Source organism: Paenibacillus elgii NBRC 100335 (assembly GCF_004000865.1).
GTDB classification, from domain to species: Bacteria; Bacillota; Bacilli; order Paenibacillales; family NBRC-103111; genus Paenibacillus_G; species Paenibacillus_G elgii.
Map to the genome: position 1 here is coordinate 57,672 of NZ_BIMB01000007.1, position 115,343 is coordinate 173,014.

Genomic DNA, 115,343 nt, shown 5'->3' on the forward strand with positions numbered 1-115,343 from the left:
CCCGGCCGTCGATCGCCGTATTCATGAACATCGCCAGAATGATGGCCGCCGGGCCATTGATCGTCATCGAAACCGAGGTCAGCGGATGGCACAAATCGAACCCGGCGTACAGCTTCTTCATATCGTCCAAGGTGCAGATGCTGACGCCGCTCTCCCCGATTTTGCCATAGATATCGGGCCGATAGTCGGGGTCCTCGCCGTACAGCGTGACCGAATCGAAGGCGGTGCTGAGCCGTTTGGCCGGATCGTTCTTCGACAAGTAATGAAATCGCAGATTCGTCCGCTCCGGGGTTCCCTCGCCTGCGAATTGACGCTTCGGGTCCTCCTCCGTCCGTTTAAAAGGAAACACGCCGGCCGTGTAAGGGAACGTACCCGGCACATTCTCGCGGTACAGCCAGCTCACCAGATCGCCCCAGTCGTGGAAGCCGGGCAGGCATACCTTGGGAATCTTCAGCCCGGACAAGCTCGTGGTCGCCAGCTCGGTGACGATCTCTTTGTCCCGGACCTTGGTGACCAATTGCGTGCCGGCATAGCGGCTGCGCACCTCCGGCCAGCGGGCCAAGAGCGTCCGGGTCCCCGGATTCAGGCGCTGCTCGTACTTCTCTTTCAGCTCCTGCAGCATGGCGATGCTGTCCTCCGGCGCATGCTCCCGCTTCAGCGCTTGCATTGTGCCTTCGATTTGGTAGCAGGCGCGGGCAAATTCCGCCTCCTTGTCGACGAAAGCTTTATAGCTGCGGACGGTCTGCACGATCTCTCCCAAGTACCGAATCCGCTCGCCGGGAATGATAACCTGCTTCTTGAAGCTTTTCTCCGTTGAGAAGTCCGGAACCGGCCAGCCGCCGCCGCATTTGCGGTTCATCTCGGAGATCAGCGCGGTAAACAGCCTGTTGACCCCGGCATCGTTAAACTGGCTCGCGATCGTCCCGTACACCGGCATCGCTTCGTAAGGCTGCTCGAACCATCCGCGGCTTCGCTGCACCTGCTTTTTCACCTCGCGCAGCGCGTCCTCCGAGCCTCTTCGTTCAAACTTGTTGATCGCGATCAGATCGGCGTAGTCGAGCATCTCGATTTTCTCCAGCTGCGAAGGCGCGCCGAATTCGCTGGTCATGACATATAGCGTCAAATCGGAGATTTCCGTAATCTGGTGATCCCCTTGCCCGATTCCGCTCGTTTCCACCAGAATCCAATCGAAGCCCGCCGCCTTGACTACCGCCAACGCTTCGCGGATCGCCTGCGACAGCTCCTTGCCCGAATTGCGCGTCGCCAGGCTTCGCATATAGACGCGATCCGAATGCACCGCATTCATGCGAATACGGTCTCCCAGCAAAGCGCCACCCGTTCGCTGCTTGGTCGGATCGATGGACAGGATGGCGACGCTCTTGTCGGGATAATGCCGCAGAAAACGGCGGACCAGTTCGTCCGTGAGCGAGCTTTTTCCCGCGCCGCCCGTACCGGTGATGCCGACGACGGGAGCGTCGGACGGCCATTCCTTCATTTGCTCGAACGCGGCATGCAGCCCGGAGCCCGAAGGAACAGCCCCGCTGCTCAAGCTCTCGGCGGCCGTGATGCTTTGCGCGATAGCGCGGTGATTCCCCTGCTTTAGTTCCTCCAAATCGGGCACATAGCCCGTAACCGTCGAAAAATCGCATTCCTCCAGCATCACATTGATCATGCCTTGCAGCCCCAGCTTTCTTCCGTCCTCCGGCGAGAAAATGCGGGCAACGCCATAGTCGTGCAGCCGCTTCATTTCCGAAGGAATGATGACGCCGCCCCCGCCTCCGTATACGCGGATATGGCTTGCGCCCCTCTCCTTCAACAGATCGATCACGTATTGAAAATATTCGACATGCCCGCCTTGGTAGGAGGAAATGGCAATGCCCTGCACGTCCTCCTGGATCGCCGCTTGCACCACCTCGTTCACGGACCGGTTGTGGCCCAGATGAATGACCTCCGCTCCGCTGGCCTGCAATATCCGGCGCATCACATTAATCGAGACGTCATGACCGTCAAACAAAGCGGAAGCGGTAACAAACCTGGCCTTGTGCTTTGTTCGATACACTCGTGCAGTTTCCAAACAAATCTCTCCTCATAGCGAAAAATCGAAGCGTGCTAACGGCAAACGTAGCAAACCGTTCGCTTCAACCGGAGTTATACATAACACATGATGTAAGACTAATTCCAGGCAGCATGCGCCCCTTCCGCTTCAGAACCAAACAACTACTGTCGCTTACGACTTCAACAGCTCGTTGGAAATGACGATCCGGTGAATCTGGTTGGTCCCCTCGTAAATTTGCGTCACTTTCGCATCGCGGAACAATCGCTCCAACGGGTGCTCGTTCGTCCATCCGCTGCCGCCGAACAGCTGCAGCGCTTCCGTCGTGACCGACATGGCGGTATCGCTGGCGAACATTTTGGCCATGGAAGCTTCCTTCGTACAAGGCTTGCCGTTCTGCCGCAGCCAGGCGGCCCGATACACGAGCAAGCTTGCGGCTTCCACCCGAGCCGCCAGCTCAGTCAGAACGGGCTCCACCGCACGCTGGCGCTCTATCACATACTGCGCTTTCACCAGAAGCTCGGTATGCTCCAAGGCGGCTCTAGCAATCCCGAGCGCCTGCGCGCCGATGCCGATCCGGCCTCCGTCCAGAATCGACTTGGCCATGACGAACCCCTGTCCTTCCCGCCCAAGCCGCTGTGCGGTGGGAAGACGGACCTGGTCAAAGGTCAACTCGCACGTATTGGAGCCGCGCAGCCCCATCTTCTTTTCCTTCTTCTCTACGCAGAAGCCGGGCGCAGCCTTCTCGACAATAAAAGCGCTGACCCCGGAAGCCCCTTGTCCCGGACCGGTCACGGCAAAAACGATATACACGTCCGCTTCGCCCGCGTTCGTAATGAACACTTTCGAGCCGTTCAGGATGTAGTCTGTGCCGTCCCAAACAGCGGATGTCCTGATTGCGGCCGCATCGGAGCCGGCATGCGGCTCCGTCAGGGCGAACGCCCCGAGCCATTCCCCTGAGGCCAATCTTGGAAGGTATTTCTTCTTTTGCTCCTCCGTCCCGTAATACAAAATAGGCAAGGTCGCTACCGAAGTGTGGACAGACAGAATAACGCCGACGGTGGCGCTCGCTTTAGATATTTCCTCGATGGCGATCATATACGAAATCAAATCCGCACCGCTTCCGCCCCACTCCTTAGGAACGGGCAGCCCCAGAAGGCCGAAGCCGCCCATTTCGCTGACGAGCGCACGCGGAAAAGCATCGGACTGCTCCATGGCCGGGACGGACGGAGTGATCCGGCTAACGGCGTATTCGCGCACCTTGCTCCGGAAGCGCTCCTGTTCGTCCGTGAAGCACAGCTCCATCAGGCGTCAACTCCCCCTTATTCATCCACCCGAAGCAAAATCGCATCTCCTTGTCCACCCCCGCTGCAAATGGCCGCGATTCCGAGTCCGCCCCCGCGGCGTCTCAGCGCATGGATCAAGGTCAGAACGATTCTTGCCCCACTGGCCCCGATCGGATGCCCGAGTGCGATCGCGCCGCCGTTAACGTTGACCTTCTCCTCGTTCCAGCCGACGAGACTTCCACTGGCAAGAACGACCCCTGCGAACGCTTCGTTGACCTCGAACAAGTCAATTTCCTGCAAGGATTTTCCGGTTTTTTGCAGCAGCTTTTGAATGACGAGTCCGGGCGTTATTGTATAATAAGGCGCTTCGGCTGCAATGGCCGTATGCCCTATAATGGACGCAAGCGGCAAGTAGCGCTCGCGGACCGCTTTTTCCTCGGACATCACCACCAGCGCGGCGGCGCCGTCGCTAATGCCTGAAGCATTGCCTGCGGTCACGGTGCCTCCCTGCACAAAGGCGGACGGCAGCTTGGCGAGCTTCTCCGTACTCGTATCGGCGCGCGGCGCTTCATCCGTATCGACATCCGCGTAAGAGCCTGCCCCGCAAGCGACAGGCACGATCTCGTCCTTGAACAGCCCTTGCCGAATGGCCTCCACGGCTCGCCTATGACTCCGCAGCGCCCATTCGTCCTGAAGCTGGCGGCTGATGCCTTTCTCAGCAACGATTCTTTCGGCATACTCTCCCATATGGACATGCTGAAAAGCGCAGTGCAGCCCGTCTCGCAGCATCAGGTCCGTCATCTTCTTGTCCCCGAGGCGGTAACCCCAGCGCGCATCCGCCGCCACATACGGCGCGTTGCTCATGCTTTCCATCCCGCCCACTACGATCGTTTCGGCATCGCCGGCCCGGATGATTTGATCGGCCAGCGTAATGCTGCGCATGCCGGAGGCGCATACCTTGTTGACCGTCTCCGTCTGTACGCTCCAGTCCAGTCCGGCCAGCCGTGCCGCCTGACGCGACGGGATTTGTCCGGCGCCACCCTGTAGCACCATGCCCATAATGACTTCATCGACTTCGGAGGGGGCCACCTTCGCTTTGTCCAAAGCCCCTTCGATGGCGATGCCGCCAAGCTCGACGGCCTGCTTGCTTTTCAATGCGCCGCCGAATTTCCCGAATGCCGTGCGGGCTCCCCCGACAATCACTGATTCTCTCATCGCTTCTCCTTCCGGGCTTTTCACAAGAAAGCCGCGTGATCATAAGAAATGGCTGCTCGTTAGCTCCACTCATCCTGCCTTCCTGCTTCGACGGTCATCCGCTTCCGGCCCATACGTCCATGCCCTTGACCATATGCAGCGCTTTGGCATCGCGCATGTACCGTTCGACGCGGTACTCCTTCATATAGCCGTATCCCCCGAGGATCTGCACCGCATTCGTCGTCGAACCCATGGCGGCATCAGCCGCATAAGCAAGCGCCCGGGCGGACGGCTCGGCATAGGCCAACCCCTTGTCCTCATTCCACGCGGCCTGGCGGGCAAGCAGACTCGAAGCCTCGGCAGCCGCACTCATCTCGGCCAGCATGAACGCCACCGCCTGATGCCGTGCAATCGGCTTGCCGAACTGCGTCCGCTCCTTAGCGTAAGCCACCGAAGCCTTCAAAGCGCCTTGCGCAATCCCGGCAGCCAGCGCAGCCAAGCCGTACCGGGCGCTGGCCCACGTCTCCTCGGCGATGGCGGCCCCTTGTCCAACACGGCCGATCAGTTGTCCTCCAGAAATGCGGCAGCGATCGAAGGCCAAATGAGCCATGCCGGAGGAGCGGAGGCCAAGAGCTTGCGTAACGGGCCGTACCTGCAAACCGGCCATCCCCCGCTCAACGAGAAATGCAGCGGTTCGTTCGGGCCCATCCTCGCCTTCGCCTTTGCCTTCCACATTCGCATAAACCAAGAATAAGTCGGCTTCTTGGCCATTGAAAACGAACTCCTGCGTCCCGTCGAGAACGTACCCGTCCCCATCCGGCTTTGCTGCCAGTGTAAAGTCTAGCGGCGAAATCCCTCTGGGCCGCGGGGGAAGCGCCCCAGCCCCCAGCTTCCGGCCCTCGATCAGCGCCCGCAGATGCTTCGCTGCGCTATTTTGCCCGAACCTGTACACCGGCCGTGTCACAATCTGAACATGCGTCCACAGCCCCGCACCCAGCGAAGCGCAGCCCCCGGACAACTGCTCCAGCAGCAGGACGTAACTCGCGAACCCTCCCCCGGCCCCGCCGTCTGATTCCGGCCAAGGCAAGCCGGTAAAGCCCAGCGCCGCCATCCGGTCGAACAGTTCGCGGTCATACGCTTCCGCTTCGTCCAACTGCTCAGCCTTCGTCTCCACTTCCCTGGCGACAAAATCGCGCACCACGTCACAGATCATTCCCTGCTCTTCCGTCAACTCGAACCTCATAAAAATCTCTCCTTTGAACATACAAAGGGACTTGCGATGAAACGTCATTCTACCCCCATGGTATGAAATATTTGGGGTAAATATGATGTCATAATGGAAATAAAACGTTCGATTGAGACAAGCACACCGAATCTGCGCCTACAAAAAAAAATTATGCGAGGCGCTTGCCTGCATAATTTCTTTTCGTATGATTTAAACGTTGTTCAAATCCGCCACTTTTTCGTTCATCAAATCAATAACGATTTCCTCTTGCGGCAGTCCTTCTCCCTTGAAGACGACTTGGAAGCACACATCGCCCTCTTTCCAGTAATAGCTGACGAAATCAATCTCATCCGGTCTGCTTAATTCCCCGTCGATCTTGTATTTCGCCGTTCTGAGCACCTCTCGTCCTCCCAAAACCATCGGACTGACCGGTGCCGTATGCTTCTTTCCATCGATGCGGTAAAAAGCAGCGTTCCCGTTCTTCTTCATATCCTCGTACATCGTGCCGTTTTTGATTTGCATGAAAGAAAAGCCTTGTCTGTTGCCCTGCTCATCCGTCCGAGCGTATCCGATGTTCAGGAGCTTGCTCTTCTTATCTTCGGCGTTGTCCGGATATCCGAAATAGAGCTTTTGTACCATGGATGCGCCCGACATTTTAAACTGCCCAGCCGCTTGCTGCGAAAACTTGGGCGTAAATCCGATGAGCTCTGCCGTCCGCCGCAGATCGCCGGTATCGTAAATTCCTACGTTGAGCAGATCCAAGTTCACTTGGGTTTTGTACATCTCTTGATCGGGATATTTCATGGAAGCGATAATGGCCAGTTGCTCTTGATCCGAAAGATCGCCCCCGTCAAACTGATACAGAACCCCGCCGTCCAACCAGAAATAGCGCCAGCCCTCGTGCTGCTTCGTATTGACTTTCGTAGTGACGATGACTTTATAGGCTTCCATTCCATAAAGGGTCATAGGCTCTTTCCTGATTTCAGTTTCCCGTACCGCCGTCTTTTTTTCCCGCTGCTCGAACTCCGTATAAGCTTCGTCCAAGCTGGTGCCGCTGGAATCGATTAGCAGCCTAAAGCTGCCGTAGTGCTTTTCCCCTACGCGAAGAACATAAATTACTTCCGCCTTGGTTAACTTGGCTTCATCCTTGGTTTTGGAACGAAGCGCGATCCCGTGGAATTTGTAGCCTTCCGGCAAAGCCGACGGAGCCTTGAACTTGAAGTCGGCCACCTTGGCGGCCTTTTCCAAATTATCATAGCTTCGGGAAGAAGAATTAAACAACATCCGGTCCTCTGTTTGGACGGTTGCGGTTGCTGTTGCGGGAGCTTGTTCCACACCGTCTGTCGCCGGCGCAGCCGCATTCGTCAGTGTCGCTGCGCTCAGAAGAACGACGCCCAGGACAGCAGCCGCAGACAATTTATAGGAGCCTGCTCTGAATGATTTGATCATTTCAATCCTCCTCACGAGTTGATTCGTATTCGTCGATCCGTCAAAATACAGCAAATTCGGCTGACGGCGCCGGGAAGAAAAGTGCTTTAAAAAACCTATAATCGTCATGCCGTACGGGACGGCCTCGGCTTCGCCAAATACCTCCAATACGCAGGCATCGCACGCAAGCTCTCTGTCAGCCTTCATTCTCTTGATGCTCATCCACACCACCGGATTGATCCAATGGACCGCCAGAACGAAGCTTCCCAGCAGGTTCCAGGCCACATCCTTCCGTTTATGGTGAGCCAGTTCATGCGAGAACACATGGGTAAGCTGCTGTATGCTTAACTCCTTGTCGATGCCTTCGGGAAAATAAATCCACGGACGAAACAGCCCGGAAATATAAGGACTTCTTGCGTAGCTTCCCGTGTACACCGGGACCGACCGCTTGATGCCGAACTTCCTGCGGCAATCGTCGACGACGGACAAGATCCGGGGGTCGGTGACGAGCGTAAGCATTTTGAACCTTTTGCGCATCTTCAGCATATAGACGAACAAGTAGGTTAAGAGCGCAACCGTTCCGGCAAGCCATACGGCTGCAATGATTTTTAGTCCCCAAGGATGGGAAAAATGCGCCGAGTCTTCCATCCCAGCCGGCAATTGGACATCCGGAATGGCGTCCTTTTCCGGACGAATCATGCTATAATCGTTCTGAACATATTCTTTCTCTTGGCTGTTCCGGGATCGTTCCGCAGACGGGTTATTCTCTTTCTCCGTTAATGGGATGATCAGGGAAACAGCTTTTTTTATGTCTGCGCCGAAATGCAGCATATGAAACAAGCTGACAGGACTATCCGGAAAAACAGGCAGCAGCAAGCGCACCAGCACAATGAGCCACAGCGTATGCCGGATGCGGGCGCTGATACGGTGGCGAAACAGCGCCTGAATCGCCATGACCAACAGCGCAACCGCGCTTGCCGCCAAGGTGGAATACCACAGTCCTATAAAAATCTCGCATAGTATCTCCATGTTTTACCTCAATGAAATAATTTTCGCGGCTCCGTCATGTCTTGGGGTGGCGCTCCTTCTTTTCCTGCTTTTCCATAAGAATCCTCTGAAGCTGCTCGATCTCTTTGTCCGACAAATGTCCATCTTCCAAAAAATTGGTAACCATAAGGTCCGCAGCCCCGCCGAATACCCTTTTCAAGAACGACTGACTCTCCGCCCGGACGCATTCCTGCTCGGATACCAGCGGGTAATAGTGATAGCTTCTTCCGGATTTCTCGAACCCGATCGCGTTCTTCTTCAACAGCCGGTTAATGAAGGTCCGGACCGTCTGGTCGCTCCACTCGATGTCGGCAGGCAATTGAAGCACGATTTGCTCGGCGGTTATCGGGTTGCTCCTCCAGATCACCTTCATAATTTCCCACTCCGATTCGGAAATTTTCGGAATGCGCTGCATACGTTTCACCTCCTTTTGCACTCGTTGTATTACACTTGTAAAAGAAACCGACCATCCATTAATATTACAAGTGTAAACGGTAATTGTCAAATTGTGGGCCCGGAAGCCCGCCACACTGCGTTCGGCACAGCGGGTCCGTTCCCTCTCCGCCGGTCTCAGCAGTCTACCCCGGCCATCGTTATTCGGCTTGTTCTAACAATTCAAAGAGATGATTTTTCATGAAATCGTAGGCAGGCTTATCTCCCTTCTTCGCGTAAAACCGTAAGCCGTCCAAGCCTTTGAAGAGCTGGTACCCGAGCAGTCTTTCTTCGAAATAGGGGATCGATCGCCCTTCTTCCGCCCATGCCTCGCGGACTCTCTGCGAAAATTGCGCTTTCGGTGCCCACAGATGCAGAACGGCCAAGTCAAACATGAAATCCCCGTACATTGCCATCTCCCAATCGACAATACCGGTTACGGCATGATCTTGAGATAACATATTTCCGAAGTGGAAATCCCCATGAACCAGATACCGCTCCTTAGGCGCATAGCCGATTCGTTCCATCATCGCGGCATAGATCCGATCGAACACGTCCTTCTCCAGAAAGCTCGTTTCAAAAAGGGACGTCCACCCCTGATAAAACCCTTCCTGCTCCTCCTCGAAAGTCGATGCCAGAAATTCCACCCATGTCTTAGCCGAACCTTCTCCCGAAGGCGTGATCCATCCGAAGCCTGAACATGGCTCCACCCGGATTTGATTCATCCGAGTAAACTGGCGGACCAGATCGGGAAGAACGCCGCGGATATCCGGTCCGGCATGGGCGATGATCGAGGTCCCTGCCACTTTTTCCGCAATCGAATAATGGGCGCCGCCGCAAGTTCCGACTTCGAAGATTCGGGGCATCGGTACCCCGCAAGAGGCATATTGGTCCGAAATAAACTTGACCTTCTTCAGCGTCTCCGGGTCGTTCTTAAAATGAATGACCAAGTCCTTGCCATTTTTCGTGTAGCTGTACACCTTGCTCAGCTCTCCCATGTCAATGGGGGTCACATCGGAAACGCCCTCCCCTTCAATTTGTCGCAAATAGCCAAGGGCCGTTTCAGTATTCATTTCCGGTTTGAATGAACGCATCGTCATTCCGCCTTTCTCTCATGTGTTATTGGATTCTATAGCACGTAAACCAAAAAAAGCCACAGATGAAAATTGTCCATCCACGGCTTCCTATGCGTAAGAATACGGAAACAAGACACGCCAAAGCAAGCGGCCTTGCCTCATCGATTCATGCATAGACGGTGATGATCAGGTTCATAACTGGAGTGCACAAGCGGACGCACGGCAAAGCAGCCCTGCCCCGTCCGGCAGAGTGCCCCGGTCACGCTTATGGGTATTCGGTTAAGAGTTAACCGTTAACTTCCGTCAGGAACACAGCCATCATCATCACTGCACGTATCCCACCATTTCCACGATTTTGGTTTTATTATACTTTACCTCAACAAGACTCGTACAGCAGCTCTTGCAGCTGCCGATCCGTTCCGACGGGTTCGACCGGCGTGTACACCCGCATCAGAAAGTCGCTGTTTTCCGAAAGGGGAAACGTATTGTAACGAAATGTCAGCAAGCCTGCTTTGGGGTGCCTGATCACTTTGTCCCCTTCCAGACTTCCGGAAACGTCATGGCGTCCCCACAACAGCCTGAACTCCTCGCTCCGGTCCCACAACCTGCAGACCAATTCCTGATACCACGAATCGTTCATATACATGGCGTAGCGGCTTCTGAAGTGGGCCAGCATCGAGGTGGCGACGTCTTCCCAGTTGATAATGCGTTTTTTTTCATGATCCATCGTGAAAACGCGCCAAAGAATATTGCGCTCGATCTCTGCCATCCGGTTAAAGTCCCCACAAAGCGAACTGGTAATTTTATTCCAAGCAAGAACGTTCCAGTGCTTGTCGATGATATACGCCGGATAAGTTCCCAGCCTATCTAGTATTTGTTGAAGGGAAGGAGACAAGGTTTCATTTTCCGTACCCTTGGACACAGTGGAATGGTTAGCCAAGACGCGAAGATGGTTGCGCTCGTCCTTACTCAGCCGCAGCGTCCGCACCAAGCTTTCCAGCACTTGCTCCGACACTTGAATATCCCGCCCCTGCTCCAGTGCAGTGTACCATGGCAAGGAAATGCCGGATAAGCTCGCCACTTCTTCCCGTCTCAGCCCCGGCGTGCGGCGGCGCGAGGTGTCCACCTGCAGCCCCAATTCCTGCGGAGATAAACGCAAGCGGCGAGTCCGGAGGAAATCCGCCAGCTCTTTCCGTCTTCTTTCGTTATTCATCACGATGATACCACTCCATCTCCTGATAGAATTTATAGCAGTATCCGTACGACTAGTATTCCGAATAGTACTACAAATGCAGACCTATTTGCCAGTGATAAAACTAATTATAATCGACTCATCGCCCGCAGTGAAGGAGGAGACGTACCAACAGCTATTCAGCAAACCCCGGGCATTGCCATACCCTAATCCAAAACAAAGGAGATCAAAACCTATGATAAAACCGGAACAAAACGAACGCCGAAGCACATTAAAAGGAAAACGGGTCATCGTCCTCGGAGGAACGTCCGGAATGGGATTTGCGACAGCCGAAGCCGCAGCGCACGAAGGAGCGTCCGTCGTCGTCGTATCCAGCCGTAAAGAGAAAGTGGACGCGGCGGTCTCACGTCTGCCTCGAGGCGCCGAAGGGCACGCGGTCGATCTGATGAACGAGGCGCAGGTACGCGACTTTTTCAGCCGCATCGGTGAATTCGATCACCTGGTGTTCACGGCCGGCGATCCGCTGCAGCTCGCCAATCTCGGCGAAGTGGATATGGACGCGGCGCGTCAAATGTTCAACCTGCGTTACTGGGGCGCGTTCATGGCCGCAAAATACGGCAGCGTGAATATCCGGCCAGGCGGCTCGATTACGCTCACTTCCGGTACGGCCGGCGTCCGGCCGCAGAAGGGCTGCACGGTCGCAGGCAGCGTCTGCGGCGCTGTCGAAGCGCTGACCAGAGCGCTTGCCGTCGAGCTCAGCCCGCTTCGGGTTAACGCCGTTTGCTTCGGGCTGATGCGCACCGAGATGTGGAGCGGCATTCCCGAAACAGACCGCAACGCGATGTTTGAAGCCGCTGGAAAATCCCTGCCGCTTGGCCGGATAGGCGAACCGGAAGACGCGGCGGAAGCGTTCCTGTATTTGATGCGCGAGAGACATTCCACCGGTCAGATCGTTGTCGTGGACGGTGGTACGACATTGGTGTAACGAATAGGGTACGGCCTCGCGCCATCATTCTGAAGCTTTCTTTTCATGCATGGCCTCCCGGTATTTGCCGGGGGGCATTCCCATTTTCCGGGAAAATGACCTTGTGAAGTAATGAATGCTTGAAAATCCGGATTTCTCCGCAATTTCGATCAAAGATAAGTCGGTGTGCTTCAATAAATGCACGGCTCTGCGAATTTTTTCTTGTTGAACGAAGTGGATATAGCTCATTCCGAGCTCCTGTTGAAACAACCGGGACAAATGGCGGCTGGAAAGATGAAGATAATCGGCCACTTCCGCTAACGTCATCGAATGCGAAAGATTGTCTTTCACGAACCGGATCGCCCGATTCAACGCATAGGCGGCTGGCTTATAACCGGAAATGCCAAAGCCGGAAGACGGAGCTTCCGCTTGAAAGGCGGAACAGAAAGAGAATAATAGCGACAGAGCAGCGCTCTTCACGTAGTGCTCTGTGATGGGGACCGGATCTTGCAAATGCTTCAGAAGCGCGGTCCAGATTAGCGTCGTCGGATTCGCATATGCATCGGTGATCAAAATACGATCGGCAACCGCAAGCTGCCGAAACTGCCGGACAATGGCAGGGTCCGTATTCTCTTCGTCAACTTCGAAAGCGACGTACAGGAGAAGCATGCCTTTCTTACTGCGAATTTGGTGGCGAATGCCAGGCCGCGATAAAAATAACGTCTCCTTGTGCAGGGGAAAGAGCTCGTCCCGGTCCATGTACATCCCCTCTCCTTCCCGGACATAGCAGATTTCAAAAAAGGAATGTTGGTGCACGGGATTGTCAAAATGAGCGGGATCGATTCCCCAATAATGGATGGTGAAGGAGGCGGACGGGTCATGGAGTCGCGGGACGATTTCGTTTAAATAGGCTTGAATTTTATGCGGATGGTCGAACATGATCCGTCTCCCCCCTGGCATGGATGTCCGAAAAGTGCAATGACTTGACTGATTTGATCAAATACAACCAGCCGGTTTCTCTCTACAATAACATCATGGATAGCGATCCATCAATTTGGGGGAGGCTTACAGGATGATTACCCAGGAGCAAATTGATTTTTATCATGAAAACGGATATTTGTTAGCGAAAGGCGTATTCAACAGCGAGGAAGTAGAAGCGATGCGAACCGCAACGGATGCGATTATCGACCGCGCGGCCAAATCGAAGTTCGATCGAAGCGATACGTGGCAAGGCGATTATTTGCCGCCGGAGCAGTTGAAGAAGCTCGTATTAAAGGGCTTCCACGATGTGCATTATCATGACGCGGTATTTACCCGGGCGCTCTGCCATCCTAACATGGCGGCCGTGCTATCCAGATTGATTGGCCCAAATGTGCAAGTCCACCATTCGAAGATGCTGGTCAAGCCCCCGGAAAAAGGCGCAGCATTCCCGATGCATCAGGATTACCCGTATTTCCCGCATGCGAAGCATTCGATGATCGCGGCAAGTATCCACCTGGACGATTCCGACATGGAAAACGGCTGTCTGTGCGTCATTCCCGGGACGCATAAAAACGGCCCGATGCCGCACGTAGGAGCCCACTATCTGAACCATAAAGAGTATCCGATCTCGTCGGGTACGCCTTGCCCGGCAAGTGCGGGCGATGTTCTGTTCTTCAATTACTTGACGATTCACGGCTCTGATGTCAATCGAAGCACACGGCCGAGAAGGAACGTGCTGGTCCAATATCGCGATCCCGAGGATTTGCCGACGGAAGAAGTTCACGTGAATTGGGGGCAGGGGCTTATGGTTTGCGGTCATAATCCGATATTCAAGGAGTATAAAGGGGCTCACTAGGTTAGCTTTTGCAAGCAGAACCAAGAGGCTTCATCTGGACAGCCTCAGAGTGTCGAGAAAGTGGTCGAATTGAGGTGATAGAGGTGTACGAGGGGGTGGGGTATCCACTTCCGGTCGCTCTTGTCTGCAGGAAATCTTTATTGGAGGCCGCTTAGCAGCGGATATTTCCCGCAGACAAAGGCGAACGCTATCGCTCCTCCAGTGGATACCCCACCACCGTATGTATCTCTATTCTGTTCATAAACCACTTTCTCAACAAGCCCGGGCTGTCCCATCTGGACAGCCTCTTTGCTCGACGCCTTTACAGAGAAGCGGAAGCTTGACTCAACAGCGATGCTAATTGATCGTAATCCACCGCTTGTCCGCTGCGGAGCTTGATCGTTTTTCTCTCGGGAGGGCCGTCGAACTGGGCTTCGGGGAACTCAATCATGCCGGGATTGAAAATCGTAAAGCTAACCGCATCCTTCGATGTCGAGATCACGGCCGCGTACTTGCCGTTTTTCAAGAAGTGAGGCTTCTTGTATTGGATACGCTCTTGAACGTCCGGTAGCGTTTGAAGGACCATCTCACGGAGACGCGTAGACATTTCCGCCTGCCACGGTTCTTTGATTGCGTTAATAAATTCGATAACTTCCTGACTCATCCTGTTTTCCTCCTTTATTGTCCCTGCTTCACAATCTGCCAAGTGACTCCGAACTTGTCAACGACCTCGCCGTAATATGCGCCCCAAGGTTGCAAAGCGAACGGGTATTTGTCCGTGCCGCCCTTTCCCAAATTGGCGTAGGCTTCCCGCGCTTCGGCTTCATCGCCGAACGACAGCGCCATCGCGATTCCGCCGTTCTTGCTTACCGGTCCGAAGGAGTCGGACATGAACAAGGGATTTCCTCCGGCCACTGTCATCGCCATGTACATTACTTTGTCTTTATGCTCCTCCGGCGTGCCGGGGATTTCACCGAAGGTGATCATGGATTGAATCTCCCCGCCAAGCGCCTGCAAATAAAATTCGGCTTGCGCTCTGGCATTCTCCGAAGAAATGAATGGTGTTAGGTTGGCTTTCATAATCAACATCCTTCCAGTGACTGGTTATGCCGGGATTCAAAATGGAACGTTGAAAACCGACCTTTATTCATACGACGATCGGGATTCGACGAAATCGACACGATCGAAAAACTTTTTTAAAAAGGCAATTTCACCTCTAAAGACGGCCATCTTCCGTACCCGCGATACAATCGGAGGCGCGCCCCAGAAGCAGTGCCTGCTCGCGCGCGTTATGGGTCAGCGATGCGGCACGCTTGAACTCCTCGCAGGCTTCCTTGAACCGGCCTAGCTTGAACAAGAAATCGCCGCGAACGCTCGGCACTAGATGGTAGCCTTTCAACGACGGCTCCGATGCCAGCGCATCGACAATCTCCAGCCCTACCTCCGGGCCAAACGCCATCGAGAGCGCAACGGCGCGGTTCAGTTCAACGACGGGGGATGGCGCGACCTGACACAGCGCTTCATACAGCGCTGAGATACGCACCCAGTCGGTCTCCTCCGGCGTGCGGGCCCGTGCATGGCACGCCGCAATCGAGGCCTGCAGCGCGTACGGGCCAAGCATCCCGCCGATCCGCTCGGCGCGCTGCAAGGCGGCCAGCCCCCGGCGGATCAGGAGATGATCCCATAGCGCCCGGTTTTGATCCATGAGCAGGATCGGCTCTCCTGTTGGACTTACCCGCGTCTTAAACCGCGAAGACTGAATTTCCATAAGCGCGACCAGACCGTGAACCTCCGACTCTCCGGGGACAATTTCCGCGAGAATCCGTCCGAGGCGCAGCGCCTCCTCGCAGAGCACCGGGCGAATCCAGTTCTCCCCGGAAGTCGCAGAATAGCCCTCATTGAACATGAGGTAAATGACCTCGTACACCGACTGGAGACGGGCCTTAAGCTCGTTTCTCTCAGGCATCTCGAAGGGCACGCGAGCGGCTGCAAGGGTCCGCTTGGCCCGGACGATCCGCTGGGCGACAGTTGGCTCCGGAACGAAGAACGCATGTGCGATTTCTACGGTGCTCAGTCCTCCCAGCAGCCGCAGCGTGAGCGTCACGCGCGCCTCGGACGAAAGCACCGGATGGCAGGTCGTGAAGATCAAGCGCAATAGATCGTCACTGACATCGCCGTCCATCACCGCATCGAAATCGTCTTCGTGCCGGGATTCCATCTCGCGGCCCAGCTCTTCGTACTTGCGCCCGAGCAATTGCTTCCTGCGCAGCATATCCAACGCCCGGCGCTTCGCAGTCGTCATGAGCCATGCCCCCGGGTTGTCCGGTATTCCCGTCTCCGGCCACTTCTCAAGCGCGATGACGAGCGCGTCCTGCGCGAGATCCTCGGCCAGCCCGACGTCACGAACCATCCGTGCGAGCCCCGCGATGATTTTGGCCGATTCGATTCTCCAAATGGCATCGATCGTGCGATGGATCGAGGACGGCTTCACGATCTCTCCGGCTTCCCCTGCTCGCGGATCATGGCGTGTAAAGCCAGGTTATCCGGGTCCTCGGTCAACTCCGTCGTCTCGATTACCTGACGCAGCTCAATGACCCCCTCGCCATTGCCATGCGGGTCCGGCATACGCATCGCCCACTCGATCGCCTCTTCCCTCGACTTCACCTCGATGAGCGTGAATCCGGCGATCAGCTCCTTCGACTCGGTGAACGGGCCGTCGACGACCTTGGGCTTGCCGCCGGGCTCCGGGTAGGAAATGCGAATCCCGTTCGAGCTGGCGTGAAGACCTTCGGCGGCTAACAGCACGCCGGCCTTCACCAATTCCTCGTTATACTTCATCATCGCATCAACGAGCTCCTGGCTCGGCATAACGCCTGCTTCGGAGTCTTTCGTTGCCTTTACAATCATCATGAATCTCATGGGTGATTCTCCTCCTTTTTTTGGTTCAGAGTCCTGAATTAGGCCTCTAGAATTTGGCTTCTATTTACACGACGAACGAATCCCGACCCAATCGACACATCCCCAAAAAAATATTTTCAAAGAAGGTCGAATGTTCATCTACATGCTCCCTACGTAATATTTACTAAAGCAAACTACATTTTGATTCTATCAAATCGGCGCTTGAAGTGTGAAGGGCTACCCCATTTGTCGACGGAGCCTGATACTTGAGAGAATCTTCGAAATAAATAGTAAATTATATCTATATATAATAGATTTTGGATCAAATATACTAGAAATTGAAATTAATCCAATCGTCATAGGAGGTTAATTATGAAACCTAAGTTCACCCGCAAGAAGGCGGTGCAAGCAAGCGTCGCCGCGCTGTCCGCCTTGTTGGCACTCGCACCTTTGGAACCGGTTACAACTATCGTTTCCGCCGATGCCGGACAGCAAGCGGCCTTAGCCGCCTCGCCTTGGGTCGCCACTCAAGTGTACGTGGCCGGCAATGAGGTCAGCTACAACGGGAAGATCTATCGGGCCAAATGGTGGACGCAAGGCGATACGCCGGGCACAGGCGATCCGTCAAGCTCGCCGTGGCAGCTGGTTGGACCCGACACAGGCGGTGGCAATGATGCTACTCCGCCGACGGCACCGACGAATCTTGCATCGGCAGGACAGACCGCGGACACGATCACATTGACTTGGACTGCGGCTACGGACAACATCGCCGTGGCCGGCTACGATATTTACCGCAACGGGACGAAGGTCGGCTCCTCGGCCAACGCATCCACGCTGACCTACACCGACACAGGGCTCCAGCAGGATACCGAATACACGTATTACGTTGCCGCAAGGGATGGCGCTAACAATACGACGGCAAGCTCCAGCATCAAAGTAAAGACGTCGCTGGGCGGTCTGAACGTCGGCCAAAGCCGCGTCCTGACCGATTCGCAAATTGCGTCGATCTGGGGCGGCATCGATCCGCAATATTCGCCGGCCAATGCTGTTGCCGCCGTGCAGAGCGCACTGCCGCAGGCAGAATACGAAGCGCTGTTCCCGATCCGTATCGGCTCGTCAGAATGGCATACGTTCGCCGCTTCCAAGCCGTATTACAAGCCGGGGCAAGGAGACTATTATTCGTACAACAACCTGATTGCCGCTGTATCCGAGGTGGCGAACATCAAGTACAAGCTCGAATACCGGCAGGGAGCAACTTGGAACCACCGCATCTTCCGCTTGGACAAAGCGGCGAAGACGGAAACGCTCATCTATCAAAATGCCGATTTCAACGCTTCGTGGAACTTGACGGTGCCGATCGTCTCCAAAACCGTCGATTTCGGATCGTTCCTCAAAGAAGGCTCTGCTGTGAACCGCAAGCGCGAGCTGGCGGCCTTCCTCGCCAATATTGCGCATGAAACGGGCGGAGGCTGGGCGACGGCGCCCGGCGGCGAGCTTCGTTGGGGCTTGTTCTGGAACGAGGAAGTGGCGTACATCAACAGCACCAACATCGGTTACGTGCAGACGCATGCCGATTACCCGCCGGTTGCGGGCAAATCGTATCATGGGCGCGGGCCGATCCAGCTGAGCTGGAACTACAACTACGGCTTGTTCAGCGGCATTATCTACGGGAATAAAAACACGCTGCTTCAACAGCCTGAACTCATCACGAGTGACGGTAAATTGGGCTTTATGACCGCCATCCTGTTCTGGATGACCCCGCAGCCGCCGAAGCCGTCGGCCCACGACGTCATGGTCGGCAATTGGACGCCTTCAGCGGAGGAAATTGCCAAAGGGCTAACTCCGCCGGGCTTCGGGATTACGATCATGATCATCAACGGCAATCTGGAGGGCAATAAAGACGAAACCGACAACCGAATCGGCCGCCGGGTCGGTCATTATCGCGACATTACGACAAAAATGGGCGTCGACATTACCGGCGAGAAGCTGAATACGCTCGGCATGAACCCGTTCTAGCGCGCGCGCCCGCACAAGAGGCCAGAGTACTATATAAAAGAGCCGTCGCTACTGCGACGGCTTCCGCTCTTCTATAAGCCTTTCCCTCCATTGCCAGAAACAGGCGTTTACACGATACTCTCCACTCGCGCTAATTCAATGGCTTCTTCACGGTTACTGACACCGAGCTTCGAGTAGAGAGTCGAGCAATAGTTGCGTACCGTCCCCTCCGATAAAAATAGCTTGGCGGCGATGGACTTGTAGCGCAGTCCGTCCGACAGATGCTGTAAAATCTCCATCTCCCGTTTCGTAAGCCCGTACGGATAATTTTCTTGCTGCATGCTGTACTTCTCCAGCTGCTCTCGCTGACGCTTCATCTCCTCGAATACGCGCGTGGCGATCGACTGATCGATCCACGTTCCTCCGCTATAGATGAGCTTCAAGGCTTCGGTCAACTCTCGCGGATGAATCGACTTCAGCATATAGCCTTCCGCCCCGTGCTCCAATGCGGTTGCCGCCTGTATGGAATCCTCAAACGTCGTCATGAGCACAACCTTCATGTCGGGCCAGCGTTGCTTCATCTCAAGCAAGGCCTCCAGTCCGTTCATCCCCTGCATCCGAATATCCATGAGCACGATATCCGGCCGGAATCGCTCGCAATGTTCCAATGCCTCGTGCCCGTCACCGGCCGTACCAACGACGATAAAATCAGCATCCTGCTCCAAAATATGCCGCAAGCTGTCGGCAATGATCGTCTGATCGTCAACAATCAGCAGACGGATATGGCCATGCAGAGGCTCTGCCTGCAAAGGAATATTACATATGACGACGGTTCCTTGTCCCAATTGTGAATGAACGGACAACGTGCCGTGAAGTTGCTCAAGTCGCTCCTTTATCCCATTTAGACCGAATCCGAACCGGATGGAATCCGTGCCGATGCCGTTGTCTTCGATTTGTAACCGGAGCTGGTGACTATCGAAATGCAGCTGAACGGATACCGCACTCGCTTGACCGTGACGAACCGCGTTGGTGAGCGATTCTTGCAGGCAGCGATATAAACAAAAGTTCATTTTCTGCATTACAAGAGCCTCGTTGCCGATCGCGCGGAAGCTGACCGTTACCCCTGTAGACTTCCTAAATTCATCGGTTAATTGCAGCAACGATTCGCTTAACGAATAGCTCAACGGACCATGAGAAAGCTGATGCAGATGGTTTCGGATATCATTCAGACTGCGCTGTGCGATGCCGACAAGGGAATCGATCCGTTCGATCTGTACAGCGGGTACGGATGAGCGGAGTGATTCAACGCCGACGATCAGCGAGGTTAGCGCATGGCCAATCGTGTCATGCAGCTCATGTGACAGCCGATGTCGCTCTTCCATCAGCGTAAGTTCCTCGATTTGTGTAATGTGCCGCTCCAGTAATTGCTTCTGCTCTTGAATGATTTGGGCTTGCTTGTGGGACTGAATCAATATACTAAACGCGAAGCCGATGGCGAAACCAAAGCTGCAGCTAAACATAAACTCGTAGGGGAGCCGATCGGCGAGCTGACCGTTCAATGCCGGAAAAACGATGCCGCAAGGGATACCCGTCCATACGTACGTTCGCCGGCTGCTGGCCAAGCCGATAATTATCGCGAATAAAACGAAAGACCATAGCAATCCCGGCGCTGCATGCGCCAAATACAAATGGAAAAATCCGGCAGATAAAACTTCGACTGCCAGATACCAGTTTCTTTTCCGATATTGAACGATTAGCGGAATGACATAAACCAAGAGAGCAAACATCCATACAATCCATAACGGCGTTATGATCAGTGACGGGTTGATGAAACCGGAGATGACGATAATGGCGAGCCAAGTGGTCCGTATAGCAAGAACCACCCAATCATACCAAAACCATTTTTTTAGTATGGATAACACGGATCATGTACACCTGCTTGCTTTTTTTATAAGTAAGAATAGTTCTGGATAATTCAGACCTATCATGCACCATATCTTCCCGATTCGTCAAGCGACAGAGGGGAGGGAACATTTAGAATGTGACCGTAGCAAGCACGTCACATAAGACAGTTGACAGTTTGTCATACGGTAAATGTGACAGGCCAAGTACGATGTCATTTAGAAGCTTGGCGGTTTCATCACTGTCCAATTTAACAACCTCGGAGATAAGGTTAGGGGGTAAAGCAATACAACATTCCAAACTAATAGGAGCGATGCGTTATGAAATCATTCATCATTCAAAAAGGGACTGCACTTACATTAACAGCCATATTGGCGGGTACGCTGGTCTTCCCTGCTTATGGATCTGTAAACGCGGTACAGACTGAAGGCACGGTACAACTGAGCACAGAGAAGGAAAAGAAAAGCAAGCATCGGGATGAAGTCGAACGCGTCATGGATGAGGTGGTAACCACCGAAGGAGTCCCAAGTGTCATCGCTGGCGGGCTGCAGGACGGGAAACGCTGGTCTTACGCTACAGGTACAGCCAGTTACGAAGTACCACGTCCGGTGGAGTCCGATTTTTCATTCCGTATTGGAAGCATCACGAAGACGTTCACCGCCTCCGTTGTATTGCAGTTGGCTGACGAGAAAAAATTGAATCTGGATGATTCGGTCGAAAAATGGCTGCCGGGGGTCATAAAAGGTGACGGGTATGACGGCAACAAAATTACGATTCGTCAGTTATTGAATCATACAAGTGGGCTTGCTAGCTATACAGATTTGGATTTCCGAGATATTACTTTGCCTCAAAATCCGTACCGTTACTATTCCGTCGATGACCTTATCCGCATGGGACTTTCAAAGCCGCCTGTATTTGCGCCAGGGGAGGGCTGGAACTATTCCAACATGAATACGGTACTAGCCGGTCAAATTATTCAGAAGGTAACAGGAGAAACATATGCGGAGCAGATCAGGAAACGGTTCATCATACCGCTTGGGATGACAGGAACATTTGTGATGGGAAATAGTCACGAAATTCCGGGTAAGCATGCCACAGGATATAATATGGACAGATCGGGTCATTTGTATGATTTAACAGAAATGAATCAATCATGGGCAAATGCAGCCGGAGATATAGTCTCAACAGTTGATGATTTGACTACCTTCTTCAGTGCGCTGTTGGGCGGGAAGCTTCTGACTCAAGAGATGATGGACCAGATGCACACAACAGTAGATGGACCTATGGGTAAAGTCGGACTAGGGATTTATGAATTTAAAACAGCGGACGGGCAATCCTACTGGGGGCATGCCGGCGGTACTTTCGGATTTGAATCGAGAGCCTTCGGATCTCTAGACGGGAAGCATATTGTGGTAACGTGCATCAACTCGGTAGGCCCGGAAGTGGCGCCGGCTCACGATAAAATAATCAATAAGGAATTTGGCCGCTAAGTGAAGAACCGGCATCGCGCCCTTCATTCGAGGATGCGATGCCGGCTTCTTGCAACTGTAAACTTATCAAATCAGATCGGACTTCTGAAGAAGCCGCTGAACAATAACTGCAACTTCCGCTCTTGTGATGAAGGCTTTCGGAGCCAGCTCCGTGCTGCTCCGTCCCGAAAGAAGACCGGATTGTAAGGCGTCGGAAATTCCACTCTTCGCCCAATCCGATACCGTCCCCGCGTCAGCGAAGGAGTTCAGCAACGGTTCCGAGGTTGGGGAAGTTTTCGCGCTAAGCCCTGTAATCGTCATCGCTCTTGCCATGATCGTCATCGCTTGTTCGCGTGTAATCTTCTCATTCGGACGGAAGGTGCCGTCTTCGAAGCCGCCGATCAGGTTGTACGCGTATGCCGTCCCAACCGCACCGGCGAACCAATCCTTCCGTTCAACGTCGGAGAAAGGCTGCGCCCCTTCTTTTGCTTTAAACCCTAATCCGCGAATCAGGATAGCCGCAAACTCCGCACGCGTAATATCTTGATCGGGATGGAAGGCGCCTTGGCTGACGCCACTCACAACCAGACGCGATCCCATGTCGTTCACGGCTTGCTGGGCCCAATGCCGCTCAACGTCTTTAAAGGCAAGCGGATGCCATATGACGGAATAGACGCTATTCGTCAAACTGTTGATCTTGGCATAATACTTGCCGTTCGACAGCACGACCTTCGTCGGCACATGACGCAGCGTGCCATCCGTCTCTATCGCGACTCCTGTCGTGATTTTGTTAAAATCGACGCCGTCTGGAATGGCCATGGTGCGTTCGACATAAACTTGAAATTCGGTCACTTCCACAGTTTTGTCCTTATAAACAGCTCTTACCGTAAAATCAAGCGGCGGGGCGACAATCGCAATCGTTCCTTCAGGCGCTGGAACCGGCATTTTAGGCACGGCGATTTCAATCTGGACCTTAATATCCTGCAGCGCTGCTGATCTGCCTACCTGATTGGAGAGCGATTGGATGTTGATCTGCCGGGCCGGTATACGGTAAGTCGCTCGATCCGTTTTGATCTCCAATACCGCTTGCTGCGCTTCCATTCTGCTAACCATCTGCCCGTTAAGCTCTGCGATGACGACATCGGATGCGGTATTTACCGGTACCGTCACTACCGCGGATTTCCCTTCCTTGGCGAGCCTCTCTTCGAGCTTATTCCGGTCAAGCGTGACGGTTGTTACCTTCCGCGAATCGATAGTCGTTACTTTTACTGTTCCTGCATTGACCGACTGTCCGTTCACAAGAACGACGACACCCGTTTTATCGGATTCCGATGCTGCCGAAGGCCCCGACTGAGAAGACGTACTTCCCGAGGTCGGCGTATTGTCGCTGCTGCCGCTATCGGATGAGCCTTCCGGCCTTACTGCGTTGGAAACGTGGGAAGCATCGCCACTGCCGATATTGTTGGTCGCAGTTACCGTAAACGTATAGGTTACGCCATTCGTTAAGCCGATCACGGTAATCGGGCTGCCCGTACCCGTTGCCGTTTTGCCGCCTGGACTAGCAATGACCGTGTAGCTTACAATTGGACTGCCCCCATGGCTGGCAGGCGGAGTAAAGGTCACGGTCGCTTCCCCGTTGCCCGCAACGGCTTTTACGTTCGTTGGTGCACCCGGCACGGTCGCAGGCGCGGTCAGCATCACACGATTGGATGGAACCGAAGCGGCCGAGCTTCCTATGCCGTTGATGGCAACCACGGTGAACGTATACGCCGTGCCATATGTCAAGTCCGTCACCGTAATCGGGCTACCCGTACCACCAGCCGTCATGCCTCCCGGACTTGCGGTGACGATGTAACCTGTAATCGTACTGCCTCCGTTGCTGGCAGGCGGGGTAAAGGTCACGGTCGCTTGCGATTGACCGTGCTCTACTACGGCCGTTACAGCCGTCGGCGCGCCGGGTACCGTAGCAGGCGCTGTCGATGCCGTAGGCGTTACGCTGTTCGATGGCAGCGAAGCTTTAGAATTCCCCACGCCGTTCGTCGCAACGACGGTGAACGTATACGCCGTCCCGTACGTTAAGCCGGTCACCGTGATCGGACTGCCTGTGCCGCTAGCCGTCAACCCTCCCGGGCTCGAAGTCACGGTATAGCCGGTAATGGCGCTGCCTCCGTCGCTAACAGGCGCCGTAAACTTGATGGTCGCTTGCGATTCGCCATTCGCTATCTCCGCCGTTACATTCGTCGGTGCGTCCGGAGGAGTGTTCTCGCCTTCCAGCTTTTGCACCCGATGATTGCTGGAATCGGCCACGTAGACATTCCCACTGCTGTCCACCGCTACGCCTAACGGACTGTAAAACTCGCCTAAGCCGCCTCCTGCGCCGCCGCCCCTTCTCTTCCACTCGCTCCACTTCCCTGTAGTTGCGGTCAGCTTTTGGATGCGATGATTATTGGAATCGGACACATAGACATTCCCGTCACCATTTACCGCCAAATGGTACGGCTCATCAAACTCTCCCAGGCCGTTTCCTGCGCCGCCACCGCTCTTCTTCCATTCGCTCCACATCCCTGTAGTTACCGTCAGCTTCTGGATGCGATGGTTATTCATATCCGCCACATAGACATTCCCGCTGCGATCTACCGCCACATCGGTGGGATAATCAAACTCTCCGAGGCCGCTTCCGGACTTTCCGTCGCTCCTCTTCCACTCGCTCCATACGCCTGTAGCCGCCGTCAGCTTCTGGATGCGGTTATTATTGGAATCGGCCACGTAGACGTTACCGTCGCTGTCCGCCGCTAAACCGCTAGGATAGTTAAACTGTCCAAGGCCGCTTCCTGACCCTCCGCCGCTCTTTTTCCACTCACTCCATACGCCTGTTGCTACCGTCAGCTTCTGAACGCGGTGGTTATAAAAATCGGACACATAGACATTCCCCCTGCTGTCCACAGCAACATCGGTCGGACCGTCGAACTCTCCCAGGGCGCTTCCTTCCCTGCCGCTGCTCTTTTTCCACTCGCTCCATGCGCCTGTCGCTACTTCCAGCTTCTGGATGCGATGGTTGCCGAAATCGGCTACGTAGACGTTACCGCCGCTATCCACCGCCACGCCGTTTGGATATTTGAACTCACCCAGGCCTTTTCCAACAACCCCTCCGATGTATATCCACTCACTCCATGAATTCGATGAAATATCCAACCTCTGGACGCGCTCATTATTGGAATCAGCCACGTAGACATTGCCGCTGCCGTCCACCGCTACGCCTTTGGGATTATTGAACTCGCCCAAAACGCTTCCCGAACCTCCGCCGCTGCGCTTCCACTCGCTCCACGCCCCTGTAGCGATCGTCAGCTTTTGGATGCGATGGTTACCCGCATCGGCCACGTAGACATTCCCGCTGCTATCCACAGCCACTTCGGAGGGAGAAGAAAACTGTCCAGGACCGGTTCCTGCCCCTCCGCCGCACTCGCTCCATACGCCTGTAGCTGCCATCAGCTTCTGGATGCGATGGTTGCCCGTATCGGCCACGTAGATATTATCGCTGCTGTCTACCGACACGCGGGCCGGACCGTTAAATTCCCCAAGGCCGGTTCCCGCTCCTCCCCCGTTCTTCTTCCATTCGCTCCATACGCCTGTAGCTGCCGTCAGCTTCTGGATGCGATGGTTACCGGTATCGGCCACGTAGACATTCCCGCGGCTATCCATAGCAACGCCGCTCGGATTGTTAAACTCGCCCAAGCTGCTTCCCGCTCTTCCATCACTGCGCTTCCACTCACTCCACACCCCGGTGGCTGCCATCAGCTTCTGGACACGATGGTTCCCCGTATCGGCCACATAGACGTTCCCGCTGCGGTCTAACGCCACACTTGTTGGATTGGCAAACTCGCCCAAGCGGGTTCCGAATGCTCCGGAGCCCTTCCCCCATTCACTCCACATGCCTGTAGCTGCGGTCAGCTTCTGGATACGATTGTTACTCTTATCGGCGACATACAAATTCCCGCTGCTATCTACCGTCAAGCCGCTCGGTCTCGAGAACGCTCCGACAGTATCATTGCTGCCCCTGCCTATTTTGGCGTATTGACTCCATTGTTCAGCCGCATTCGCGGGATAAGTGAATAAGGTTACAGAGACCATCATGAATACGATGCCCCATACCCACCACTTCCCTGCAAATGAATGGAAATACCTCCGATTCGTCACTTGTCCTTTCCTCCTCCGAAGCTTACCTCATATGTATACCCCCCTGCATCGTATCAGACGCTTCTCTCAAAATTCTCTCAAGCTCACAATCCATGACTCCGCCGAACCTGATCAAAAATAAACCGCTGCATGCTGTCGGCCAAAGCTATGGCGCTCGCATCCTTGCCGTTTTGTAAGGTCCAGTGAAGCAGTGCCATGGCATTGGCCGCGTACAGCTGCGCTAAATAGTCAATCGAAACGGTGAGCTCAGCCGGTTCCTTGTCCAGAAAAGCGAAGCAGGCATCGTATAAAATCGCTTCAAATTCCACACGCAAATCCGCTGCGGACACGTGTACGTTCAGCAGTGCGCCAATCTCCCTTTTATGGACTGCCGCTTGATCTATCATCGTTTCAATGACTTCCCCCACATGGCCTTGCTTCATGGATTCGAAGCGCCGCGCAATTTCTCTTTCGAACGTGTCGACATGCTTCTTCACCAGCTTTTCCAGCAGGTCGTATTTATCGAGAAAGTGACTGTAAAAAGTCGATTTGCTGGTCAATGAACGGGTACAAATGTCCTTTACCGTAATGTGACTGAAGTCTTTTTCGTGCAGCAGCTGGACGAACGCTTCGGAAATGCTTTTTTTGGTTTTATACACTCGAACGTCTTCTTCCATCTCGTCCATTCCTCTCTGAAAGTCGCTTTTCGAACCACGGGTATGCCTATCGTCCGATTTCGTACTTCTTGAACTTTTTTGCTTATGGTTAGACCAGGCCGGGCCCTCTACTATAAGGTTTGTAACCCAATCAAGGAGGGATAACGATGTTTACATCCTATGTTGATAACGAGCAATTCAATTTGCAAATCAACCGTTTCTTGAATGACTTCTATCAGGAAGATGAACGGGCTAATCAGGATTTGCAAGGGATCATCCCAAGATTAAAGGATGCGGAGAGCTGGTATCAAGCCTGGCTGGATTACGCAATCATGCGGGAAGAACGGCAGGATTACGATCTTGCTTCCGTTTATTATCAGGCCGCCGAATTTTATGTGGCCCCGTCTGATCCGAACAAAGAGAAGATGTATCATAAGTTCCGCGAGTCCTTCTACCAAGGCTTTCGTGATTTCGATTATGAATCCTATCAGATCCCTTATGAGGATTCGTATCTTCCTGCGGTGAGATTAATGTCGCCGGGCGCCAAGAAAACCTTGCTCGTCTTCGCCGGCTACGATTCCTACATGGAAGAAATGCTCAAGATGATGAAATTCATAAGAGGGATCGACTATCATATTATTGTCTTCGACGGACCGGGACAAGGCACGGCGCTCAAAAACGGCTTGAAATTCATTCCGAATTGGGAAAAGCCGGTTGCCGCCGTCATTGACTATTTCAAGCTTAACCGTGTCAGCGTACTGGGGGCCTCCTGGGGCGGTTATTTCGCGATGCGCGCGGCCGCTTTTGAGAAACGGATTGACAAAGTGATCGCCTTCAATATTTTCTACTGCGCCTTCGATGGACTGAAAATAAGGATGCCGGACGATGTCTGGAACAAGCTGTCCTCCCTGTTGGCTGCCAATAATGCCGACCAGATCAATGCCATGTTCTACAGCATGATGGCCTCAAATCTCGATCTAAACTGGAAAATCACAAAAGGCATGGAAAATACAGGCGAGACCACCCCGTTCGGCTTGCTCAAAAATTTCGAGAAGCATACGATGGCCGGACTCGGCCCGTTGATCAACCAGGATGTATTGCTGCTGGCCGGAGAGGAGGATCAGTACGTTCCGATCAGCCGTCTGCCGCAAATCCAGCAAGAGCTGTGCAATGCGGCGTCCATTACGACAAAGGTCTTTACCAGAGAAACCGGCGGTGAGCAGCACTGCCAAGCCGGTCATCGTCATCTGGCTTTTAACGAAATGAAAAAGTTTCTGTAAGTCTAGCTTCGTTAATTTCCCAGCAGGTTAGGAACTACTCCTAACCTGCTTTTTTAATTATCCAAGCTGCAAGTTAAACGAAAGGAATAAGCCCCGATTCCGTCGAACTTCTTCGTATGATGCAAATGAAAAATAACACCACACCCAAGTATATAGCGACTATTATATTATTTCTCGGCATTCTCCTCGGCCTGCGCTGGACTTGGACCGAAATTTTCCCCACCTTGGAGCACCCCCGACCCGTCCATGGCGTGCTCGATTTACGCGGTGTGGACTTGGATCAATCCCCTACCATCTCCTTGGATGGCGAGTGGCAGTTCTACCCTGGAAAATTAGCTTATCGCCGGGACGCAGCTTTGGCGGAAGACGAACTTCGCCCGATTCAGGTTCCGGGAGATTGGAGCAGCCAGCTGACGAATGGCTCGGATCACTCGTATGGGTACGGAACGTATCGGCTGCGCATTCTGGTCGACCCGCTGAAGCAGCCTGTCGCTTTTTGGTTGCGGGGCATACAGGCCTCATCCGGTGTGGAAATCAACGAGCAGGTTAATCCCAATATCGGAAAGCCTGCCGAACATGCGAAGGAGTATACGCCCGAAAACGTCTCCTACACGGCCTCCTACGAATCACTGGGGGCCACAGAGCTTGAATTGCTTATCCGGGTGGCGAATTTCGACGATCCTTATAACGGCGGCATCCTGCGCCCCATCTACTTTGGCTCTCAGGCGGCGATCGACTACACGCGCTGGTATTCCATCGGGTTTCAATTGGTTACGTTTATCGTTCTGATGCTTCACGGGATGTATGCCTTTATCCTTTATACGTTTAACCCGCATGAACGGACGTTAGTCATTGTCTTTCTGTTGACGCTGGCAACCGGAATTGCCATTACGACCGGTCATGATAACCTGCTCTTGCTATGGCTGCCGATCAACTATACATGGGCGCTGAAGATCCGATTGATCGCCCTCCTATGGCATTCGTATTTCATGCTTCTACTCTTTCGAAGGTTCTCTGCGGCTCCTCCGAAGAGTGTCGGCTTGCGGGTACTCACCGCGGCGCTCCTTGCTTATACGGGATTTCTGTTCGCTGCCAATGCGTCGTGGGTGAATGGATCGGTTGACTTGGGGATATTTGCTTGCTTCTACTTGCTCCCCTTCACTTGGTTTGCCTATACGGCAGGAACCATGCTCTTCGGGAAAAAAGCCGTCAACGACGGCGTCTTTTTAGTGATGTCCGCGGTCGGTATTATGTCGAGTTTTCTCTGGAGCCTGAGGAGCTCCTATACTCCCGTTTACTATCCGATCGATATTATTGCGGCGATTATCGGTTTTTCGGCCTACTGGTTTAAACAATATTTCCGCAACGCCAGAGAAAACGCCGCCCTCAACGATCAATTAAGGAAGGCCGACAAGCTGAAGGATCAGTTTCTCGCCAATACGTCGCACGAGCTGAGAACGCCTCTGCACGGCATTATCAATATCGCGCAGAGCGTGGTGACCAAAGAGCAAGCGAAGCTGAACGAGCGCAGCCTGAAAGACATGGAGCTGCTGATTACCATCAGCCGCCGCATGTCGCATATGCTCGGCGATCTTCTCGATGTCGCACGGCTCCAAGAGCACCGCATCGTGCTGCAGCAAGAACCTCTGCACATTCAATCCGTCGTGCCCGGTGTGATCGGCATGCTTCAATATATGCTTGAGGGCAAGCCTGTCCGGCTGCGTATGGACATCTCGGAATCAATGCCGCCAGTCATGGCCGATGAGAAAAGACTCGTGCAAATTATGTACAATCTGGTCCATAACGCACTCAAATACACGGAGGAAGGAACCATCTCCGTGTCCGCCGAGACCCGGGAAGGGCACGCCGTGATCCATATCTCCGACACCGGGGTCGGCATAGACGAGGGGACCCAAGCGAGGGTCTTTCTCCCTTACGAACAAGGATCTTACGGCATAAGCGATGGGCGTGGCATCGGACTTGGGTTAAGCATATGCAAGCAGTTGGTCGAATTGCACGGCGGCGCGTTGACCGTCCACTCCGAGCTTGGGAAGGGCTCCGTGTTCAGCTTTAACCTGCCGTTAGCTAACGCGCTGCATCTCCCGTCGCTGCCGCAAAGTCCGCTTCCACCTCCACTGATCGCGGAAGCAATGGAAGACGTGTGCGCCGGGGCGATGGCTTCGGATACCTCCATCAGCGAAATGGCCGCTTCCGTACTTGTCCCGCCGCTTGGAGATGACGGGAAGGCGCACATTCTGGCCGTGGATGACGATCCCGTCAACTTGAATGTGCTTGTCGGCATCCTTTCGTCGGAGCCGTACCGCATCACGACCGCTCATTCTGCCCGCGAGGTGCTGGAGCTGCTGGATACGCAGCAATGGGATCTGTTGATTGCCGATGTCATGATGCCGCAGATGTCCGGCTACGAGTTGACGCAGAAGGTAAGGGAGCAGTACTCCTTATCCGAGCTTCCGGTGCTGCTGCTGACCGCACGCAGCCAGCCTGCCGACATCTATACCGGCTTCAAGTCGGGAGCCAACGACTACGTGACCAAGCCGGTCGACGCGCTGGAGCTGCAATACCGGATTCGGGCATTGATCACGCTGAAGCAGTCCATCCAAGAACGTTTGCGTATGGAAGCCGCCTATCTGCAGGCGCAAATTCATCCTCATTTTCTGTTCAATACGCTGAATTCCATTATGGCGCTGAGTGAGATCGATACGGAAAAAATGCGCCAGCTCGGCGATGCGTTTGCATCCTATTTGCGGATCAGCTTTGATTTTCTCAATACAGGAAAGCTTGTAGAGCTATCCCACGAGCTGGAGCTTGTGGAAGCCTACTTGTTTGTTGAACAAGAGCGGTTCGGCAGCAGGCTGTCGGTCTTGTGGGAGGTTGACCCGCGCATCGACTTGCTTCTCCCCCCGCTCTCGATCCAGCCATTGGTCGAAAACGCCGTCAAGCACGGGCTTCTCAGTCAACACAAAGGCGGGACGCTTCGTATCCGGATTGCCCGACAGGAGGGGGGCATCCATATTGAAGTCGCGGATGACGGCAAGGGCATGGAGCCGGACAAGGCCGAGCAGCTATTGAATCCGACGGGAAAAAGCAGACGCGGAATCGGTCTTTCCAATACGAACCGGCGTCTGACGCAATTGTACGGTCAAGGCTTGTCTATTCGCAGCAAGCTGAACGAAGGAACCACCGTGTCCTTTGTCATTCCGGACAATAGGAACAAAAGTCTTGACCTTGCCCCTGCGGCAATCTTGTAGGATGGGATCAGACCAGTGAGAAAGGAGAATCCGCCATGCTTACCGTTGGGCAACTGGCGCGCATTTTTAACGTGTCCGCCAAAACGCTCAGGCACTATGATGCCGTCGGCTTGTTCACGCCCGTCAAAGTCGGCGAGGAAAACCAATATCGCTTCTACTCGCCCGAGCAGTTGCCCGAGCTGCGCCGAATTTTGTTTCTGCGCTCTATGGGGCTCAGTATCGAGATCATACGCGAGCTCAAACGAAACGGGACGCTGGGGGATGCCGAAAAGCTGAAGCCGATCCTCTTGGAGCATGCAGACGGCATTCGTGACGAAATTGGGCGCCAACAAAAGCTTCTGGCTGCGGTTCAGCGCATGGTCGACTATATTTCCATTACGGGAGGAACGAACATGGAACCGAAGCTGGTGAAGAAAGCCGCTTTTACCGTTGTCGGGATGGAGTGGAACAACAAAACCAGCGAAGGCGGCATTCCCCAAATGTGGGACCGATTCGTACCGCGGGAGGATGAGATTCAGGGGAAATTGCAGCCGGACGTCTCGTATGGCGTCTGCATCCCCGGTCCGAACGGAGATTTCTCGTATATTGCCGGCTATGAGACGACGGGAGAGCACATTCCGAACGGCATGATGACATTTACGGTGCCGGAACAAACCTATGCCGTGTTTACTCACACCGACAGTCTGAGCCGTCTCGGAGAGACGATGGAATCAATTTACAGCAAGTGGCTGCCCCTGCACAGTCTGGAGCCAGCGCAAGGCATGGACCTCGAAGTATACGACGAACGGTTTACCGGGCCGGAAGATGATCGTACCCAAATCGATTTGTACATCCCGGTGAAGCCTTAAGCTCTCTGCCCGTCAAGCTGCGGCATGGGTCATAACTATCCAAAGGAGGCAAGGATCTTACGATGGTCACTCAAAAGGCGCTTTCGCACGTTACCTACACGGGCTCCGGCCCGTACTGCTACGCCAATTCCTTCGCGATGATGTTCGGCGCGGGCGCGCCCTCTCCGGCCGTGATCGAGTTCGCTACCGGCAGCCCGTTCGGGATGCAGCTGATCGGAGGCACGCTGCCGTTCTTCGATCCGTACAGCTGGGACCCCGAGGCGGGCTTCGACGACGCGTTGACCGCCCTCGGCTGGACGTCCACGGTTACCAAAGCCAGCGACGCCGACGAGGCCCTCGCCCGCCTCAAGGCGTCCCTGTCGGACGGTCCGGTGTGGATCGGCCCGCTGGAGATGGGGCATCTGCGGCATCAACCGGAAATGACCGGACCGATCGGTGCCGACCATTACGTCGTCGTCCTTGAGGTGAACGACGAGCGCGTGCTTATGCATGACCCGCATGGTTACCCGTACGTTTCGCTGCCGCTGAGCGTCTTCATGACGGCCTGGCGAGCCGAGACGATCAACTACGGCGAACCGTATACGATGCGCACCGGCTTCACCCGGCTCGCGGAAGTGTCCGAGACAGATGCCATAAGAGCGTCGATCCCCGCCGCGATCCGCTGGCTGTCGATGGAAGGCAGCCACAGCATGCCGCCGGGCACGCTCGGCAACGGCGAAGCCGCCGAAGGGCTCGCGGCGCTCATCGAGCGCGGCTGCAGCAGAGATCTGCGCGGCCATCTGATTTACTTCGCGGTCCGGGTCGGCGCTCGCCGCGCCGCGGATGCCGCGACCTGCCTGGCGCGCATCGGGTACGCCGAAGCCTCGCGAATCGCAGCCGAGCGGGCGCGGATCATCGGCTCGATGCAGCACCCGCTGGTCATCGGCGACGACGCGTCGGCGGCCGCTGCGCTGCGGGCGCTCGCGCCGACGTACGCTCAGCTGCTGGCGGCACTGGAAAGCGGAAGCTGAGCACAAGCATAACAAAGAAGCAGGCCGATCCTCAGCTCTCTTGCAGCGTGAAGGGTCGGCCTGCTTTATTCTTTTATTTCACTAACGCTCAAGACGAGACATGCGGATGAAACCAAATCTTATGGAAATCAAGCCAGCCTGAAGCATTAATGGTAACTCCACGAACCGATTTATGAAACGAAGTATTGCTTTTCTTTTGGATAAGGTACAGGACGGAATACGTCTGCCATATCAGATTTTCTACATCCGCCAGTTTGCGCTGGCGTTCGTTCTCGTCGGTTTCGCGAAAAATAGATACGGCCGCTTTTTTTACAGCCTCCGCCATAGGCTCGTCAAACGCACACAAGAAGTAATTTTTTTGCAGATACATCTCCAACTCGCCTACCTCGTCATCGCTAAAGATGTTCCCAAACAAGACACAGTCATGCTGCGGCAAAGAAGGGTGTACCGCGAATTCGGACGGATCTGTAATTTCGATTTCCATATGGACGCCAAAAGACTCGCAGCGCTCTCGAATCCAAACGGCGTCTTCCTCGTGATATTCAGTTGTAAGCAAACGGAACGTTTCCCCCTGGTAGCCGCTTGCCTTCAACAGGGCCAAAATGTCCGAGCGACTTGCGCTGGAATTCGCTGTCGTTATCTTACCGGAGACCGGACGGTATGGACGGAATCCCTGCGCAGGAAAAATCCGGTCGCCCCCCAACTCGGCAATCATCTGTTCTCTATCGATGATATGGTGAAGAGCTTGCCGGAATTTCGGATGGTTTTGCGGACCGCTCTTCCGCTGGTTAAATACAAGCAAACTGCAGCAGCAGAACAACGTTTCCATGTCCAACCACTCGTTGTTCCTTTTTATCAAGGCATCCCGCTGTGCTTTGGAGGCATCCCCGTGCGAAATCATAACCGATGTCCAGTCAGGCTCCTTCAAGCTGCCGGTTTCCATTTCAGGGAAAATGAGAATCTCGACGCGATCCAGGTGCGGCCTGCCTTGAAAATGAGCCGGGAATGCCTCCAAAATACAGATGCCCTCATTGGGACGAACCATTCGAAAAGGGCCTGTTCCTACCGGTTTTTTGCCAAATTCCGCTTCGCCTGCCCGTACAATCTCTTCGGGAACAATACTGGCGGGAATGGTAGAAAGAAACCGCAGAAACAAATAATTCGGTTCTTTCAAACGGATTCGTACCGTTTTATGGTCCATGGCCTCGGTCTTCTCGATGTCTTGAAACATCCAGCTCGATTCGAATCGTTCAGGGTTCAAGCGAAGCCGGTCCAGTGAAAAAACGACATCGTGAGCAGTCAGCTCCCGCCCATGATGGAACATGACGCTTTTTTTCAAATGGAATGTCCATTCTCTGGCATCGGCGCTGCTTTCCCAGGAATGCGCGATACAAGGTGTGACGGTTCGGCTTTCCTGATCGTATTCGACCAACGTATTGAACAACTGGCCTACCATGTGTGCATCGAAATCATAATAAATCAGTCCGGGGTCAAGCGTTAAAATCGAACGGTACACAGGAAAACGCAGCGTATCCTGCAGCTTATTCGAAACGGCTTGGGTGGAAAAACCCATTCCTTCCGACAGCCAATCCATAAACTGTTCTTTGACAGCGGCCGCCCCGAAACGGTTCATCAGCTCCATCGCTTCCTTTACATTCCCCTGCTCCATCCTAAGCTTAACTTCCCGAAGGAGAATTTCGCCCGAATCCGTGAGTAAGGTCAACACGGAAGTATGACCGCGGCCCCGTCCGGCTTGCCACTCAATCCAGCCCAGCTCGCAAAGCTTGCGGACAATCAGTTTAGCGTAGCGAGGCGTACAGAACCATATCCCTGTAAGCTTGTCGACCGTAACCGAGAAGGGCTTACCCACCTCATGGTTGTTAAAATATCGGCGAAGCTCTAAAAAATGCGGAACCGTCAACATAGGGAACCCCTTTTCTCACTAAAAAAGGTGAAGTGATTTAATCAAATCATACTCTTTTTATCCCTTTTTTGATAGCTATACTGAAATTTAGGAAAACGAAACAGCGAGGGTGATGAAGAGGATGAACATGATCTTAAAAAAGCGGTTAAACCTGCCCCGATTTCATCCGGTAGCATGGGGAGTCATTATCGGAACCTTCCTGTCACGCACAGGATTTTTTATGACACTGCCCTTTTTGGGCATTTATTTGGGGAAAGTCAAGGGAATCGATCCGGCAACTGTCGGGGCCATTTTAGCCGTCAGCTTATTGGCCGGAACCCTAAGCAGCTTTGTCGGAGGAGCATTATCGGATCGTCTGGGCCGATATCCGGTTATGATTTCGTCGATGGCCGTCTGGAGTCTTGTCTTGATAGGCTTCGCCTTTGCCGCCGAAACTTGGGCTTTCTTCTTATTGAGTGCGATCAACGGTCTCTGCCGCAGTGTTTTCGAACCGGTCGCCAGAGCCCTGCTCGCCGACGTCACTCCTTCCGAACATCGCGCCGACGCCTTTAACGCGAGATATTTTGCCATCAATCTGGGAGGAGCTATAGGACCGTTAGTAGGCTTGAAGCTTGGTGCAGGCAGTTCTTCATCGCTTTTGCCGTTTTTCACCAGTGCTGTGATTTTCTTTATTTACGCCATGGTCTTAGTGGTTTTCATGGTCATGTTCAAGCAGAAGCTTCATGAGAAATCGGCATCGACCACGATGAACCAAATGGCGCGAATTATTTTTACCGATAAAATATTCCTCTATTTTCTTCTGGGTAATGTATTTGTCACAGGAGCCTATTCACACTTGGATACCACGTTGTCGCAATATATTGGTCATGACCGGATCGAAGCGTACTCGTTTCTTTTCGTGATCAATACGCTCTCCGTATTGGTATTGCAATATCCTCTTGCCAAGCTGATGAAGCGCTTCTCTTCGTTAACGGCGTTGAAAGCCGGGTGCCTGTTATTCGGACTGGGTCTGTTCGGGTTTGGGATTTTTGACAATATCTTGATGCTTGCCTTGTCGATGGTCGTTTTTACGATGGGCGAAATCTTATGTTTTGTCATTGGAGATGTGCTTATCGGTGAAATTGCACCGGAACATTTGAGAGGGGCCTATTATGGCGCTAGCGGATTGGCATTTATCGGTCAGAGTGTGTGCGCTTGGATTGGCGGTATCCTACTGAGCGTATTAGGCTTCGGACAAGGTCCTGTCCTATTCGCCATCCTCATGCTTCTGGCATTTGTCGCCTTTCCATTCTTCCATCGAGGGCAGCATCTTTGGGAGCAACGGCAGGGCCTTGAGAAAGCAAATGGTTTGATCGCGGGGATTGAGCAGCAGAACTAATTGCCCTCTTAAAAAGGCTTCGGAAAGGATAAGATCATCTCGCGAAGCCTTTGTAGGTTTGTACAATGGGTTACGATTTCACAATATCGGCGACGATTTCGTAAGAACGCAGGCGCGCCTGGTGATCAAACACATGGCCGACGACCATGATTTCGTCCGCTTGGGTAGCGTCCAGGAAGGCTTGCAGCTTTTCTTTCACCGTTTCCGGACTGCCGAAGATAGAAGAGCCAAGCTGGTTCTGCAGGGCTTGCTTTTCGTGCTCGCTCCATAGGCCGTCCATGCTGTCCACAGGCGGCGGCAGCGGCGCTTCATGGCCCCGGATCAGGTTGAGGAATTGCTGCTGCAATGTCGTGCCCAGACGTTCCGCTTCTTCATCCGTATCCGCGGCAATGACATTGACGCCAACCATCGCATACGGCTTCTCAAGTACTTTCGAAGGCTGGAAGGCACGACGATATAATTCCATCGCCGGCACGGTGTTGGTGGGCGAAAAGTGACTGGCGTAAGCAAACGGCAGACCGAGCTGACCGGCCAGTTGAGCGCTGAAGCCGCTGGAACCGAGCAGCCAGATCGGAATCGTTAGGCCCTCTCCCGGGATCGCCCTTACATGCCTCGGGCCTGAGGCCAACGAGGGGTCGAAATAGGCCCGCAGCTCGTCCAATTGGTCGGGGAAATCCTGGCCTCCGCTCCGAATGTCGCGTCGCAGCGCGAAAGTGGTTCGCTGATCCGTGCCGGGCGCACGCCCGAGCCCCAGGTCAATGCGTCCGGGGAACAAGGATTCAAGCGTCCCGAATTGCTCTGCGATCACCAGAGGCGAATGGTTGGGAAGCATGATCCCGCCTGAGCCCACCCGGATCGTTGATGTACCAGCCGCTACATGAGCGATCACAACGGAAGTAGCGGAGCTGGCGATAAAAGGCATATTATGGTGCTCCGCCAGCCAGTAGCGGTTGTAGCCCCACTTCTCCACATGCCGGGCAAGGTCCAGCGTGTTGCGAAAAGACTCGGCAGGAGTTCCCCCGGCTACGATAGGAGACAGATCAAGCACGGAGAAGGGGATATCGCTCAATCGTTTGTTCGTCTTATTTGCAGACATATGGTCTTCCTCATTTCATTTTATTATTTTGCCTTGCATCCGACTTTTCACGCCATGCATTTATATATCAGGATATCTATCTTTTTAGATGTAAAAGCAAAAGCAACATACATGGAATCTCCAACACATAGGAATTAACCATGTCTGCGGGTTTATTATTTCATTATATATAGAAATACAGATATGTCAATGCAGCGTCCGATCCATAGAGAAGAGCTGTCCCTTCAGTAGAAATCTACTTCAAGGACAGCTCATTCGATTTGTCATATAAGACTAATCCGTTTGCTCTTACTCGTGAAAATCAAGTCCCGAACGAACTTCCTTCACGTATCCGGTGCGAATCACGAAATCGCCGAAATGCTCGCCTTCCTCACGTTCCTTCGCATAGCGGTTCAAGATGGGCCGCAGCTCCGCAAGAATTTGCGTCTCGTCAATATTTTCGCGGTACATTTTATTGAGCCGGTTGCCGGAGAAGCCGCCGCCCAAGTACATGTTGTATCTCCCCGGGGCCTTGCCGATAAAGGAAAGCTCCGCAAGCGCGGGCCGGGCGCATCCGTTCGGACAGCCGGTCATCCGAATGACTATCTCTTCTTCGCGCAACCCCGCCTCATCCAAGATCGATTCGATCTTGTCCAGCAGCGTGGGCAAATAGCGCTCCGATTCGGCCATCGCCAACCCACAGGTCGGCAGGGCAACACAGGCCATCGAATTTCTGCGCAGCGCGGAATATTGAATCCCATCAGTAAGCCCGTATGCCTTAATGATTTCCTCGATTTTTTTCTTCTTCTGGGTCGATACATTGCCGATGATCAGGTTCTGATTCGGCGTCAGACGGAAATCCCCGTTGTGCACCTTGGCAATTTCCCGCAACCCGGACATCAACGGGTAATTGGCCTCGTCCTTCACCCGGCCGTTCTGAATGAAGAGGGTGAAATGCCATTTGCCGTTGCTTCCCTTCACCCAGCCGTAACGGTCTCCATTGTGGTCAAAATGATAAGGGCGCGCTTCCGCCAGCTTCCATCCCAAGCGCTGATGAAGCTCGTCGATAAACCATTCCAAGCCGCGGTCGTCGATCGTGTACTTGAACCGGGCATGCTTTCGCACCGAACGGTCTCCGTAATCCCTTTGGATCATGACCGTTTTTTCGGCCACGTCGACGGCCTGCTCCGGCGTAACAAAACCGATCACCCGCGCGAGCTGCGGATACGTCTGCGGATCGCCGTGCGTCATCCCCATGCCCCCGCCGACAGCCACGTTGAAGCCCAGCAGCCGTCCTTGCTCATGAATCGCGATCAAGCCAAGATCCTGGGAGAAGACATCGACATCGTTGGAAGGCGGCACGGCGATGCCGATCTTGAACTTACGCGGCAAATAAACAGGTCCGTATATCGGTTCTTGCTCTTCGCCGTCGCGGCTGTCGACAACCTTCTCTTCATCCAGCCAAATTTCATGGTAAGCTCTAGTACGCGGATCAAGATGGTGGCTTATTTTCTTCGCCCATTCATACACCTGCTCGTGGATTTCGGAAACGTACGGGTTCGGATTGCTCATCACGTTACGATTGACGTCCCCGCAGGCCGCAAGCGTGCTTAACAATGCTTCGTTGACTTCCTTGATGACCTGCTTCATGTTCCACTTGATCACGCCGTGAAGCTGGAACGATTGACGGGTCGTGAGACGAATCGTCCCGTTCGCATATTGCTGCGCGATGCGATCCATCATCAGCCATTGCTCCGGCGTAACGACCCCACCGGCCGCCCTCACGCGCACCATGAACTGGTAAGCCGGCTCCAGCTTCTGTTTATTCCGCTCGTTGCGAAGATCCCGGTCATCCTGCATATAGCTTCCGTGAAATTTCATCAAGCGGTTATCGTCCTCGGGAATGGAGCCCGTGATTCTATCCGTGAGCGTGTCCGCAAGAGATCCCCGCAGGTAGTCGCTTCGCTTCTTGATCTCCTCTACATCACTATGAGGCGCGCTATTTGCTGAAAGTAAATTATTTTCGCTCATGTCCCTATCCCCTCTCGTTATCTGTGAGCCTGAACTCAGTAGACATCTCGCTGATAACGTTTGTCCTGTTGCAATCGTGCCAAATACTCCGCAGCAGCCTCTGAGCTAAGCCCGCCCTCCCGCTCGATAATGGTAACGAGAGCGGCATGAACGTCATGCGCCATATGCTTTTCGTCTCCGCACACGTAGATGACGGCGCCTTCCTCCAGCCATTGATACAATTCCTTGCCGTGTTCAAGAAGGCGGTGCTGTACATAGACCTTCTCATCCGTATCGCGGGAGAACGCGACATCCATGCGGGTCAGCACGCCATCCTTCAGCCAGCGCTGCCACTCGACCTGATAGAGGAAATCCGTGGAGAAATGGCGGTCGCCAAAAAACAGCCACGTCTTGCCCTGTGCCCCGGTTTCTTCCCGTTCGCCCAGGAAAGCCCGGAACGGAGCAGCGCCTGTGCCGGGTCCGATCATGATGACTGGCGTATCCGGATTTTGCGGAAGCTTGAAGTTCGGGTTCTGCTGGATAAATACCGGCAGCGAATCGCCCAGCTCCAGATGCTCGGCGAGATAAGTCGAGCATACACCGTATCGCTCTCGTCCGTGCGCTTCGTATTGTACCTTGCGGACCGTGAGATGCACCTCGTCCGGGTACGCCTTCGGACTGCTGGATATGGAATAAAGACGCGGCGGCAGCTTGCGAAGAATCGATACAAACTCCTTGCCCGATACTCCTTTAAGCTGATAATCCTGCACCAGATCCAGCAAATCCCGATTTTTGATATACGCTCGAAGCTCCTGCTCGTGCCCCGGCGCAAGCAGCTCCTGCAGACCGCTGTCCGGGAACAGAGCCGCCGCTTGCTCCAACAGGGGCTTTGTCAGAACCGTAATTTCATAATAGCTTGTCAAAGCTTCAAGCAGCGGGCGCTCGTTGCCGTTTTTATCGACCGGAACGAGCTCCTCCCGGTTCCCATCCAGCGCCTGAATCAGTTCATCGACAAGTCTGGGATGATTGTTCGGATACACGCCCAAGCTGTCGCCCGGCTCGTACTGGAGATTGGACCCTTCCAGCGAAATCTCCAGGTGACGCGTTTCCCGATCCGATCCACGGCCGTTCAGATTCAAATTTTCAAGCACTGCGGCTTGAAACGGATTCGACCTCGAATATTCCGTCTGCTGCGTCTCGCTCCGGACTGCTGCGCCACCGCCGCTTCCCAAGGACGTGGCCGCCGAAGCCTCGTTCAGAGAAGCCAAGATACGCTCCATCCACTCCGCCGCGGAATCCTCAAAATCGACATCGCAGTCGACGCGTGCGGCAAGCCTTTTGCCTCCGAGCTCCTCAAGGCGCTTGTCGAAGTCCTTGCCCGTCTGGCAGAAAAATTCATACGAAGTGTCCCCCAAAGCCAATACGGAAAACCGCAAGCCTTCCAATTGCGGCGCTCGCTTGCTGTGCAGAAATTCATAGAAAGACAGCGCATTGTCCGGCGGCTCGCCTTCCCCGTGCGTGCTCACCAAGATGAGCAGGTTTTCAACCTTCTTTAACGTATTCGGTTTGAAATCGCTCATGGAGGAAAGCGTCGGCTGGAGGCCCTGCTCCTTCAACTTCTCGCTCAACTTCTTGGCCAGCTTCTGGCTGTTCCCGGTCTGGGACCCGAACAGCACCGTGACCTCTTTGGAGAGGACCGGTTGGTTCGCGGCCGGCGCAGCCGTCGAAGCCTCGGTTTTGTGCAAAGCCGTCAAATAGCCGCTCAGCCAAATTTTCTGTACTTCCGTCAGCGTAGGCAGCAAACGGTTGAGAAGCTCTACCTGCTCTTGATTAAAAGGACTGTTCATCACCTGTAATATCAACAATATGCACCTCGCATAGGATGAAAATAATTCCTAGTATTCTTATATAATTAATTTTATCTTATCTCCAACCTATCACAGCCGGGTAAACGGATCAATTAAAAGGATTTTATAGCTTTTATTAGTTTTGCTGATAAATCGCCAACGTTACCGGATGAAAAATTAATATTGCCCAATAAACCAATATCCGATATATTGGTTTTATGAAAAAAGATCAGATTCAACCCATTCAACGGCAGTCGTTTAGAGATGAAGTCTATCAAACTTTAAAAAAGTGGATTATCACCCTGGAATTGCATCCCGGAGAACGCTTGAGCGACAAAGAATTGGCGGAGAAATTCGGCATTAGCCGCACGCCGGTCAGGGAAGCGCTCAAAAGGCTGGAGGACGAAGGTCTGGTCGCATCCCTTCCGGGATCGTCCACTTATGTAACGCCATTACATGTAACGGAGGCGAAGCACGCGTTTACGGTAGTTGCCGTCTTGCACGCTTTGGCTACAAAACTCGCATGTCCTATTTTAAATGAATCTGATCTTCAGACACTAGAAGCAAGCAATAACGCCTTACAGCTTGCGATTGAACAAGGCGACGTGATTCAGGCCATCGAGGCGGATACGCATTTTCACAAGGTATTCTTGGACGCGGCGGGGAACCCTGAGATCGTTCTGGCGCTAGAACGCAGCATCCCCAAAATTCAACGACTGGAGATTTCCCAATTCAATACCCTGAAAGGGTTGAATTCCGTGGAGCAGCACAATCACATTATGGCCGCCTGCCACAATGGGGAGTGTGAAAAGGCTGCCCGTCTTGTCGAAGAAAACTGGCTAAGTCTCGGCGAGCTGCTAACCCAACCCACGGAACCGAGGTGAGCCCCGTTGAAGCCCATTATGATCGGTATAGGTTCGGCCTTCTTTTTTGCTTTTACCTTTGTTCTCAATGCTTCGATGGAGCTGTCCGGCGGGAGTTGGATTTGGAGCGCCGCGCTGCGCTATCTCTTCATGGTTCCGCTGCTCTTGGGCGTGGTACTGGCTCGCAAAAACCTGCGTCCGCTCTTACATGAAATGAGAAAACAACCCGGAACGTGGCTATGGTGGGGCACGGTGGGATTCGGGTTATTTTATGCTCCCTTATGCTTCGCAGCCGCATATTCGCCCGGCTGGCTGATTGCCGGCACATGGCAAGTCACGATTATCTCGGGCACTTTGCTTGCACCGTTATTTTGGGAAACGGTCTCAACCGACAAAGGACCCATGCAAGCCCGGGGAAAAATTCCCGTTAAGGGTCTGATCATGTCGCTTCTCATCCTGCTTGGGATTATTCTCATGCAGATCGAACATGCCAAGAGCCTTTCCTTGGAAAGCCTATTGCTCGGCATAATCCCTGTGCTGATCGCGTCGTTTGCCTATCCTTTGGGCAATCGGAAAATGATGGAGCTCTGCGAAGGGCGATTGGATACGTTTCAGAGGGTATTGGGCATGACGATTGCAAGTCTGCCTTTCTGGCTGGTCCTTTCCTTGTACGGCTTATCTACTGTAGGATTGCCGAGCAAGGAGCAGAGCTTTCAAGCGTTGCTGGTCGCCCTGTTTTCCGGCGTCGTGGCCACCGTCCTCTTCTTCAAAGCGACGGATATGGTGCGGGGAAATATGCGGAAGCTGGCTTCGGTCGAAGCCACGCAGTCGATGGAAGTCCTATTCGCCTTAGCCGGGGAGCTGCTGTTTTTGTCGATCCCCCTTCCTTCGCTTTTATCCTGGTGCGGGATGATTGTCGTCGTTCTCGGCATGATTTTGCATAGTTATGTGGCGAATAAACAAGAGGAGAGTCAGTTGAAACCGTCAGCCGCGCTGAACGAAAGAGTATAAAAATATCGCCGTCCAACTCCGACAGAGGTGTGAACGGCGATATTTTTAATTCATCCCATCGCATAGCTAGGAGGTCATTTCTTCCAGCAGCTTGCCTAACCGGTCGAGGTTCTGTTCATTAGCTTCCATACAGAATGTCTTGACTTGTTCGAATTCCTCGGTTAGCTTGAAAAGCTGACGGAACGTAACTTTGGTACGGCCTTCCAGGTTCTCGAAAGTACCCGTTAACCGAAATTCGTGACCGGATAGATGGTCAATCACGATCCGCTCAAACGGAACGATCTCAACAAAGACGTTATGGTTCGGGTAATCCGTACCGTCCGGTCCATGCATGGTGAGTCGCCACGTGCCGCCCGGCCTGATATCGCACTCGTGAAATGTATTCGTGAAGCCATGCGGCCCCCACCAACGAGCGAGCAAATCAGGGGTTGTCCAAGCCCGAAATACAAGCTCCGGCGGTACATCGAACTCGCGTGTGGAAATAAGTTCATTTTTCCCCATGCTCATGATCATTCCCCTCTTCAAAGACCTTGCCAAGCGCGTCCAGCATGAGATTGGTACCGTGCTCCCGTATTTCCGGCGTATCGTGCCCGTCAAAGAATGCTCCTTGCTCCGTAAAAATGAGCTTCGTGCCGCCCTCCAGCTTGATCAGTTCAACCGTTGTATTCGAGACGGAGACGCGTGTGCTGCCGGAATCCAGGGTGTACGTATAGACAATGCGCTGCTCCGGAACAATTTCCTGGTAACTGGCGTCGAACGTAAAGACCGGCCCTTCCGGCGGCCCGCCACTGCTGTACTCGCGCCCGCCAACCCGAAAGTCGAAGATCTCCGGCTTCGAAAACCACTTGGCTTTGGCAACCGGGTCAGCCCAGGCTTGGTAAACCCGCTCCGGCGAGGCGGCATAAGTCCGCTCGACGACGAAGGTCGCATGCTTAACAAATCGTTCATTCATTGATTTTCCTCCTTAGGTTTCGGCATTGTCTCCTCGGCAAGAAAGTCCCCCAACAGATCCAGGTTTCGCTCCCAAATCGTTTGCCGCTCAATGACCAGCTTCTCGAATGACATTTTCATCGCTTGCAGAAGGCTCGTGAAATCTTCCACCGTTAATTGCGCCTTACCCTGCATAAGCTTGGATACATGTTCGAGCTGCTCCAATAGTTTCTGCTGCAGCTTGATCTGCTCTTTGACTCGGTTGATCTGCAAGTTGACGATCTCAAGCGGACTGATTTGCCTGCCGGTCAAAACCGATTTAATCTCTTCGAGAGATAACCCCAGCTCTTTAAGCGATAAAATCTGGTGCAAACGCGACAGGTCCGATTCATTGTACAGCCTGTGGCCGGATTCCGTATGTTCCGACGGGGAGAACAGCCCGATTTGATCATAAAAACGCAAGGTTCGTACGGTAAGCCCCGTCAGATTGGCGATGTCTCCGATCTTCCAATAGCTCTTCATTCATCATCTCCACTCTTTGGCGCTAGCTTTATACCGGTAGCTTCATTATAAAACCTTACGTTACGTAAGGTGCAAGTATAATTGTGCCGTTCTATCGTAAATTTTTTTGCGGTTCATCGGCGAAAACGATTCCAAAATTATCCAAAAACAAACCGACGGAAGCTGGCGGCACATCGTAGACCACCCGTTTGGCGCAGACTTGTTGGACAGCGTAAAAACGACATCACGATCCGCCTTATCTGAAGCCGGGTAGATCATGATGCCGTTCAAATCACTTCATTCGTATGGCCCGCCTAAACGACAAGTCCTTCCTCCTGCGCTTTCCTCACCGCGTCTTCCCGGTTATTCACGCCCAGCTTGGCATAAATCATCGTAGTGCAATTACGAACGGTACCTTCGGAAAGAAATATTTTTTCCGCGATCGCTTTTATGCGAAGCCCCTTCACTAGGGATGCCAGAATTCCCCGCTCACGCTCCGTCAACCCGTAAGGGCAAACGCGTCCTTGCAATTTACGCAGTCCATCCAGTTCTTCCTGCTGCACCTTCATCTCTTTGAAGAGGACATCTGCGATGGACTGGGTAATCAGCGTTTCCCCTTGGTGGACGACCCTTATCGCCTCCACTAACTCAATAGGGGAAACGGATTTCAACAAGTAACCGTTGGCGCCGTTCTTGAGCGTATCGGCGGCCTGCGAAGCCTCTTCGATGGTTGTCACCATAATAACGCGTAAGGCGGGCCATCGTTCGCGTATCGCTCGCAGCGTACTCGGTCCGTCCAATACAGGCATTCGGACGTCCAGCAGCACCACATCGGGATTCACGTTTGGAATCATGTCGAGCGCTTCCTGCCCGTTTCCGGCGAGCCCAACGACTTGCATATCCTGCTGTTGTTGTAAGATCAGCTGCAAGCTTTCTCTGATGATCGGCTGGTCGTCAACGAGAAGTATGCGAATGCTTGCTGCTTGTGGAAGAACCGCCTGATGAGGCAGGCAGCAAATAACCGCTACACCTCCTTCATCCAGACAATGAAGAGATAAATATCCATCAAGGGCTTCAAGCCGCTCTTTCATCGATTGCAACCCGAATCCGAATTCAATTTCCTTGTTTCCATTCCCGTTATCTTCAACCTGCATTCGGATTTGGGCTTCTTCAAAGTACAATCCCACCTGTATAAGTGAAGCACCGCCGTGGCGCACGGCATTGGTCAGCGCTTCCTGCAAGCAGCGATACAGGGGCAGCTTCCGGGACCGACTTAATTCATACTCCTTGCCGTAGATGCGCAGCTTGACGATCACCCCGGTTGACTGTTGAAATTGCTCGATCAATTCGCGAAACGAGGACTCCAAGGTCGTTAACGATTCCCCGGTGGTTTGCGCCCAATTGTGAACGATTCCCCTGGTTTCATTCAAACCGCGGCGCGCCATGTGAAGCAGGGTGTCCAGTCGCTTCACTTCGGTATCGGGCAAGCGAGGCCGAAGCGTCTCCATGCCCATAATTAGCGATGTCATCGTGTGTCCGATCGTGTCGTGCAGCTCTCTGGATATCTTGTCTCTCTCCTCAAGCAGCGTTATTTGCTCCACTCGACTCGCATATTGCTCCAAAATTTGGTTCTGTTCCTTAATGATCAGGCTCTGCTTTTGCGTACGGACCAACAATTGAAAGCCGAAGCCGCACCCGTACATTCCCAAATGGTACAAGATGGCTTGAAAAGCGATGCCATCGAAATCCAAACGAGCGGTATTCCATGCGAGAAAGGGAACAAGAAGAATCGTAGCAGGCCCCGTCCAGCGGTATGTTCGTTCCGTGCTATGGAATCCCACGACAAAGACGATGATCACAAACTGCCATTGGGTCGCTTCAAAATAGTAGTTTATAGCAATGTAAAGGCTCCCGCTCAGCGCGATCTCAGCAATCAAATAAGCGCTGGTGGAATACCGGTAAAACCAATAAGGAATAACAAACGCAAGAACCGAAACGAATAGCACCGCCATTACAGGGTACGGCAAACGGTCGTGATATCGAACAAGCCCGATGACAATCGTGATCCACCACATGAAGCGGATCGTGAAAATGATCCAATCGAACCATGCCCATCGGTTGGCCAATGTCAGCAGGATGAACACCTCTTTTCCGGATTTAACTGTCAACCATTATAGCATGCGCCTCCACGAAGCGATATCACGAATACGAATGACAATGTACAACTTCCCAAAATGACAGGTTCGACCTCATACTCAGCCTTATCGCTATAGCCTGGCGATATCCATCGCTCAAAAACGAAAGGTGAAGATGATGAATATGTCGGATACACGGAAATGGTTGGCTGCTCTACTCGCTTCTTGCTTGTTATTCCTATTGTGCATGCCACATGCTAATGCGAATGAGGCTTCGCCGTTCTCCGCAGAAGCGTTGGAACAATTGATTGATCCTCTCATGAAGGAGGAAATGAGCAAGCTTCATATTCCCGGCGCATCGGTTGTCATTACACAAGGCGAACGCATCATGTATAGCAAAGGGTACGGCTTCGCCGATCTGGAACAACAGGTGCCCGTTAACCCGGCAAGCACGCTGTTTCGGCTAGGCTCCTTAACCAAATCCCTCACCGCTACGGCGGCTATGCAACTGGTCGAGGAGGGAAAGCTCTCGTTGCATGACGATATCAATGCAGCTCTGAAGGATTACCAGGTAAATGGAAAGTACGGCCCAATTACACTCCATCACCTGCTCACGCATACGGCAGGTCTGGATGTAATCATGTATGAAAGAGATAATCGCCAAGGATTGACCCCGCAATGGTCGACGGATACGGTCCGGACGTATTTGGAGAGGCAGCCGACGGTGTTTGCCCCCGGAAGTAAATTCCTATACAGCAATGCCGGGATAGGGCTTGTGGGAAGTGTGATCGAACAAGTATCCGGATATCCCTTGAATGATTACATGCGGGAACGCTTGTTCCAGCCACTCGGCATGAGCAGCGCGAACTTGAATCTCCCGCAGGATCGGACCAAGTTGGCCAAGAGCTATACTTATACGGATAACGGTTATCAAGTGGTTCCTTATTCCGGAATTCATTTTCCCGGAGCAGGAGCCGTCAATATGACGCCGAATGACTTCGCCCCCTACATGATCGCACATTTGTCCAACGGCTATTTCCACGGTCAGTCCTTGCTTAAACCGGAGACGGTCCGGATGATGCATGCGAAGCAATTCTCTTCTCATGAACGCATGTATGGGATTGGGTATGGTTTTTTTCGGTCGGAGACGGCGAATGGAGTTCCCTACTTGTGGGCGAATGGAGGAATTGACGGATTTAATTCGAAAATGGTGCTCATTCCTTCCCATTCGATCGGTATCTTCATTACCGCCAACACCGGAGATAGCGGGATGGAAATGCACGGGAAAGTCGTTCACGCCATATCCCAAATGATCGACTCGAAAGTAGCCCGCAAGCCACTTCCTCCCCTTGAAAGTTCAGGGAGTGCGATCAAGGAACTGGAAGGACGATACGAGCTGCACTTGGCAGCGGAGCATGGCTGGGCCAAGGGACTTCGCTTGCTAGGCAGCGTACCGTATACGGTTGAAGCAAAAGACGATCGAACCTTAGTGGTGACCGGCTTATTCCAGAACGACGGGCAACAGATGCTCAGGAAAGAGTTTACCCAAGTAGATGAAAGGTTCTTCCAAGAAGTCGGCGGGGAGGAACAGCTGTACTTTCATAAAGAACAGGGGAGATGGACGCTGACAGGGCCGATGTACTTCTCCATCCCGCGCACGGCTTCCTTTGAGTCGGGATCTGTCTTGTTGGCGCTGTATGCGGTACCCGGCATTTTGTTCACGCTTATTCCGCTCCTATGGATCGTGAGGTACGCGATACGGCAATGGCGCAAGCAATCGCACAGCATCTCTGTCGTCATTCCAATCATCGCTCTCCTTCAGAGCATATTCTTCATTGTCCAGTTCATCTATGGGAATGGAGAGATTCTATACGGATACTCGCAGTTCTATCAGGTCGTCGTGGCTTCCATGCCTCTTATTTCGTCGGCCGCGGCTGTTTATTTCTTGATTCGAATCTTTACTGCCAAGGAGCTTGACCGATGGAAGACCGTAAACGTTGGGATCGCCGTGCTTACCCTCCTTTATACGGCTTACTTGTTCTATTGGAACTTTCTTTCCGTACATTACTCTTAGGATTAGGAGGCTATAATGATGCCGCTTAAACGAACGATTGTCTATTATCTGGGGATAACGCTTGGGATTACTTTCATGATGCAAGCGGTGATCGGGGCGGCTTACACCCCCGCAAATATCCTCTTGATGATGTGGGTGCCAGGCATAGCTGCCGTGGTATTCACCTTGCTCGGCAAGACGCCGCGGCCCGGAACGCTTGGTTTACGATTATGCCGCCCCTATGATTTGATTATGGCAGCTGCAATTCCCGTCCTAACGTTTGTCATTACCACCGCAGGCTCGGCTCTATTATTCGAGGGCAGCATCAGATGGGGGGATTACAAGCTTATGGCTATGACGGACAGCTTCACGCTGAATCTCCTCGTCACGATCCTCGTGGTCGTAGCTAAATCTTGCCTGTTCGCGCTTGGCGAAGAGTTGGGCTGGAGAGGGTATGCGCAAAGCCGGATGATCGCTTCATTCGGTTCCGTGAAGGGGATTATGATTCTGGGTGTCGTATGGGGATACTGGCATTTCGGGGTTACCCTCACGGGAGCTACCTTTAAAGGTGCGCCGTTGCTAGGGGCACTTGTCTTGATGCCGCTAGCATGCATCGGCATGTCGTTCATATTCGCATGGTTGACTCTGAAGTCAGGCTCTGTATGGCCTGCTGCTGTGGCCCATGGAATAACGAATATTCTCTTTGATTTCTCGTTCCTCTTAACCGATTATAAAGGAAGCGCGGCTCTGTACTATACTTGGATTGTCGCGGTGATGTTACTCGTGGGAGGCATCTTTATGTGCTTGATCCAAAGAATGCGGCCCCCGGTTACGGAAGGCACGAACAGTGCTGCCTGATCCCAACCCTCATGAAGGATCATCACAAAGAATCGGCGATTCTTTGTGATGATCCTTCTATACTCTTAGTATTGGAGATTATAAAATTGGACATCGATCTTGACATCGGTAGTGCCAGAGTAGTACATGACATTTGTGATATCGAGACGATAAAACGTTGATGGTTCAGTTTCAATAGAATCACTATGAAATCCATTTCCTCCAATTGAGTAGTCCTTTATCGGCTCCCAATCTCCATTTTTCTTTTTGTAAAGCTGATATTTTAAAAATGCAACGCCACCGAGTACACCCTGTTGATTCACCTCAAATCTAATAGGACCGTCTCCAGGATATAACCAGCTAAATGATCGAGTTTCCCACGGTTTGAGAGTATAACTCCCGCTAGGATCACTGGCCATTGAAAACTTGTTGCTTGTCTCAGGTGTTGCTTTACCAACATGAAAATCAGCGGGACTTGTCGAAACAGTCACATCCGCCGCACTGACGGGTACTGCAAAAGTCAAGCATGCAAGAGCCGAAACCATACAAATCTTTTTAAAAATTTTCAATTTAATCACTCCTATGGAATATAGGTATAATAATACAGTAAAACAATAACATTATATCAATTAAAAGTAAGTATTTGCAATTTTTGTAGTTTATAAGAAAATAATATTAACCTGCTTGTTTATTGATTTAGTTAATGCAAACGTGGCTTTGAAATCTGCGCGGTGTTCATTGGTCGTACCGGAGCCATAATTCGTGCGCAATCAGCAATCGCCCGATTCAAAACATCGTTGCATCCTTACCATATAGTTAATTCGTCACTTATGGTACGGTTCAGCTATCAGGTTAACCGGCGAAAAATACGAAAGGAGCGTGCCTCGGCAGCTCCTTCGTTGTTTTATTAAACGCTTTATTTACTAATGGCATGTCCCGTAGCCTAACCTTTAGTTCAGCCGCTCTCTGTAACCGATTTTTACCTCGCACGCTCGTCGATCAATAGCCCAGAAGGAATGCCCCACTAGATGTAGAATATTTCCAAGGTAGGGAGCGAGAAATCTTCCCACCCCTACGTTAATATGAGTTGAATCCTATAGGAACCGAGGACACGACTAATGAAGCTTCAATTACTATATAACGAATATCTGAATCTAAAATTCAACAGAGGATTACCGTCCGTTCAAACGGACTGCTTTGAATACAGCCTTTGTGAAGACGATAGCGCAGAATTATTCTTTATCGGTCATGAGAATGAGTCGTTTATCGAGTGGACGGATGAATTACAACCACAAGATCCCAATTACATCGCAAACCCGGACTGGAAGCCTGTGCTCTCGGCTTTTTTTGAACATCTGGATGTCTATGATGAACTGATTCTCTATTATCTGTTGTTTACGATCAACAAGACGATGTCCATTATCAAGATCAATCCGTACAATGCCATGAATGATTTTATGAAGAACTATTGTTTTTTTCAGTTAGCTCAATTGACGGATACTACCAGCTTGAACGATGAACAGAAACAGCAATTACGAGACTTTTTCTTCTTTTTCTATCTTTATACTCATCCGGTGAATGAGGAGACCCTCTACTCCTTTTCATTCCGCGGGCAAGATCTGGTTCATACGAAAACCAATATCCATATGGAGCATTATTTCTCTGTATACCACGATTACTACAGTGAGCATCTCGACAAGCATAGAGATAAATTAGTCATCGCACCCCATGAAATAAACGCCTGCAAACATCTCACGCTGGAGCTGTTAAAGGCAATAGAGGGAAAATCGCCCAAGCTGGCCATGCCTCCGGAAGAAGGATTGGAAGATGTATTACGGCTGATCAATGACGTCGATTATTTGATCCATAGCTACGCCGAGAATAAAACAACGGTATTTGGGATGATGAGAGACTTTCTCTCTGACCAACGCTCTAACCCTTATCGCGAACATGGTTTCCGTACGCTGCTTCAGAATTATGTCTGTTATATCCTTTATTTTAAATTTGATGAAATTCATGATTTGGTGGATTACTTTAAAGGCACTCCGTCATGGTGCGAAACGATCATCAATAAAATCTTTACGGATGCCATCTTCATTCAGAAGATTATGAGGCAGAACCGTATAGATATAACCGAGTATGGAAATGTAGTCGAATTCTTCGACGAGGAGGCCCGAAGGATCTATCTGTGATCTAAAATTTCGCCGTCACTTTACACGCTACCACCAAGAAACAGTCAATGAAAGAGTTATATTAATCATGATTAAAATTGCGGCAATGAAAATTAGAAAATAAACCGTATTCCTTTTGTTGTTTCCCATAATGATTTGGTACACCTCCGTTAAACCGATATTGTCTTAACCAACGTCTTCGTATTTCAGTGTCTTCAAGGTTGGGATGAGAAACAAGAGCGATAATATCGTCATGATCCCGACCGAGATCAATCGGAAAAGGACATTTTCTCCCGTCTCACCACCCCCGAATGGAGAAATGAGCAGGATACAAGCAAGGACCTTAAGCAGCGTGGATCGCCGTACAATTGAAAAGTAACTGTAAACGATCGATCCCGCTGTATGGGTCACGCTAAAGACGATTATTAATAAAACAAAGGTTAACCCATGCCCGAATGTGAACGGTTCGGTCACACTAACATGAAAAATATTTACAATCGAAATGGCGATCAAGGGAAACAAAGCAGAACATACTGTTGCAAACAAGGCATACACGAACATGACGGCCATCTTCCCGTAGTAGAGTCGAGAGCGGGCGAGCGGATACATGAGCATGACATTCATTGTTTTCTGTTCATATTCCTGCGTGAAGATTTCTCCTGAAAGGACGCACAGGAAAATCTGCGTTACGAAGGCGGATAAGATGAAGCTAACCACAAAGATGGTGTTCCAATCATTCATGCCAGTTTCCAATAGCAAAAAGATAGGAACCATCAGTCCTGCGACTACCAACGAAGCTCCAATAATGCCAAATATTCGTCCTCGATGCTTAAGCTTCATAAGCTCGCATTGAATAACAACTCCCATGCTAGTTCTCCTCCCCTGTATTATTTTTGCCTATCATCGCAAAGAAATAATCCTCCAGCGTATCTTGCTTCGTCACCATGGATCGCACCTCCACTCCTTCGCTCGAGAGCAATCCATTGATTTTGCCGCCTTCATTTAAACGTTCATAGATGCGAATCGTATGAGGATCAACGACCGTGAAATTAGATAAACCAAGCTTCTCATGTAACAGAAAGGCGGCTTTTTGCCCGTCGTCCACCGTAAATTCGATGCTTTGGCGGTTCATTTCCGAAATCATTTTATAGGAAAGCTCGTTCAACATTCTCCCTCGGTGAATAATCCCGACCGTCGATGCCATATGCTCCAGCTCGCTTAGGATATGGCTGGAAATCACAATCGTCAACCCTCTCTGTTTGGCCAAGTCGATGAGTAAACTGCGTATTTCCTTTATTCCCCCCGGATCGAGGCCGTTGATCGGCTCATCCAGCAGCAACAGAGAGGGACGTGTCATAATCGCACGGGCAAGCCCCAGCCGCTGCTTCATGCCCAAGGAGAACGTTGAGACCGGATTGTCACTGCTAAAAGTCAAATCGACCTGCTTCAATGCATGATCAATACAACCTTTCTCCTCATAGCCACTTAGCTTTTTATGGATCTCTAGATTTTGACGAGCGGACAGCCTGTCGTAGAAGCTGGGATATTCGATGATGCTGCCGATGTTCTGTAAATATTCGTAAGATTGGGGTTGAATGGTCTTCCCAAATACTTCAATGCGGCCTGAGGTGGGTTTCCACAGATTGGCGATCATCTTGAGCGTGCTTGTTTTACCGGAACCGTTACCGCCCAAAAAAGCGTAGATTTCTCCGGCTTTTACATTCATATTGAGATTGTCGACAATCGTATGTCCCCCGACTCGCTTACTCAAGTTGTAAGTTTGTATCGCGTATGCCATCACTCTTCTCCCTTCGAGTTTCTCACCTCTACATGATAAAAGACAGATCTGTAAAAGCTCTGTCTTAATTCATACATATTCCTTACTTTCTCAAATAAAAGCGAAAGCAGGTCTTCTCGTAAGGAAGACTCTGCGCCTCAATCTCTCCCCCCATTTTCTCCACTAGAACCTTCACGATGGCGAGGCCCAACCCGCTTCCTTCCAAATCTCTGCTGCGCGATTCTTCCAAGGTATACAAACGCTGAAAAATTCGGGTGACCTGTGTATGCGGAATGCCTCTACCGTTATCCCAGATCTCGATGTATACCTTATCGTTCTCGTCGGTAACGGTAAACCCGATGGTATCCCCATCTGCGCCATATTTGATGGCATTGCTGATCAGATTGCTTAAAATACGGTTGAGTGCTTCCCGGTTCGTTAGCGCATAACAGTCTTCTTCGGGAAGGCGAATGTCAACCTTGCGCTCCAATCCCGTAATGATATCGTGATAGGCCAATATATTTTCCCGTACAACCTCCGATACATTGTGCTTCGAAAGTTTTATCTGCACATCCCCCGATTCCAGCTTCGACAGGGAGAAAAAATCATTCATCATATCAATGAGCTCTTTTGTTTTGCTTTCTACTTTGATAAGATAGGCTTTTGCCTGATCGCTGTTCAAATTGGTATTGGCGGTCAGTGCATTAATATATCCAAGTATGATCGTCATCGGTGTACGCAGATCATGCGAAACGTTAGATAACATTTTGCCCATCTCATCCCGCGTCTCCGCTTCACGGATGCGGTAGTTTTCATGTTCCCCTAGAAGATGGTTGATATTTTCAATCAATTGACGGCAATTCGGATCATTTGTCACCAATCTGACCCTGGAATGCACCGAATCTTGCGAATAATTTCCAATTGATTTTGCGATTTGGCGGATGTGCTGATTCTTGAATCTCAATTGGAGAAGAACATAGATAAGGATGAGCAGCAACACAATGCATAGCCCGGAAAGCATATACATTATGCCGGATCTCCCATCTTGTATCCGATTCCCCATACCGTCTTAATAATCCGCGGCTCAGCAGGATCATCTTCAATCTTATCGCGCAGACGGCTGATATGTACCATTACCGTATTGTCGTCCCCAACAAATTCCTCCATCCATACACTCGAATAGATCTGTGCTTTCGTAAAGACTTTTTTGGGATAGGTGAAAAATAGCTTAAGGATCTCGAACTCTTTGGCGGTAAGATTGATCTTCCGGTCTGGCTTGATTAGCGAATAGTCTTCCATGTTTAATTCCAGGTTCCCTAAACGTATGATCGTTTCTTGAGGTGGTGAATGGCGGTAACTGGCCCTTCGCAGCAGAGCATGTATCCGTGCGGTTAACTCGCCCATCGAAAACGGCTTTGTTATGTAGTCGTCCGCACCCAATTCGAGACCGAGAATCTTATCCGTTTCCGAATCCTTAGCCGATATAATGAGCAATGGCACCAAACAACGCTCTCTAATATGGGCCATCACTTTCTTACCGTTTAACTTCGGCAGCATCATATCTAATAAAATGAGATCAAACTCACGCTTGTTGAAGGTAGACAAGGCTTCCTCACCGTCGGCTGCTTCGACAACATCGAAGTTCTCTACCTTTAAATGATTGACAATCATCTCACGAATCTCCGCATCATCTTCTACTACCAATATTGTGGACAAATCTTTCACCTCCTGATTATACTAATCGCAGTTCTACTTCCAACATGTTAATCCATCATATGAAGAATGGCTTTGTTTACACATGCTTTGGCTAAATCTACAGCTGTCTTCCCGTCTCGATCTGTAGCATGAATGTCCGCGCCATATGCTAACAGCAGCTCAATCGCGGCAACATTTTCCCTCCTAATCGCTCGATGCAAGGCGGTTTGTTTATAATCATTTCTACATTCAAGATTAGCTCCGTGATCCAGCAGGAATTTGATCCCCACAATGTTATTGAAATCCGCAAAGCTATGTAGAGGAGGGAATGACTTCTTTTCCTGGTTCACATCACAGCCCAACCTTAGAATATCTTCCAGCAGAGCTTCGTCTCTACAATGAAGAGCAATCCCGAAGCCCTTCTTATTCACCTCTTTTTGATAAACATCCGGAAATTCCAGACGAATATAATTCACAATATCGCTTGAGTGTTTAAAAGCAATTTCAAGCGGCGTTTGAGTCAGAGAACGTTTACCTACGTTTGCCCCCTTCTCGGCCACTAATCTAAATGCCTCCAAATTATTGTGTTTGCTGCAAAACTGCAATGAAGTGCCGCGATACTTAAGAACTTTGTCCAAATCGGATTTGCTCGCGCGAGTGACCAGCTCTTTAATTTTCTCCATGTCATTCATATAACACGCAAACACCAATGTATTCTTTATTTTTTCTGCTTTTAACGATTGCTGTAAGACTTCTTTTCTTTCCTCTTCCTTTGGTTCCAAGCCATATCTCTGGTGAATGATTAATTCAAAGGCATCCGTATCAAAAAGCTCAGGATTCGTATCGTTCACAAGGCCATGCTCAACTAATTTGCCAGCGTCGACTTTGATACAAAGAATGCCCTTTCCCAGCATGAGTTCCTCAATTTCGTTCATATATTTATCAAAAAGAGCGATCGTGGTGTGACCATCATAGGAAACTTCATTTTCGAAAATGGGAAAGTATCCGCTCGTAAACGAATTCTCCGTGCCTAAAATTAAATAGGTATACGTTTTTTCACTTAGCATAGGTTCGTTGATAATCGCGTCTATTAAATCAGCAAGGTTGTTCATCTATTTCGGCCTCCATGTCTTTTCACGATTTTAAGCATTTTGGGAGCATTCCGAGCAGGAGGACTTCCATTCGCGTTGATGGATATATTGCTCGCCCCACTCGCCCAATTGGTCTAATATGGATTTCAACGACAATCCTAATTCACTCAATTCATAGACCACTTTCGGCGGCACTTCATTATATACCGTTCTTATGATGATGCCGTCTTCCTCCAGCTCCCGAAGCTGCTGAGTTAACACTTTTTGTGTAATCTCGGGAATGGCCTTTTTTAATTCACTCGTTCTCTTCGGCCCGGGGCCGCAGTTTAAATGACATAAAATCAGCAGTTTCCATTTCCCCCCTAACACCTCCAATGTCGCTTCTGCGGGGATGTTAAACGTCCGTGTTGCCTGCCTTTCCATGGGTTAACCATCCTCTCGTCGGTCCTTGGGTATAGTTACTTTTTGGTTCCTATATTACTTTTTGGTGCTTATAGAACATAAAAGTGCGTTCTTCCCTTTTTTTCCTGCATAAGAGATAATTTCATCGTACCTCATTCGAAGGTAAAAGTTGAGAGATGGAAGGTGAACTCGATGAAAATCTTGACCGTTGTATCGCACCCCAGGGTGAATTCCTTGACTTTTTCTGTTGCAGACAGGTTTCTACAGGGACTCGCTGATGCGGGCCACGAAACGGAGATGCTGGATCTGCATCGCAGCGGCTTTAATCCCGTGTTGTGGGAAGCGGATGAACCCGATTGGTCGTCCGATCACAAGATCTATTCGCCTGAGGTTGAGGCCGAAATCGAACGAATGAAGAAGTACGATGCACTCGCCTATATTTTCCCGATCTGGTGGTTCAATTTGCCTGCCATGCTCAAGGGATATATCGACCGGGTATGGAACAATGGTTTTGCGTACGGCTCCAATAAATTGCATCATAAACAAGTACTGTGGCTTGGTTTGGCAGCGGCTCCGAAAGAACTCTTCGAGAAGAGACAATACGATAAGATGCTGTCCCAACATCTGAACGTCGGAATCGCCAATTACTGCGGAATCTCGAATAGTAAGGTTGAGATATTATACGATACCTTGGATTCAAGGCCGGAAATTTTTGAGAATCTCCTGATGCGAGCTTACCATCTGGGACTCTATTATGACAACGATTCAAGGGTGTAACTTACGTCTTTTCATGCACGCGTAGAGAAATCTGTGGTTTGCTCGAATGGCAAAAAGAACACAACCGTTGAAACGAGTTGTGTCCTTTTTGTTGTATGGTGCTTCGCATCGCCAAATTAAAAATGACATCATGTATCCACCTTCTCTGAAGCCGAGCAGATCATCATGATGTCATTTATTTTCAATTTTTAGCTTCCTTGCTTCGCTTATCCTTGAGCAATCTATACATTTCCAATATGCTCCAGCCTATCCCTTAAGTGTCCGGCTTTATCTATGATCGGTTCTTCCGGCCACATGAGGGTTCTTCTTCAAATGCATACCTGTCTCCCGCATAGATAAGGGTTTTTATAAGTGCCCAATTTCCATTCAATAATTTTTAAAACACCTCTAACTGGTGCCTGCTCTTCTCTTTCTTCCGCCCTACAGTCCCGATTTGTTGGAAGGAGGTTGGAAATGGCTGAGGAATGACGTCACAGCCTTTATGAATCGGCTTAATAAACATGCTCGGTAAACCATCGATCGCTTGCTTATTTAGTTGAAATCTTAAGTACCCTTTATATAGCTTGAAAATATATGGTCATTAGACAATTCTTCGGGGGATTTACCTTGCCCCTCCCCTAAAACCCCTCCTAATTTAAAACCCCCATTCTGATTTTTGTAATACACATAGATTACACTCGGCTCGTTTTTATAAATCGCTTCAATATAATAATCATTTGTTTTAAAATCATACTCACCTGAAAGTTGCTGTATTTCTTCTTCTGATAAATGTTCGTCAATATTTAAAGAATAAAGAAAGTCTTTTTTGATCTTTTCTTTTTCGTTTGTATCCCCTGACTGACTTCCTATTTTCCCTATTTCATCAAAGGTAAGAGAACTGATCATCAACCCACTTACAATCACTAACCCCAAAAGACTGAATAATAGATACTTCCTTTTATTCATCATAACACCCCTTTCGGTTGTTAATTAACCGGAATAATGATCTTATCATCAAACGTAACAGTTGAAATTTTATTTAAACTAGCAATATCGAAAATATCCATTTTAGGTTCACTAAAACTACCCACATATAAGTTTCCTTGGTTATCTCTATTAAATTAATTACACTTTCTGTCTCACTCTATCAAGAGAAGGACACCCTTGCTCTTGCCGAACGGTGAGAGAGCCAGCCCCCGTTCGTGCTTAGTATCACCAAACAAAAAATGACATCATGTATCCACCTTCTCTGAAGAAGAGCAGACCATGATGTCATTTATCTTCAATTTTTAGCTTCCTTACTTCGCTTTTCCTTGAGCAATCTATACATTTCCAAGCTATCCTTCAAATGTCCTGCTTCATCTGCGGTCAGTTCTTCCGGTTCCCCATCAATAATCAGCCGGTTTATCTTTTTCTTGTCCCCGGGTTCATTCAAACTTCCTACCAAAAGCCAATCAATCGACACGCCATACAATTGCGCAAGCTTCTGCAGCACTTCGTTATCGGGTTGCGATCTATCATTTTCATACTTGGATATTGTGGTAAAATCAATCCCGATTCTCTGGGCTACTTGCTCCTGTGTCATCTGCTTTCGATTTCTGGATTGTTTTAACCGCTCTCCGAAAGTCATCGGCCCCACCTCTGAGTTCAAGTATACGAAACTTGAACTTTCTTCAAAATGAATTTGACGAAAATTCAATTTGTATTTATAATATTGAAGTATCATCAAGTTTTGCATGCAATAAAAAATTGTATTGGAGATGGTACTATGATTTATCTTGCTTGGTTTGGAATCATGAGTCTCATTTCATTAGTTCTTGTTATGATCTTTAAATTTCAAGCCCGAAAAAAGCCCCAAATTAAAATTATATGGCTACTTCCCGACGAATCAATCCACGAAACAACCGTGCAGAGCATTGAGGAAATTATACCTTTACTACACTCCGTGCAAAAAATCAGTATCCATAACCTATCATATCGCTACAGGGAATCCGAACTCATGATTGATGAAGATGGTTTGAGTCTGGCAGTATCGCTCAAATGATTTTTTATACCCATAGCAACGCTTTCGTTAACGCAGTTTCACTAAGTATCTCTTGAGTTCAGAATAAACTCTCCCCATCAATTTATTATATGAGACCATAACTGAACAGGCGGATGAGCTTATCTACTTGATGCGTCTAAGAGGTCGCTAAAAGGATAATTGATTTGATGGCTGAGTTGCTTGATCCTCAAAAAAATTTCATGCGTATCTTCAGCAGTGAAGAAAACACGATGTCTTGCTGGCTTTCCTCAAGAGAACGTTTTATCGAGGCTGGAAAGCCGCCGCTGCGTTCCGACTACGAAAAAAGAGCCATCTGAGTGGCTCCTTTTAATCCTAAATTCACTTAATTATCATATTAAAGCAAAAACATAATCTTTTTATCATCACCAACACTCACGAATAAAACTAGAACCATACTTTAAAACATATAAATTTGATAATTTGGATTTTTTAACCATACAATCCATTGTAATAGTGCATTCCCATATCTTCTAATAGAAGCTTGGCTCCAAGTTTTCCCCAATTTCTTCGATATAAATTCCCCTAGTTCAATACTATTTAAATTGGGATTTCGTTCGTAAATATCTAAGCCAAGCTTTATTGTTCCTGCTTCTCTTACAACATCAGCCAACTTAGAATAATCTAAACTTGAATCAACAATTTTCAAGATGTTATCTTCTTTTTGTATCAAATCTAAAGAATATAGAAGAGAAATAGAATTTCTATAACCGAGGCTTATCAATATATCCTCATCTTTTTGACCACTCTTTATCTTATTTATTAAATCAAGAACTCTGCTGGGAGGTGCCTCGCCTAAAAAGTTCGAGAGCCTTTTAGGTTTTAACCTGCCTCTTTTTGAAGCCGAAGGAATATCTTGAATTAATCTGATCGGCTTGTCTGAAAAGTAGTAATTTCCAGATTTATAAAATAAAATCCCAATACCATCAAGCCATCTTAATATCCTGCTAGTATAAATCTTCCATGTCTGTTCTGAATAGTCTGCTGACGGGTATATTCCCCTTAAAATAACATTTACTTCATTTTCATTTGTGATTAAACCTGTTCCTTTTTCCTCAAGTAAATACTTTGTTAATACATGATTTTTAAGAAATAAATATGTTGTTTTTACAGAATCAAATTCTGATTTTTGTATTACTGATACGATTTCCTTGTTCCTTTCAACTGTACCAATCATCACTAAATCACGAATTACATTTTCTGTCGCTTTTGATTTGATTCCAAGTTGTTCAGTCAGTTCAGATAAAGTCATTCTTCCATGTTCAAGAATGATTTTTAAGACACCCATGCATCTTCTATACTCTGTTTGTGGAATATAAGTAATAGGGATATTAGGTACTTCCTTAGTAATAACATAGTCTCTAAAAATATCCCAATAGAGAATTAAACGATCTCCTTTTCTTAATACAAGCCTTCTATTAATCAAGTTATGGACTATGTCACCGCTATATATTTGTTCAATTTGAAAGAAGTCAGCAGGAGAATCAATAGCAATTTTGTTTATACATGATAACTCAGTAGAACTAAGTTCAGTTAAATCTTTTTCGAAAAGTTCCTTTATATTCAAACCTTTTCCAAGAACCTCTAACTGATCTATTCCTGTTTTCACCAAATTAAATACATGTATGCATAATTTTTTTAACAACCATGGATACCCTTGACAATGATCAATTAAATGTCTCTTTAGTATGGGATTTAATTGTGTCCCTATTTCTTTTGTAAAAATAGATAAGGCTTTCGATATATCTTTTGTAGAGAAAGGACCTAAAGTAAATTCTTTTCGTCTGTCAGCATGATTATGCCACATAAAGTATGCCGGATGATCTTGAGGGATGTGTCCATCAGACTTCCACGCAAACCCAAGTACAAAATTCTCTTGAGCCCCATCAACAGCAGAACAAAGGGAACGAATGTTTTCAAATAGATTAGAAAGTTCTTTTTTTGAGAATATTTCTTCAAATTGGTCAAAAACTAACGCAATTACCTTCTCTTCTTTTCGAAGAACATCTAATACTTCAGCTATACTTGCATGGGTAAAGGGATTTAAAGTGCTTGATATTTTTATTTCTTCAGAGGGCTCTTTTATAAATCCAGAGCTTATTGCTTCCTTTATGCAAGAAACTAATGCTAACTCGCCATATCGTTGACTAACTGCTGCTCGAACATCAACTGCATACATGAAATACTTACCTTTATTGCGTGTATTCTTACACCTATCAACTAGTTTAAGAACAACCGAACTTTTCCCCCATCCAGAGGGAGCTTTTAAAGCAAATAAACGAGTAGACGTAGATGCTAATCGCACACTATCCAAAAATCGAAAGACCTCGGATTGGGTATCTTCTCTACCTACAAAATCCTCTGGTCGTGAAGGTCTGTAATCTGCCCATTGGTCACCCGCAGACACTTTAACAATAGCCTGAGATTCTTCAGTATTGTAGTTCGAGCTTATCAATAATTTTTTTGAAGTATTAGACTCAGAGGAACTAATAATCCACTCTAGATCTTTAAATGTAGAATTTAGTTTTGAGACATTTACTATTAGTTCTCTACTTTTGATAGGTTCTCCTGAATCTGTACTAAATAACATTACGGCATATGGTGTCCCAGTATTAATATTAATAATTGGTATAGCCCAAAACCGACCATACTCTGTTATTAATAAACAATGGTCATCAGAAAATTGACCATTAACAACCGGAAATTGCAATTTATTATTTGAACATATTTTATTTGTTGATATTAATAACTTAATTAATCGATCGGCTGTATAAATTTGAAGGAGCTTTCTTTCCTTTGTTTCCCTACTCTCCCATTCAATCATTGAACCTTTCGCATCTTTTCCAAGAGGACCAGTGGTTAATAGCCAGCCCGAAGAAGCAGAATGTATTAACACGTTGCCAATAATTTTGGATAAAACATCAGCTGAAAGGTTATCTTTATGCGCTTTACATTCAACATATATTTTTTCACCGGATACCTTATGTACTGCAAATAGATCAATTTCAGCACCTGTTATCCTAACTTGTTCAATTACATCGTATTGCATGGTTTCTAGAACTTCTTTACCAAGTTGCTCTAACAGGTTTCCTTTAAAGGTCGTACTTTTAGTATCACTTACTACCACCTCAATAGCACACAGTCCCATCCCATAACCTTCTTTCGCTGTATTAATTAGGAATTTCAGACTATTTTTAATTATATCATGCATAAGATTATTCTGGGTAGCTTGTTCTACGGATATTAAAATTTATGTATCTCTGATTTTACCAGGTTTTTTATATGTTACAGGATTTTTTATATCCCCCCTAATTAATACATTAAGATCCTTTTGTGTAAATAATTTACTTCACATTCTCATTCCTTCTAAAATAGAGTTATTCAATGATGTTGTTTGCCTGACTTTACTCGATTTCAAGGTTTCATGCTTAATTTTACAGAGCCATTTTATGTTTCATTTGAATCGGTGGATAAGGAGTTTATCAGATCATGAAGACTGTCCATTATTTCTTTTACGTTCGGATAAACTGCGTTATTAATAGACTCTAATTTGCTAGCTTCAGTATCATAATTGGAAGAATTAATATTACCCCAGATTTCGTTAACTACCAACAAATCATCTTCAATTAGTTGGATTTTCTCCATAGATGTTTTAACAATATTTTGTACCACTTCTGACTGAGCATTATGAATTAATAATAGTATAATCATTGACTTGCAGAAACTAACCATGTCTATTGTAGATTTTAAAGATGTAATTTGGCATATTGCAACATCCAGGCTAGCCGTTGAGTAACTATTTACAAGACGGTTTAAATCTGATAATTTCTTATAATCCTGATCCAATTTCCGAAAATTTGAGGCTATAGATTTCAATATATCGGTCTTTTGATCAATATCATTTTGCAGAGTACTTACTTGATTGTTAAAATCCGATATAGTTAATTCAAATCTTTCTTTATGTGTCGCAAGTAGTTCATTTTTACTCTTGATCAGATCATCCTTGGCCTCTAATCTATCTTTATAAAAAGCTCTTAACGTCTTATAGATAACAGGTAAAGCAAGCAGAACAAGTGCAATAATAATGAAATATTGGAAAGAATTAAGTGTGGCTAGGTTCTCTTTAATTAATTTTATTATTTCTGCCATAAGTCACCTTAGTTAACAAGATAGAATTTGTACATCCCCTACCACGTACAATCTCCATATGAATTTTTATGAAGATTTCAAGCTGCAGGATCGATTAATGAAAAATGAAATTAAGAACGTCATTGGCTACGTCTGTATTAGTTCTGAATCCCTTAAAGATAATACTTCCATTAGAGATATCTATGCGTATTGTACCAGCCAAGATTGGAAATCAAAAGAAACTTTTGTCAATAAAACAAAGTCTGGATACAAAACCGACAAAATCCGTTGCCCCGAGGATGCGTATAAGCTCGTAACGGAGTACTTGAGCGACGTCAACCGCGAATACTGTCTGCTCATCTGCCTAAGCATCAGAAACACAATAACCGTGCTCGAAGTCGTCTCCATCGGAACCCTCGATGCGGCACTCGTCACGCCGAGGGAATTGTTCAAATCCGCCATATTGAGCAGTAGCGCCAGCATTATTCTGGCCCATGCCCACCCGAGTGGCGACACAACGCCGTCTAAGGAAGATGTGGAGCTAACCGAACGGGTAAAGAACGCTGGAGAAATCCTCGGCATCGAGCTGCTGGACCATATTATCGTCGCGGATGGAAAACACTTCAGCTTACGCGAGAACGGGCTCATGTAGCCAAAAACATGAAAATCCCAGAATCTGAATTTTAATATTCTTGGAAATTAATCAAAAATAAGGAATTTCTTCCTATATATACTTTATACATTGAATGGCAGTATATGGTTTAACAAACTTTGGAAACCACACATTGATAAAATCCAATTTTAGGGAGGCGAGCAAAAATGAACTTTAAAAAATGTAATTCTCCAAGAAAAAACTACTTCGGTTTGAAAAAATGTTCATTTGCATTAACCGCGATTACCTTGGCAACCGCGATTTTCTCATCAGCTATTGTTTCTGCTGAACCAGAAAAGACAGAACCAAAACCTATGGAACCAATTGGTTGGTCAGAATGGAAAATTGGTTACGTGAGTGACCCGTATCAAATGTACGGTTCTTTTAATTATTGTACTTCTGGAAGAGGGAATATTGGATATTCTTTATCTTGCTCCAAAAGTCTAGCATGGAGCGATACTTACAATGGGACCTTGAAGATACCTATTCCTAAAATAGAACCCAATATCGGTATAACAATCAGCAGAACAGCTACCTCCACGACAAATTACACAGCTGTATATAAATATGATAATCAAGTGTTGCAGATTGATGTTAGAGATAAATATACAGTAAAAGATTTTAACCAAGAATACTGGGTTTATAATGCTTCTAATGGGTTTCAAGGACGCCTTACCGAAGAAGTGATGGCCACGGGAAAACAGTGGATAGGATGGGATTATAGGGTTGTCGAGCTTAATTAAGCTAAGAATTATGAATACGCGACACTAAGTGAAAATATAGATTACATAGGTGGACTATGTAATCTATATTTTTGTAATTAGCCCCTACGTTTTTAGCCTAAAAGGGAGTGATTGTTATTACTAAGAGAGCTTCTATTCTGATTAAATCGATCATTGTTTTGATTATAGCCGCTCTAGCAGTATTGTTTTTTTTATTTAGAGCAGAAAATGAGAAAAAATCTAAATATCCAAAAGAGCTACTTTTTTTGAATGAATGGAATTATAGCATTGTGGCTAAAACGAATGAGAAAATTCTAGTTGAAATTCCGTTTTACGATTTTCAAAAAAGAAATTTGTCTACTTACAATGTAAAAATAAATTCGAATAAAATCAAACTAGATTCCTATCAAGTATTGAAAAAAGAGGAGAAAAAGGATTTCACGAATTACTCCATGCTTCTAAATGTTTTTTTTGATCAACCCGGAAATTTAGCCGATGAAAAACTTCAAGTCGAGTTTGCCGAGAAAGACAAAAAATATGAAATTCTCCTAGGCAATTTTCATGGGATGATATTCCCAGAAGCCGAAGCTATTGCTACGGTTCGGACAACAAGCTGGCTTCCTTTATTTATCACGCCATTTCAGAATACTGTTCAAACTCAATATGAGGCAAATCTTATAAACGATTCCAATGAAAATTTGGTCATAGACGACATTCTTTTACCTAATGGATATCAACTTTCAAATACTTTTAGTCAAATAACCCTAAAACCAAAAATGGAACATACCATTAGATTCGATGTCAAAGGTCCTTACAATACGCGATGGATGATAAAACCGGCATTAAAAGTTGGCGCTAAGACAATTCCCTTAAATCCCAAACTAGTCGCGTGGGATCCGTCCCTGGAGGATTTACTAAAAATTAAAAATATTTATAGCCAGCCTTAATTGAATAAAACTTTACTTCCTCACTATATATTAAGGAAAATGAGGGGGGCTATAAATATACCTGTTTCAGCCTACGGGAAAACGGGCTCATGTAGCCCGCGCCCCCGTAAAAAGAAAACCCGCACCGGGAACGCACCCCCGATGCGAGCCTCCAAGCCCACACGCTACCGCACAACCGTCGACCCCAAAATACCTTTAATAATCTCCACATTCGCTTCCATGTGCTCGGGGTCCAGCATCCGTTCGTGTCCCCCGACGCCCTGATAATACGCCACCCGGCCCGAAGTGGCCCCTTGCCAGTTCCGATACTGTTGATCGGCCTCATCCTTCGGCAGATGACGAAGCTCGTCCTCCGGCTGCGTGGAATGAACGACATGCAGGTCCGCATGGACCGTGCCGATATTATCCAGCAAATAAATATAGAACGAATATTGCTTCAAGCGTTCCAGATCTTGTTCGTTGATGCGAAAATTTTTATAGAACTCGCGAATCACGGGGGTGGCGATATACCTCTCCCACATCGCTTGCAGGTCTTCGTCGGTCACGGGCTCCGGCTCGGTCTTCCGGAAAGCATCCAGCATAATCACATTAGACACGCGGTACCCGGCCGCCTCCATCGCTTTGGTCACCTCGAACGCCAGATTCCCCCCGGCGGAGTAGCCCAGGAACGTATAATCGCCTTCCCTCTGCGCAGCAGAGATTAGCTTGACATAGCGCTCCATCCGGTCGGGATGATCGATATAATCCAGCGCATAGATCGTGCAGTCGTCCATCTGCTTGGCGAACTCATAGTACGCGATCCCGAGACCGCCCATCGGCGGGAAGCAGAAAAGCGTTTTGCGACGCTCCTTTTTGTTTAAGCGTACGATAGACTGGGGATCCGCCTTGCTGTTATCCATCAAGAAGGCTGCCATGCCCCGGATCGTGGACGACTCCAAAATGACGTGCAGCGGAAGCTCGCCCCGATAGTCGTGCTGGACCCGCGACACGAGCAGCATCGCATGGAGCGAGCTGCCGCCCGCTTCGAAGAAATCGTCCGTGACGCCGATCTCCGGCCTCTCCAAAATCTCCCTGCACACGGCCGCCAGCCGATGCTCCCACGGATTGCTCGGAACGGCCTGTGCCTGTGCCGCCGCCTCCACCGTTTCACGAGCCGTCACTTCGGGCTGCGGCAGCGCCCGGCGGTCGATTTTGCCGTTGGACGACAGCGGCATCTCGCTGAGCTCCGTATAATGAGACGGCACCATGAAAGCCGGCAGCCGTGTCGCGGCAAATGCCTTAAGCTCTTCCGCAGTGACCGGGGCGGCCGAAACGTAATTGGCGCACAGCACGGTATCGCCGCTCGCCCCTTCCCAGGCCGTCACCGCCGCTTCACTCAGCCGCTCATGGCTGCGAAGCACGCTTTCGATCTCTCCGAGCTCGATACGGTACCCCCGGATTTTGACCTGCTCGTCTTTTCTTCCCATATATTCCAGCCGCCCGTCCGGCAGCCAGCGGGCCAAGTCTCCGGAACGGTACATGCGCTCCCCGGGATAGAACGGATCATCCGTAAACGATTCGGCCGTCCGTTCCGGGAGATTCAGATAGCCTCTCGCCAGCCCCCTGCCCGCGATCCACAGCTCGCCCTTCACGCCAACCGGCACCAAGCCGCGGTCGTCGTTCAATATGTAGACGCGGGTGTTCGGCAGCGGCTTCCCGATAGATAAGGGCCGATCCGGCACGACGTTCCGCTCCAGCGTCGTCACAATGCTGTTCTCCGTCGGACCGTATTCGTCCACCAGCTCGATATGCGGGAACTGTTCCCTGCTCCGCTTCACCAGCTTGGCAGGCAGCCGCTCCCCGCCCAACGTCACCACGCGCAAGGAACGGGCGTCCTCCTCGCTTAGACATTCGACCAGCGCCGTATACACGCTGGGCACGCAGTCGAGATGCGTCACCTGCCGGTCGCGAATATGGTCACGGAGCGCCAGCGGATTCCGCGCTTCCTCATCCGTGGCCAGCACTACCGTCGAGCCCGACAGCAGCGGAGTAAACAGGCAGGACAGGAAGGCGTCGAACGCATACGAGTATAACTGCAGCACCCGGGCCGTCCCGTCGAACGGGTATTCCGCCCGGCGGGCCAGAACCGTATTAACCGCTCCCTGGTGCTCGATCAGGACGCCCTTCGGCTTCCCGGTCGTCCCGGAGGTATAGATGACGTAAACCAGATGGCGGCTGTCCGAAAGCGACAACAGCTCCTCCCGGTCCGCGCGGTCAAGCTCCGGGTCCCTTAGATCGATGCATTCCCCGGCAAAAGGAATCTCCCCCAGCGGCGAACTCGTCAGCAGCAGCTTCATGCCGCTGTCGGCGATCATATAGGCTTGCCGGTCGGCCGGATAATCCGGCGGGATCGGGACGAAGGCCGCGCCAGCCTTCAGGATGCCAAGCATGCCGGCGATCATCTCCACGGAACGTTCCGCCCGTAGGCCGATGCGGTCGTCAGGCTGCACTCCTTTGCGCCGCAGCACATGGGCCAGTTGATTGGAACGCTCGTGCAGCTCGCGGTACGTCAGCGTGTGAGCGCCGCAGATCAAGGCCGGATGATCCGGCGTCTTGCGGGCCTGATCCGCGAAGCAGGCATGAAGCGTCCGATCCGCCTGCTCGTACCGGACCGACTGGAAAAAGTCTCCCAGAAGCTTCCGCTTATCCTCCGGCGTCAGCATTTCGACCCGGCCCACGGGCACCGTTTCGTCCGCCATGATCTGATCCAGCACGCCGATGAATTGGTCCTTGAGCTGCTCCATCAGCCACGGCTCATACAGCGATGCGTTGAAGTTAAACTTCATGGCGGCATCCTGCGGATAGACGTAGATATTGAACTGCTCCGTCTGCTCTTCGGCGCGAATATCCGCGAACTCGAAACCTAAGCGGTCCTTCGACTCGACATTGTCCACGTACCTCCGGTCGAAGGGGAAATTTTCGAAGATCATCAGATGCTCCATCTGCCGATGCTTCACATCGGTGGCCTGATTCATTTCCTGCAAGGGGACAAAATCGTACACCTTCGATTCCAGCGCTTGCCGCTGCACCTGCTTGAGGCATTCGTCGAAGGGCTGTTCGGGCTGCAGCCGGATACGGACAGGGATCGTATTGAGGAAAAGTCCCACCATCTCCTCGATCCCCTTCACCTCGGCGGGCCTTCCCGACACGATGGAGCCGAACACGACGTCGTCGCTCTGCATGTACTGCCGCAGCACGATGGCCCATGCCGCCTGAAACACCGAATTGATCGTCGCCTGACAGGCTCTGGCAAGCTGCTGAAGCCGGTCCATCCGGTCTTGGCCCAGCTCCGCGTTGACGCTCATGACCATAGGCTTGACCGCTGGCTTGCCCAAAGGGTCCGAAGCGGAAGAGCGGGCCTGCGCGACCATAGGAAAACCGCCCCGGGACGGCTCCAATCCGGCCAACGTCTTTTGCCAATAAGCAATCCCCGCTTTCTTATCCTGTCTTTCCAGCCACTCCTGATAATGACTGTAAGGGGACGTTTCCACGGTCGCAGGCTCCCGCTTGTCTTGCAGCAGGCGGTAATTGTCCAACAGCTCCCGGAACACTCGCGCAAACGACCAACCGTCCAAAATAATATGGTGATTGCACCAGATCCACCGATACTCCTGCGGACCTGTCCGGAACACAGCCATTCGAACGAGAAGGTCTTTACTGAGGTCGAAGCCCCGCGTCTTGTTGTCCTGCTTCCATTGGCGCAGATACGCCTCCTGCCGTTCCTTCGCCAGCTCCGACACGTCCTCGAAATGCAGGCGGAATTTCCGTTCCTTCATCACGACTTGCAGCGGACGCGGCAAATTGTCGTGGACGAACACCGTTCTCAGGATGTCGTACCGCTTCACGAGAGCGTTCATGCTTTGCTCCAGTCGGGAGACGTCGAGCTCGCCCCGCAGCACCGCCTCGATCTGTACAAAAGAGTACCGGGACTCCTTATCCGAGAGCCAGAGATAATACATCCCTTCTTGCGAAGGAGCCAGCGGGTAGATTTTTTTGATTTTATCCTTGGAATTCATAGGTGGTTCCTCCTGTAGCACCGCAGCCGGAAAAGGCTACTCGATCGTATCGACCAGATCGTACAACTGATCCAGCTCTTGCAGCGTCAGCCGGTTGTAGCCCAAGTCGCTGGGCGTGGCTTCGGCGGCGGTCTGCTCCCCGCAGTGGCGGATGAGGTCCAGCAGCCGGCCTTGGAACTTGTCCAACAAAGCGGCGATCGTGTCGTGACGGTGATGCGTGCGGTTGTAGTCCATCGCGATGTGAAGACGCCGATCCTGCACATAGCCCGTGATGAAAAGCGAAGCCATTCGCTCGGCTTCCGGGCTTATCGTACGGCCGACCGGCCACGGCGACGGACCGAACCACCGATTGCGCAGATCAGTATCGATCTGACCGAGGTAGTTGAAGCAGATGTCCGGCTGCTGCGTGAACAACAAGCCCGGCAAGCTTTCCCGGGGCGTGATATATTTCAACAAGCCATAGCCGATCCCGTGGTTCGGCAGCTGCCGCAAATGCTCCTTGACCGATTTGATCTGGTAACCCAAATTGTCCGCATGCTCCATCGGCAGCACGACCGGAAACTGCGATGTAAACCAGCCGACCGTGCGGGTAATGTTCATATTGTTGATGACGCTTTCCCGGCCGTGCCCTTCCAGATGGATCATGATCCGGTTCGTGTTCATCCATTCCTTCAAGGTCAGGCCCAAGGCGGTCAGCAAAATATCGTTGATTTCTGTATTGTAAGCGCGGTGGACTTGCTTCAGCAGCCGCTCCGTTTCTTCGGGCGGCAGCGTGAACATCGCTTGGGCTTCGTCCTTCACCCGGTCGCCCGTAGCCTCGAAGTCCCTTGGCACAGGCACGCGCGGCGTACTCTCAACGGCCGCCCAATAATCGGCCTCACGCAGCACTTCGCCGCTCCGGGCGTACTGTTGCAAAGCCTCTCCCCAAGCTTGAAACGAATGCGTTTTGGGCGGCATGACGATGTCCCCGTCATTCAGCGCCTGCCCGTAAGCCGCTTCCAAATCTTCCAGCACAATTCGCAACGACACCCAATCCATCACCAAGTGATGAGCGACGAGCAACAGATGATCGCCCTGCGGCGTCCGGAACAAGGCAGTCTGCATCAGAGGGCCGTTCGCCAGATCGATGCTCTCGTGCAGCCTGTTGGCGTGCACCAGAACGGCCGGTTCCATCGAATCGCCGCCGTCCGGAGCCACGACCTCGAAACCGATCAGCGGCTGCTCCGCCGGTCCCCGGTTATACAGCTGCTTGCGGCCCCCTTCATCCCTCACCACGGACCGCAGCACGTCATGATGCTCGGCCAGCTTTTCCAGCGCCCGCTTCAAGGCGGTTTCGTCCAAAGCAGTCTCCGAATGCAGCATCACCGCCGAATTCCAATGGGCCGCAGAAGCGAAGTCACGGTCAAAAAACCACTGAACGATCGGCGTATCCGCTATCGGTCCTTCCACGGCGTCCTGCGGGATCTGCACCTGCCCGTCGGCCGGCTTGAGATCAAGGCTAAGCTCCTTCAGCACCGGAGTCAAAAAGATCTTCTTCATCTCAAGGTCCCAGCCTTGCCGGTACAATCGCGATGCGATCTGAATCGCCTTGATGGAATCTCCTCCGAGATGGAAAAAATTGTCTTCCCGACCAACCACTTCTGCTCCAAGCACCTCCTGCCATACGGAAGCCATCAGCTCCTCCAGCTCGCCTTCCGGGGGAACGAACTCCGCTCCCGGACCACTGGCCGCCGCAGGCTCCGGGAGCCGCTTGCGATCCAATTTGCCGCTGGACGTCAGCGGCAAAGCGTCCAACCTCACGTAATGAGCCGGGACCATGTAAGCGGGCAGCCGGTCCAACAGCAGCGCGCGCAGCTCCGCCGCATCCAATTCCCGATCCGCGACGTAATAGGCGCAGAGGACTTTGCCGGAGGCGGATGAGGACGCGGATGCGACCTGCCGGACCAGAACAGCGGCTTCTTTGACCGCCGGATGCCCGTTCAGCGCGGCTTCGATCTCTCCCGTTTCGATCCGGATGCCGTTCAGCTTCACTTGATCGTCGCGTCGCCCGAGGTACTCGATGCTTCCGTCCGGCAGCCGGCAGCCGTAATCGCCCGTCCGGTACATGACCTCACCGGGCCGGAACGGATGATCCACGAACCGCTCGGCGGTCAGCACCGGGTTATTGCGGTAGCCTCGGGCCAAGCCTGCTCCGCTGATATACATTTCCCCGCGTACGCCGACCGGCACGGGCTGCAGGCTCTCATCCAAAATATAAATTTGCGTGTTGGCGACGGGACGCCCGATGCAAGCGGATGGACTGTCCGCGTCAAATTCGTGGGCCGTTGCAAAAATCGTCGCCTCCGTCGGGCCGTACAGGTTCAGCAGACGTCTGGAACCCGACAGCCACGCGCCAATATCGAGCGTGCACGCTTCCCCTCCCGTCCCTACGGTACGCAGCGAATCGGGCAGCCGCTCCGGGATGAGCGTGGACAACACGGACGGCGTCAGCAGCATCGCCGTAATCCGCTGCTCCTCCAGAAACCGGTGCAGCGCCTCGCCTCCGGCCGTCGCTTCCGGGTTGACAAGGCAGAGCGCCGCGCCCGAGGCGAGCGTCGCAAAGATCTCCAAGACCGACGCATCGAACGTCGTCGACGCATATTGCAGCATCCGGCTGCCTCTGGACAAGCCGAACAGCCCGATGGCCGCTTCTACCGCATTGCACACGCTGCGATGCTCGATCGCGACCGCGTTCGGCTTGCCAGTCGATCCCGACGTATACATCACGTAGGCCAGATCACCCGCGTCCGCTTCGACGCGCGGATTGTCCGCGCTCTCCTCCGCAACCGATTGCCAAGTACCGTCAAGCACGAGCTTGTGTCGCACCGCCGAGACCGATTCCGACTCCGCATCCGCCAGCTTCGGCTGAAGCAGCAGGACTTCGATTCCCGAATCGTCAATCATGGCGCGAATCCGCTCGGCCGGATAAACCGGATCGATAGCGACGTATGCGCCCCCCGCTTTCAGAATGCCGAGCAGGCCGGCGACCGTTTCAATCGACCGCTCCATCATCACGCCGACAACCATCTCCCGGCCGACTCCCCGCTTCCGCAAAGCATGGGCGACCTGATTGGCGCGCCGATTCAGCTCCCGGTACGTCATAGACTGGCTGCCGCAAACGACGGCCGGATCGTCCGGCGTAAGCTTGGCCTGTCTCTCGAACAAATGATGAATGCACGAATCGTCCGGGAACGGCTGCGCTGTCTCGTTCCATTCGGCAATGAGCTGGTGTCGCTCTTCGTCCGACAACATCGCCAGCTTGTGAATAGATTGCTGCGGATTGCGCACGATGCTGTGCAGCAGAGCTTCCCAATGCCGGCTCATGCGCTCGAACGTCTCCCGGCGGAACAGATCCGGCGAATATTCGAGAAAGCCATCCAGTCCGTCTTCCGTCTCGGTTAAGCCGATGGTGACATCGTATTTTGCCGTTTCCCCGTCGATCATCTGAATATCCGCTTCCAGCTCGGGGAGCGCAAACTTTTCCTCCGGCACGTCTACATACACGAATACCGCCTGCACCAGCGGGTTGCGGCTCGGATCGATCGGAACCCGCAGCTCGTCCAGCAGCAGACCGACTGGCAGCTCCTGATGCTTGTAGACCTCTCTGGCGGTATCGCGCACCTGCCGCAGCAGGTCGATGAAGCTCATCTCCCCCGACATATGCGAACGCAGCGTGCCCATGGTCAGGAAGTACCCCATCACTTTTTCCATCTCGATCCGGTTGCGGTTGGCAAGCGGAGTCCCGACCAGAATGTCGGCTTGCCCGGTATACCGGTAGAGCAGCGCCTTGAACGCCGCCATCACGATCATGAAGGTCGAAGCGTTTTCCCGCTTGGCGATCGCTTTCAGCCCGTCCAAAATTTCCTTCGACGACCGCAGGAAGACACGCGCTCCCCGGTAAGTAATCGCGGGCGGACGAGGGAAGTCCGTATGAATGTCGAGGATGTAGTCGCAATCCTTCAGCTGCTCCCTCCAGAAGTTGAGCAGCTTTTCCCGGGTCTCACCCTGCAGGTAATTCCGCTGCCATTCGGCATAATCCGCGTACTGGATCGGCAGCTCCGGAAGCTCGGCCGGAACGCCTGCAAGCGCGGCCTTGTAATGCGCCATCAGCTCCTCGAAGAAGATCGAGAAGGTGAGCCGGTCGATGACAATGTGATGGATGGTCAAGACGAGCGTCGATTCCGTATCCGACAGCGTAAACAGCTTGAAACGGATGAGCGGCCCTTTTTCCAGATCGAACAGTTGCTGGACCTCTTCGCGCATGAGCTTCTGGGCGGTGGCTTCCCGTTCATCCTCGGGAATATCCCGAAGGTCCACGACGGGAACACTGACGCGGAGCTCCGGCAGAACGGTCTGCACCGGATCAACGCGCCCGAATACGGTCCGCCAAGCCTCGTGGCGCTTGACGATTTCGTTGATGCCGTACTCCAGCGCCCCATGATGCAGCTTTCCTCTCAACCGGGCGGCCCCGTACACGTTGTACGCATGCGACTCAGGGTGCATCCGGTTAAAGAACCAAAGCCGCTCCTGATCGAAGGAGAGCGGGCTCGGGTCCGTATGGTTCCGCCGTGGGATCGCTGCGGCCGCCGGATTCGGGCTTAGCTGCTGCGCATTCAAGTTTTTTTGCTTGAGCCGCTGTTCGAACAGCGCCCGCTGCTCTGGCGTCAGCGATTGGATACGGTCGGTCAGATTCTTCATGGGATCAGCTCCTTGTCAAAAGCGAATTTCCGCTGCAATTCGGATAATAATGCCAAGCTTTCCATCACCGTCTCCCGGTCCACGCCAAAATCGATCAAGCAGGCAATCTCACCGACACCGATGTCGCGGAGCGTCTCCACCAGCTTCGCACACTTGTCCGGTGTTCCGAGCAGGGAGCTTTCGCGGTAATATTTATCGAAAGCGCGGGACACGATCGCCTCGAAGTCCGCGTCGGTCATGCCGTCGTAGTCGGCGAGAATTTGCCTTTGCTGGCTTAAAAAGATCTTGAGATATTCCTTCAGCGGCCGCTCCACCTTCGCCCGGACCGCTTCGTCGTTCTCCCCGAGGCAGGTATGAAGCATGACCGCGACCTTCTTCGTCTGCGGATCGTAGCCATGCCGGAGCAGCGCTTCGCGGTACCGCTCGATTTTGCTCTCCAGCTCGGCAAAGCCATTCCCGAGTATGCCGGTCAGAATACCGGCTCCGATCTCAGCAGCTTGCCGGTATGTCTCCTCGTTCCCGTTCGTGGCGATCCACAGGTTCAGCTTGCTTTGGATCGGCCGGGGGAGCGTCTTGATCCGGTGCACCGCCCCGCTGGCGTCGGTAAAAGGCACCGCCTCCCCGTTCCATAGAGCCCGAACCTGTTCGACCAACTTGAACAGCTCTTCCTTGCGACGGACATAGTAGTCCGGGTCCTGCACCGGGGCGAGGATAAAATCGGCGGGATGCCAGCCCGTAGCAAAAGCGACCGACACGCGCCCGTCCGACAGGTTGTCCACGACCGACCATTCCTCGACGAACCGGACTGGGTGGTGCAGCGGGAGCACGACGCTCCCCGCCCGCAGTTCGACCCGCTCGGTGACTGCCGCCAGCGCCGCGCTGAGCACCGACGGATTCGGGTACAGCCCGCCGAACTCCTCAAAATGCCGCTCCGGCGTCCATACCGCCTTGAATCCGTGCCGGTCCGCAAACGCCGCGCATTCCATCAGCAGCCCGTATTTATGGCGGTCCATGGTCGAGCCGTCGCCAGAGAAGAAAAACAGACTGAAATCCATAGCCGCCTCTCTGCGCCTGTGCTTCGGAACAAAAGCCGCTTCCGCCGCAGCCTGTCCCTGCCCGGGCTTCGTGCTTGCCGTATCCGGCGCCGCGATCCCCTGCCGCTTGAGACGTCGCTCCAGCAGCGCCCGCTGCTCGGGCGACAGCGCCGCCAGCCGCTCATGTATGCCGCTCATTTCCTTCATCTCCTTACCCCTCGCGGCTTAGTAGCTGCATCAGCTCGTCCTGCGGCATATTTTCGATTTCGCTGAGCAAGCGTTCGATTTCGTCCAGTTCCTCCGGCTTGACCTGCGTCTGCGCAATCGACTCGGCCAGATCTGCAATGGTAGGCGACTGGAAAATAACATCCATCGGGATATCGCCGTGAAACGCTTGGCGCAGCCGGGCGACAAGCTGGATCGAGAGCAGCGAATTGCCGCCCAGATCAAAAAAGCTCTGCCGTCTGCCGATGTCAGGAATCCCGAACAGCGTCTCCCAGATGGCCGCGATCTTGTGCTCCTCCTCGGTTTGCGGCGGCTCTTGAGATGGTTCGCCATCCCGGTACTCGGTGTCCGTCCGGCTATTTCGGCTATCCGAGGCAGCGTGGCCTGCGGCATGCAGCCATCCGCCCACCGCCGCATCGTGAATGCTTTGCGTGGACACGACGGCTTGGGACAGCCCGCTGGCCACGATGCGCCGGATCGCCTCCAGCCCTTCCGCACCGGTAATGCCGAATTTCGCCTGCATTTGCAGCATATGCTCTTTGATATCTGCCGGGAGCTCCGTCTGCTTCCGGACCCAAACGTCGTCCTGCCACATGCCCCAGTTGACGGAGACGGTCCGGCCTCCGGCGGCCGCATGCCACTTGGCGAACGCATCGACAAATTGATGGGACGCGCACTGATCCATCAGTCCGACGCCGCCGGTAAACGAGATGGTGCGCGAGAACACGACCATCAGCTCCAGCGGATGGGAGCGAAGCAGCGATTCCAACGTGAGCAGCCCGAGCACCTGAGGCGCGATGACCCGTTCGGAACGTTCCCGGTCGCCCAACTGGATCAAGCCCGAGCCGTACGGCTCCTGAGCGAACAGCACGCCGTGAATCGCGCCGAACTGCCGCTCCGCTTGCCGCACAATGTCCCGCAGCCCGGCTTCATCCACCAGATCGGCGCTGGCGTAGAGCAGAGGCGTCCCGTTTTGCTCCAGCGCTCGGATGCGCTTGATGATCCCGGCCGTATCGTCCGATTCCCCGTTATGCAACAAGTAATGCCCCCACTCGTGGGCGCCCGGGAACGATGCCTCCCCGATCAGCACGAAAGAAACCTTCGCCGTCCTGGCGATTTCCTCGCACAGCCGCAAGCCGATTTCGCTCGTGGCCCCCGTCACCAGATACACGCCTCCGTCGCGGAAGGCGGCGTCCGCAGGGTCGGCTTTCGGCAGCTTGACCGCTTCGTAGAGTTGCGTGAAGCGCTGCAGCCCTCGGTACGCAACGACAAAGTCCTCTCCCCCATGCTCGATCTCCTGAAGCAGCTGCCGGACCAAGCGCCCGGAGGAAGCCGAAGCAAGATCGGCCAGACTCACGTCGACGGCGCGTGCCCGAATCTGCGCGTACTCCTGCGGAATGACCCGCAGCGCCCCGAACAAGGTTGCCCGCTCCGGGCCGCGCACCTGCTCATGGGCAACCCATTGCAGGCTGCCGGTCAGCACGATCAGCTCCGTCCGCTTCGCCGCCTGCATGCCGATCGCTTGGGCCAAATGCAGCAAGCTGTAGAGCCCAAGCTGCTGCGACCGGGCGTAACGCTGTGCCATAGGGACGGGGGCATCCCCCTCCTCCGACTCCGGTTCGACGACGTTCCAGAGGTGGACGACGGCGTCCGGGAAACGCTGCTGTGCCGCCAAAGCATGCAGCAGCTCCTCATAGGACCGGCCTTGTGCGGGATGGATCGTAAAGACATCCTCCTCCACTTGCCGGAATCCACTGCCTTCGAGCACGGTGATGACATCGTGCCCCTCGCTTTTCAAGCCCTCGCTCAAGGCTTCGGCCAGCCCATACCGGTCGTGGAACAGCAGATACGTCCGCTTGTGCGGCGCTGCATCCCCGGAAACCGGAGGTTGCGGAGGCAGGAACGTTTGTTTCCATACCGGAGTGTAGAACCAGTCGGCCATGTCCGCCCGGCGCTCCTGTCCGGCGGCTGCGACCGCATCGGCAGGGACAGCACGAACCTTTTTCTCCAAATAGTAGCGGTAACGCTCGAAAGGATACGTCGGCAAAGGCACGCGCCGGCGCGCTTTCCCTTCATGCCATGCCGCGCATTCGATGTCCGCGCCTGCGGACCATAACTCGCCCAGCGCCTGAAGAACGCTGGCATACGCGGATTTGCCCGCTGTCGCCGGAGGCAACGCGTTGACCGCTGGCACTCCGATCGTCGCGTTCCGGGCGGTTTGCTGCCGGACCAGCGAGGTCAAAGAATGCCCCGGGCCGATCTCCAGAAACGCCGTTCTTCCCATTTCCGACAGCAGACGGATGCCGTCTGCGAAGCGGACGGTGTCCCGCAAATGCCGGACCCAATACATCGGGTCCGTCGCCTGCTCCGCCGTAATCCACGTTCCCGTCACATTCGAGACGTACGGAAGCTGCGGCGCGTGCAGCGCAATTCCCCGCATGACCCCGGCGAACCGTTCGAGCATCGGCTCCATCATCGCCGAATGGTAAGCGTGCGAGGTCACGAGCCGCTTCGATACGGCGTTCCTGCGGCCGAGCACCTGCTCCAGCCGTTCGATCGCCTCGAAGGGTCCCGACACCACGCAGGACATCGGACCGTTCACGGCGGCTACGGACAGCTCCGGGGACGCAGCGGCCAGCAGCTCCCGCACATCCGCTTCGGACTGTGCGATCGCCAGCATCGCCCCGCGGTCCATCTCCTGCATCAGACTCCCGCGTGCGGCGACGGCGGTCAAGGCATCGTCCACGGTCATGACTCCCGCCAAGCAAGCGGCCACATACTCGCCGATGCTGTGCCCGATCATCGCCTGCGGGCGAACGCCCCAAGCCTCCAACTGCTTGGCCAAAGCATATTCCAGGACGAACAGCGCAGGCTGCGTCAGAGCGGTTTGGCGCAGCCGGGATGCGGCTTCCTCCGCTTGAGACGGAGGCGGATACAGCACATTGCGCAGATCCAGGCCAAGAAGCGGCTGCAGCCGCTCGGCGCACCGGTCCACCTGCTCGCGATACACGGGCGCGGATTCGTACAGCTCGGCCCCCATATAGATGTGCTGTGCCCCCTGCCCGGTAAACATAAAGGTCACGCTCAGCGGCGCTTCTCCGCCGCCCTCGGGCTCTTGAACGACCCGGCCGGACGGCGGCAGGTCCGCAAGCTTCGCTTTTAATTCGTCCGCCACCGTCCCACGATCCCGGCCGACCACCGCGAGCCGCCGGGCGAACGTTTCTCTGCCTGCAGCAAGCGTATACGCCACGTCGGATAAGGGAACGTCCCGGTTCGTTTGCAAATAGCCGATCAACCGCTCCGTCTTCCGGCGCAAGGCTGCGGCCGTTTTGGCAGACAAGGCGATAACATTCCAATCAGTCCCGGCCCCAGCTCCTTCCTCCGGATGCCTTACCGCTTCCACTAAAGGCGCTTCCTCCAACACAACATGCGCATTCGTGCCACCCATGCCGAACGAGCTTACCCCGGCCCTGCGGGGATGCCCATCCGTTTTCCATTCCCTGAGCCGGTCGTTCACATAGAAAGGACTGCTCGCAAAATCGATTTTCGGATTCGGCTCCGTATAGTGCAGACTCGGCGGCAGCATTTTATTTTGCAGGCACAGCACCGTTTTGATCAGTCCGGCAATCCCGGCGGCGCTGTCGAGATGGCCGATGTTCGTTTTGACCGACCCGATGGCGCAGTACTGCTTCTGGCTCGTACCCTCGCGGTACGCCTCCGTCAAGGCGGCCACTTCAACGGGATCGCCCAGCGCGGTGCCCGTGCCGTGAGCCTCGATATACGTCATCGTCGCCGGGTCGATCTCCGAGACGGCCAGCGCTTCCCTCACGACCTCGGCCTGCCGCGTCACGCTCGGGGCGGTATACCCGACCTTCTGCGCCCCGTCGTTATTGACCGCCGAACCGCGGATCACGGCCAGAATCGTATCCCCGTCCGACACGGCTTCATCCAGCCGCTTCAGCAAGACAGCCCCGGCTCCGTTCCCGACCGCCGTGCCCTGAGATTTGGCGTCGAACGCGCGACAGCGCCCATCCGGCGACAGAATGCCCCCTTCCTGGTAGTCGAAGCCCGCCGTTTGGTCCGCCTTGACCGACACGCCGCCGGCGATCGCCATATCGCACTCATATGTAAGCAAAGCCTGACATGCCATGTGGACGGCCACCAAGGAGCTGGAGCAGGCCGTTTGCACCGCGATGCTCGGGCCGCTCAGGTTCAATTTGTACGAAACGCGGGTGGCGAGAAAATCCGGGTGGTTGCCGATGCCGATCTGGAACGGTCCGAACGATTCCACAAGCTCGTCATGGCTGAGTACATGCTGCAGATAATCCGACTGGCCGCTGCCTGCATAGACCCCGATCCGCTCGGGGCACCTCGTCGGAGGATATCCTGCCGACTCCATGGCTTCGTAGGCGCATTCCAGAAACAACCGGTGCTGCGGGTCTGTCATTTCCGCTTCCCGCGGTGTCATCCCGAAGAAAACGGCATCGAAGTCGGCCGCTTCCTCCAGAATCCCCGCGGTATGGACCCGGTTCTTCTCCGGCGCCTTGAAAGAGGTAATCGATTCCCGCCCGTCTCGCAGATTGGTCCAAAATTGCTCCAAATCCCCGGCTCCCGGAAACCGTCCCGCCATCCCGATAATCGCAATTCCCCGCAGCTCTGCGCCTTTTGCAATCGCTTCCATAAACTCCTTTACCTCCTCTGCGTTCTAAGCCGTTTCTGCCTTTCCATTTCTTCCTTTCGCTGGAACGCCATGCGGTGCGCACTTGTGCTTCTGCCGCCGCTTCCGACCACTTCTTCCTGCCCTGCTGTCCCCCGGCTCCGGTTCAAGTGAGCAGCCAACGCTCGGATCGTGGGGAACCGGAACAAGTCGACGACGGTTACGGAATCGTCCAGCGCGTCCCTGACACTCTGATGCACGCGCAACAGCCGGAAGGAATCCCCGCCTAAGTCGAAAAAGTGATCCTGAACGCCGACCCGCGTCAAGCCGAGCGCCTCTTTCCAGATCCGCGTCAGCACCTCTTCCGCCGGATTGAGCGGAGCTGCGCTTTCCAGCGCGGACGGCTCCTCGAGGGCGAGCTTGCTTAAAGCCGCCCGGTCCGCTTTGCCACTCGGCGTCAGCGGCAGCCGGTCAACCACGCGGACGAAATGCGGCACCATAAACGCGGGAAGCCGTTCCTGCAAATAGACGCGCAATTCCGCCATCTGCGGCTTGTCCATCCCGCCAGCCGCCGGGATCGCAAAAGCAGCCAGCCGCCGTCCACTTCCGTCATCATGTACGACAACCACGGCTTGCCGGATTCCCGGATGCAGCCCGAGCACGTTTTCGATCTCCTCCAGCTCAATGCGGTGGCCGCGAATTTTCACCTGATGGTCCGCTCGCCCGACATATTCCAGACTTCCGTCCGGCAAATAGCGGGCCAAGTCTCCCGTCCGGTACAAGCGGACCGCTCCCGGTACAGGCTGGCCAAGCTCCACCTCCACGAACCGCTCGGCCGTCAGCCCGGGACGATTCCAATACCCGCGGGCCACCCCCGTTCCGCCGATATACATTTCGCCGGTAACGCCAACCGGGACCGGGTTCCGGTGCTCGTCCAGCAGGTATACCTTCTTGTTGGCAATGGGCCGGCCGATATCCGACGGTAGCTTGCCGCCGTCGAACGTTCCGTCGGTTACCCATACCGTGGCTTCCGTCGGCCCGTATGCGTTGATAAAGCGCCGGTTGACGCTCCACGCGGCAGCGACCTCGGCGGGACAAGGCTCGCCCCCCGAGACCACCGTCTCCAATGTCCGCAAGGCGCTGGCGCTGCCCGGGACTTCCGACAGCACAGCGAGTACGGATGCCGGAGAAATGAGCAGATTGACGGCCTTTTGGCCGATAAGCTCGACCAGCGGCTTGCCCGGCAGCATCGCCTCGCGGGTATCTGCCACAAGCGTTCCCCCGCTGCATAACACGGGGAAAATTTCCGCCACGGAAGCGTCGAAGCTGCACGACGAAAACTGCAAAATCCTCGTACGGCTGGACAGCCCTAGCCTCTCCTTCAACGCATGAATGAGGTTGCCAAGTCCCCGGTGCTCGATCATGACCCCCTTCGGCTGCCCGGTGGAGCCGGAGGTATAGATGATATATGCGAGATCGCCTTCCCCGGGAAACGGCCAAGGAACGTCCTCAAGCGCTTCAACCGCATCTCCCTGCGCCTCCTCCGGCTCGACAGGAATGACCTGCCATGTCCCGCCTGCGACGGTTTGTCCAATCCCCTCCCTCGTCATAAGGAATTGAGCCTGCGAATCGTTCAGCATATAAGCGATGCGTTCCGCCGGATAATCCGGATCGATCGGCAAATACGCTCCGCCTGCACGGAGAACCGCGATCATCGCAGCGATAAGCTCCGGCCCCTTGGGCAGCATCACCGCGACGACGCTTTCCGCAGCCACGCCCCGACTCCGCAAGCCGTGCGCCATCCGGCGCGTCCATTGCTCCAGCTCGCGATACGTCAGGCGTTCGTCCCCAAACTCGACAGCGGTCGCATCAGGCGTCCGTGAGACCTGCCCTGCGAATAACTCGGCAAACGTGCGCTGCGGCCCAAAATCCCGCTCCGTCCGGTTGAAGTCGATCAAAATCCGCCCGGCCTCGGCTTCCGATAGAAGACGCAGGTCGGCCACGGTGCGCTCCGGATGGGACAGCGCATCGTCCAGCAGATTCATGTACCGCTCGCCATGCGTCGCAATTTCGTCTTCGCCGAACAGCGCCCGCCGGTATTCGAAATCCAGCCGGTACGTGCCCGAATCCGTATGATCCTTAACGTGAAAATGCATCTCATCCGTGATCGAGCCGCTGAAATGAATTTCACTCGCAACGCGGACTTCGTCTTCTAGGTGAAAATTCATCACTTGAAACTCCGTCCCGATATGAAACAACGGCCCTGCGTCCGGATGACGCTCTCTCGTTCGGGCCACGAGCTGGTTGTAGGGGTATTTCTGGTGGCGCAGCATGCGCATGTATTCTTTGGCAAGGGTTTGGCAATGAGCTATAAAAGCTTGCTGTGGATCGACTTCGTAGCGAAAAGCAGCCACACCCGCGAACATGCCGAAGGTGTGTTTGTCCTGGGGGCTCGTCCGATTCCCGGTTATACTGGCGAGCACCATGTCTCTTTGGCCCGTCATCCGGTACAAATAAGCATAGAAGACGGCAAGAAAGAAAGCCGAAGGCGAGACGCCGGATTCCCGGCAGAAAGCATCGACGCGCTCCCTCCTGCTGCCGTCGATCGAGAACCCGCAGCGGCCGCTTTCCAGGCTTCCCGTCGGATTCCCGGTCCGGGCCAAAGAAACCGGTTCCGGCAGCGTCCGGAACTTTTCGTCCCAATATTGACGGTCCTGCGCATACCGGTCCGATTCCAAATACGCGCGTTCCCGGTCGATTGCTTCGAGATAGGAAGGCTTTTTTTGAAAATCCCGTGCCTGCCCTCGGGCCAAGCACAAATAAAGGTCTACAATGTCGGCCCCGGCCTGCACGAGGGCGGTACCGTCTCCAAGGATATGATGGCATTTAAGATACAACCATGATTCGGTGTCGGAAAGGCGGAGGAGAGCAGAATCATAGAGCCGGGAAGCTTCAAGCGGGTAAGGCTCTTTGGTCGCAGCGTCGATCCACTGGCGTGCAGCCTGATCGGGCGCCTGCTCGTTACGAAAATCAAGCAACGGGATATCGGGAAGATCTTCCGGGCCGATATACTGTCGGGGCATGCCGGGATCGTCCGAAGCTGAAGTTGTGATTGAGAGCCGGGTGGAATCGTTTTCCAAAATAAATTGGGCGACGGCTTTCTTCAACAACTCGGGAGAAACGTGCGTTAAAAATTTTACGGACAAACCAAAGTTCATGAAACCGGAATCGGGATGCATCTTTTGCATGAACCAGATCCGCTTCTGCGCTTGCGTCAGCGGAAACGTTCCAGAAGGTGTTGCGTTCATTCCTCGTCCTCCCTGTCTTCATTACCTCCATGTTCTCCGATGTCGATTTCATTGTAGCACGATTAGTATTTATTTACTATAAATACCTATTATTGAATATAAACCATATTAATGAATTACCAGCCCCTCGAGCCGGAAATGAAAAAAGGCCAACCAAAGCATGGCGGCCTATCCATCTAATATCGCGTATATTCGTTTACTTCACCGTACTAATTTTTAACCTGATACAATAATTAGGAATCAACCTCCATATTACCAAGCACAATGTACCCTGCCAGTTTGTATCCCGTGGTAGAGCCGTCACCGCAGGAGAAGCAGCTAAACACCTTTCGGGCATTCTTTGGCACAAGGCAAGATCTTTCAGGCTCCAATCCCATTCGGGTCTCACGATGCATCCCCACCTGCAGAATCCACTGGCCTGTAGTTCGGCAAGCATACGGGCCAGCGCTTCGTCATCCCGACCGCCCTCGACTTTATTAGCGCGATATTCAGCAGTTTCTCCTGTTCTGGGTCCATATCAACTACGGACACCTCAATCTCCGTCCGGCCCTGCTCGTTCACAAGGATTTTATATCGTTGATAGCCGCCGACCATGTTCCTGGTCTTTTCATTCCAGACAATCGGTCGATATAGCCGAATTGTTCGACGGATCGTTTCAGTTTTTCGTATGCTGGATCGCCCGGCTGCAGATCAATCCGCGGCTTATATGTGGCAGGGTTTATCCAATCAACTGGTATCCTCCTGATGTCCATCTCGATCCCCCGTTGTGTTGAGTTGGTTTTTCGCGCAAATGAAAAAGCACCCCGGTTGGAGTGCTTAAATCTTTCCTTAAATTGTTATTTACAAGAAACGTTATAATGTTTTACTGCTTTTCCATCCTTTAGCTGAATCATCAAAGCTGTCCCTTCCTCTTCACCTTTAATATAAAACTTGCCGTTCTTCTTAGAGATCGAAGCACAAGCACTACCTTCCGGGTCAGTTGCGGCAATATCATAATCGTAACCTTTTGCCGAGTACAACTCCTTTTTTTCTCCAACTTTTATAGTATACGGATCGGTGGGGATTTTTTTCTGAACGACATTATTTGACTCCGCTGCCGCTTGGATGGCTGCTCCTTGAAAACCTAATAATAGAGGGATAGCCAATACTGAAGCCACAACAAGATTTTTCACTTTCATATCATAGACCTCCTATAATTTGTTTTTCATCTATATCATACCTTTGTTGTTATTATTTGCGTATATTTAGTATTAACCCGCAGAAAAACGGCATTATCTGGTGCGAAAATTGTCGATTCCGAAATTTGAAATAAAAAAAAGCACTCCGGATGGAGTGCCGTATATATTGCATTATTATTCTATCCAGTCTCCCCAGTTTCCCTTCCAACTGAAAGCAAAAGATCCCTTGACACTGTATCCAGTAGTGTTTTCGAGACGAATATTGTACTGACCACTCGGAACGTTTCTAAATGTATGAGATTTGTTATCTTGTGTTAATGTTTTTGAAACTTCGTAATTACCATAATAATCGAATAATACTACCTTCACACTCCATTCAGATCGATCCATCCCACTGATAGCTACTTCAATATCACCTTTAGAATCTAACTTGATATATTGTTTGCAACAAAATTTATAATCTGCTGCTGGGATATCAAATGACTTTGAACCTACTCGTACTTAACTTTTTATACCATGAAAGTCCCCCGCCTTCCATCCTCCCCTCTTGTATCTCCCCTGAGAAATATGTCAATATCAAGAGTAGCCGATGACCGCGCACCCGGGACGGCTTTGCGAAATAAACTTTGACGGGAAAGGGCTGCGTCTTCTATGCATTTTCAACAACTTGCCGCGATGATTCCGGTATTCGAGACCGTCGAATCCTCTACGGCTTCCCGGCCCATTGACTGCGGCCCGGACAGCCACCGGATCATCATTGTGCTCCGCGGACACGTTACTTTATCAGCCCAAGGCCAGGAGCCAGTCGTCGTCACGCAGGGCTTCGCCTGCCATCCGGCACACAGCCCTTTCGACCTCCAGGTGCCAAAGACGAAGGAGGCCGAGTACGCCGTCATCACCTACCGCGTATTCCCGGAGAGCAGCGCTTGGACGCTCCATGGCCCGCTTCGTACGCACAGCGAAGTGAAGATCAAATACATGCTGGACGAGCTCATCCGCACCGCCGAGGAGATCCGCACCGATTCCGAAGAGGAGGAAGCCGTGCAGCTGTTCCGAAAGCGTCTCATTCTGGAGCGGATTTTGTTTATATTTCTGTACGAAACGCACATGAGACAAGAGGAGCCGTCGTCCGACCTCGCTATCAAGGAATCCCTCTCCTATATCAACGAGCACTATATGCTGAAGCTCACCCTCCCGATGCTCGCCCAGCGGGCCGGAATGAGCGACGGACATTACACCGTGCTGTTCAAAAAGCATACCGGAACGACCATGACCCACTATTTGCGCCGTCTCCGTATCCAGAAGGCACAGCAGATGTTTCTGCAAACCCGCCTGCCCGCTAAAGAAATTGCGCAGCGGGTCGGCTTCGCGGACTATTTTCATTTCAGCCGCATTTTCAAGCAGGAAGTGGGCTGTTCCCCGACGGCCTTTCAACGAAACCGGTCCGAAATCTAAAAATATAACATGTCCCATCATAAAATTGGACATGGCCTAGGAACCAAGATGCGACTACAATAATTTGAGAATAATTATCATTATCATGGGGGATAGCATCATGCACCTTTGGATCAACCGCACACTCCGCACCACCTTGCTGCTCGTCTTCGTCATCGCGCTTGCCGCTTGCGGCCAACCGGCTTCGAATCAAGCCCAACCGGGCCAAGCCAGCGGACAATCCGCTACCCCAAAAGACGAGAAGATCACCGTGGAAGACGCGACCGGAACCGTTACCCTGCCGAAGAAGCCGGAACGCATCGTGACGATGGATTTCAGCTTCACCGATATGCTGGTGACGCTTGGCGTACAGCCGGTCGGGATTGCCGACGACGGTACGCCCGAGCTGTTCATGGACTCCGTCAAAAGCCAACTGAAACCATATACCTCCGTCGGGTCCCGCTATGAGCCGAACATCGAATTGATCAGCTCGCTGAAGCCCGACCTGATTATCGTCGATATCAACAAGCACAAAAATGCGCTGACCCAACTGAAAGCCATTGCGCCGATTCTCGTGCTGAACGATTTTCAAGCCGATTACGACCAAATGCTGAAAAACTACATGATCGCAGCCAAAGCGGTCGGCAAAGAAGAGGAAGGCAAAAAGCGCCTGCAGGAGCATCAGACGAAAATGGAGCAGACCAAGAAGAAAATCAGCCGCGCTGCATCGACCGTACTCCCGGCTGTCGTGAATCCGAAAGGCTTCTTCGCCCACTCGGACCACTCTTACACGGGCTCCATTGTAAAAATGCTGGGCTTCACCGACCCGGTCAAAAACGACACCGCCTATCCGCAGCTGACCTTGGAGCAGCTTGTTGAGACGAACCCGCAAGTGCTGTTCCTGATGCCTACGGATAAAGTAACGATCGTAAATCAATGGGAAAGCAACCCGTTATGGAAAAAAATCGACGCCGTTGCAGGCAACAAAGTGTTTACGGTGGAACGGCGCGACTGGTCGCTGTCCCGAGGCATGCTCGGATCGGAGAAAATCGCGGAAGATATCGTGAAGCAATTGGGAGAATAACCTGAATGGATCGCACTGACCAATCGATGAAGCAGCAGAGCCGGACCCGGTTTCTGCTCTTCCTTTTTTCCATTTCGATTCTCATCTTGGCCGCGGGATTGCTGCTCAGCTTGAAATGGGGGCAGGCTCAAATCTCGTGGCGCACGCTCTATGAAGCGCTAACCTATCAAGGCCAAGACAAAAATCATCTCTATATCCAAACGCTGCGCTTGCCCCGCACGCTGACGGCTTGCATCGTAGGCATGCTGCTGGCGTTGGCCGGGCTGCTGACCCAGCTCGCCACGAAAAACCCGCTCGCGTCCCCGCATGTGTTCGGCATTAACGCCGGAGCATCCTTGGCCATCGTGTTCGGATTGCTGGCGGTCGCGGAGCTGTCGATTATTGGCTCAATGCTGTTCGCTTTTGCGGGGGCTGCGGTCGGCGCGCTGCTGGTCTGGGCATTGACCGGTAACGATCATAAGCAGTATGTCCGCTTGGCTTTGGCGGGGATTACGGTTCATTTCCTGCTCGCGTCCCTGACGGAAGGTCTGATTATCTTGAATCAGTATTCGACGGAGAGCATGATCTTCTGGCTCGTCGGGTCGCTGAATCAAGCGGGATGGCCGGAGGTGCGCATGATCCTGCCCTTCTTCCTCGGCAGTCTGCTGCTGCTTGCCGTCATGATCCCTTCCTTCCGTCTGCTGCTGATCGACGATGAAATTGCTGCCGGATTGGGTCAACGGGTCGCGGTCGTCCGAGGCATCGCCGTACTGCTCGTTCTCCTCATGGCCGGATCGGCGGTCGCGGTATGCGGACCGATCGGGTTCGTCTGCCTGATCGTCCCACACATCGCCCGCGCCTTGGCCGGCAGCCGTCTGGGCGTTCTGGTACCGCTCACCGCGCTGCTTGGCGGCTCGCTGCTCGTCTATGCCGACTTGCTCAGCCGCATGATCGCGTTTCCGTTCGAATCCCCCGTAGGCATTGTCACGGCGGTGATCGGCGGTCCGTTCTTCGTTTATTTGGCCCGGCGCAAAGGAGGGACCCACCGGTGAGAAAAGGCATCGTTCTTGGCGCCGCATTTCTGATCATGATCCTGTTGGCTGTGGTATCCATTGCGGTCGGAGCCGTCTCCGTTCCCGTGCAGGATATCGGACCAAGCTTGCTGTCCGCAAACGGTCCATTTTATTTTATCGTTCATGAGGTTCGGCTGCCGCGGGTGATCGTAGGCATTTTAGCAGGGTTCGGGCTTGCGGTCAGCGGCGTCATTCTCCAAAGCTTGGTCCGCAATCCGCTCGCCAGTCCCGACGTGATCGGGATTACGAAAGGAGCCGGATTGTCGGCGGCGGCGGTCATCTTCCTGTTTCCCCAATCGCCGGGGTACGTCATTCCGGCAGCGGCTTTCGCCGGAGCGATCGGGGCCTTTGTTATCCTCATGCTGCTGAGCCGCAGATTGACGTTAAGCCCCGCATCTCTGGCTCTGGTCGGCGTAGCCGTCGGCGCCGTCTTTCAGGCCGGCATCCAGTATTTGATCGTGACCCATCCGACCAACGTCAACATGGCGCTGCTGTGGATGTCGGGCAGCCTGTGGAGCCGGAGCTGGCGGGAGGTCGTTTCCCTCCTGCCCTGGATCGCTGTGCTCCTGCCGCTTGTCTGGGGGAGCTTTGCGAAGCTGAATGTGTTTCAATTGGGGGATGAGACGAGCGCTTCCCTCGGTTTAAACGTCGTTCGTCAGCGCTTCTGGCTCTTGTTGTTAGCGGTCGCTCTCGCCGGGATTTCCGTATCGGCGGTCGGAGCCATTGGGTTCGTCGGGCTGATCGCACCGCATATGGCCCGCAGCCTCGTTGGCGGCCGGCATCAGTGGCTCATTCCTCTTGCTGCGCTCATCGGGGCCGATCTGATGCTGCTCGGCGACTGCCTCGGCCGCATCATCGTGATTCCGCGAGAAGTGCCAGTCGGCATCATGACCGCGATCATCGGCGCGCCCTATTTCGTCTATTTGCTGCGCAAAGAACGCGTACGGAGGCTGCGATAATACTTAACCCCTGCCTATCGAAGCCATGGCATGCCATGCTTTGATGTGCAGGGGTTTTCATATGGCGGGATTACTGAACTTTTAGGGGAACAGCAGCTTCTCGAAGCAAAGGTACGGCTCCTTGCGCATGGGAAACCGGATCGCCCCGACTTCCGTATAACCGGCACGCCGGTACATTCCGACAGCGCCCGGATTTCCGGTAAATACGTCGAGCCGGATACTCGTGCAGCCCTCGGTCCGCGCTTGCTGCTCCGCGAACAGCAGCAGTCTTTTGCCGATTCCCTGCCCCTGAGCCGCCGGATGTACCGCGAGCCGGTGAATGCACGCCGGATCACCAGTCCGGTCCATCCAAGGCAGCTCGCCGTAGTTCCCGCTCTGGCGGCGATCGACGACAACCGCTCCGATCACGCGGTCTCCTTCATGGACGCCGTACGCCGTTCCTCGTTTCGCATCAGCCCCGATCACAAAACGGTTCGGATAGAGCCAGTCCCATTGGCGCACGCCGTTTTGGTTCAGATGCGCCGTAACCTCTTTGTATAACGTCAGTAAGCTTTTAAGATCATCCGCGGTCAATTGGACGATATCCATGTTCAGCCCCCTACGCGACGCTTTGCTTGATTTGGGCGAGTTTTGCGGAACTATGCCGGCGGTAAGCAACCGTCCATAACACGGCGGCGCCAATGAAGCCGTAGAGTACGAAGTTCGACAACGCCAAGTATCTCTCGGTGGAAAGGTGGTAGACCATATACACCCGAATCGCGGCTTCCATCGTCAGCATGATCCCCCATACCAAGGTCATCAGCCTCGTCACGAAACGAAAGTACGAATAGCACCAGTTTTCCGGAAACCGATGATTGGCAACGAAACGCAGCGCCAAATAATACATAAGCGGACGGTTAAAAAACAGCGAAACGAGGAAGGCCAAACCGACGGCTGCCGTAACAAGGGATTCCCTGACGAGCAATATTTTCTCGTCGCCGCCGAGCAGGACGAGCGCGATGGTCAGCAGGAAGGTGAACAGCATGAGCGAACCGAAAGCGTCGAGCTTGCGGTGCTTCGCCAGATGGACGACGTTATCGATCAGCGGGACAAGCGTCGCGATGGAAAGCGCGGCAATGCTGCTTACATAATCGGACAGCCAGACGTACAGGCCCCAAGGCACCAGACCGTTGATCAACAAGGTGAACATGACATATGCGCGTTTGGACATCGAAGATGACTCCTTTATCGGGTTAAGTTAGGATTGATTTTCTCTTAGCACCAGGCCGAACAGCACGTCCTTGCCCGATATGTAACGGTAGATGGGCCTTTGGACAAGCCCCATTGGATAATACCGACCGCCGGTTTGTTATGTCATTACTTTATCATACCGACCGTCGGTTTGTAAATAGAAAACTTTGATGCAGGCAAGCTTCCTCCTTCGTTGTGTATAAAAAAATGACCGTCAACGTGACGATCATTCGGATGGTGAACATTAGGAGGAGGAAACATTATTGCTTATACTCGCTTACTTTCGTGCCCGTCGAATCGTACAGCTCCGCAGTCTCCGGCTTATCGTCGTTCCAGACCGGATCGGTCGTCCAGAGCAGGCTTTGGGAGTATTCCTTATACTCGCTTATATCTATCCCCGTCGCCTTATAGTTCCGTCCCTCCTGGCCGCTGAGCAGCATGACATAGCTATTCGGTTCGAGAACAAAGCTTTTAGTAAATGTAACTTTTTTGCCACTGCTTGCATTGGACAGACGCCAGCCTTTAAGATCGACGGAAGCCTCTCCTCGATTTTTGATCACGACATATTCTTTCGTTTTATCTAACTTCACAATAAAAACATCGCTGCTCTGTTTCTCTGCATTCTTGTCGGCCGCGGATGCCGCTGCCGTGTCAGCTAAGGCTAGCTTAGGGTCTGCCAAGATCATATTGATCAGGCCGTTGCGGTCGGATTGAAAATTAATACGCAAGGTTTGGACCCCGGACAGAGCCAAATCCACCTGCCTTGGTTTCTCTCCTGCAGCCAGATCTTTTAATGCCAGCACTTCTTTTCCGTCTGCAATGAAGGTCATCGTACCTTTGGCCGTATTGGAAAGCTTGCTGTCGTCCGCGCCTGCAAAGCCTGACAATCTCTCGTACTTGCCGTTCAGCTGCAATTCGACCGTTCCCCCCGTTCGGAGATGAGCCGGATAGGGGTTATCGTGAAGGTAAAGCCCTAAGCCCGTGCTGTACTCCGTCCCGCCGATAAAGAACGTTTTATGTACGGCCGTATTATGCCCGCCTTTTCCCCAGCTGTCCACATTCAGCATCGAAGCTTCGTCTTCCTTTTTAAAGGGCAGAGACGTTAAGTTCTGGGTGTTGCCTGATGATTCTTCGCTTTTCGAACCGCTCGTTTTCAATTCCGCAGGCTTTTCACCGACCCAGATCGTATTCGTCAATTCGTCCCAGCTTACTTCCTTGCCGAGCGACTCCCCTATAAATCGGAGCGGCACATAGGTCGTTCCCTTATAAATAAAACCGGAGTCCCCGGTCGGCTTTTTCTCGCTTCCGTCAAACATATACTTCAAGCTCTTGAAATACACTTCAATTTGCGTTCCTCCTGCGGCCGCGGCTACGGAAGCCGATGTAAGCAACAGCGTCGTGACGGCTCCCAGAAGAAAACCCTTGATGCCAGGCTTCATAAAATGATCCAGCTCCTAAACGATATGATGCTAGAAATAATAGCACAATTTTACTATTCGTCCAAGAAAATTCTAGGAGCTGAGTAGGGGCATCATCCTTTATAGGAGAGTCATCCACCCTTCATTTTAACAATCCACGCAAGGTCATCCCGTCCTTTATGCCCTGGGTATAAACATGAGTTTCAATAACGGCTTGAAGCGAGAGCAGCGTCTCTTCATACTGCAACATGGTTTGTTGAAGATCGTTCGGCAAGTATTTTTGTATTTGTATAAAGTGCTGGGTACATTGATTTGAAAGCGATTTGTAGGTTGTGTTCGTTGCCATGAGATATTCCGTAATTTCATCTACACGATGACCAATGAATTGTTGAAGGGAATTTCCTATTGAATTGACCATATTATCCTCCTTTAAATCATGCAATTAACCTTATAAGGTTATTATATAACTCTATAGTGATAATGTAAAGTTATTTTTTTACTCTACAAGGTTAAATAATGTTATTGTAATTGTAGATAATACAAGGTCAGAGTAATATAGTAACCATAGGGGGCAAACAAAATGTTGAAATGTAACTTGAGAAAGCTCATGGCGGAACAGCGAATCGATGATATATCGGATTTAATGAGGCTATCGGGAATTAGTCGAAATTCGATCAATAAGTTATATCGGGAAACAAATATCGAGACGACAAAGCTGGAAACGTTATTCAAGCTATGCGATACCTTCCAATGCACCTTGTCCGAATTAATTGAATATGAACCTGACCAAAAAGAGAAGTAAAAAAGAGCTTCCCGGATAACAGCGGAGAAGCCCCAGATATAGGGAGTAATGCGTTGCACGACGTAAAATGCCGTGATAAAATAAACATAACGTCAATGTTGTTTCGAAGCTAACTGTATAACAACATCCAGTTCATCCGTATACTAAAAAGAGCCTTCGCCGCTGCGAATGGTAAAGACTCTTAGGACCTGAAAGGCTGTGGATCACCACGGCGCGCCAAAACAAAATCGTTAGTTCAGCGAAACCCACCGTAGGCCGTCAACCTATTACTCGGTGGGTTTTCGCTTGTTACGAAACTTACGACGCATCCAGCGGTAGAGCTTACGGATACCAAACACCAGGCTTAGCACCGTCACGATCCAACGCAGCACATCGTAAAACGCCACAAGGTTGACCATCGGCCTCACCCCCTTTCGGGAGGCTGCGCCGTGGTCCGAAAACGTCCACCACTATTCATCGTCCATAGAGATTATAGCATGCTGGCCCCGGTTCCTCTACCAGACTTTCAAAACTCTTCCACATAAAGTGAAAAGTAAAAAAGAGCTTCCCGTGTGACAACCGAGAAGCTCCTTTGCATATAAGTGCAGTCCCCCTTCCTTCCAGCGTCTTACCCTACTTTTACCTGCGAGATATACTTAACGATTTCGTCCGCCGCTTGCCGGGCCCCGCCACCCGTGCGCAGCGATTCGCCAACCCGGGCTGCCGCTTCGCGGTAGGAAGGCGTCTCAAGCACCCGATTCACCGTATCGCGCAGCAGGTCGACCGTCAGCTCCGTTTTATTAAGCGCCACGCCCGCTCCGAGCTCGGCAACACGCTCGGCTACCTTCGGCTGATCGGCTCCTTGCGGGACCAGCACCAGCGGCAGCCCCTGCGACAAGCCTTCGTTCGTGCTGTTCATGCCGCCGTGGGTAATGAATAAACGGGCGTGCTGAAGCACTTCGAGCTGCGGCACATAAGGGCGGACGATAAAATTGTCCGGGATGTCGCCGAGCGACTCGATCTCGGTCTCCCGACCGACTGACATGACAATCGTATTGCCGGAACCGCCGAACGCTTTCAAACAATTTCGGTAAAAATCAATATCCTTGTTGAACGCCGTCCCCAGCGAAATGTAAATGACAGATTTCCCCGCGAGCTCAGGCATCTCGGGCTCTGCTTGAAGACGCGCGGACACGGAAGGGCCTACAAATTTATAGCTGTCGTCGAAGTCTTCTCCCCTCGGCTGGAACAATCGTGATGTATATACGATCGTCATCGGCTCGGGGTTGAAGAACGCCTCATAAGGCGAGCGGACAACATAGCCATAGTCGCGCCGGAGCTTGGTTGTCAATTGCTCGAAGTCCGCTTGCGCCTGATCGGCCGGACCGGAAGAAGCAGCAGCATTCAGATGCTCAACAAAGTGCTGAAAATGCGCTTCCGTCTGCGCAAAAGACGTGCTGGAGTTGATTGCCGGCAATTGGAGCAAATGAGCCATCAGCCGCCCGCCCCCGAACATGGAGTCGTGTACGATATAATCGAACGGTTTGGCTTTGGCCTCTTCCAAGACTAAGGGAACGAGAGCCTCCGCCCCTTCCAGCATACCGCCCACTCTGCTGAGCATATGGTTGTCAGGTCTCATGAATCCCTCGAAGAAACGGAAAAAATCGTAGGCCCGCACCTCGGCCCCTACCTTCTCCAAACGCTCTCTGAAATTTTCCGTCGTGAAATAAACGACCTCATTTCCGCGCTGAACCAGCTCCTGCACGACACTTACCGTCGGGTTCACATGTCCTTCCGCCCCGCCATTCATAAATAAAATACGTGCCATGATTCATTCAGCCTCCTTCGCCCCTCATCGATTTGGGACTATATTCCATTTTATCATTTTTTAATCTCCAGCGGGAATGCCAAAGGATTCATGTTTCATGGCCCAAGCCCGGGAAGCCTCCTCCGACTCAACATGGTGCCGAAGCCGGAAAAACCCGCCTATCGTTGCAGGCGGGTTTAAAAATATATCTATGAAATTAGCCATTCATATTTTGATTATCCAAAATCTCTTTGTCCTCGGCGTTATCGCGGGTCACCTTTTGCACCCCGATCGCACTATAGGAAATCAGCAGCATAACAGCAATGTAGTAGCCTTTTACGTTCAATTCGAACGGCGCGTTAAACAAACCGATGAAAAACATAGCGAATCCGATGACCAACCCTGCGACCGCCATTCCGGTGAAAGCGGGAGTGTTACGCATACGGTGCTTTGGATTTTCGCTTCTCAGCTCCTTGTCCTCGGCATTGTCCCGGACCACCTTCTGGGTCGCGATACTGGTGATGATAATTAAGAACATGCATAGCAAGTAGTACCCTTTTACGTTCAATTCCCAGTCCGCATTGTAGATGCCGAGGCAATACAGGAATATCCCTGCGGCCAGTGCAAAGTACGAAGCTGCGGTAAAAGCTGCGGTGTTACGTTTTTGATATTTTGGGTACATGGGCGGACACTCCTCTTGAGGTTACGAACGACTAGTACGCGGATCTTAGTTCGTCGTTAGAATTGGTTGTCTTTTACAGATATATTAACTTACCGGCTACCATGTGAAAAGGCTTATTTTCATCTAGTACTTCGTTAATTTCCAAAAAGCAAACGATTACATTTTTCGAATTATCCAAAGGTTGAATATAAATTATAAAAAGCTTATGGAATCTAGCAAAAAAACGGTCAAAAGTGGTTGACAAGAAATTTTATTTCCAATAATATCAATACCATGTTCAAATACCAAGTATTCAAGTAAGAATAATGAGTAAATTCCGAGTAATCCGTTCGATTTATCCAGAAAATGCATGAAGGCAGAATGAGCAGGCAGGGGGGCTTTACCATGTATGTGGTCCGGCGGGTGGCGACGATGGTCGTTACGTTGTGGGTGATCGCGACTTTAACCTTTTTTCTGATGCATCTGATTCCGGGAGATCCGTTTGCGGCCGATTCGCAGATGCTGCCGCCGGATGTGCTGGCGAACCTGCGGGCCAAGTACCATCTGGACCAGCCGATTTTCCGGCAATATGTGCTGTATTTGCAAAACCTGATCCAATTGGACCTCGGTCCGTCCATCCAGTCCAAATCGAGCAGCGTGAACACGCTGATTGCCCGGGGCATCGGCCCGTCCGCTTTGCTCGGCCTCCAATCGATGCTGATCGCTCTTACGGTCGGAGTGGCCCTGGGCATCGTCTCGGCGCTGCATCACAATAAGCTGCTCGATTATTTGTCGATGCTCGTGGCCATTATCGGGATTTCGGTGCCGAGCTTTATTTTGGCCCCGCTGCTCATTAAGTACATTGCAGTCAATCTGCACTGGCTGCCCGTCGCCTCGTGGGGAACGTGGCAGCACAGCATTCTGCCGTCGATTGCGCTGTCGCTGGCGCCCCTCGCGATTATTGCGCGGTTCGTCCGGGCCAGCATGCTGGAGGTGCTCGGCCAGAACTACATGCGGCTCGCCGAAGCAAAAGGTCTATCGGACTGGACGGTCGTGATCAAATACGGGCTGCGCAACGCTTTGCTCCCGGTGCTTACGTTTATCGGACCGCTGTTTGCGTCGCTGATTACCGGCACGTTCGTAGTGGAGAAGATTTTCGCCATTCCGGGACTGGGCAAATATTTTGTGGACAGCATCTTTAACCGCGATTATCCGGTCATTATGGGGACGACGATGTTTTACAGCTTCGTGCTGGTCGTTACCTTGTTCCTGATTGATCTGTCCTACCGGGTCATCGACCCGAGAATCAAGCTGACAAGTAAGGGAGAGTAGATGGATGAACGACCCGGTATTGGCGTCAAGCGAAGCGCAGGACCGTTTGTTCCGCCCGGTGGACCGCAGCCGCTTCGAGCCGCAGACGCAGCGTCCGAGCCTCGGCTACTGGCGCGAGGTGTTTCTCAAGCTGGTGAAAAACAAGCTGGCCCTGCTCGGCCTGACGCTGCTGCTTGTGCTCGTCACGCTGGCGATCATCGGCCCGCAGCTTGTGCCGTACAGCCCGAGCAAGCAGTCGCTCACCGAAGGGAACCTGCCGATCTCCGGCAAGCACTGGTTCGGCACGGACGATCTCGGCCGCGATATGTGGGCCCGGACGTGGCACGGGGCGCGGGTGTCGCTGCTGATCGGCGTCGTCGCCGCCTTGATCGATCTGGTTATCGGCGTCGCGATCGGCGGGGTTGCCGGATATATGGCCGGACGAAGCGCGCTCGGTGACCGGATCGATAACTTTTTGATGCGGATCGTGGAGATTTTGTACGGCGTTCCGTACCTGCTGGTGGTCATTCTGCTCATGGTAGTCATGCCGCCGGGGCTCGGAACGATTATCATCGCCCTCACCGTCACCGGCTGGATTGGGATGGCCCGGCTCGTCCGGGGGCAGATTCTCCAGCTCAAGCAGCAGGAATACGTGCTGGCGGCGCAGAAGCTCGGCACCTCGCATTTTCACATTGTGCGCAAGCATCTGCTGCCGAACGCGATCGGCGTCATGATCGTCAACCTGACGTTTACGATTCCGAATGCGATTTTCGCCGAATCATTTCTCAGCTTTCTCGGACTCGGCGTTCAGGCGCCGTCGGCCAGCTGGGGCACGATGGCGAATGACGCGCTCAGCGTCGTACTTAGCGGACAATGGTGGCGCATTTTCTTCCCCGGGCTCATGATCTCGATTACGATGCTGGCTTTCAACACGCTCGGCGACGGACTACAAGATGCCGTCAACCCGAAAAATCGAAGCTAAGGAGGCGGCCGGATGGACCCCGTCTTAAGAGTCAATCAGTTAAAAGTTTCGTTCCGAACGTACGGAGGCTCCGTGCAGGCCGTTCGCGACGTGTCCTACGAGGTCGCCTCCGGGGAAACGCTCGCGGTCGTCGGAGAAAGTGGCAGCGGCAAGACGGTGACGGCGCAGGCGATCATGGGCATGATCTCCCCACCGGGGAAAATGACGCAAGGAGAGGTCGTGTTCCAAGGACGGAAGCTGAACGGCCTGTCGGCTCGGCAGTGGAAAAGCGTGAGAGGCAAAGAGATCGCAATGATCCCTCAGGACCCGATGACGTCGTTAAATCCGACTATGCGCATCGGACAACAGATTATGGACGGACTGCTGCGGCACGAGAGGCTAACCAAGCCGCAGGCGGCGGAGCGCGCGGCCGAGCTGCTGCGGCTGGTCGGCATCCCGGACCCGGAGAAGCGGCTTCGCCAGTATCCGCACGAATTCAGCGGCGGCATGCGGCAGCGCGTGGTCATTGCGATCGCGCTGGCCTGCAATCCGGCGCTGCTGATCGCCGACGAGCCGACGACCGCGCTGGATGTGACCATCCAGGCGCAAATTCTGGAGCTGCTGCAAAGCCTGCAAAACCGGCTCCGCACGTCGATCATCATGATCACGCACGACCTCGGGGTCGTCGCCGAGATGGCGCACCGCGTTGTGGTCATGTACGCGGGCCTGGTCGTCGAAAGCGGCACGGTGCAGGATATTTTCTCGCAGCCGAAGCATCCGTACACGTGGGGACTGCTGCAATCGATTCCGAAGCCGCACACGGGACAAAAACAAAGATTGATCCCCATCGAGGGGGCGCCGCCCGATTTGTTCGATCCGCCGAAAGGATGTCCTTTCGCCGCTCGTTGTCCGTACGCGATGGAAATTTGCGTCGAGCAATTGCCCGCGGAGGAGAAACTGTCGGACACGCATACGGCGCGGTGCTGGCTGAACGACAGTCGGGCGGCCAGCATCCGGGAGCTTGTGGCGGCAGGGAGGGACGCGCATGTCTGAATATTTGGTAGAAGTCCAAGACGTCAAGAAGCATTTCAAGTCCGGCGCGAATCAGGTCGTCAAGTCGGTGGACGGCATTTCCTTCGCCATCCGCCGGGGCGAGACGCTCGGCCTAGTCGGCGAGAGCGGCAGCGGCAAGTCGACGCTGGGCCGGACGATCGTCGGCCTCTACGAGGCAACCGCGGGGCAGGTCCGCTTCGCGGGCAAGCCCCTGACGGGCCATACGCGCGAAGAGCGGAGGGCTTTCGACCGGCAAGCGCAGATGATTTTCCAGGACCCGCATGCCTCGCTGAACCCGAAGATGAAGGTCGGCGACATCATCGCCGAGGGCATCGACGCCTACCGCTTGGCGCGGGGCAAAGCGCGGCAGGAGCGCATCGTGCAGCTCCTCGAGAAGGTCGGCCTGCGCGCCGAGCACGCCCAGCGGTTCCCGCATGAGTTCAGCGGCGGGCAGCGGCAGCGCATCGGCATTGCGCGGGCGCTGGCCGTCGAGCCGAGCTTCGTCGTGGCGGACGAGCCGATCTCCGCGCTGGATGTGTCCATTCAGGCGCAGGTCGTCAACCTGCTGGAGGATCTGCAGCGGGAGGAGGGCTTGACCTACCTGTTCATCGCCCATGACCTGCATATGGTTCAGCATATCAGCAACCGCATCGGCGTGATGTATTTAGGCAAAATGATGGAGCTGGCCGCCAGCGACGAGCTGTTCCGCGAGCCGCTTCATCCGTATACGCAGGCGCTCATGTCGGCCATCCCCGTCGCCGATCCGTCGCAGCGGGGGACGCGGGAGCGCATCGTGCTGCGGGGCGATCCGCCGAGCCCTCTTCACCCTCCGGGCGGCTGCCCGTTCCATACGAGATGTCCCGCCGGCCGGGATATCTGTGCAAGCGAGCTTCCCGCATGGAGAGAGGTGAAAGAAGATCACTGGGTCGCTTGCCATTTGGTTGAAGGTTGAACCTCATACATAGCTTATAGATTCGGATAAAAGGAGAATGGGAGACATGAAAAAATTCGCATTAACCGCCGCCGCGCTTCTTATCGCCGCCTTACCGGCGCTGGCCGGCTGCAGCAACACGCAGGATGCGGCGAAGCCCGAAGGCGGAGCGGCCTCATCGGCCGGCGGCGCAGGTATCAAGCAGGAAATTCGCGCGAACCTGTCCGGGGAGCCATATACGCTCGATCCGGCGATTGCGACGGACAATACGTCGTTCAAGGTCATCAATTCGTTGTACGAAGGCTTGTACACCTTTGATAAAAAAGGCGAGGTCGTTCCGGGCAGCGCCGCCAAGGTCGATATCTCGCCTGACGGCAAGACGTACACGTTTACGCTGCGCGACAACCTGAAATGGTCCAACGGCAAGCCCGTCACGGCCAAGGATTTCGAGTATTCCTGGAAACGCGTGCTGAACCCGCAAACGGCAGCGACCAACGCCTTCTACCTGTACTACATCAAAGGCGCCGAGGAGTATAACAAGGGCAAAGGCACCGTCGATCAAGTCAAAGCAACCGCCAAGGACGACAAGACGTTCGTGGTCGAGTTGAACGCGCCGACCAAGTTTTTCCCGAAGGTCGCCGTCAATCCGGTGTTCCTGCCGGTGTATCAGCCGACGGTGGATACGAACAAAAACTGGGCGGCCGAAGCGAAGGATATCGTCTCGAACGGCGCCTATACCGCCTCTAAATGGGAGCACAATACCAGCCTCGTCCTGGAGAAAAACGACAACTACTGGAACAAAGACGACGTGACGATGCAAACGATCAACTACAAAATGATCGGCGATCAGAACACGTATTACCAAATGTTTAAATCCGGCGAACTGGATCTGATCGATACGCTTCCCATCGACGTGCTGGCGCAGGAAAAGTCAAACAAGGACTTCACTTTGCAATCGGACTTCTCGACGTACGTGTACACGTTTAACGTGACGCAGAAGCCGTTCACCAATGCGAAAATCCGCCGCGCCTTCGCTCTTGCGATCGACCGCGAGGCCATTGTGAACAACGTATCCAAGGGCGGACAGAAGCCGGCGTACGGACTCGTAGCCGAGGGGATCAAAACGCCTGCCGGCAAAGATTTCCGCGAGGAACGGCCTCCGTACTTGAAGTTCGATGCCACCGAAGCGAAAAAGCTGCTGGCCGAAGGCCTGAAGGAAGAAAACTGGGCGACGTTGCCGCCTGTGACGCTGAAATACAATACGCAGGACGGCCATAAGAAAATCGCGGAAGCGCTGCAGGCGATGTTCAAAGAAAACCTCGGCGTCGACGTCAAGCTGGAAAACCAGGAGTGGAAAACGTACATCGATACGTTCAAGCAAAGCAATTTCCAGATCGCCCGGATGTCCTGGTCCGGCACATTTCTAGACCCGCTCGCGCTGCTAGACCTGTACTTGGGAGGCAGCCCGAACAACCAGACGAAGTGGGTCAATCCGAAGTATGACGAGCTTCTGACGCAGGGCAAGACCGAGCAGGACGAGAACAAACGTTTTGAAATTTTGCATCAAGCCGAAGATATATTTATGCAAGATCTTCCGGTCATTCCGATTTACTTCGCCTCGAAAAACTACTTGAAGTCGAAAAACTTCGAAATTCCGTTCGTACCGAATCAGGAGCCGAACCTGCGCTGGGCGAAGAAGATTTCGTAATTGCCGTGAAGCCGGACCTGCCCGTTAAAGGCTCGGCTTGAAGGAATTTCCCCCGATACACTTTAACCCATCTGACGAAGGCGGTTTGAAGTGCGTCGGGGATTTTTCGCTTGCAAAAGAAAAAGCGCCGACGTCGTTACGCCGCGCGCTTTTCCCCTGCATTTCTTATTCCGCTTCCCCGACGTGCTCCTTGCAGAAAGCTTTGACCACTTCCAGCTCGTCGTCTTCCAATTCAAAATCGAGCAGCTGCTCCGTCGTCCGCTCGAAAATTTCGTGCTTCACGATGCTGGCCTGGTCCCCGTCCACGCTGTAAATGACCCGGACATATAACCCCTGCTCGGAGTACAGCTCGTCATCCTCTTCAACTTCAATATCCAGTATAAACTCGTACCGTTTGCCGGACAAAATGCCGAACGGGTCTTTCACGAGTTCTACGCTGTAACTGGTAATGGTGAACATGGTATCATCCTTTCTCAACCGCCGAACCTTAATTCCGAACCTTTATATTATACACGAAATTCGGAGAAAGGCCTTATGCCGCCGAGAAATGAATCATGCCCGTTCATGCCGTCCCGAAATTACACCTGCACCATCCAGCCGAGCTTATCTTCGAGCTTCCCGCTCTGGATGCCGGTGAGCGTCTCGTACAGCTTCGCGGACAGCTCTCCGGTCTCGCCGCCGTTGATGATCAGCTTCTCGCCGCGCCAATTCAGCTCGCCGACCGGGGAGATGACCGCCGCCGTGCCCGTGCCGAACGCCTCCTCAAGCGTGCCCGCCCGGTGCGCTTCGTACAGCTCCTCAATGCTGACCGGCCGCTCCTCGACCGGAACGCCCCAGCTTTGCAGCAATTGAATCATCGAATCGCGCGTGATGCCTTTCAGAATACTTCCATTCAGCGCCGGAGTGATGACCTTCCCGTTGACCTTGAAAAAGACGTTCATGCTCCCGACTTCTTCCACATACTTCTTATGCACACCGTCGAGCCATAGCACCTGCGAATACCCTTCCAGTGCGGCTTCCTCCTGCGCCTTGAGGCTTGCGGCATAGTTCCCGGCCGTCTTCGCGCTGCCGGTTCCGCCAGGGACAGCGCGGACGAATTCCGATTCGACATGGATTTTGACCGGGCGGATGCCTTCGGCATAGTACGCTCCAACCGGCGACATGATGATCATGAAGATATACCGTTTCGAAGCGGCAACGCCCAGCACGGGCTCCGTCGCAATGATGAACGGACGAATATACAGCGAAGTACCTTCGGTTTCCGGTACCCAGTCCCGATCTGTTTGGACCAGCTTCTTCAGCCCTTCCAGCGCCAGCTCCACGTCCAGGTGCGGAATGCTCATCCGTTCGTTCGAATGGTTCAAGCGCTTGAAGTTTTGATCCGGGCGGAATACCAGAATGCGTCCGTCCGCGGTACGGTACGCTTTCAGCCCTTCGAATACCGTCTGGCCGTAATGAAACACTTTCGCCGCCGGGTCCATGCTAATCGACTGGTACGGCACGACGCGGGGAGAGTGCCACCCGCGGCCTTCCTCATAATCCAGCATAAACATGTGGTCCGTGAATACGGTTCCAAACCCGACTCGGCTTACATCGGGCTTTTGTTTTGGGGCCTTGGTCAGCTCCACTTCGATATTAAGCGCCATTCTTCGCATCTCCTCTTCAAAGGTTTATTTCTTATTGTATTAGTTGAATGGTATCAGTTCTTCCGATATATTGAAAATATCTGTTTTATTGGAGAACGATACCTTGAAAGTATGAATGAAGGGAGCGATCCGGGGATGGATTTGCGTCAGTTGAGATACTTTTTAGCGATTGTGAAGGAAGGGCAAATTACGCGCGCAGCCAAAGCGCTGAACATGGAGCAGCCCCCGCTCAGCCGGCAGCTCAAGCTGATGGAGGAGGAGCTTGGGGTGACCTTGTTCGACCGGGACGGCAAAAGACTACGGCTGACGCATGCGGGAGAGCTGCTGCGGCAGAAGGCGGAAAGCCTGCTGCATCAGTTCAACGAATCGATGCAGGAAGTGAAGGAGCTGGACGAGAGCGTCCAAGGCGTGCTCTCCATCGGCGCCGTCGTCTCGTGCATCTCGCTTCTGCCCCAGCGCATCGAGACGTTCCGGGAGAAGTACCCGGAGGTCACCTTCCGCATCTGGGAGGGCGATCATTTCCTCCTCGGGGAGCAATTGGAGAAGCGGAGCGTCGAGCTGATCGTCGCCCGGCTCCCTTTCGAGGCTTCCTCCGCATCGCAGTCGTATGCGGTTCGGCCGCTGCCGTCCGATCCGTTCGTCGTCGTCATCCCCGGTAAGTGGCTGCCAGACCCGGAGCAGGAGACGATCCGCATGCAGGAGCTGGCGGACTTCCCGTTTCTGACGCTCAAAACGGACCGGACGACCGGCATGCACGACCGGGTGGTCACCGAATGCCGCCGGCACGGCTTCGAGCCGCGCATCATCTGCGAATGCTCCAGCGTCGCGGTCATCATCGCGATGGTCGCGGCCGGTCTTGGGGCGACGGTGCTGCCCAAGTCCGTCATGACGGCGTTCCCTCTCCCTTCGATCCGGACGCTTCCGCTGTCCGATGCCGATTTTCAATCCGACGTCGGCATTCTGTGGCTGAACAATCGCTATTTGTCCAGAACCGCCCGCCGCTTTATCGATCATTTTCTGGAGTAGCGGTCGTCCTACCCAGCCCAAAAAAGGAATTATCGGGCAGTCCGGCGAAGTCTTCCTTGTCATCTGCTCACAGAGGAGGAAGCAAGCCATGAAAGCCATTCAGGTAACGCAATTCGGCGGTCCGGAGCATATGAGCTACACGGACGTCGATAAGCCGAGCATCTGTCCGAACCAAGTGTTGATCCGCGTGGAGACGACCAGCGTCAATTTTGCCGATATCAAGTCGAGATACGGGAAAAAGGGCGGGACCCTCCCGTTCATTCCGGGATTGGATGCGGCGGGGACGATCGAGCAGGTCGGGTCCGAGGTCCGGCAGTTGCAGGTCGGACAGCGTGTCATCGCTTTTCCTCATCAAGGCTCCTATGCCGAATATATCGCCGCGGACGAAAATCTGACGTTCGCCATTCCGGACAGCCTCAGCTTCGACACGGCGGCCGCCTGTCCGATCGTTTCGTTCCTTTCGTATAAGCTGCTCGCGGACATTGCCAGACTGGAGCCGGGCGAGACGGTCCTGATTCATGCGGCGGCAGGCGGCGTCGGCACGACGGCCATCCAGCTGGCGAAGCTCTTGGGCGCGGGGAAGGTGATCGGAACCGTCGGCAGCGAGAGCAAGGCGAGCATCGCTAAGGAGGCGGGCGCGGATCATGTGCTCTCTTACGCGCAGGGGGATTTTGCGGCGCAGGTCAACGACCTGACGAACGGGGAAGGCGTAAACGTCGTTCTCGACTCGATAGCGGGCACCGTGACGGAGCAAAGCCTGCTCTGCCTGGCTCCTTACGGCCGTCTGGTCCATTTCGGCAATTCGGGCGGTCCCGCGGGGAACATCAAGACCTCGGACCTGCACGCAAGCTGCCGTTCCGTCCTCGGGTTCAGCTTGGGTACGACCCGAAGCAAGCGCCCCCACCTGCTGCGCGGCGTCGCTGAGCGGGTGCTGCCGTACTTGGCTGACGGGCGTCTGACGATCAAGATCGGCGCACGCTTTCCATTGGCCGAAGCCGCCAAAGCCCACGAGTGGGTGGAAAGCCGGCAGAGCGCGGGAAAAGTGCTGCTCGACGTCAGAAGCTAACACCGTTTGCAGCTAAGCATGCCGCTGTCAGGCCCAAATCATCTGACGCGCGTCGCAATATTTTCTTATCCACAAACTTATACACATATTATCCACGTTATCCACAAATCGTGAAAAATTGCACTTGTCCTAACCATAAAAAAGATCGTCTTCCGCCTACCTTTGCGGCCGGAGACGATCTTTTTGTGCTATGCGGTCAGTTGGAAATTTTGGCGCGGAACAGGTTGGCTCCCATCAGGATGAACACGCCGCCGGTGACCCGGTTCAGCCATAAGCCGATCTTGGGGTTCTTCCTTAGCTTTCCCGTCGCGAACGCTGCGAGATAAGAAAGGAGACTGCTCCACAGCATGCCGATGAAAATAAACGTCGCGCCCAGAATCGCGAACGGCACCGGACTCTGGGCCTGATTGTCCACAAACTGGGGAAGGAAGGCGATAAAGAACAACGCCACCTTCGGATTCGTTACATTTGTAATCATGCCCTGGACAAAAATTTTGCGCGCGCTCATCGGCTCCATCGATCCGGAGTCCGGTGCAATGGCGGAGGACTTCGACACAATCATCGTAATCCCGAGATAGATCAGGTAGGCGACCCCGATCATTTTGATGATTGTAAACAGCAATAGCGATTTCGCCAAAAGAAAAGATAACCCCAGCGCCGCGAGAAGGGTGTGGATAAGCGTCCCCGCCGCAATCCCCATGGTGGACCATATGCCCGCTCTTCTGCCCTGCGCCACGCTTCTGGCAATGATGTACATCGTATCCGAACCCGGGGTCATGATAAGCAATATTCCGGCGACTACAAACAAGAAATAATGATGAATGCCAAACACGCTCGTACGCTCCTTTACGTAAATAAGTAGTGTAGGTTACCGCCCGCGGCGGACCCGGATGTTGCGACTTTGCCATGATTGATGTGCTTCCAATCACACTTTGCCGTGCTTCCTCGTGTTACGCTCTTTACATAGCAAATCAAACGTAACGGAGGGATTCGCGATGTTTTGTTATCAATGTGAACAGACCCCGACAGGCGGCTGTAAGGTGATCGGTGTATGCGGCAAAGATGAAACGATTGCAAGCTTGCAGGATACGATGATTTTCGCTTTGAAAGGCATTGCCGCCTATGCCACACATGCAAGACAGCTCGGCTATTCCGACCCGGAAGTCGACCGGATTACGCACGAGGCGTTGTACATGACGTTGACGAACTCCAACTTCAACCTGCAGGAGCATATCGACATGGCGATGAAGGTCGGCTCCGCCGCCGTCCGCATCATGGATGTGCTGGACCGGGCGCATACGACTCACTTCGGCATCCCGCAGCCCGTAGCCGTGCCGCAGAACAGCATCGAAGGGCATGCTATCGTCGTTACCGGGCATAACCTGTACGCTTTGGAGGAGCTGCTCAAGCAGACCGAGGGAAAAGGGATCAACATCTACACGCACTCCGAGATGCTCCCCGCCCACGGTTATCCGAAGCTGAAGCAGTACTCGCACTTAAAAGGCAACATCGGAAAAGCCTGGTACGACCAGCGCCGCCTGTTCGAGAAGTTCCCGGGCGCCATCCTGGCGACAACGAACTGTGTCATGCCGATCAAGGGCACCTACGCCGACCGGTTCTTCTCCTACGATATCGCGGGCCTGGAAGGGGTTACAAAAATCGTCAATGACGATTTCACCCCGCTGATCGAGAAAGCCTTGGCGCTGCCGGAAGCCCGGATCGAGTCGGATCAGACGCTCATGACCGGCTACCATCACGAGACTGTGATCGGCCTGGCTCCGGAGATCATTCAAGCGGTCAAAGCGGGCAAAATCAAACGCTTCTTCGTCATCGCCGGCTGCGACGCTCCGGGAAGCGGCGGTGAATATTACCGCGAGCTCGCTACCTCGCTGCCGAACGATACCGTGATCCTGACCACATCCTGTGGGAAATTCCGCTTCAACGACGTCGATTACGGCACCGTGGCCGATACGGGCATTCCGCGCTATATCGATTTGGGCCAGTGCAACAACTCCGGTTCTACGGTCAAAATCGCCCTGGCACTAGCCGACGCCTTCGGATGCAGCGTGAACGATCTGCCGGTCAGCATCGTGCTCTCCTGGTTCGAGCAAAAGGCGGTCGCGATTCTTCTCGGCCTGTTCAGCCTCGGCATTAAAGATATCCGCATCGGCCCGAAACCGCCGGAATTCATCAATCCGGGCGTCATGAACGTGCTTGTCGACACGTTCGGACTGAAGCTGATCGGCAACGCGCAAGACGATATGAAGGAAATGCTGTCGCTTTCTCACTAAGAGAGCTAGGCATAAAGAAGCTTCGGCAGCACCCTGCTGCTCGTACGGAGCGGGAGATGAATAGCGGGTGCGGGCGTCCTGGACATCAGTTCCAAGGCGTTCGCGCCCCATTTCCCGTTCACCCTCCGTCAACTAGGCCCTCCAAACGACGCCTCGCCGCTCGTACTCCATCCGGTGTTCGACGGCGGCCGCGATCGAAGCCCCGGCGAATCGCTCGATGATCCACAGCGCTAGATCCACGCCGGAAGTAACCCCTCTGGCCGTGATGACGTCCCCATGATCGACAATCCGGTAATCCAGGACGTCCGCATCGTAGCGCTTCAGCTCGTCCTTCGCCAAGTAATGCATGGCGGCTTGCTTTTGCTTCAAAATGCCCGCTTCGGCGAGCAGCATGCCGCCCGTACATACTCCGGCCACGACTGTTCCAGCGGCGTGCAGCTCCCGGATCAATCGGGGCAATTCTCCCCGCTCCGCCTCTTTCCGCGCTCCCTGATCCGCCTTATGATTCCAGCCACCGCCCGGGACAATAAGGACATCCGGCCTGTTCCCGATCCGCAGATGATCATTCACCGCCACTCGGATCCCGTAGGAAGTGACGACTTCGCTTTTCGGCTCACTCGCGACGAGCTCCACTTGGAACCCCGCTCCGGCTTCGATGCCCCGCTTCAATACCTCGAACGGAGCCAATGCGACGAGCTCCCCGAACCCGTCGAACAATACGATCTGAATGTTCATAAAGCGCGTGCTCCCCTCTCATCGCTCATGCCGCCTACTGCTTCCACAGCGCATTCTCCAAGCCATTGTACCATATTAGGGGTTTCGTGAACGCCCTTCTTTTAAGCTATCAATCCCGCTTTCGCCAATCCATTGCGGATACCGCCTTCATCCACATGGCTGGTTACATAATCGGCATAAGGAAGCAGCTCCTGATGCGAATTCCCCATCGCGATACCCAGGCCTACGAATTCCAGCATCTCCTTGTCGTTCAAGCCGTCCCCGAACGCTACCGCCTCGGACGGCGTTATTCCGAGCCGCTCCAGCATCGCCTCGATCCCTTGCGCCTTCGACCCGCCGGCCGGCAGCACGTCCATCGCTTTGGGGTGCCAGCGAATCAGCTTGAGCTCCGGCACAAGCCCTTGATACAAAGGTTCCTCATGGCCTTCGCAGTGGAGAAACATCTGGAAGATGTCATTCGCTTTCCAAAACTCCGGATCATGTCTAGGAAGCTCTACTTTCAAAGACAAGACCGATTCCGTAACAAAAGGATGCTCCGTCCGATCGGAGCAGTACGCGTGCTCCCCTTCAAAGACGAGCGAGTGTCCGTGCCCTGCCGCCAGGTTAACCAGTGCCTCGATGCTTTCCTTCGGAATCACGCGTTTATATACCGGCTTCCCCCGGTAAACGGCATAAGCTCCGTTCATGCAAACGAACGATTCGATCCCCAATTGATCGGCCAGCGGTTTAATAAAATAGGGGGCGCGCCCCGTGGCGATGACCGGCTCCACCCCGTTTGCCTTGAGTGCCCGGACGGCTTCGACCGTGTCCGGAGGTACCTCCTTGTTCTCGTTGACCAATGTCCCGTCGATATCAAAAAATACGATTTTGTAAGCCATTGCCTTCATGTCCCCTATTCGTCGAATGAATGATCTCTCATCAAGTCTAAAAATCTAAGTATAGCACCCGCCCCGAGGATGACAAGAACCTACTGTTCGATTTTCGGCAAAGCCGCTTCTGTAAAATAGGAAGAAAGGAACAAAGCCGGAGCTCCGTTCCTTTCCACTATGGTATATACCATTAAATATAAAAAAATTTAGTTGTTTTTCACCTTCAGCTTCGAAAAGAACCGGACGATGTCGCCGCGGGTCTGCGCCTGCGAGAACTCGATCAATTTGTCGTTCTTATCGAAAGCCTGTGCCTCGACCAAAATACACGGGCTGTCGTTGCCGATGCGCAGCAGCTTGCTTTCCGCTTCGTCGCTAAGGGAAATCCGCATCGTCTGGTCCGCGCGGACGAGCTTGATCCCGTAACGCTCCTCCAGCACCTGATACAAAGAAATGTCTTCCCCATTCATGTGAGCTTCGATTCCCGGGCAGTAGGCGTAAGGAATATACGAAAGCTCGATGGAAACGGGAATTTCGTCGGCAAAGCGGACTCGTTTGAGCGACCAGATCTCCTCTCCTTCCGAAATCCCGAGCATCTTGGCCACGAAGCCGTTGGCCGGCTCCTTCCGCTTGTGGACCGTGTTCGTCGAAGGCCGAAGCCCTTTGCTCAATATCGTTTTGGAGAAGCTGGAGAATTCGACAAAATCCAATTGAATCCGCCGGGTCGTCACGAACGTGCCCGATCCGACGACCCGCTCCACGAAGCCTTCCCGTTCCAAAATGGAAATCGCATGACGCGCGGTCATCCGGCTGATCTGATACTGCGCGGCTAACTCACGCTCCGAAGGAAGCTTGTCGCCTTGCTTCCATTTCCCGCTTTCGATTTCTTGGATGAACAAATTTTTAATTTGTTGATAAAACGGGATATGATCTCCTGTTTTATTCATATAGAACCCCTGTCATGCTTTTAATTAGCGAATTACCGTCAAAGTTGACGGCCAAATTTCAGCGTAGCAGATGATCGTAAATACGGTCAAGGAAGCGGAGAAGCCTGCAATTCTCCGATGACGTCCTCTAACGGACGATCGGCCATGGAACGAAGATGGCCGTCCACGCTGCCAAAGACCAGTTGCTCGGTAACCGGATTCGGAACGATGACGCACCATAGACCGGCCGCTTTTGCGGCGGCGGCTCCGTTGGCGGAATCCTCGAAGGCCAGAGCTTCATGCGCCTCGATTCCCAACGCTTGGATTGCCTTGAGATACAGCTCGGGGTCCGGCTTCACATTCGCGACGTCGTCTTTGGTCTTGATGACCTCGAACGAATCGAGCAAACCGAATCTGCTCAGGAACGATTCCACCCACGCCCGATCCGAGCTGGAAGCCAGCCCCACCTTCAGCCCCAGCCGTTGCGCCGCTTCGATATATTCTGCTACCCCGTCGCGCAGCGCGACCGTCTTCATCTTTTCGGCATGAAGCTTAGCTGCCGCCTTCCTTACTTCGGAGATTTCCGTCCGTCCTTCGGCCATTTGCCGGATATAGGCCTCGATCTGCCCTCCGTGCGACCCGACGCAGGCCGCGAATACTTCTGTAGGAAAGGGGATGCCGTAGCCGCCAAGCACCTTGGCATAGCAGTCGAACCATGCGGATTCCGTATCCACGATTAAACCGTCGAAATCAAACACAATCGCTTTAATAATAGCCGCTCACTCCTGCCGTTTCTGTCGCTCCGGTAAGCCGGCGGTATGCCCGCCAGCCCGCAGTCCGCCGGATGAATGATTCCCCTGCATCGCGCCCGGATAGCCATCCGATATTGGTATATACCAATATTATATGACTTCCTCCGTTCCCGCAAGTCTTTTCTTCCCGGGCTTGGCGAAGAACCGATAGAGTACGTCAAAAAAGGCCTTCGGCGCCCGAAAGCAAGGTTTCTCCCTGCTTCCAGACGGCCCAAGGCCTGCTGCATCATGGCAAATCTTTTCCTTCGGCGGGTTACCGCCCGAAGCGTTCTCCGAACCAAGCTGCAGCCGCATCCGCTTCCATCGGCGTAAGCTGATGGCCGTACCGCTCCCAGTGAACCGTCACCGCAGCTCCCGCCCCGCTAAGCAGCCCCTCAAGCTCCTCGGTTTCTTGGGCCGAACAGATCGGATCATTCGTCCCCGCTCCGATGAAGATCGGGATACCGGACAAATCCGGGAGCTCGATGCCCCTCCGCGGAACCATGGGATGATGCAGGATCGCGCCTTGCAGGGCGTTCCGGTAATGGAACAGCAGACTGCCTGCGATGTTGGCTCCGTTCGAATAGCCTACTGCGACGAGGCGGCTGCGGTCAAATCCGTATTGCGCGGCAGCCTGATCCAGAAACTCGTTGACTTCCTGCGTGCGGAAGACAAGATCCTTTTCGTCGAACACGCCTTCAGCGAGCCGCCGGAAGAAGCGGGGCATGCCGTTTTCCAGCACATTGCCCCGAAGGCTGAGTACGGAGGAATCCGGCGCTATACGCTTCGCCAGCGGCAGCAGGTCCCGCTCGGTTCCCCCCGTCCCGTGGAAGAGCACCAAGGTCGGCGCTTCTTCCAGGCGGCCCTTTTCAAAAATATGCTTCATGGGCGTTTCCCCTCCAATGCTCTCACTTGAATCGGCAGCAGATTCGCCTCAATCGCGGCACGATGGGGCTCATACCACGCGGGCAGCATTAATTTCTCACCCAGCGTTTCGGCGGGTTCGTCACGGGCGAAGCCCGGCGGATCGGTTGCGATCTCGAAGAGAATGCCCCCGGCCTCGCGGAAATAGAGCGCGTTGAAATATTGGCGGTCGATGATCGACGTCGGGCGGTAGCCGTAGCTCTGCACTTCGCCCTGCCACTGGGCATGCTGCTCGAAATCCGCCGCGCGCCACGCGATATGATGAATAGTGCCCGCACCTTCGCTGCCCCGGCTCACAGCCGCGAGCGGGACATCGATCACGTTACCGAACTCCCCAGCGGACCGGAAGCGGGCGTACTCGCCGTCTTCCGCGACCTTCTCCAAGCCGAGCAGATGCACCAGCGCGTCTGTCGTTTTGTTCGGATCGGTACTGAATAGAACGGCGCCCCCGAAGCCCTTGATCGCTTTGTCAGCCGGAATCCCGCCGAACGACCAGCCGCTGTTCGGGCCTTCCTCCCGCTCAACCAGCTCCAGCCGCAGCCCTTCATTATCTTCGAATTGCAGGAACGTCTCCGAGAAGCGGTTTGCTCTCGTTACGGCAATCCCGAAGCTTGCGAGACGGTCCTCCCAATACCCCAGAGCGCCTGTAGGGACGGCATACGTCGTTATGCCGACTTGACCGCCGCCGACCCGACCTTTGCGCGAAGTCGGCCATGGGAAGAACGTTATGATCGTTCCCGGGCTTCCCGCTTCGTTGCCGAAGTACAGATGGTATACCTCGGGAGCGTCGAAGTTGATCGTTTTCTTCACCAGACGCAGCCCCAGAATACCTGCATAAAAGTCAACGTTCGCCTGCGGATCTCTTGCAAATGCCGTAATATGATGAATACCGGATGTTTGTAATGTCATAAGAAAATCCTCCTTTAGATTTAGGTCATTTCATGACTTAGTCATTTCATGTTCTGTGCCAAATTATTTAATGAGCGCATCCAGCGAATAAGCGCCGGCGCCCGTCAAAGCCACGCCGATAGCGACAACCAGCAGCACGAGTTGGTATTCGTATCCGTTGGCGGTAGACCACAGGCCGTTTGGACCGTGCACCTTCACGATCGCGCCGACCATGGTCGCGGCAATCAGCACTGCAGCCAGCGGGGTAAGCAGACCGGCTGCAAACAGGACGCCACCGAGCAATTCCATCAGCCCGGCCAGTACCGCCATAACGACGCCCGGCTTGATGCCGACCGACTCCATCCACCCGCCGGTTCCTTTCGGACCGTAGCCACCGAACCAGCCGAACAGCTTTTGCGCCCCGTGCCCGATAAACAGCAGCCCAACCACCAACCGAACCAACAACAATCCTAATGCCAACATCATCATCATCCTCCATTATTTTTAATTTGTTATTCTTAATTTTAAGATATTTGGCGTATCTTCCTTAAAAATATATTGCCGCATAGCTTACGACATCTCGGCGCTACATTCACGGCTTTATTTATTTTACGACCTTATGTCTCACAGCCAAATGCCGCATTGCTCGCGGCCTTATCCTTCCAAGCCTTCACCTTTATGCCAAGCAAGCCGCCTTGCTTCCCTACCACACGGTCAATACTTTCCCCCATCGCTCGGTACTTTTGTTCGCTATCGTTTGTGCACCCTGAACTCCTCCTTGCGGATATCTTTAATTTAATTATCTTGATTTAAAGATAAATCATTTTACGATCCGTGTCAATAGTCAATTTAGAAAAAAATCAGGTTCCGGACTTCGTCCTGACCGTCCCGTTCGGATGCCCTACCACGATCAGATCCGCCATGTTGACGAACAACCCGTTCTCCACGACTCCGGGCAGCTTGTTCAGCTCCACAGTCAATTCGCCGGGATTCGGAATCGACCCAAACCGGCAGTCGATCACGTAATTTCCGTTATCCGTCACGAAGGGAGCCCCGTCCCTCATTCGCAGAACCGGTTCGCAGCCCATTTGCCTCAGTTGCTTGCTTGTTATCTCCCAACCGAACGGCACGACTTCAACGGGAAGCGGAAACCGGCCCAATTCGGGCACGCATTTGGAATGATCAACGACGACAATGAAGCGGTCCGAAAATGACGCAATCATTTTCTCCCGCAGCAAAGCTCCTCCCCCGCCCTTGATCAGCTCATCCTTCGGACTGACCTCGTCCGCACCGTCCACGGTCAGATCCAACGGAACTTGCAGCCGGGCAAGCGGAAGAAGAGGAATCCCCGCCTCACGCGCCAGCTTTTCGGTCTGGACGGACGTCGGCACAGCCTCGATCCGCAGCCCTTCCTTAACCAGCTCGCCGAGCCTGACGATGGTCCAATATACCGTCGATCCGGTTCCAAGGCCGATTCTCATCTCATCGCTTATGTACTCCGCCGCTTTCTCGCCGGCTGCTTTTTTTGCATCCATATTCATGGCCCCCGATCGTGCAGACTTTTCCCCCTGCAGCCGGTAGACCGGCAGGACCTAACCTCCTCACCGGTCCGCTGCTGCTGGTAGACTCTTTAAGTAAAAATTTTAACACGCTCTTCCAACGGTTTAAACTCCTTGTCGCCAGGAGGCGCCGTAGGCTTGCCGAACGGCATCTGGGCGATAAGCTCCCACGTCTCCGGCAGGCTCCATTCCGCTCTCACCTGCTCGTCGATCAGAGGATTGTAATGCTGCAGCGATGCCCCCAAACCTTCGTTCGCCAGCGCGGTCCAGATGACATACTGAAGCATGCCCGACGATTGCTGGGACCAGATCGGGAACCGCTCCTGATAGGTGGGGAACTTAGCTTGCAGCTCTTCGATCACGGCCATATCTTCGAAGTACAGAATGGTGCCGTAGGCGGCCCGGAACCCGTCCATGCGCTTCTGGGTCGAGGCAAACTGATCTTCCGGCACAATCGCCTTCAGCACCTGCGTCGTAATCTCCCACAGCTTATCATGATGCTTTCCGAACAAAACAACCGCCCGTGCGCTTTGCGAGTTGAAGGAGGAAGGCGTGTGCTTCACCGCTTCATAGACGATTTCCCGGATTTTATCGTCCGGAACGGTCGATTCTTTGCTTAATGTGTAGATGGTTCGCCTTTTCTCTGCCAAGGTTAGAAATTCATTTGCCACTGTTCCACATCTCCTGTCGCAAATTGGGTATTAGCTTTACACCTCTTACAAGCTTCCCGAAAACCTATCGCCTTTATTCGTTGACTTTTGTCTCAATAAGCTTCCTTAACCGTTCTGCCCCATCCGTAAACCGCACTCTACCATCTGCGGTGCCCCGCTTCCGCTGTCGTTCTATGCCTGATGAACCGAA

The 115,343-nt window shown here is 52.8% G+C and carries 92 protein-coding genes and 1 pseudogene (2 of these 93 cut by a window edge); 32 read left to right on the top strand and 61 right to left on the bottom strand.

What is annotated here, in order from left to right:
- The 8 genes from icmF to PEL01S_RS07445 all read right to left on the bottom strand — a co-directional run.
- On the bottom strand, window positions 1-2,074 hold the 5' portion of the coding sequence (gene icmF / locus PEL01S_RS07410; protein ID WP_127459860.1) for a fused isobutyryl-CoA mutase/GTPase IcmF. 1,184 nt of this gene lie to the left of the window's left edge; 2,074 of the gene's 3,258 nt are visible here — the first part of the coding sequence; its start codon is at window positions 2,072-2,074; the stop codon falls past the left edge of the window.
- 153 nt (window positions 2,075-2,227) lie between these two features.
- On the bottom strand, window positions 2,228-3,358 hold the full coding sequence (locus PEL01S_RS07415; RefSeq protein ID WP_127459861.1) for an acyl-CoA dehydrogenase family protein: 1,131 nt from the start codon (window positions 3,356-3,358) through the stop codon (window positions 2,228-2,230).
- A 17-nt stretch (window positions 3,359-3,375) separates the two neighbouring features.
- Complete coding sequence (locus PEL01S_RS07420) at window positions 3,376-4,554, bottom strand: acetyl-CoA C-acetyltransferase (protein ID WP_127459862.1); 1,179 nt, start codon at window positions 4,552-4,554, stop codon at window positions 3,376-3,378.
- A 94-nt stretch (window positions 4,555-4,648) separates the two neighbouring features.
- Window positions 4,649-5,776 carry an acyl-CoA dehydrogenase family protein gene (locus PEL01S_RS07425; RefSeq protein ID WP_163768313.1) on the bottom strand — a complete coding sequence of 376 codons (1,128 nt, stop codon included), beginning with the start codon at window positions 5,774-5,776 and terminating at the stop codon, window positions 4,649-4,651.
- Between the two features lie 192 nt (window positions 5,777-5,968).
- On the bottom strand, window positions 5,969-8,215 hold the full coding sequence (locus PEL01S_RS07430) for a M56 family metallopeptidase (protein WP_127459864.1): 2,247 nt from the start codon (window positions 8,213-8,215) through the stop codon (window positions 5,969-5,971).
- 34 nt (window positions 8,216-8,249) lie between these two features.
- A complete protein-coding gene (locus tag PEL01S_RS07435) occupies window positions 8,250-8,648 on the bottom strand; it encodes a BlaI/MecI/CopY family transcriptional regulator (RefSeq protein WP_127459865.1) in 399 nt (132 codons plus the stop codon).
- 178 nt (window positions 8,649-8,826) lie between these two features.
- Window positions 8,827-9,759, bottom strand: coding sequence for a phosphotransferase family protein (locus PEL01S_RS07440; protein WP_127459866.1), 933 nt, complete (start codon window positions 9,757-9,759; stop codon window positions 8,827-8,829).
- Window positions 9,760-10,117: 358 nt separating this feature from the next.
- Window positions 10,118-10,954 (bottom strand): helix-turn-helix transcriptional regulator, encoded by an 837-nt coding sequence (locus tag PEL01S_RS07445; RefSeq protein WP_127459953.1) that lies wholly within the window; start codon window positions 10,952-10,954, stop codon window positions 10,118-10,120.
- A 214-nt stretch (window positions 10,955-11,168) separates the two neighbouring features.
- Between PEL01S_RS07445 and PEL01S_RS07450 the strand changes: the two genes are divergently transcribed.
- Window positions 11,169-11,918, top strand: coding sequence for an SDR family oxidoreductase (locus PEL01S_RS07450; protein ID WP_127459867.1), 750 nt, complete (start codon window positions 11,169-11,171; stop codon window positions 11,916-11,918).
- 24 nt (window positions 11,919-11,942) lie between these two features.
- Here PEL01S_RS07450 and PEL01S_RS07455 read toward each other — a convergent pair whose 3' ends face one another.
- Entirely contained in the window at window positions 11,943-12,836 is an 894-nt protein-coding gene (locus PEL01S_RS07455) for an AraC family transcriptional regulator (protein WP_163768316.1), read from the bottom strand.
- 133 nt (window positions 12,837-12,969) lie between these two features.
- On the opposite strand from PEL01S_RS07455, the gene PEL01S_RS07460 reads away from it, so the two are divergent.
- A complete protein-coding gene (locus PEL01S_RS07460) occupies window positions 12,970-13,734 on the top strand; it encodes a phytanoyl-CoA dioxygenase family protein (protein ID WP_127459869.1) in 765 nt (254 codons plus the stop codon).
- A 301-nt stretch (window positions 13,735-14,035) separates the two neighbouring features.
- On the opposite strand, the gene PEL01S_RS07465 is transcribed toward PEL01S_RS07460, so the two are convergent.
- The 4 genes from PEL01S_RS07465 to PEL01S_RS07480 all read right to left on the bottom strand — a co-directional run bounded on the left by PEL01S_RS07465 (window position 14,036) and on the right by PEL01S_RS07480 (window position 16,632).
- A complete protein-coding gene (locus PEL01S_RS07465) occupies window positions 14,036-14,377 on the bottom strand; it encodes a DUF1801 domain-containing protein (protein WP_127459870.1) in 342 nt (113 codons plus the stop codon).
- A 14-nt stretch (window positions 14,378-14,391) separates the two neighbouring features.
- Window positions 14,392-14,793, bottom strand: a complete 402-nt coding sequence (locus tag PEL01S_RS07470; RefSeq protein ID WP_127459871.1) for a VOC family protein — start codon at window positions 14,791-14,793, stop codon at window positions 14,392-14,394.
- Between the two features lie 136 nt (window positions 14,794-14,929).
- A complete protein-coding gene (locus PEL01S_RS07475; RefSeq protein WP_127459872.1) occupies window positions 14,930-16,204 on the bottom strand; it encodes an RNA polymerase sigma factor in 1,275 nt (424 codons plus the stop codon).
- A complete protein-coding gene (locus PEL01S_RS07480; RefSeq protein WP_063182750.1) occupies window positions 16,201-16,632 on the bottom strand; it encodes a YciI family protein in 432 nt (143 codons plus the stop codon). Before PEL01S_RS07480 ends, PEL01S_RS07475 begins: the two co-directional genes overlap by 4 nt.
- Before the next feature lie 351 nt (window positions 16,633-16,983).
- Here PEL01S_RS07480 and PEL01S_RS07485 point away from each other — a divergent pair, with 351 nt between their 5' ends.
- On the top strand, window positions 16,984-18,627 hold the full coding sequence (locus tag PEL01S_RS07485) for a glycoside hydrolase family 19 protein (protein ID WP_127459873.1): 1,644 nt from the start codon (window positions 16,984-16,986) through the stop codon (window positions 18,625-18,627).
- 107 nt (window positions 18,628-18,734) lie between these two features.
- On the opposite strand, the gene PEL01S_RS07490 is transcribed toward PEL01S_RS07485, so the two are convergent.
- Window positions 18,735-20,528: a helix-turn-helix transcriptional regulator gene (locus tag PEL01S_RS07490; protein ID WP_127459874.1), complete on the bottom strand. Its 1,794-nt coding sequence runs from the start codon at window positions 20,526-20,528 to the stop codon at window positions 18,735-18,737.
- 429 nt (window positions 20,529-20,957) lie between these two features.
- Here PEL01S_RS07490 and PEL01S_RS07495 point away from each other — a divergent pair.
- Window positions 20,958-21,998 (top strand): annotated as a pseudogene (locus PEL01S_RS07495) (serine hydrolase domain-containing protein); the annotation flags it as partial.
- A 66-nt stretch (window positions 21,999-22,064) separates the two neighbouring features.
- On the opposite strand, the gene PEL01S_RS07500 reads toward PEL01S_RS07495, so the two are convergent.
- On the bottom strand, window positions 22,065-26,171 hold the full coding sequence (locus PEL01S_RS07500) for a fibronectin type III domain-containing protein (RefSeq protein WP_127459876.1): 4,107 nt from the start codon (window positions 26,169-26,171) through the stop codon (window positions 22,065-22,067).
- An 83-nt stretch (window positions 26,172-26,254) separates the two neighbouring features.
- Complete coding sequence (locus tag PEL01S_RS07505) at window positions 26,255-26,827, bottom strand: TetR/AcrR family transcriptional regulator (protein ID WP_127459877.1); 573 nt, start codon at window positions 26,825-26,827, stop codon at window positions 26,255-26,257.
- 146 nt (window positions 26,828-26,973) lie between these two features.
- Here PEL01S_RS07505 and PEL01S_RS07510 point away from each other — a divergent pair, with 146 nt between their 5' ends.
- The 4 genes from PEL01S_RS07510 to PEL01S_RS07525 all read left to right on the top strand — a co-directional run bounded on the left by PEL01S_RS07510 (window position 26,974) and on the right by PEL01S_RS07525 (window position 33,213).
- Complete coding sequence (locus tag PEL01S_RS07510) at window positions 26,974-28,086, top strand: alpha/beta fold hydrolase (protein ID WP_127459878.1); 1,113 nt, start codon at window positions 26,974-26,976, stop codon at window positions 28,084-28,086.
- 116 nt (window positions 28,087-28,202) lie between these two features.
- Entirely contained in the window at window positions 28,203-31,355 is a 3,153-nt protein-coding gene (locus PEL01S_RS07515; protein WP_371860685.1) for a hybrid sensor histidine kinase/response regulator, read from the top strand.
- Between the two features lie 35 nt (window positions 31,356-31,390).
- A complete protein-coding gene (locus tag PEL01S_RS07520; protein WP_127459879.1) occupies window positions 31,391-32,203 on the top strand; it encodes a MerR family transcriptional regulator in 813 nt (270 codons plus the stop codon).
- A gap of 62 nt (window positions 32,204-32,265) precedes the next feature.
- Window positions 32,266-33,213: a YobF C-terminal domain-containing protein gene (locus tag PEL01S_RS07525; protein WP_127459880.1), complete on the top strand. Its 948-nt coding sequence runs from the start codon at window positions 32,266-32,268 to the stop codon at window positions 33,211-33,213.
- Between the two features lie 88 nt (window positions 33,214-33,301).
- Here the strand turns inward: PEL01S_RS07525 and PEL01S_RS07530 are convergent, their stop codons facing one another.
- A complete protein-coding gene (locus PEL01S_RS07530; protein ID WP_127459881.1) occupies window positions 33,302-35,137 on the bottom strand; it encodes an SgrR family transcriptional regulator in 1,836 nt (611 codons plus the stop codon).
- Window positions 35,138-35,258: 121 nt separating this feature from the next.
- Between PEL01S_RS07530 and PEL01S_RS07535 the strand changes: the two genes are divergently transcribed.
- On the top strand, window positions 35,259-36,515 hold the full coding sequence (locus tag PEL01S_RS07535) for an MDR family MFS transporter (RefSeq protein WP_127459882.1): 1,257 nt from the start codon (window positions 35,259-35,261) through the stop codon (window positions 36,513-36,515).
- 70 nt (window positions 36,516-36,585) lie between these two features.
- On the opposite strand, the gene PEL01S_RS07540 is transcribed toward PEL01S_RS07535, so the two are convergent.
- From PEL01S_RS07540 to PEL01S_RS07550, 3 genes are all read right to left on the bottom strand, one after another.
- A complete protein-coding gene (locus PEL01S_RS07540) occupies window positions 36,586-37,611 on the bottom strand; it encodes an LLM class flavin-dependent oxidoreductase (RefSeq protein ID WP_127459883.1) in 1,026 nt (341 codons plus the stop codon).
- Between the two features lie 288 nt (window positions 37,612-37,899).
- Window positions 37,900-39,621 (bottom strand): assimilatory sulfite reductase (NADPH) hemoprotein subunit, encoded by a 1,722-nt coding sequence (gene cysI / locus PEL01S_RS07545; RefSeq protein WP_127459884.1) that lies wholly within the window; start codon window positions 39,619-39,621, stop codon window positions 37,900-37,902.
- A gap of 35 nt (window positions 39,622-39,656) precedes the next feature.
- A complete protein-coding gene (locus PEL01S_RS07550; protein WP_127459955.1) occupies window positions 39,657-41,462 on the bottom strand; it encodes an assimilatory sulfite reductase (NADPH) flavoprotein subunit in 1,806 nt (601 codons plus the stop codon).
- Window positions 41,463-41,665: 203 nt separating this feature from the next.
- On the opposite strand from PEL01S_RS07550, the gene PEL01S_RS07555 reads away from it, so the two are divergent.
- Both PEL01S_RS07555 and PEL01S_RS07560 read left to right on the top strand, forming a co-directional pair.
- Window positions 41,666-42,331 carry a GntR family transcriptional regulator gene (locus PEL01S_RS07555; RefSeq protein WP_127459885.1) on the top strand — a complete coding sequence of 222 codons (666 nt, stop codon included), beginning with the start codon at window positions 41,666-41,668 and terminating at the stop codon, window positions 42,329-42,331.
- A 6-nt stretch (window positions 42,332-42,337) separates the two neighbouring features.
- Window positions 42,338-43,321, top strand: coding sequence for a DMT family transporter (locus PEL01S_RS07560; RefSeq protein WP_127459886.1), 984 nt, complete (start codon window positions 42,338-42,340; stop codon window positions 43,319-43,321).
- Between the two features lie 66 nt (window positions 43,322-43,387).
- On the opposite strand, the gene PEL01S_RS07565 is transcribed toward PEL01S_RS07560, so the two are convergent.
- The 4 genes from PEL01S_RS07565 to PEL01S_RS07580 form a co-directional block, all read right to left on the bottom strand.
- On the bottom strand, window positions 43,388-43,828 hold the full coding sequence (locus PEL01S_RS07565; RefSeq protein ID WP_127459887.1) for an SRPBCC family protein: 441 nt from the start codon (window positions 43,826-43,828) through the stop codon (window positions 43,388-43,390).
- Window positions 43,809-44,273, bottom strand: coding sequence for an SRPBCC family protein (locus tag PEL01S_RS07570; protein WP_127459888.1), 465 nt, complete (start codon window positions 44,271-44,273; stop codon window positions 43,809-43,811). The genes PEL01S_RS07565 and PEL01S_RS07570 overlap by 20 nt, the downstream gene beginning before the upstream one ends.
- Window positions 44,270-44,773, bottom strand: coding sequence for a MerR family transcriptional regulator (locus PEL01S_RS07575; RefSeq protein ID WP_127459889.1), 504 nt, complete (start codon window positions 44,771-44,773; stop codon window positions 44,270-44,272). The genes PEL01S_RS07570 and PEL01S_RS07575 overlap by 4 nt, the downstream gene beginning before the upstream one ends.
- A gap of 293 nt (window positions 44,774-45,066) precedes the next feature.
- Window positions 45,067-46,920 carry a helix-turn-helix transcriptional regulator gene (locus tag PEL01S_RS07580; RefSeq protein WP_204343644.1) on the bottom strand — a complete coding sequence of 618 codons (1,854 nt, stop codon included), beginning with the start codon at window positions 46,918-46,920 and terminating at the stop codon, window positions 45,067-45,069.
- Window positions 46,921-47,071: 151 nt separating this feature from the next.
- On the opposite strand from PEL01S_RS07580, the gene PEL01S_RS07585 reads away from it, so the two are divergent.
- Window positions 47,072-48,961 (top strand): serine hydrolase domain-containing protein, encoded by a 1,890-nt coding sequence (locus tag PEL01S_RS07585; protein WP_255320082.1) that lies wholly within the window; start codon window positions 47,072-47,074, stop codon window positions 48,959-48,961.
- Window positions 48,962-48,979: 18 nt separating this feature from the next.
- Window positions 48,980-49,798, top strand: coding sequence for a CPBP family intramembrane glutamic endopeptidase (locus PEL01S_RS07590; RefSeq protein ID WP_163768223.1), 819 nt, complete (start codon window positions 48,980-48,982; stop codon window positions 49,796-49,798).
- A 65-nt stretch (window positions 49,799-49,863) separates the two neighbouring features.
- On the opposite strand, the gene PEL01S_RS07595 is transcribed toward PEL01S_RS07590, so the two are convergent.
- Window positions 49,864-50,346, bottom strand: coding sequence for a hypothetical protein (locus tag PEL01S_RS07595; RefSeq protein ID WP_063182801.1), 483 nt, complete (start codon window positions 50,344-50,346; stop codon window positions 49,864-49,866).
- A 549-nt stretch (window positions 50,347-50,895) separates the two neighbouring features.
- Between PEL01S_RS07595 and PEL01S_RS07600 the strand changes: the two genes are divergently transcribed.
- Window positions 50,896-51,969, top strand: coding sequence for a hypothetical protein (locus tag PEL01S_RS07600; protein WP_127459892.1), 1,074 nt, complete (start codon window positions 50,896-50,898; stop codon window positions 51,967-51,969).
- Between the two features lie 165 nt (window positions 51,970-52,134).
- Here PEL01S_RS07600 and PEL01S_RS07605 read toward each other — a convergent pair whose 3' ends face one another.
- The 6 genes from PEL01S_RS07605 to PEL01S_RS07630 all read right to left on the bottom strand — a co-directional run bounded on the left by PEL01S_RS07605 (window position 52,135) and on the right by PEL01S_RS07630 (window position 56,934).
- Window positions 52,135-52,815 (bottom strand): ABC transporter permease, encoded by a 681-nt coding sequence (locus PEL01S_RS07605; RefSeq protein WP_127459893.1) that lies wholly within the window; start codon window positions 52,813-52,815, stop codon window positions 52,135-52,137.
- A gap of 1 nt (window position 52,816) precedes the next feature.
- The gene (locus PEL01S_RS07610; protein ID WP_127459894.1) at window positions 52,817-53,746 is read right to left on the bottom strand and encodes an ABC transporter ATP-binding protein; all 930 of its coding nucleotides are present in this window, start codon (window positions 53,744-53,746) and stop codon (window positions 52,817-52,819) included.
- 82 nt (window positions 53,747-53,828) lie between these two features.
- Window positions 53,829-54,752, bottom strand: coding sequence for a sensor histidine kinase (locus PEL01S_RS07615; protein WP_163768220.1), 924 nt, complete (start codon window positions 54,750-54,752; stop codon window positions 53,829-53,831).
- Window positions 54,752-55,441, bottom strand: coding sequence for a response regulator transcription factor (locus PEL01S_RS07620; protein WP_275587176.1), 690 nt, complete (start codon window positions 55,439-55,441; stop codon window positions 54,752-54,754). Before PEL01S_RS07620 ends, PEL01S_RS07615 begins: the two co-directional genes overlap by 1 nt.
- Before the next feature lie 47 nt (window positions 55,442-55,488).
- Window positions 55,489-56,532 carry an ankyrin repeat domain-containing protein gene (locus PEL01S_RS07625; protein WP_127459897.1) on the bottom strand — a complete coding sequence of 348 codons (1,044 nt, stop codon included), beginning with the start codon at window positions 56,530-56,532 and terminating at the stop codon, window positions 55,489-55,491.
- 30 nt (window positions 56,533-56,562) lie between these two features.
- The gene (locus tag PEL01S_RS07630; protein WP_127459898.1) at window positions 56,563-56,934 is read right to left on the bottom strand and encodes a winged helix-turn-helix transcriptional regulator; all 372 of its coding nucleotides are present in this window, start codon (window positions 56,932-56,934) and stop codon (window positions 56,563-56,565) included.
- Window positions 56,935-57,105: 171 nt separating this feature from the next.
- Between PEL01S_RS07630 and PEL01S_RS07635 the strand changes: the two genes are divergently transcribed.
- Window positions 57,106-57,690, top strand: coding sequence for an NAD(P)H oxidoreductase (locus PEL01S_RS07635; protein ID WP_127459899.1), 585 nt, complete (start codon window positions 57,106-57,108; stop codon window positions 57,688-57,690).
- Between the two features lie 543 nt (window positions 57,691-58,233).
- On the opposite strand, the gene PEL01S_RS07640 is transcribed toward PEL01S_RS07635, so the two are convergent.
- Window positions 58,234-58,635, bottom strand: coding sequence for a hypothetical protein (locus PEL01S_RS07640; protein WP_127459900.1), 402 nt, complete (start codon window positions 58,633-58,635; stop codon window positions 58,234-58,236).
- Between the two features lie 316 nt (window positions 58,636-58,951).
- Window positions 58,952-59,299, bottom strand: a complete 348-nt coding sequence (locus PEL01S_RS07645) for a helix-turn-helix domain-containing protein (protein WP_163768214.1) — start codon at window positions 59,297-59,299, stop codon at window positions 58,952-58,954.
- A gap of 581 nt (window positions 59,300-59,880) precedes the next feature.
- Here PEL01S_RS07645 and PEL01S_RS34400 point away from each other — a divergent pair.
- The gene (locus tag PEL01S_RS34400) at window positions 59,881-60,030 is read left to right on the top strand and encodes a hypothetical protein (RefSeq protein ID WP_163768211.1); all 150 of its coding nucleotides are present in this window, start codon (window positions 59,881-59,883) and stop codon (window positions 60,028-60,030) included.
- A 101-nt stretch (window positions 60,031-60,131) separates the two neighbouring features.
- On the opposite strand, the gene PEL01S_RS07650 is transcribed toward PEL01S_RS34400, so the two are convergent.
- Both PEL01S_RS07650 and PEL01S_RS07655 read right to left on the bottom strand, forming a co-directional pair.
- Complete coding sequence (locus PEL01S_RS07650) at window positions 60,132-62,879, bottom strand: restriction endonuclease (protein ID WP_163768208.1); 2,748 nt, start codon at window positions 62,877-62,879, stop codon at window positions 60,132-60,134.
- Window positions 62,880-63,178: 299 nt separating this feature from the next.
- Window positions 63,179-63,880, bottom strand: coding sequence for a hypothetical protein (locus tag PEL01S_RS07655; RefSeq protein WP_127459903.1), 702 nt, complete (start codon window positions 63,878-63,880; stop codon window positions 63,179-63,181).
- A gap of 97 nt (window positions 63,881-63,977) precedes the next feature.
- On the opposite strand from PEL01S_RS07655, the gene PEL01S_RS07660 reads away from it, so the two are divergent.
- From PEL01S_RS07660 to PEL01S_RS07670, 3 genes are all read left to right on the top strand, one after another.
- Window positions 63,978-64,511 (top strand): JAB domain-containing protein, encoded by a 534-nt coding sequence (locus PEL01S_RS07660; protein ID WP_239551442.1) that lies wholly within the window; start codon window positions 63,978-63,980, stop codon window positions 64,509-64,511.
- A 167-nt stretch (window positions 64,512-64,678) separates the two neighbouring features.
- Complete coding sequence (locus PEL01S_RS07665; protein WP_127459904.1) at window positions 64,679-65,254, top strand: hypothetical protein; 576 nt, start codon at window positions 64,679-64,681, stop codon at window positions 65,252-65,254.
- A 107-nt stretch (window positions 65,255-65,361) separates the two neighbouring features.
- A complete protein-coding gene (locus PEL01S_RS07670) occupies window positions 65,362-66,180 on the top strand; it encodes a hypothetical protein (RefSeq protein WP_127459905.1) in 819 nt (272 codons plus the stop codon).
- 164 nt (window positions 66,181-66,344) lie between these two features.
- Here PEL01S_RS07670 and PEL01S_RS07675 read toward each other — a convergent pair whose 3' ends face one another.
- The 6 genes from PEL01S_RS07675 to PEL01S_RS07705 all read right to left on the bottom strand — a co-directional run bounded on the left by PEL01S_RS07675 (window position 66,345) and on the right by PEL01S_RS07705 (window position 85,374).
- Window positions 66,345-70,235 carry a non-ribosomal peptide synthetase gene (locus PEL01S_RS07675; RefSeq protein WP_127459906.1) on the bottom strand — a complete coding sequence of 1,297 codons (3,891 nt, stop codon included), beginning with the start codon at window positions 70,233-70,235 and terminating at the stop codon, window positions 66,345-66,347.
- Window positions 70,236-70,271: 36 nt separating this feature from the next.
- Entirely contained in the window at window positions 70,272-74,972 is a 4,701-nt protein-coding gene (locus PEL01S_RS07680; protein WP_127459907.1) for a non-ribosomal peptide synthetase, read from the bottom strand.
- Complete coding sequence (locus PEL01S_RS07685) at window positions 74,969-76,204, bottom strand: MupA/Atu3671 family FMN-dependent luciferase-like monooxygenase (RefSeq protein WP_127459908.1); 1,236 nt, start codon at window positions 76,202-76,204, stop codon at window positions 74,969-74,971. Before PEL01S_RS07685 ends, PEL01S_RS07680 begins: the two co-directional genes overlap by 4 nt.
- Before the next feature lie 13 nt (window positions 76,205-76,217).
- Window positions 76,218-80,912, bottom strand: coding sequence for a type I polyketide synthase (locus PEL01S_RS07690; protein ID WP_127459909.1), 4,695 nt, complete (start codon window positions 80,910-80,912; stop codon window positions 76,218-76,220).
- Window positions 80,913-80,920: 8 nt separating this feature from the next.
- A complete protein-coding gene (locus tag PEL01S_RS07695; protein WP_127459910.1) occupies window positions 80,921-84,196 on the bottom strand; it encodes a non-ribosomal peptide synthetase in 3,276 nt (1,091 codons plus the stop codon).
- Window positions 84,197-85,032: 836 nt separating this feature from the next.
- Entirely contained in the window at window positions 85,033-85,374 is a 342-nt protein-coding gene (locus tag PEL01S_RS07705; protein ID WP_127459911.1) for a hypothetical protein, read from the bottom strand.
- 651 nt (window positions 85,375-86,025) lie between these two features.
- Between PEL01S_RS07705 and PEL01S_RS07710 the strand changes: the two genes are divergently transcribed.
- The 4 genes from PEL01S_RS07710 to PEL01S_RS07725 all read left to right on the top strand — a co-directional run bounded on the left by PEL01S_RS07710 (window position 86,026) and on the right by PEL01S_RS07725 (window position 89,903).
- Complete coding sequence (locus tag PEL01S_RS07710) at window positions 86,026-86,829, top strand: AraC family transcriptional regulator (protein WP_127459912.1); 804 nt, start codon at window positions 86,026-86,028, stop codon at window positions 86,827-86,829.
- Between the two features lie 100 nt (window positions 86,830-86,929).
- Window positions 86,930-87,892: an ABC transporter substrate-binding protein gene (locus PEL01S_RS07715; RefSeq protein ID WP_127459913.1), complete on the top strand. Its 963-nt coding sequence runs from the start codon at window positions 86,930-86,932 to the stop codon at window positions 87,890-87,892.
- Window positions 87,893-87,897: 5 nt separating this feature from the next.
- Window positions 87,898-88,923 carry a FecCD family ABC transporter permease gene (locus tag PEL01S_RS07720; RefSeq protein ID WP_127459914.1) on the top strand — a complete coding sequence of 342 codons (1,026 nt, stop codon included), beginning with the start codon at window positions 87,898-87,900 and terminating at the stop codon, window positions 88,921-88,923.
- A complete protein-coding gene (locus tag PEL01S_RS07725; protein WP_127459915.1) occupies window positions 88,920-89,903 on the top strand; it encodes a FecCD family ABC transporter permease in 984 nt (327 codons plus the stop codon). The genes PEL01S_RS07720 and PEL01S_RS07725 overlap by 4 nt, the downstream gene beginning before the upstream one ends.
- A gap of 81 nt (window positions 89,904-89,984) precedes the next feature.
- On the opposite strand, the gene PEL01S_RS07730 is transcribed toward PEL01S_RS07725, so the two are convergent.
- The 4 genes from PEL01S_RS07730 to PEL01S_RS07745 all read right to left on the bottom strand — a co-directional run bounded on the left by PEL01S_RS07730 (window position 89,985) and on the right by PEL01S_RS07745 (window position 92,969).
- On the bottom strand, window positions 89,985-90,491 hold the full coding sequence (locus PEL01S_RS07730; RefSeq protein ID WP_127459916.1) for a GNAT family N-acetyltransferase: 507 nt from the start codon (window positions 90,489-90,491) through the stop codon (window positions 89,985-89,987).
- 10 nt (window positions 90,492-90,501) lie between these two features.
- The gene (locus PEL01S_RS07735; RefSeq protein WP_127459917.1) at window positions 90,502-91,113 is read right to left on the bottom strand and encodes a VC0807 family protein; all 612 of its coding nucleotides are present in this window, start codon (window positions 91,111-91,113) and stop codon (window positions 90,502-90,504) included.
- A 280-nt stretch (window positions 91,114-91,393) separates the two neighbouring features.
- On the bottom strand, window positions 91,394-92,572 hold the full coding sequence (locus PEL01S_RS07740) for a lamin tail domain-containing protein (RefSeq protein ID WP_127459918.1): 1,179 nt from the start codon (window positions 92,570-92,572) through the stop codon (window positions 91,394-91,396).
- Between the two features lie 121 nt (window positions 92,573-92,693).
- The gene (locus PEL01S_RS07745) at window positions 92,694-92,969 is read right to left on the bottom strand and encodes a hypothetical protein (RefSeq protein WP_127459919.1); all 276 of its coding nucleotides are present in this window, start codon (window positions 92,967-92,969) and stop codon (window positions 92,694-92,696) included.
- A gap of 162 nt (window positions 92,970-93,131) precedes the next feature.
- Between PEL01S_RS07745 and PEL01S_RS07750 the strand changes: the two genes are divergently transcribed.
- Entirely contained in the window at window positions 93,132-93,353 is a 222-nt protein-coding gene (locus PEL01S_RS07750) for a helix-turn-helix domain-containing protein (RefSeq protein WP_127459920.1), read from the top strand.
- 266 nt (window positions 93,354-93,619) lie between these two features.
- Here PEL01S_RS07750 and PEL01S_RS35155 read toward each other — a convergent pair whose 3' ends face one another.
- The 3 genes from PEL01S_RS35155 to PEL01S_RS07760 all read right to left on the bottom strand — a co-directional run bounded on the left by PEL01S_RS35155 (window position 93,620) and on the right by PEL01S_RS07760 (window position 95,821).
- On the bottom strand, window positions 93,620-93,751 hold the full coding sequence (locus PEL01S_RS35155) for a hypothetical protein (protein WP_255320083.1): 132 nt from the start codon (window positions 93,749-93,751) through the stop codon (window positions 93,620-93,622).
- A 209-nt stretch (window positions 93,752-93,960) separates the two neighbouring features.
- Window positions 93,961-95,160 carry a macrolide family glycosyltransferase gene (locus PEL01S_RS07755; protein WP_127459921.1) on the bottom strand — a complete coding sequence of 400 codons (1,200 nt, stop codon included), beginning with the start codon at window positions 95,158-95,160 and terminating at the stop codon, window positions 93,961-93,963.
- A 196-nt stretch (window positions 95,161-95,356) separates the two neighbouring features.
- Window positions 95,357-95,821, bottom strand: coding sequence for a YiaA/YiaB family inner membrane protein (locus PEL01S_RS07760; RefSeq protein WP_010496663.1), 465 nt, complete (start codon window positions 95,819-95,821; stop codon window positions 95,357-95,359).
- 384 nt (window positions 95,822-96,205) lie between these two features.
- Here PEL01S_RS07760 and PEL01S_RS07765 point away from each other — a divergent pair, with 384 nt between their 5' ends.
- Genes PEL01S_RS07765 through PEL01S_RS07785 form a run of 5 tightly spaced genes read left to right on the top strand, consistent with a single transcriptional unit; the run spans window position 96,206 to window position 101,764 of the window.
- Entirely contained in the window at window positions 96,206-97,132 is a 927-nt protein-coding gene (locus tag PEL01S_RS07765) for an ABC transporter permease (protein WP_063182862.1), read from the top strand.
- Window positions 97,133-97,136: 4 nt separating this feature from the next.
- Complete coding sequence (locus PEL01S_RS07770) at window positions 97,137-98,093, top strand: ABC transporter permease (RefSeq protein ID WP_127459922.1); 957 nt, start codon at window positions 97,137-97,139, stop codon at window positions 98,091-98,093.
- A gap of 12 nt (window positions 98,094-98,105) precedes the next feature.
- Window positions 98,106-99,125, top strand: coding sequence for an ABC transporter ATP-binding protein (locus PEL01S_RS07775; protein ID WP_127459923.1), 1,020 nt, complete (start codon window positions 98,106-98,108; stop codon window positions 99,123-99,125).
- Entirely contained in the window at window positions 99,118-100,077 is a 960-nt protein-coding gene (locus PEL01S_RS07780) for an ABC transporter ATP-binding protein (RefSeq protein ID WP_127459924.1), read from the top strand. Before PEL01S_RS07775 ends, PEL01S_RS07780 begins: the two co-directional genes overlap by 8 nt.
- Window positions 100,078-100,123: 46 nt before the next feature.
- A complete protein-coding gene (locus tag PEL01S_RS07785) occupies window positions 100,124-101,764 on the top strand; it encodes a peptide ABC transporter substrate-binding protein (protein ID WP_127459925.1) in 1,641 nt (546 codons plus the stop codon).
- A gap of 165 nt (window positions 101,765-101,929) precedes the next feature.
- On the opposite strand, the gene PEL01S_RS07790 is transcribed toward PEL01S_RS07785, so the two are convergent.
- Both PEL01S_RS07790 and PEL01S_RS07795 read right to left on the bottom strand, forming a co-directional pair.
- Entirely contained in the window at window positions 101,930-102,223 is a 294-nt protein-coding gene (locus PEL01S_RS07790; protein ID WP_127459926.1) for a DUF6509 family protein, read from the bottom strand.
- A 119-nt stretch (window positions 102,224-102,342) separates the two neighbouring features.
- The gene (locus PEL01S_RS07795) at window positions 102,343-103,410 is read right to left on the bottom strand and encodes a branched-chain amino acid aminotransferase (RefSeq protein WP_063182873.1); all 1,068 of its coding nucleotides are present in this window, start codon (window positions 103,408-103,410) and stop codon (window positions 102,343-102,345) included.
- Window positions 103,411-103,545: 135 nt separating this feature from the next.
- On the opposite strand from PEL01S_RS07795, the gene PEL01S_RS07800 reads away from it, so the two are divergent.
- Window positions 103,546-104,436, top strand: coding sequence for a LysR family transcriptional regulator (locus PEL01S_RS07800; RefSeq protein ID WP_063182955.1), 891 nt, complete (start codon window positions 103,546-103,548; stop codon window positions 104,434-104,436).
- A gap of 88 nt (window positions 104,437-104,524) precedes the next feature.
- The gene (locus PEL01S_RS07805; protein ID WP_127459927.1) at window positions 104,525-105,502 is read left to right on the top strand and encodes a quinone oxidoreductase family protein; all 978 of its coding nucleotides are present in this window, start codon (window positions 104,525-104,527) and stop codon (window positions 105,500-105,502) included.
- 196 nt (window positions 105,503-105,698) lie between these two features.
- On the opposite strand, the gene PEL01S_RS07810 is transcribed toward PEL01S_RS07805, so the two are convergent.
- A complete protein-coding gene (locus PEL01S_RS07810) occupies window positions 105,699-106,334 on the bottom strand; it encodes a LysE family translocator (RefSeq protein WP_127459928.1) in 636 nt (211 codons plus the stop codon).
- Window positions 106,335-106,497: 163 nt separating this feature from the next.
- Here PEL01S_RS07810 and hcp point away from each other — a divergent pair, with 163 nt between their 5' ends.
- Window positions 106,498-107,793 carry a hydroxylamine reductase gene (gene hcp, locus PEL01S_RS07815; protein ID WP_127459929.1) on the top strand — a complete coding sequence of 432 codons (1,296 nt, stop codon included), beginning with the start codon at window positions 106,498-106,500 and terminating at the stop codon, window positions 107,791-107,793.
- Window positions 107,794-107,925: 132 nt separating this feature from the next.
- On the opposite strand, the gene PEL01S_RS07820 is transcribed toward hcp, so the two are convergent.
- The 10 genes from PEL01S_RS07820 to PEL01S_RS07865 all read right to left on the bottom strand — a co-directional run.
- Window positions 107,926-108,528 carry a DJ-1/PfpI family protein gene (locus PEL01S_RS07820; protein WP_127459930.1) on the bottom strand — a complete coding sequence of 201 codons (603 nt, stop codon included), beginning with the start codon at window positions 108,526-108,528 and terminating at the stop codon, window positions 107,926-107,928.
- A 101-nt stretch (window positions 108,529-108,629) separates the two neighbouring features.
- Window positions 108,630-109,406, bottom strand: a complete 777-nt coding sequence (locus PEL01S_RS07825) for a Cof-type HAD-IIB family hydrolase (RefSeq protein ID WP_127459931.1) — start codon at window positions 109,404-109,406, stop codon at window positions 108,630-108,632.
- A 197-nt stretch (window positions 109,407-109,603) separates the two neighbouring features.
- Complete coding sequence (locus PEL01S_RS07830) at window positions 109,604-110,341, bottom strand: GntR family transcriptional regulator (RefSeq protein ID WP_127459932.1); 738 nt, start codon at window positions 110,339-110,341, stop codon at window positions 109,604-109,606.
- Between the two features lie 86 nt (window positions 110,342-110,427).
- Window positions 110,428-111,093, bottom strand: a complete 666-nt coding sequence (locus PEL01S_RS07835) for an HAD-IA family hydrolase (RefSeq protein WP_127459933.1) — start codon at window positions 111,091-111,093, stop codon at window positions 110,428-110,430.
- A gap of 292 nt (window positions 111,094-111,385) precedes the next feature.
- On the bottom strand, window positions 111,386-111,997 hold the full coding sequence (locus tag PEL01S_RS07840) for an alpha/beta hydrolase (RefSeq protein ID WP_127459934.1): 612 nt from the start codon (window positions 111,995-111,997) through the stop codon (window positions 111,386-111,388).
- Window positions 111,994-112,944 (bottom strand): ring-cleaving dioxygenase, encoded by a 951-nt coding sequence (locus tag PEL01S_RS07845; protein ID WP_127459935.1) that lies wholly within the window; start codon window positions 112,942-112,944, stop codon window positions 111,994-111,996. Before PEL01S_RS07845 ends, PEL01S_RS07840 begins: the two co-directional genes overlap by 4 nt.
- Before the next feature lie 63 nt (window positions 112,945-113,007).
- Window positions 113,008-113,406 carry a DoxX family protein gene (locus tag PEL01S_RS07850; RefSeq protein ID WP_063182957.1) on the bottom strand — a complete coding sequence of 133 codons (399 nt, stop codon included), beginning with the start codon at window positions 113,404-113,406 and terminating at the stop codon, window positions 113,008-113,010.
- A 377-nt stretch (window positions 113,407-113,783) separates the two neighbouring features.
- Complete coding sequence (gene rpiA, locus PEL01S_RS07855; RefSeq protein WP_127459936.1) at window positions 113,784-114,458, bottom strand: ribose-5-phosphate isomerase RpiA; 675 nt, start codon at window positions 114,456-114,458, stop codon at window positions 113,784-113,786.
- A 95-nt stretch (window positions 114,459-114,553) separates the two neighbouring features.
- Window positions 114,554-115,153 (bottom strand): nitroreductase family protein, encoded by a 600-nt coding sequence (locus tag PEL01S_RS07860; protein ID WP_127459937.1) that lies wholly within the window; start codon window positions 115,151-115,153, stop codon window positions 114,554-114,556.
- A gap of 171 nt (window positions 115,154-115,324) precedes the next feature.
- Window positions 115,325-115,343, bottom strand: the final stretch of a protein-coding gene (locus PEL01S_RS07865) for an LLM class flavin-dependent oxidoreductase (protein ID WP_127459938.1). Its footprint extends 1,067 nt past the window's final position; the window shows 19 of its 1,086 coding nt (coding positions 1,068-1,086); the start codon falls outside the window, past its right edge; it ends in the stop codon at window positions 115,325-115,327.

Excerpts from the sequence above, each read along its gene's own strand:
- PEL01S_RS07415 (WP_127459861.1), bottom strand. The coding sequence starts at position 3,358 with ATGGAGCTGTGCTTCACGGACGAACAGGAGCGCTTCCGGAGCAAGGTG.
- PEL01S_RS07420 (WP_127459862.1), bottom strand. The coding sequence starts at position 4,554 with ATGAGAGAATCAGTGATTGTCGGGGGAGCCCGCACGGCATTCGGGAAA.
- PEL01S_RS07425 (WP_163768313.1), bottom strand. The coding sequence starts at position 5,776 with ATGAGGTTCGAGTTGACGGAAGAGCAGGGAATGATCTGTGACGTGGTG.
- PEL01S_RS07430 (WP_127459864.1), bottom strand. The coding sequence starts at position 8,215 with ATGGAGATACTATGCGAGATTTTTATAGGACTGTGGTATTCCACCTTG.
- PEL01S_RS07435 (WP_127459865.1), bottom strand. The coding sequence starts at position 8,648 with ATGCAGCGCATTCCGAAAATTTCCGAATCGGAGTGGGAAATTATGAAG.
- PEL01S_RS07440 (WP_127459866.1), bottom strand. The coding sequence starts at position 9,759 with ATGCGTTCATTCAAACCGGAAATGAATACTGAAACGGCCCTTGGCTAT.
- PEL01S_RS07445 (WP_127459953.1), bottom strand. The coding sequence starts at position 10,954 with ATGAATAACGAAAGAAGACGGAAAGAGCTGGCGGATTTCCTCCGGACT.
- PEL01S_RS07450 (WP_127459867.1), top strand. The coding sequence starts at position 11,169 with ATGATAAAACCGGAACAAAACGAACGCCGAAGCACATTAAAAGGAAAA.
- PEL01S_RS07455 (WP_163768316.1), bottom strand. The coding sequence starts at position 12,836 with ATGTTCGACCATCCGCATAAAATTCAAGCCTATTTAAACGAAATCGTC.
- PEL01S_RS07460 (WP_127459869.1), top strand. The coding sequence starts at position 12,970 with ATGATTACCCAGGAGCAAATTGATTTTTATCATGAAAACGGATATTTG.
- PEL01S_RS07465 (WP_127459870.1), bottom strand. The coding sequence starts at position 14,377 with ATGAGTCAGGAAGTTATCGAATTTATTAACGCAATCAAAGAACCGTGG.
- PEL01S_RS07470 (WP_127459871.1), bottom strand. The coding sequence starts at position 14,793 with ATGAAAGCCAACCTAACACCATTCATTTCTTCGGAGAATGCCAGAGCG.
- PEL01S_RS07480 (WP_063182750.1), bottom strand. The coding sequence starts at position 16,632 with ATGAGATTCATGATGATTGTAAAGGCAACGAAAGACTCCGAAGCAGGC.
- PEL01S_RS07485 (WP_127459873.1), top strand. The coding sequence starts at position 16,984 with ATGAAACCTAAGTTCACCCGCAAGAAGGCGGTGCAAGCAAGCGTCGCC.
- PEL01S_RS07505 (WP_127459877.1), bottom strand. The coding sequence starts at position 26,827 with ATGGAAGAAGACGTTCGAGTGTATAAAACCAAAAAAAGCATTTCCGAA.
- PEL01S_RS07510 (WP_127459878.1), top strand. The coding sequence starts at position 26,974 with ATGTTTACATCCTATGTTGATAACGAGCAATTCAATTTGCAAATCAAC.
- PEL01S_RS07515 (WP_371860685.1), top strand. The coding sequence starts at position 28,203 with ATGATGCAAATGAAAAATAACACCACACCCAAGTATATAGCGACTATT.
- PEL01S_RS07520 (WP_127459879.1), top strand. The coding sequence starts at position 31,391 with ATGCTTACCGTTGGGCAACTGGCGCGCATTTTTAACGTGTCCGCCAAA.
- PEL01S_RS07525 (WP_127459880.1), top strand. The coding sequence starts at position 32,266 with ATGGTCACTCAAAAGGCGCTTTCGCACGTTACCTACACGGGCTCCGGC.
- PEL01S_RS07530 (WP_127459881.1), bottom strand. The coding sequence starts at position 35,137 with ATGTTGACGGTTCCGCATTTTTTAGAGCTTCGCCGATATTTTAACAAC.
- PEL01S_RS07535 (WP_127459882.1), top strand. The coding sequence starts at position 35,259 with ATGAACATGATCTTAAAAAAGCGGTTAAACCTGCCCCGATTTCATCCG.
- PEL01S_RS07540 (WP_127459883.1), bottom strand. The coding sequence starts at position 37,611 with ATGTCTGCAAATAAGACGAACAAACGATTGAGCGATATCCCCTTCTCC.
- cysI (WP_127459884.1), bottom strand. The coding sequence starts at position 39,621 with ATGAGCGAAAATAATTTACTTTCAGCAAATAGCGCGCCTCATAGTGAT.
- PEL01S_RS07555 (WP_127459885.1), top strand. The coding sequence starts at position 41,666 with ATGAAAAAAGATCAGATTCAACCCATTCAACGGCAGTCGTTTAGAGAT.
- PEL01S_RS07565 (WP_127459887.1), bottom strand. The coding sequence starts at position 43,828 with ATGAGCATGGGGAAAAATGAACTTATTTCCACACGCGAGTTCGATGTA.
- PEL01S_RS07570 (WP_127459888.1), bottom strand. The coding sequence starts at position 44,273 with ATGAATGAACGATTTGTTAAGCATGCGACCTTCGTCGTCGAGCGGACT.
- PEL01S_RS07575 (WP_127459889.1), bottom strand. The coding sequence starts at position 44,773 with ATGAAGAGCTATTGGAAGATCGGAGACATCGCCAATCTGACGGGGCTT.
- PEL01S_RS07585 (WP_255320082.1), top strand. The coding sequence starts at position 47,072 with ATGTCGGATACACGGAAATGGTTGGCTGCTCTACTCGCTTCTTGCTTG.
- PEL01S_RS07590 (WP_163768223.1), top strand. The coding sequence starts at position 48,980 with ATGCCGCTTAAACGAACGATTGTCTATTATCTGGGGATAACGCTTGGG.
- PEL01S_RS07600 (WP_127459892.1), top strand. The coding sequence starts at position 50,896 with ATGAAGCTTCAATTACTATATAACGAATATCTGAATCTAAAATTCAAC.
- PEL01S_RS07605 (WP_127459893.1), bottom strand. The coding sequence starts at position 52,815 with ATGGGAGTTGTTATTCAATGCGAGCTTATGAAGCTTAAGCATCGAGGA.
- PEL01S_RS07610 (WP_127459894.1), bottom strand. The coding sequence starts at position 53,746 with ATGGCATACGCGATACAAACTTACAACTTGAGTAAGCGAGTCGGGGGA.
- PEL01S_RS07615 (WP_163768220.1), bottom strand. The coding sequence starts at position 54,752 with ATGTATATGCTTTCCGGGCTATGCATTGTGTTGCTGCTCATCCTTATC.
- PEL01S_RS07625 (WP_127459897.1), bottom strand. The coding sequence starts at position 56,532 with ATGAACAACCTTGCTGATTTAATAGACGCGATTATCAACGAACCTATG.
- PEL01S_RS07630 (WP_127459898.1), bottom strand. The coding sequence starts at position 56,934 with ATGGAAAGGCAGGCAACACGGACGTTTAACATCCCCGCAGAAGCGACA.
- PEL01S_RS07635 (WP_127459899.1), top strand. The coding sequence starts at position 57,106 with ATGAAAATCTTGACCGTTGTATCGCACCCCAGGGTGAATTCCTTGACT.
- PEL01S_RS07640 (WP_127459900.1), bottom strand. The coding sequence starts at position 58,635 with ATGAATAAAAGGAAGTATCTATTATTCAGTCTTTTGGGGTTAGTGATT.
- PEL01S_RS07645 (WP_163768214.1), bottom strand. The coding sequence starts at position 59,299 with ATGACTTTCGGAGAGCGGTTAAAACAATCCAGAAATCGAAAGCAGATG.
- PEL01S_RS34400 (WP_163768211.1), top strand. The coding sequence starts at position 59,881 with ATGGCTGAGTTGCTTGATCCTCAAAAAAATTTCATGCGTATCTTCAGC.
- PEL01S_RS07650 (WP_163768208.1), bottom strand. The coding sequence starts at position 62,879 with ATGGGACTGTGTGCTATTGAGGTGGTAGTAAGTGATACTAAAAGTACG.
- PEL01S_RS07655 (WP_127459903.1), bottom strand. The coding sequence starts at position 63,880 with ATGGCAGAAATAATAAAATTAATTAAAGAGAACCTAGCCACACTTAAT.
- PEL01S_RS07660 (WP_239551442.1), top strand. The coding sequence starts at position 63,978 with ATGAAAAATGAAATTAAGAACGTCATTGGCTACGTCTGTATTAGTTCT.
- PEL01S_RS07665 (WP_127459904.1), top strand. The coding sequence starts at position 64,679 with ATGAACTTTAAAAAATGTAATTCTCCAAGAAAAAACTACTTCGGTTTG.
- PEL01S_RS07675 (WP_127459906.1), bottom strand. The coding sequence starts at position 70,235 with ATGAATTCCAAGGATAAAATCAAAAAAATCTACCCGCTGGCTCCTTCG.
- PEL01S_RS07680 (WP_127459907.1), bottom strand. The coding sequence starts at position 74,972 with ATGAAGAATCTGACCGACCGTATCCAATCGCTGACGCCAGAGCAGCGG.
- PEL01S_RS07685 (WP_127459908.1), bottom strand. The coding sequence starts at position 76,204 with ATGAGCGGCATACATGAGCGGCTGGCGGCGCTGTCGCCCGAGCAGCGG.
- PEL01S_RS07690 (WP_127459909.1), bottom strand. The coding sequence starts at position 80,912 with ATGGAAGCGATTGCAAAAGGCGCAGAGCTGCGGGGAATTGCGATTATC.
- PEL01S_RS07695 (WP_127459910.1), bottom strand. The coding sequence starts at position 84,196 with ATGAACGCAACACCTTCTGGAACGTTTCCGCTGACGCAAGCGCAGAAG.
- PEL01S_RS07705 (WP_127459911.1), bottom strand. The coding sequence starts at position 85,374 with ATGAAAGTGAAAAATCTTGTTGTGGCTTCAGTATTGGCTATCCCTCTA.
- PEL01S_RS07710 (WP_127459912.1), top strand. The coding sequence starts at position 86,026 with ATGCATTTTCAACAACTTGCCGCGATGATTCCGGTATTCGAGACCGTC.
- PEL01S_RS07715 (WP_127459913.1), top strand. The coding sequence starts at position 86,930 with ATGCACCTTTGGATCAACCGCACACTCCGCACCACCTTGCTGCTCGTC.
- PEL01S_RS07720 (WP_127459914.1), top strand. The coding sequence starts at position 87,898 with ATGGATCGCACTGACCAATCGATGAAGCAGCAGAGCCGGACCCGGTTT.
- PEL01S_RS07730 (WP_127459916.1), bottom strand. The coding sequence starts at position 90,491 with ATGGATATCGTCCAATTGACCGCGGATGATCTTAAAAGCTTACTGACG.
- PEL01S_RS07735 (WP_127459917.1), bottom strand. The coding sequence starts at position 91,113 with ATGTCCAAACGCGCATATGTCATGTTCACCTTGTTGATCAACGGTCTG.
- PEL01S_RS07740 (WP_127459918.1), bottom strand. The coding sequence starts at position 92,572 with ATGAAGCCTGGCATCAAGGGTTTTCTTCTGGGAGCCGTCACGACGCTG.
- PEL01S_RS07745 (WP_127459919.1), bottom strand. The coding sequence starts at position 92,969 with ATGGTCAATTCAATAGGAAATTCCCTTCAACAATTCATTGGTCATCGT.
- PEL01S_RS07750 (WP_127459920.1), top strand. The coding sequence starts at position 93,132 with ATGTTGAAATGTAACTTGAGAAAGCTCATGGCGGAACAGCGAATCGAT.
- PEL01S_RS35155 (WP_255320083.1), bottom strand. The coding sequence starts at position 93,751 with ATGGTCAACCTTGTGGCGTTTTACGATGTGCTGCGTTGGATCGTGACG.
- PEL01S_RS07755 (WP_127459921.1), bottom strand. The coding sequence starts at position 95,160 with ATGGCACGTATTTTATTTATGAATGGCGGGGCGGAAGGACATGTGAAC.
- PEL01S_RS07760 (WP_010496663.1), bottom strand. The coding sequence starts at position 95,821 with ATGTACCCAAAATATCAAAAACGTAACACCGCAGCTTTTACCGCAGCT.
- PEL01S_RS07765 (WP_063182862.1), top strand. The coding sequence starts at position 96,206 with ATGTATGTGGTCCGGCGGGTGGCGACGATGGTCGTTACGTTGTGGGTG.
- PEL01S_RS07770 (WP_127459922.1), top strand. The coding sequence starts at position 97,137 with ATGAACGACCCGGTATTGGCGTCAAGCGAAGCGCAGGACCGTTTGTTC.
- PEL01S_RS07775 (WP_127459923.1), top strand. The coding sequence starts at position 98,106 with ATGGACCCCGTCTTAAGAGTCAATCAGTTAAAAGTTTCGTTCCGAACG.
- PEL01S_RS07780 (WP_127459924.1), top strand. The coding sequence starts at position 99,118 with ATGTCTGAATATTTGGTAGAAGTCCAAGACGTCAAGAAGCATTTCAAG.
- PEL01S_RS07785 (WP_127459925.1), top strand. The coding sequence starts at position 100,124 with ATGAAAAAATTCGCATTAACCGCCGCCGCGCTTCTTATCGCCGCCTTA.
- PEL01S_RS07790 (WP_127459926.1), bottom strand. The coding sequence starts at position 102,223 with ATGTTCACCATTACCAGTTACAGCGTAGAACTCGTGAAAGACCCGTTC.
- PEL01S_RS07795 (WP_063182873.1), bottom strand. The coding sequence starts at position 103,410 with ATGGCGCTTAATATCGAAGTGGAGCTGACCAAGGCCCCAAAACAAAAG.
- PEL01S_RS07800 (WP_063182955.1), top strand. The coding sequence starts at position 103,546 with ATGGATTTGCGTCAGTTGAGATACTTTTTAGCGATTGTGAAGGAAGGG.
- PEL01S_RS07805 (WP_127459927.1), top strand. The coding sequence starts at position 104,525 with ATGAAAGCCATTCAGGTAACGCAATTCGGCGGTCCGGAGCATATGAGC.
- hcp (WP_127459929.1), top strand. The coding sequence starts at position 106,498 with ATGTTTTGTTATCAATGTGAACAGACCCCGACAGGCGGCTGTAAGGTG.
- PEL01S_RS07820 (WP_127459930.1), bottom strand. The coding sequence starts at position 108,528 with ATGAACATTCAGATCGTATTGTTCGACGGGTTCGGGGAGCTCGTCGCA.
- PEL01S_RS07825 (WP_127459931.1), bottom strand. The coding sequence starts at position 109,406 with ATGGCTTACAAAATCGTATTTTTTGATATCGACGGGACATTGGTCAAC.
- PEL01S_RS07830 (WP_127459932.1), bottom strand. The coding sequence starts at position 110,341 with ATGAATAAAACAGGAGATCATATCCCGTTTTATCAACAAATTAAAAAT.
- PEL01S_RS07840 (WP_127459934.1), bottom strand. The coding sequence starts at position 111,997 with ATGAAGCATATTTTTGAAAAGGGCCGCCTGGAAGAAGCGCCGACCTTG.
- PEL01S_RS07845 (WP_127459935.1), bottom strand. The coding sequence starts at position 112,944 with ATGACATTACAAACATCCGGTATTCATCATATTACGGCATTTGCAAGA.
- PEL01S_RS07850 (WP_063182957.1), bottom strand. The coding sequence starts at position 113,406 with ATGTTGGCATTAGGATTGTTGTTGGTTCGGTTGGTGGTTGGGCTGCTG.
- rpiA (WP_127459936.1), bottom strand. The coding sequence starts at position 114,458 with ATGGATGCAAAAAAAGCAGCCGGCGAGAAAGCGGCGGAGTACATAAGC.